This is a genomic window from Pelotalea chapellei (assembly GCF_018531195.1).
Lineage (GTDB): Bacteria > Desulfobacterota > Desulfuromonadia > Geobacterales > Pseudopelobacteraceae > Pelotalea > Pelotalea chapellei.
Genome location: NZ_JAHDYS010000001.1, coordinates 230,140 through 345,482, shown reverse-complemented (window position 1 = coordinate 345,482; position 115,343 = coordinate 230,140). Strand labels below are relative to the sequence as shown.

The window sequence follows — 115,343 nt, the reverse complement described above, 5'->3', positions numbered from 1 at the left end:
AAGCCGACTTTTTCCCCTGACGCTTGTGGCCAGTAAGCAGCTTCAACCGGTTTACGACAAGCCGATGATTTACTATCCGCTGGCAACGTTGATGGCAGCCGGCGTTCAGGATATTCTGCTGGTATCTACACCCCACGACACTCCCCGGTTCCAGTCACTGCTCGGTGATGGTTCGCGCTGGGGTGTTTCCATTTCTTATGCGGTTCAGCCGGAGCCAAAAGGAATTGCACAGGCATTTCTTGTCGGGGAAGAATTTATTGATGGCCAGGCTGTTGCCCTTATTTTGGGAGATAACCTCTTTTACGGCAAAATGAATCTCGATAAAATCTTATCCGAATTCAATGGGGGCGCCCGTATTTTTGGCTATCAGGTTCATGATCCCGAACGCTATGGTGTAGTTGATTTCGACCTTTCCGGAAAGGTGCTGAGCATTGAAGAAAAGCCGCAGCACCCAAAGTCACACTATGCAGTTCCTGGCTTATATCTGTACGACAGCCAGGTGGTGCAGATTGCAAAGAATATGGCCCCCTCCACACGGGGTGAACTTGAAATCACCGACGTCAATCTGGAATACCTTCGTCGGGGTCAATTGACTGTTGAACGTTTGGGGAGAGGAATCGCCTGGCTGGACACCGGTACACACAAAAGCCTCTTGGAAGCCAGTATCTTTATTGAAACCATTGAATCCAGACAAGGTCTTAAAATTGCCTGTCTTGAGGAAATCGCTCTGCGGCGTGGCTTTATAGATTGTGCCAGAATGCAGCAGGTGATTGAAGAAACACCCAAATCATCTTATCGGGATTATCTCACTCGAGTTTTTAACGAGGCTGAACTCTGCGGACGTTCCTAGAACAAGGTTACACGCTGATGTTGCTATTGATGTTTGTACAGTTAATAAAATAAGAGAAAGCAATCAGGCGCCAGATATTTCATGGATTTTTTTAAAAAACATGCACTTGTTGTGCTTACTACTACAGGCATTTTTCTTGCGCTGGTCTTCTACTCGCTCAATATTCCTCACAACCGGGAAGCCAATGCAATCGAAAGGACTGCATTAGCAATCTTTGGTCCGGTGCTTAAACCGGCATCTGTGATCAGCCATTTTTTTGAAAACGTCTGGGATGGGTACATCAATCTTGTTGGCGTTCACAAGGAGAATCAGAAACTGCGCGGGATGATCAAGGAATTGAATACACGGATCATTGCCGATAATGAGGCGTTGCAAGAAAATCAACGCCTGTCGCGTCTGCTTGAAATGAAGGAGTCCGTCAAGGAACCGACTCTCTCTGCCTCGGTAGTCGGTGAAGATTTTTCCTCATGGTTCCGCACTCTGGTTATTAATCGGGGGAGCTCCAGTGGAATTCGAGAAGGTATGGCTGTAATCGGGGCTGATGGCGTTGTCGGACAGATCGTAAAAGTTTCGGTCGACGTATCCCGTGTGCTGCTTCTGACCGATCATGCCAGCGGCATTGCTGCCACAATACAGCGCTCCAGGGCCAGGGGAGTTGTGAAAGGCAAAGGGGAGGGGCTTTGTACTCTTGAATTCACCACTCGTGAGGAGGATGTTAAAATTGGAGATCAGGTCGTTGCCTCTGGTATTGGCGGAGTTTTCCTAAAAGGGACTCCCATCGGTGAAGTGACCATGGTCAAACGAGGGGAATTCGGGATTTTTCAGACGGTGACGATTCGCCCTGCGGTTAATATTTCACATCTTGAAGAGGTGTTTGTCGTACTGCGAGGAGGAGTATGAGCAGGCGGGGAATGCTGCTTCTCGTCGTATCCATTGTTGCAGCCGTTATTCTACAAGCGTCAGTGCTGCCGGTCCATGTGACCACGTTTTTCAAGCCCGATCTTCTTCTGGTTATCATGGTGTTCCTGGCATTGCGCGGATCATATGAAAGTGGCACTCCTCTGGCATGGCTGCTGGGACTGCTCAAAGATGTGTTCAGCGGACTCTATCTCGGCTTGAATGCTTTTACTTTCCTGATCATTTTCCTGTTCATAAAAAGCATTGCTGACAGGCTTTATGCGGAGAGTAGTTTTCTGTTTGTAGTAACTGTCACTGCGGCAACTGTCGGTTGCGTTGCCGGAAATTTCCTGCTGCTGTTCCTTTTTGCCAACGTTCCTGGCATCTTTTTTTCCATGCTCATAGGTTTACTTCCCCATTTATTGGTCAATGCATTTGCCGCCTCGCTGCTCACCCTTCTGCCTAGTTTCAGTCGAGAGGTGGAAGTAGCATGAGGCAGAAGCGTTTCGTTCGCGAGATAGCGGAGATGAAGCAAAGGACAATCCTGCTTTCTTTTGTGGTCGCTGTGATTTTCTTCGTCCTCCTTGTGCGACTCTGGCATCTCCAAATCTTGAGCGCCGAAGATTATCGCAATATGTCTGAAAACAACCGGCTTCGTTTTGTGCCGATTGCCGCTTCACGTGGGGCGATTATGGATCGTAACGGAACGGTTATGGTCAGCAACCAACCTTCGTTCAGTTTGGCTGTTATTCCTCAGGAGGTTAAGGACAAGGATGCATTGCTGGATCAGCTGTCATCGCTGCTTGATCTGGATCGGGCCGAATTGGCCGAGCGCTGGGCCAAATCCATGGGAAGGGCAAAATACTACCCGATTGTGCTGGCCTCTAACATAAGCCGCGATCAGGTGGAGATTATAGAAGAGAATCGCCTTCGGTTGCCCGGTGTGGACATAGAAATGAAGCCGGTTCGGGAATATAAAGGAGGCATAATTGCCTCCCATCTTTTAGGGTATATCAGCGAAGTATCCGAAGATGATCTCAACAGCCAAGGTTTTTCTGATTACAACCCTGGAGATTATGTCGGCAAGAACGGCATTGAACGCAGTTTCGAAAGTGAGCTGCATGGCAGTGACGGTGGCAGACAACTTGAAGTAGATGCCCGTGGTCGCGTTCTGCGTACAATCTCCGAATCCAACCCTGTTGTCGGCAACAGCGTTGTGCTTACCATAGACTCCACTATCCAGAAGAAAGCTGAAAAGGCTTTTGGCGAACAGGCTGGAGCCGCTGTTGCGATGGATGTAAACAGTGGGGAAATTTTGGCCTTTGTCAGTAATCCGGGTTTCGATCCTTCCCTGTTCAGCGGAAAGATGCCGCCGGATATTTGGAAATCATATCTTGAAGATAAACGTCGTCCCCTCGAGAATAAGGCTCTTACCGGACAGTACCCACCGGGATCGACATTCAAAATTATTACTGCGCTGGCAGGCCTGGAAAATCACAAAATAGACGATGATAGGACAACGGTGAACTGCACCGGATCCTACAAAGTGGGAACCTCCACCTTCAAATGCTGGAACAAGAAGGGGCACGGAACTACAAATCTGAAAAAATCCCTGCGGGAATCATGTGATGTCTTTTACTATCAAGTGGGTGGAAATGTCGGAGTGGATCATATCGCGGCAACTGCTAAAAAATTCATGCTTGGTGCTTCATTGGGCATTGGTCTGAAAAACGAAAAATCCGGTCTGATACCCACGACTGAATGGAAACAGAAGCGCTTTGGCAAACGGTGGATCTATGGAGAAACCATGCCGGTTGCCATTGGCCAGGGCTACGTTCTGATGACTCCCATTCAACTAGCTTCGATGATTTCAACGGTCGCTAACGAGGGCACCATCTATCGTCCGATGCTGGTCAAGCGAATTGTGGATGCCGACGGTAAAACCATTAAGGCCTTTACCCCGGAGAAAATGGGGTCAACAGGTATCAGTGCCGATAAGTTCAAATTGATCAAGCAGGGCTTGTATGCTGTTGTTAATGAGCCGGGAGGGACTGGTGGCGCGGCACGTGTCGGAGAGATTAAAATTGCAGGTAAGACCGGCACATCACAGGTTGTGAAATTGCGGGACAGCAAGCAGGGGACTCCTTACCAATACAGGGATCATGCACTGTTTGTGGCTTTTGCACCCTATGATAACCCCCAGATTGCCGTAGCGGTAGTCGTTGAACATGGAGAGCATGGTGGATCGGCGGCCGCACCTATTGCCGGGCGAATTATCCAGGCCTGGCTGGATTCGAAGAAACCTCCTCAGAAAACCCCAATGCCACAATCGGATGATGACGAAGAAGAGGAAGATGGTCAGCAAACCAAGGAAGATGTTACGGTAAAGGGAACTAATGATTGATCGCCGGTTACTGACAAATATCGACTGGATGCTCGCTTGTCTGGTGCTTGCCATCTGTCTGCTTGGCATCCTTAACATTTATAGTGCGACCACATCCTATAAAATAATTGGCTCTCCTTTTTATATCAAACAGATCTATTGGATGACCTTTGGCATAGGGATCGCCCTGGTGCTGTGTACGATTGATTATCACCTGCTTGAAGACTTCTCCTTCTGGATGTATGGATTCATACTGGTTTTACTTGTGGCTGTCCTTATCTTCGGGCGGCGCTCAATGGGTGCCACCCGCTGGCTGAACCTGGGCCTGTTCAACGTCCAGCCTTCAGAGTTGATGAAACTGGTCATCATTATTACCTTTGCGCGTTTCTTTAACAACTACCACTCAGCTGGCGGCATGAGTGTTAAAGATGTATTGCCGCCTTTGGGCATCCTTGCTGTACCGGTGATATTGATCATGAAACAGCCTGATCTCGGCACAGCGACATTGGTGGCGCTTATTGCCATATCCATGATGTTTTATGTCGGCTTGCGGTGGTCAACGGTGGTTTCTTTCGTTCTGGTTACAATTCCCATGTTCTGGGTGGGGTGGACTTATTTTCTGCACCCATACCAGAAGAACAGGGTTCTTGATTTCATAAATCCCGAAAGATCGCGGTTGGGAAGCGGTTATCATATTATTCAGAGTAAAATAGCGGTCGGTTCCGGTGGCCTTGCAGGTAAAGGTTTTATCAAAGGTACTCAAACGCAGCTAAGGTTTCTGCCCGAGCAGCATACCGACTTTGCATTTTCTGTGTTTGCGGAAGAATGGGGATTCGTGGGCTGTCTGGTTTTAATTGTAATATATCTTTCGTTGGTGCTGTGGGGGTTGAACATTGCACGCCGCTGCAATGACCGATTTGGCAGTCTGCTTGCCATGGGTGTGACTGCTATGCTCTTCTGGCATATCGTCATCAATATGGGGATGGTGATCGGGATGTTTCCGGTTGTTGGCGTTCCCATGCCGTTTTTCTCGTATGGTGGTACTTCCATGATTACCTCAATGGTTGGTATCGGCATATTGCAGAATATCAGCATGCGACGCTTCATGTTTTAATGTGCCATTTTAAGCAAAGATATGTATCTAGAGGGTGGCTCTTATCGGGGTCACCCTTTTTTGCGGCTTCCATTCTTGCTGGTGATCGGGTAAAAATGCGTAGCATCAGTAGAAAGAAGGGGAATACCGGATGGGTAACAACCTCCAGATTCTGATCATTGAGGATGAAGAGAGCTTGAGGCATATGTTGTCAGTCATGCTCTCCAGTCAGGGATATCAGACCGATGTCGCAGCGGATGGTGCCGAAGGTCTGCTACGTGCAGGTAGCAAGGTCTATGACTTCGTTCTCTGTGATATCCGCATGCCGGTAATGGATGGCAAAACTTTTCTGGCCAAGGTACTGGAAGCTCGCCCCGCATCTACGATTATCATGATGTCTGCCTATGGCACGGTTGACACAGCCGTAGAGTGCATGAAAATGGGCGCCTACGATTTTATTTCAAAGCCTTTTAAAAAAGATGAAATCGTCATGGTGCTTAAAAAAGCAGAAGAGCGCGAGCGGCTTAAATCTGAAAATCATCAGCTGCGCGAGGTGATAGCAGGGAGAAATGGTTTCTCAGGCATCATCAGTCGCAATCCGCTTATGCAGGATATTTTTTCTCAGATCAAGAAAGTTGCTGATCTTAAGACAAGCATCTTGATCCAAGGCGACTCCGGAACTGGTAAAGAACTGGTTGCGCGAGCCATTCATCAGAACAGTCACCGCTCTGTTCAACCTTTTGTTGCCGTTAATTGTGGCGCTATTCCTGAAACACTGCTGGAAAGCGAATTATTCGGACATAAGCGCGGAGCTTTTACCGATGCTTCCACAGACAAGGTCGGGCTCTTTGAACAGGCTGACGGTGGCACATTGTTTCTCGATGAGATCGGAGAGATGCCACTTTCATTGCAGGTCAAGCTGCTTCGCGTACTACAGGAGGAGGAAATCCGCCCTGTTGGAACAACCCTGTCACGCAAGATAAATGTAAGACTCATCTCTGCAACTTCACGGGATCTTGAAGCAGATGCACATGTTGGGCGCTTTAGAGAAGATCTTTATTTTCGTTTAAACGTTTTTACCATTCAGTTGCCTCCACTCCGTGAGCGGCTCGACGATATCCCTCTGCTTGCCGATCATTTTCTGATGACATGTCAGGCAGGGAAGGGGCGTACCGCGGCCCGGATTGGAGCCGATGCCATGCGCCACCTCCTCTCCTATGCCTGGCCGGGTAACATACGCGAACTTCATAATGTTCTCGAGCGGGCAATGATACTCTGTGATGGAGCTATCACTGCAGAGTGTCTGCCACCTGCAATCAAAGGTGGCACCAGTCGGCGGGTTGCACCGCTATCCGATGACAACCTCTCCATTAAGAAGGCTGAAAGTGCAATCGAACGGGACCTTATTCGCCGTGCCATGGCCAAGACCTCCGGCAATCGCACCCATGCGGCAAAAATCCTGGAAATCAGCCATCGATCACTGCTCTACAAGCTCAAAGAATACGGCATTGAGTAGCCAAGCTCATGAACATTGTGACAGCAATTGCTCGTCTGCTATGAAAAAAATGCAGAGCTGGCTTAAGCCGATATCCCATAATGCAATGATTTCAACCATCTGGCTCTGCGCCATCAGCAGGCACTGATATTGCTTGACCAATAAACCACGTGAAAGGAACTCCCATGCTCAAACTCTCATCGTTGTTGCTTCTTGCTGCCGTTACATTCATGCTCCCCTCTATTTCAGAGGCTAAAGAGGGCTGCAGTGGAGATTGCACCTCCTGCCACAAATTGACGGTGCCGGAGGCATCTGATTTACTGAAGAAGGTAGGTGTTGTTGTTAAATCGGTTAAACCATCACCTGCCAACGGCTTCTTTGAGATCCTGGTTGAAAAGGAAGGGAAACCGGGCCTGCTTTTAATGGATTACTCCAAAAAGCATGTCGTGCAGGGTGTAATGGTGAAACTGCCGGAATTTCAATCAGTAGCTTCCCATCAGCAAGAGCTTGCCGATGCACAGAAACCGCCTAAAGTGGATGTCAGCAAAATTCCAGCTTCAAACGCAGTAGTTATGGGTAATCCCAAAGGAAGCAAGAAACTATTTGTATTCACCGATCCCGATTGCCCCTATTGCCGCCAATTCCACACAGAACTTAAAAAGCTGGAAAAAATTGCGCCGGATGTGGCTATCCACGTAATGCTCTTCCCTCTGCCAATGCATCCGGCAGCCTTTGACAAGGCGCGTGTCGTTGTTGAGAAGAACAGCCTGGAGCTTTTGGACAAGGCATTTGAAGGTAAAGAGTTGCCTAAGCCTGGCAAGGATTCAAGCAAAGATGCGATCAACGAGATCATTAAGTTTGGTAACGCCAATGGGATTAATGGCACCCCAACCCTGGTGCTGCCTGATGGTTCGATCATGGTTGGCGGGCGTGATGCGGAGAGTTTGAAGAAGATGCTGGAAGGTAAGTAGAGCAAAACTGGAATGACGCAGTAAAAAAGGGGAAAATCATGAAATGGATCGCTATGTTGATTTTGACAAGCACTTTGCTGGTGTCCACTGCACAGGCGAGTGATTCACTTTATGATATTTACGGCCAAGTGACTAAAGTTGATGATTGGCCAATTTATCTTGGTGAAAAATTACAAGGTCACATTAAAACTATCACTGTTAACAACCAATCCTTTCCTGTAGTAGCTAAGCCCCAAGTCTTTCGTGCCACCAACTACCCTGCAATGTATCCAAAAGTACCTGCCAGTTTATCGGAAGTTTACCCTGGCAAAAATGTAAATTTGCGCTTGAATGGGCATTCAGTTTTTGAAATCATTTTGACGAGGTGATGACCATGAATAGTTATCAGAAACGATTTATCAAGACTATGCTTGTCATTGCCATGATTACTTCTACCATTTTGACCCTCTCTTCTTTTGCCCAGTCAGCAACTTCAAATGATTACTGTATTCAGCCCCCATTTGTTGCTCAGGTAGTTCCGCCTTTGCTTATGTTCGTTATGGATAAAGAGCATCGATTGTTTACTGAGGCCTACAGCGATTCCTTTGATTTGGATGCCGATGGCAAAATAGAGACAACTTACAAGCACAGCATTGAGTATTACGGATATTTCGACCCGAACAAGTGTTACACCTATTCAACAACTGCAAATGAGTTTAATCCTTCAAATTACTCCACTGCCACCGGCACTGACGCAGCAGGTAAAGCCACCTATGACAGATTTTGCAGTGCAGGTAAGTGGAGCGGTAACGTCCTCAATTGGTTGACCATGTCTCGCATGGATGTTCTCAAGAAAGTTCTCTATGGCGGGCAGCGAGTTAATCCAGATGCTACAAATAAAACCACACTGCAACGCGTTTATATTCCTCAGGATGCCCATAGCTTTGGCAAGGAATTTACCGGCCGACTCTGCAATAACGGTACTACTTATACTAACATGTGCTCTACTTCCAATGATTGTGACAGCACTTATAGTTGCGTTGATAAATCGCAGCAGTTGATAGGCATTGCTGCCCCACCAGCTGCAAATACATGTGCGTACACAGCAACTATTGACTGTTCTCCAGGTAGTACCTGCTCTTCTGCTAATGGTAAAATTCTAGTAGCTACTTACAATCACGCTGCCGGTGCAACTCAAGATGTAGAGATAGGGGCTTCTCATCAAAATATTCTAGATTCGTTTGTACCGGCTAATTTCGTTAAATATTATTATATTAATGACTTTGGTGTTGACGATACTACTGTCGCCAATAACGATCTTATTCCCAGTCAAAATCATGGCTCAAGCAACAGTTTCATCGCTGAGGCTGAATTCAACGTTAAGAAGAAGTCGTCAGGGAACCCCAAATACGATTACACCGGCACCTGGACATTCTTTCTGGACAGCGATGATGGTGCGGAACTTTACATTGATGGTACACCGGTAGCCAGTTACTACAGCGTGGCCGGCACTACAGGTCATTCATCCTGTGCCACTGCACCCACCACAGCATGTGTTGCATCACAGGTAGGCACTATCAACCTGGGCGCATCCGGCTATCATAATCTGATTGTTCGTGTGACGAACTTTGGTGGCAATTCCGGAGCCAAGGTCTGGTATAAGCGCCCGGGAGACGCCACCTGGACTGTTTTTGGTGCCGCACCAGCAGGCCAAAACTCTCTCGAGCTCAGATCTCCCGTGATTCCCGATACCAGTGCCAACTGTACCATGAAGACCAGCGACTTTATCACCACCGGTGTGCCAACTAAGGGTGTATTGCCTGGATTCCACCTGTTCTGTAACAAATCTGTTACTGGCAACAATTCGTACGGTGCACCACTGTTAAGGTTGCTGCCCAACAGAACCGAAAGAATCTGGGACTGGATTTCGCGTGAAGTTGTTCAATGCGGTGATACCTTGGGGACCGGAACAGCGGTCACTCCGACCGACTACAATGTCAATATAGAGGTTTGCAATCCGACCATTGGCCTGGAACCGAACTGCAAGACATATGGCACTGGTAATTCCGCAACTAAAAAACCGATCGGCTTGTTGCAAAAGTATGGTGATTCAGATGGAACCAAGGTCTGTTCAAAAACATTGGCAAAAACATGCAGCAGTGACTCTGACTGCCGAGCTTCCAATAATGGAGGACTCGATCTAGGCATGTGCGTCGATAAGTCTCAGATGTATTTCGGTCTGATCAGCGGCAGCTATGCTCACAACTTGCAGGGGGGCGTGCTGCGGAAAAACATTCTCAGTATTTCGGATGAAGTAGATAGCGCCAATGGTTTCTTTAAAACATCACAGAACATCCCTTCTAATATGCTTGAGACTTTGGATAAATTGCAGATTGTTGGTTATACCGATGCAACTACAAATTACGCTAACTGTGTGGCACAGAATCAATCAATTGTTGATGGTAAATGCAGCGTCTGGGGCAATCCCCTGGCTGAGATGCTTTACGAAACCTTTCGTTATTATGCTGGCAAGGGGACACCAACTACAGCCTTTGATTATCCACAGAACCAAACCGATGGAGGCTTGAACCTGCCTCATCCGTCATACTGGGGATACAAAGATGGCAGCACCGTCTTTAAAGGCCCTTATGATATCTTCCCATCCTGCGCAAAACCTTTCGTCCTCCTACTCAGTGATGTTTTTCCCAGTTTTGATGCCGATCAATTGCCGGGGGTGACCGGTTCTGCTACGACGGAGGATACCTCCGTACACCCGGTACTTGGTCTTGACCAAACAATTGGAGGAAAAAAATACTTAAGTAAACTTCTAGACGATATTGCCGCCACAGAGTCGGTTACAAACAACAACTTTTTTATTGGAGACAATGGAACGACCTACGATTTTGTCTGTACGCCTAAAACAGCATCAGGTATGAGTCTTCTGCGGGGACTTTGCCCGGAAATGCCGACTCGTAAGGGAAGCTTTTATTCGGCCGCACTGGCATACTATGGCCACAGTTTTATGAATGCCGAAATTAAAAAGGATACCACCAGCGGGATTAATACCAACATTCCCAACTCTCAAACTTTTGCAGTCGGTATGGCATCACTGGTTGGCAACTGGACAATTAAGGCTGGTGCAAATACGCTCCGCATTGTCCCTCTGGGTAAATCTGTTAGCGGCGCGGTAAGCATGAAGGCAAGTTGCGCAGATAAGATGAATCTCGCCACGTCCAATTTCTCCGACGGCACTTTTAAAACTTTGACAATGACTCCCAAGGCAGGCGTGACTGATGCATACTGTCCAACAGATGAAATAGTGAAAGTTTTCACCCACTCCATTAAGTACAATTCTTCAGGTGATCCAATTTATTTGAACTTCCGAATTAATTATGCTGATGCGGAGCAGGGGGCTGATTATGACATGGATGCAGTTGGATGGTATGAAGTCTGTACTCAGGCTGCCAAGGATGCCGGGTATGGAACCTGCGGTACCGATATGGATTCTAATCAAGTAGAAATCAAAGTCGTGTCTGACTATGCGGCTGGCGGAATAGACCAGGTGTTGGGTTTCATCGTCTCCGGCACAAGTGAAGATGGCAGCTATCTTGTCGTGCGTGACAAGTCGGTCGTTGCCGGGACAGATACACCAGCAACAGTTTCTAATCTTCCTTTCAACTGGTCTCACACCTTTACAGTAACAGGCGGCAGCTCCGGGACATTGAAGGATCCTCTCTGGTATGCGGCGAAGTGGGGGGGGTTTCAGGACAAAAATGGAAATAATGTTCCAGATTTAAAAGAAGAATGGGCCAAAAACTGTACAGAGTCGGATACCTCAAAATGTAATCCGGATAACTACTATCTGGTTACAAACCCCCTCAGGTTGGAATCTCAGCTGGAGAAGGCCTTCACCGACATCCTTTCTCGGGTTTCTTCAGGTACAGCTGCTTCTATTCTTAATAATAGTGAGGGGAGTGGTGCTAACTTGATACAGGCAGTGTTCTATCCACTCAAACCTTTTGATAGTCAGACTGAAGCCAAATGGATTGGTGAGATTCAAAACCTTTGGTACTACCTGGATCCAGCACTGCAGAAAACCTCCATTCGTGAAGATACAAATCAAAACAACACGCTGAATCTTAAAACTGACATGGTGGCGCAATTCTATTTTGACAGCAACCAGAATAAGACGCAGGTCAAGCGCTTTCTCGACAGCAATGGAGATGGTGCCGCTGATAATCCCGATACCCCTGTGGACACCGTATCTCCGGATGAGGTCAATAGCCTTTGGAAAGCAGGACGTTTGCTCTGGAACAGGAATCTGGCCACTGATCCACGCACTATTTATACAGGATTTCATTCCACTCCCCAAGCCATTCAGAAATTCAGCGTTGCCAATGCGGATGGCTACCTGCCGTCATGGCCCAGCTTCCAGGTGCTGACTCAGACAGGTGATGGTGTGGCCAGCAATGCTACCTTTGAAGCAAAAGCCACTAAATTAATCAATTACATTCACGGCAGTAACCAGGCAGACGATGCTGACGGCACAAAATACCGTGATCGCAAGGTTACTATCCTAGGTTGCGGATTGAACGATGCCCAGGGATGCACGCGTGAGTGGAAGTTGGGAGACATTGTCTCTTCAACGCCTAAATTGGTTTCAAATGTTAAACTTAATGGGTACAGTCTCACTCCTCCCAACGGCTACAACGACACCACTTACAATAGTTTTATCAATACCCCTACCTATAAAAACCGCGGCATGGTGTTTGTCGGGGCAAATGACGGTATGTTGCACGCCTTCAAGCTGGGAACGCTTAAGGAGCTGACCACCAGGTTCGACAAGGCTCAAATCAATAATGAGGCTGGCGTTTTGGCAACTTTACCTGACAAACTCGGCCGTGAAGAGTGGGCCTATATCCCGACTCAGGCTCTCCCGTATCTGAAATATCTTGCAGATCCGGCATATAACCATCTTTATTATATCGACCGAACCTCAACTGTTGTGGATGCCAGTGTGGGCGTGCCCGCAGGCTGTACCAGCGATTATTCTGACTGTACCAAGCAATGTAATGCAAACGATGCTACCCAGCCCTGTACCTGGAAAACAATCCTTATCGGCGGCATGGGTATCGGCGGTGCCGTAAAACCCACTACCGATTCCTGCACGGCACCGGCAAACTGTGTTAAAACCCCTGTTGCAGGTACTGGTTTTTCTTCGTATTTTGCCCTTGATGTGACTGATCCGGTAACACCGAAATTTTTGTGGGAATTCTATGGAAATTCCAATTCCCCCGGCTCATTGGGCTACTCCACAACTGGTCCTGCAATTGTACGGATTACAAAAAAAGATGCTTTAGGAACCCCGAACCATAGCAAAAACGGCAAATGGTTTGCCGTTTTTGGATCAGGACCGACCGGACCGATCGATACGACCCTGCATGAGTTCAAGGGGCAATCGGATCAAACCCTGAAAATTTTTATCGTGGATCTTGCCAGTGGAGCCTTGGTGAGAACCATTGATACCGGTATCGCCAATGCTTTTGCCAGCTCTCTTGCAACCAGCTGGGTCGATACCGACCGCTCCAATGCGGGCTCGACCGGCTACTATGGTGATGACGCTATTTACGTAGGGTATGTTCAAAAAGATACCACGGTGACCCCGAACACATGGTCCAAAGGTGGAGTAATCCGCATCCTTACCCGTGAAAGCGATGATCCGGACAGCGCTGTTGCCACCAAAAAATGGAGCTGGAGCACCGTTATTAACAATATCGGTCCAGTTACTTCATCCGTTACAAAGTTGCAGGATCGCAGAAAGAACACGCTCTGGCTATATTTCGGTACCGGAAGGTTCTTCTTCAAGGGTGATGATTCGGTGAGCACTTCACAACAGAAACTGTACGGCATAAAGGAACCCTGTTACTCGACGTACAACCGTACAATGCAAACACCGGTTGCCGGAGGCACCAGTAACGATATTGATCACAGTTGCTCTGATGCGGCGACCTCAACGGTCACGACTACCTGTACTGGAAGCAGTACAGCCTTGTGCAATCAGTCTGGTGATGCAACGACAGCCCCTGCAGCCAGTCTGCCGGAAACCATGGGGGGCTGGGTGATTAATCTTGACCAGTCAAACAGCAGCAGCCTGGCTGAACGTGTCATTACCGATCCGGTGGCTTCTCCATCCGGAGCTGTATTCTTTACAACATTTAAACCGAGTGCCGATATTTGTAAATTTGGAGGAGATTCTCTGATTTGGGCGGTGAATTATGCTACTGGTGGCCTGCCCCCTGCCAACGCCATGCAGGGCAAAGCGCTGATGCAGGTATCGACTGGCGCCTTTGCCGAGCTTTCACTTGCTACCGCTTTCAGGAATTCTGGCAACCAGCGCCTTGACGGTCGACGTCTCTCTACCCCAATTTCAGGGGTGCCTCCCACTGCCCAGGGCTTGTCATTGATAACCAATCCGCCCCCTGTCAAGAAGGTTCTGCATGTGAGGGAAAAATAGTGACGACGTTGAAGAATGTCATAACCAAGGGTGGTTTTGCTCTGACCGAATTGATAGTAGTGATCGCTATTATCGGAATTCTTTTAGGGATCGTTTCTCTTAATTTTTTTGACTGGCAGCGCAAGACTCAGATTGAAAAGCAGACGCGGGAGTTGTTCACCGACATCAACACGGCACGTACTGAATCGATCTTCAGGAAAACGCGCCATAGGATTACGTTTCAACCTAACAGCTATGTATTCAAGCGCTACAGTTCTGATAATGAGAATTCTGCGGCAGGCACGGTGATCAGCTCTCGTAGTTTTTCGTATCAGCTGTCACGGGGGGCTGGCGGGGATATTTCAGATAACTCCCTCGAGTTTGATGGCCGGGGATTCTTGATCTGGACAAATTCTTCCAGCTCTAACCTCACTCTTCGTGTTAATCCGGTCAGCAGTGGTGCTGCCTTTGATTGCATTGTCATTCATACTGTCAGAACAAATATGGGGAAGATGGAAAATGGATCTTGTAATGCCAAATAGATCAGGCTTCACCCTGATTGAGTTTCTCGTGTCGATTGTCATCCTGATGGTTGGTCTGCTTGGACTACTGCAGGCGGTTAATCTGAGCTATAGCCACAATATGCAGAACCAGATTCGCAACGAAGCTGTTGCTGTGGTGGATGAGGAGATGGCTAAAGAAATTGCCAAAGGTTATGATAACGCATCCACAACTACAAAAGCTTACCCGGTGCGAAGAAATGTGCTGACAGCGTTGAAAAACTATTCCGTGGTGCGCAGCGGTGCGTCCTTGCAAAATTCGAAGCAGATTAACTTCGAGGTTCGCTGGCGCTACAAGGGTGCCGCCTATAATCACGGCGCGTCTACAGTCTTGACTAAAAACAACTGAGTAAGGCATCTCCCCATGAATATTAACCACAAAGGCTTTACGCTGGTAGAATTGCTGATGACAATGACCGTTTTCATCATTGCCATTATCATTGCCGGTAATTCGTTCAATGCCATCTTAAGCCATACATCGAAGCTGTTTCGCAGCGAAGAGAGCAACATCGAAGGAGTAGTCGGTCTGGAGATACTGCGCCACGACCTTCAGCAGGCTGGATACGGCCTTTACACTGAGCCTATGGGGATCGACTACTCGGAAGCTGCAGCTGCCCCTGCCAATGCCTACAATGATGCCGCCACTAACGTTCCACGGCCGCTGGTAGCTGGCAATAATCTGGCTGCGGTTACCGACACTAGTGATACGGGACCATTGTTCGACATATTGCCCTCGACTGATTATCTTGCGATAAAGGCTACAACTGTGGCCAGAAACAGAACCGCTCAGAAATGGACCTATCTCCGCTACACCTCCAATGACGTTTATCCCAACAGGTGGGTTTCCAATGCAGAAAACTTTGCAACTAATGACAAGGTGATGTTGCTGCGCAGACAGATCAGTACCGCAGGCCAAGCGATTAGTGTGGTTCCTGGCACCCTTCCAAATGCTTTCTATTATCCCTTTAGTAATACCGCCTTCAGCCATCTGGTCTCGCTTAGCGCCGATGTCTACACGGTCTATGGCCTTGATGATGGTGCGGGGGCACCCCGCATGCCTTTTAATAGGAGTGACTATTTTGTGGCCAGACCCCAGGACGCGACAACTATTCCAGCTTTCTGTGCGCCTAATACCGGCATTCTTTACAAAACGACAGTTAATCAGTCTGGTGGGAAACTGAACTATGTCCCAATCATGGATTGTGTTGCCGATATGCAGGTGGTGCTCGGATGGGATATGAACGGGGACGGCATGCTCGATACCTATTCCAATGCAGATGGCAGTGCTGTGACCGGGACTGGTTCTTCCACAGATGTACAGACCGCCATGGCAAATGCCGCCAATAACACGTCAACCATCACGCCTAATATCAGGAATAGCTTAAAGATCATCAAGGTCTATATCCTGGCACAGCAGGGACGCCGCGATCCGGGCTACACTAGTCCTTCAACGATTCAAATTGGAGATAATGCCGAGTCCAGTTTAACGCGTCCCGCGACTGCCGGAATGTACGATATTGCAGCGGCAGGATGGCAGAACTACCGATGGAAGGTGTACCGTGTTATTGCCCATCCCAAAAATTTGCCAGCCAATCAGTAACGAGGTGGGTACCATGAAGCTGTTGCGATCTCAAAAAGGAATAGCATTGGTTACATCTTTGATGCTAACGCTAATCTCGTTGACTATGGTAATGGCGCTCCTGTACATGATCACCCAGGGGACACGAGTCTCTGGACAGTTGAAACACTATAAGACCGCCTTGGATGCTTCCTATGGTGGGTCAGAAATCATCTCCAAAGATATTTTTCCCTTCATCATGCGCGGCTATTCCAGCGCCACCTTGATTAACGACGTTACCAGCGGATTTGCTGGAGTTAACTTGCAGATCACAACTACTCAAAATTGTCTTCAAAGCAAACTGACCAAGGCTACCGCTAATTGGCCAAGCGGCTGCGATGCCGGCCCATCTGCCACTAAAAACCCTGACCTCAACCTCACATTGCAAGCAATCAATGGCAACCCATTCAGGGTCTACTCCAAGATCGTTGATACTACCGTGGGTAATTCAGACGTTAGCGGTTTGCAATTAGAAGGTTCTGGGGTGGCAGAAGGGTCGACGGTGCTGACGCCACAGCATTTCCCCTACATTTATCGCGTTGAAGTCCAGGGGGAGCGTCAGAATAACCCCACCGCGCAGGCGAATATTGAAGTTTTATATGCGTATTGATTTAAAAGGACGATTTGCTCATGAAACATGAAGTCAAATATAAAAATAAATTTGTTTATTGATTGTAGATGTAGTATTAATAGCGCAGTCGTTATATGACCGAGTAGATAGAAGCATCTTTATGGAAAAATATTTAAAAACAAAGACTTGGAGTAATTTGATAATTTATTAATACGTTAAAAAACTGATACACGACAATACTAAACCATCCGCGAGGGTGGGACGGAAAGCCCATTGGGTCTCTCTGAGACAGCCGGGTCGCCGAAATATCTGATTATTAGAGATTCTGCGATTCGGCTTTTTTTCGTTCATGGTACTGCTTCTGCTCTCAGGTTAAATTCGGAGACATTTATGCCAATTCTAATGATTGCTTTTCTTCTTTGCTTGTCCTCTGTAACAAGCTGGTGATGGGTTTCCCGATGCCCAGCCAATCAAGAAGGACAAACCTGTGCGTTCAAATGTTATTATGCATAATTATACAAAATTATCTTGACTTAGAACCCACTTGTAGGTAGATGTTGCCAAACATCTAATTAAAATGGGTATATGACTATGAAGAGTCAAAATAAGGTTAAGTCAATCCGCGAATCCCGTTTGATCAGCAAGTCAGAACTTGCTCGTAAATCCGGTGTGTCGCCTCTGACTATCGATCGAATTGAGCGGGGTGAAAAGTGCCGCCTGGAAACAATGCGAAAGATCATACTCGCCTTGGGGTACTCTTTAGATGAAAAGGAAAAAGTTTTTCAAGCCTGAATACATACAGGGAAACTGATATGTTTTTATTGAAAAAGAAAAAAGAAGTTATTGGGATCGATATCGGCTCAAGCTCTGTGAAGTTGGTACAGCTCAAGGAATCCAAAGGTTCCTTTCAACTTCTTAATCTCGGTATAGTTCCTCTCCCTCCCGAAGCGATTGTCGATAATACCATTATGGACAGCGCCTCCATTGTCTCTGCAGTCAAAAATCTCGTGTCAAGCCTTGAAATAAAGGTAAAAGATGCAGCCTGTTCCATCTCGGGCAACTCTGTCATTATTCGTAAAATCACACTTCCAACAATGTCATCCGAGGAGCTTGAAGATCAAATTACCTGGGAAGCAGAACAGTACATTCCATTTGATATAAATGACGTTAACCTCGATTTTCAAATTCTATCTCCAGATAGTCTTGACCCAACAAAGATGAATGTCCTGCTGGTGGCCAGCAAAAAGGACATCATCAACGATTATGTTGCGGTTTTTAACGACGCAGGCTTGTTGCTGTCAGTCGTGGATGTGGACTCTTTTGCTGTTCAAAATGCTTTTGAGATCAACCACGACGCAGGCCCCGATGAAATTGTTGCCTTGGTAAATATTGGCGCCAGTGTGATGAACATAAACGTGGTCAAGGATGGTGTGACACTGTTTACAAGGGATGTGCAGATGGGGGGTAATCTGTACACGGACGAAATTCAGAAACAGCTGGGTATCAGCAGTGTTGAGGCCGAATCCATAAAGTTACTTGTCCAAGAAACTAATAATCATGTCCTTATGGATGTAATTGATAAGGTAAATGAATCAATGACCCAAGAAATCAGGCGGTCCCTTGATTTTTTTAATTCCACCGCCAATGATGATCGGGTGATGAAAATTGTGCTGAGCGGCGGTTGCTCTAAAACATATAACTTCCAGGCTGCAGTCAAAGAAAAGCTGGGATTGTCGGTAGAGGTAAGCAATCCTTTTGCAAAATTAAAATACAGCGAAAAAGATTTCGATCCTGAATACCTTCAGGAGATTGGCCCCCTCATGGCTGTCACAGTCGGGCTTGCCACAAGGAGGGTAGGGGACAAATGATAAAAATTAATCTCTTACCTATTCGTGCAGCCAAAAGAAAAGAAACTGCAGTTCAGCAACTGACGATCTTTGGAATTTCTGTCTTTCTAGTTCTTGCTTTAGTCCTCACAGCTTATTTCATTAATGGAGCACAGATTGCTGCTACCAAAAATGACATTAGTACTGCCAATAATAAAATCAGCGACCTAAAGAAAAAACTAGGTAAGTTGGAAGAGCTGAAAACACTTAAGGAGCAGGTTAAGAAAAAGCTGGATGTACTAACCCAGTTGCGCAAGAACAAATCAGGACCTGCCCACCGTCTCGCCACTCTGAGTGAAATCACACCTGATCAGTTATGGTTGACAGGATACTCAGAAACTGGCGCCGACATAAAGATTTCAGGTTTTGCTTTTACAGAAGATCTGATTGCGGCATTCATGCGCAGTTTGGAAGCATCTTCCGATTATATGAATGTTGAACTTCTGGTTTCTGAGCAAAGTGAATCAGGCGGCAATAAGCTTAAGCGCTTTGATATCAGTTGTAAGCTGGAGACAGCTGCGAGCGCAGCAAAACCTGTAGCGGCTGGTGCCCCGGCACCGGCCGCCGCGAAATAAAAGTTTTCAGGCGGGTAATATGGATCCACAGATAGAGAAAATACTCAAGTTGCCGACCAAACAGAAGATCATTATTCTTCTGTCTGTTGTAATCCTCGAGGCTGCCGGGCTTATCTGGTTTCTTTATGTCCCCAAATATAAGGAACATCAAAACCTAAAAACCGAACTATCAAGACTTCAGAGTGAAATAGATGAAAAAACCAGGTTGGCATCTAATCTTCCACGTTTGCAGAAAGAGTATGATCAGCTAAATGTTGAGTTGCAACAGGCGCTCACGGAACTTCCCAACTCGAAAGAAATACCTTCTTTGCTGACAAGCATCACTTCCCTGGGAAAGAACGCTGGTTTGGACTTTCTTGTTTTCAGACCTAAAGCAGAAAGTGCTAAAGATTTTTACTCTGAAGTTCCTGTTGATATCAGCGTATCTGGTTCGTATTACAGTGTTGCCAACTTTTTCGCCGCCGTATCCAACCTTCCGCGGATTGTTAATATTACCAATGTTGCATTTGCCGATATTAAGAATCTGAATAATAGAACTATGACAAAGGTAAATTGTCTTGCCACCACGTTCCGTTTTCTTGACAAGAAAGAGATAAAGGATGAAAAAAAACCTGCGACTAAATAGGTCTGTTATTGCAACTCTCGTCGGTTTTACTGTGATGCTGCAGTTAATCGCAGGTTGTAAGAAAGCGGAACAGCAGTCTTCACCACCTCCAGTTGCCAAACCCGAAGCAGGGCTTGTCAAGCCGCAAGCCAAGGCGGTGCAGCGTCAAGCAAGTTCTGCCGCCAGTTTGCCAACTCCGACTGCACAGTTTGATTTCAGCACCAAAAAAGATCCCTTCAAACCATACGTTATTGTGAAAGCTCCCACTCTGCCGACAGCGGACAAGACGAAAAAAACATCTGGATTGCCTATTCACAGTTTTGAAGTGAGTCAGTTCAAGCTAATTGGAGTTGTCACTGGAGAAAAGGGGAATCAAGCCATGGTTACTGATCCTGCTGGAAAGGGTTATGTACTGAAGGTGGGCATGACCATGGGGCCGAATAATGGCCGAGTTACAGCGATCACTACCAATGGAGTTGAAGTGCGCGAACAGTTCAAGGATGATAATGGACGGGTGCGCAAGGAAATAATTAAGCTTACCCTTCCCAGGAAATATTAAGGAGTTCCTTATGAAGTTGATCACCAGGCACTCGATTGTATTGACGTTTTCCCTGCTCGTTCTTGTATGCCTGACTGGCGGATTTCCTCAGAGAGCCGATTCTGCACAGGATGCTTCAAAGAAATTGCCCGTTTCAGTTGAAGGCATCTTCTTGAGCGGCAAAAGTAATCAGCCTGAACTAACCGTAAAGTTGTCATCACCGACGACCTACACCAGTTATAAAACCTCAGCTCCGCTTCGGTTAATTGTTGATCTTTCCCAGACCACTCCGGGTGTTATTTCGGCCCCAGTTGTGTTCAACAAAGGCAATTTTAAAAGCGTCACGGCTAATCGATATGATACTGATGCCGGCGTTATGACGCGACTTGACATTGAGTTGTTTAAGGATGGTGATGCGATTCTTTCTGTTTCGCCAGAAAATCCTGGTGAAATAAAAATATCTTTTCCTGCAGTAGTGTCACAATCCGAGACTGGTTCTTCTGTAAGCGCCCCTCTGTCAGTCACCCCGCAAACACAGCCAGCCACAACAACTCCCCAAGGAGAGGGAATCGCTAAACCTGAACCAGTTGTGGACCGAATACTAAAGTCTCTTAAAGTTAAAGATAATTCTATAGTTTTGACCATTGAAAATGGTGCTGGCGAAATTAAAACGATGCGCCTTAACAAGCCTGATAGATTTGTGGTAGACCTTTTTGATGTCAAAAACGGCCTTGCAGAAAAGCTGATCCCGATCAATTCGGCAGGTATCGCTTCAGCTCGCATAGGAATGTATCCGGAAAAATTGCGCATAGTTTTTGACGGTGTAAATGGTGGATTTTTAAATGCTGCTGCTCTGAAATCTGCTGAAGGTGCTGTCGTCACTTTAAACGGAACATCGTCAACGGTAAAAGATGGCAGCCCCCAGAATCCTCCCACTGCGCCAGTAAAAGTAGCTAGTCAACCGTCTGAGCCAACTAAAAGGTCTGTCTCCGAACTTGCTGAACCCGCTGTTCAAGAAAAATCTTCAGACTCGAACCCTGCGAAACAACAGAAAAAGCTTGAAGCTGTATCGGTAAAACAACCCGGTATCCCTTCGGTATCTGCTGGAGTGGAGATGATCGATTTTCAAATTGTCGACGGGATATCACGAGTTTCCGTAAAAATAGTAGGGGATGTTTCCGTTGGCGTTCCTGAGCAGTCCTCTGGTTTTGTCACTCTGCCCATCAAAAATGCAAACCTTCCAAAACCATTGCAGCGCTCTCTTGAAACCAAGGCTTTTAATTCGCCTGTATTGCGTATTACCCCTCTGTTGGTAAAAACGAATAAAGGCCATGACACTAAAATCAGGATCGCTTTGCGTGCAGCAGTCCCTCATAGTTTCCATCGTGAAGGGGACATGCTTTACGTGGACTTTAAAAACCCGGCCACAAATGGAAAAAATTCTCCGGATCTTCGGGAGTTGCAACCTGAAGCTTTATCTAAAAATACAAAAGTTCCCGCCAAACTTGATTCTGATCTTGGCAATGTGCTTGCGGCCGAACCTGTAAAGCTTGTTGAATTGGGCAAGACATATAAAGGACGTAAAGTTTCACTCGAATTCGCAGATGCAGAAGTGCGCAAGATATTTCAATTGCTGTCCGAGGTAAGTAACAAAAACTTTGTGCTGGGAGATGATGTAACTGGCACCATAAGTATCAAACTGGTCAATGTCCCATGGGATCAGGCGCTGGATATTATTCTGGACACAAAAGGATTAGATAAACGAGAAGATGGCAACATCATCATTATAAAAGGGAAAGGCAAATTCAAATCTCAGGCAGAGGAAGAGCAAGAGGTTAAAAAGGCCCTTACCAGATCAATTGAATTGAAAACCGAAACCTTCAGTGTCAATTATGCAGATACTGTCGGTATTGCAGCGCAGTTTGCATCGCTCAAGACAGACCGGGGTACAATCGCCCAGGACGTGCGAACCAACAAGGTAATAGTAAAAGATATTCCACAGGCTCTGGACGACATGCGGAGATTGCTCTCTCAATTGGATGTTCCAGAAAAACAGGTAATGATTGAAGCCCGTATCGTAGAAGCAACATCTACCTTTTCCCGGAACTTGGGGGTCAACTGGGGAGTGCATTTCCGCGATGCAGCAGCATCATTTCTGGGTATAAATTCTTTGGATACCGGCTTTGGTGGTTTGACTTCCGCACCGCCCACCTCTGGTACCGGTACAACTGCCGGAGGGAATATGGGAATTTCCTTTGGTACTCTAGGTAGCAACGTACAGCTGGATATGCGACTGAATGCAGCTGCCAGCGCCGGTCTGATCAAGATTGTGTCTACTCCCAAAGTAGCAACCTTGAACAACAAAACAGCTAAAATCACTCAGGGGCAGCAAATACCTTACACTTCCTCCACTTCAGACAAGGTTGAGACCAAATTTATTGAGGCAGCCCTTTCGCTTGAAGTAACCCCGCATATTAATGCCAACGGCACCATCGGCATGAAAATAGATGCCAAAAATGATTCTCCCGGAGCCGGTGGTAACCCTCCGCCGATCAACAAGAAACAGGCTACTACCGAGATGTTACTTCGCGACGGTGAGACAACAGTTATCGGTGGGATCTATGTAGATAGTGACACTGAAGCAGATGATGGTGTTCCATTTCTCATGGATGTTCCTTTGCTGGGCAAGCTTTTCAAAACCAATAATAAGAGCAAGACTAAAACTGAGCTGTTGATATTCATTACACCACGAATTCTCGGATCGATTTAAATATTCATTGGTCTACCTGTTTCCTTAAAAAATACGAGGCATAGCGATGCCTCGTATTTTTTTATACTGTTAATGATGACAACAGCCTTTACAATCCGCACGTTATTATTTATCCTTCTCTATTCATCTCCCCCAAACAAATAAGGTAATTCATGGATATCAGCAGACTCCGCAATTTCTCTATCATCGCTCACATCGATCACGGCAAATCCACCCTCGCTGACCGATTACTGGAGTACACAGGCACTCTTTCCGACCGGGAAAAGCAGAACCAGTTCCTGGACAAGATGGACCTTGAGCGGGAGCGGGGCATTACCATCAAGGCCCAGACGGTCCGCCTTAAATATCGTGCTGATGACGGCAAAGATTACATTCTTAATCTGATAGACACTCCTGGTCATGTGGACTTTACCTATGAAGTTTCTCGCTCGCTGGCAGCCTGTGAAGGCGGGCTGCTGGTCGTTGATGCTTCCCAAGGGGTTGAGGCCCAGACTTTGGCAAACGTATATCTGGCCCTGGATATCAATCTGGAAGTATTCCCCGTACTGAACAAAATTGATCTACCCGCTGCTGAGCCGGAGCGTGTTATTCAGGAGATCGAAGAAATAATTGGAATTGATGCCCATGATGCTGTCTTGGCCAGTGCAAAAGAAGGGATTGGAACGCACGAGATTCTTGAAGAAATCATTAAGAAGATTCCACCCCCTAAAGGGGATTCGCAGGCACCGCTCAAAGCACTGCTTTTTGATTCATGGTATGACCAGTATCAGGGTGTTATTATTCTTGTTCGTTTGTTTGATGGAATTCTCAAAAAAGGCGACAAGATTCAGCTTATGGCCACCAACAGCTCTTTCGAAGCCCTGAAAGTGGGAGTGTTTGCACCAGTTATGGTTGAAGTGCCACAACTTACCGCAGGCGAGGTAGGCTTTGTCATAGCCGGAATCAAGGATGTCGCCGATGCTAAGGTCGGCGATACGGTGACTCTGCTGCATCGGCAGTGCGAGAAGCCGTTGGAAGGTTTCAAGGAGGTGCAGCCGATGGTGTTCTCAGGCCTGTACCCCATTGATACAGTCCAGTACGAGCAATTGCGTGATGCCCTTGCCAAGCTGAAGCTCAACGATTCATCGTTCTCGTTTGAGCCAGAGACATCGGTTGCCTTGGGATTTGGTTTCCGTTGCGGATTTCTCGGGCTGCTGCATATGGAGATCATCCAGGAGCGTCTTGAACGTGAATTCGGCCTTGACCTGATCACAACCGCACCGACTGTTGTCTACAGGGTGCATCGCGTAACCGGCGAGGTGCTGACTATCGAGAGCGCCAATCAACTGCCAGAACTACACCATGTCGATTACCTTGAAGAGCCTTTCATCCTGGCTCACATACATGTGCCCAATGACTTTGTGGGGGGCGTGCTTTCACTGTGTGAAGACAAGCGCGGCATACAGCGCGAGATTAAATATCTCACCCCCACCCGGGTGATGATTATCTATGAGCTTCCACTCAACGAGATTGTTCTCGATTTTTATGACCGGCTGAAATCCATAACCAAGGGTTACGCTTCTCTTGATTACGAACATCTGGATTATCGCCGTAGCGAACTGGTGCGCATGAATGTCATGATTAATGGCGATATCGTTGATGCGTTGTCGCTGATCATTCATCGCGAGAAAGCCTACTTCAGAGGGCGTGACTTGGTAGCCAAGATGAAAGAGTTGATCCCTCGTCAGATGTTTGAGGTGGCTATTCAAGCTGCCATTGGCAACAAAATTATTGCTCGTGAAACAGTCAAGGCGATGCGAAAGGATGTGCTGGCGAAGTGTTATGGCGGTGATATAACCAGAAAGCGCAAACTACTCGAAAAACAGAAGGAAGGAAAGAAGCGTATGAAAAATGTTGGCAATGTTGAATTGCCGCAGGAAGCGTTTCTTGCGATTCTAAAAGTCGATTAATCGGGTCAAATGTACGTGATGTTGTTAGGTTGTTTGTACGTACACTAATACAATAGAACGTAGAGCCGCACGAAAAGGAGCTACATGCAAGCACAAACTGAATTTCCACATGAAGAAGCACCTCTAAAAAATGAGCCAATTATTAAGAGAAAAAGCATTGTCCGAGAATATGCCGAATCCATCATAATTGCCATTCTGTTGGCGTTAGTTATTCGGACATACCTCGTTCAAGCATTCAAAATTCCCTCTGGCTCTATGGAAGATACCCTAGCCATTGGAGATCACCTGCTGGTGGCAAAGTTTATTTATGGAACCAAAATTCCATTTGTGGATAAAACCATGATCAAGGTTCGTGATCCTCGACGTGCAGATGTAATCGTTTTTGAGTACCCTGAAGATCCCAGCAAGGATTTTATCAAACGGGTGGTTGGTCTACCTGGTGATGTGGTTGAGGGTAAAGATAAAAAAGTTTTTGTCAATGGAAAGCAGTTCGAGAACCCACACGAAATACATAAAGAGAAAGATATCATTCCCAAAGAGATGAACCCCCGTGATACGTTTGGCCCGGTTACAGTACCGCCAAATTCATATTTTGTGATGGGAGATAATCGCGACCGCTCCTATGACAGCCGTTTCTGGGGAGTTGTTACACGCGATAAAATAAAAGGTCTTGCCTTTATAAAGTACTGGTCATGGGATAGGGAAAAATTTCGGCCCCGTCTTGGCAACATTGGTAAATTAATAAACTAATTGTACTTTAATCTTCATTAGCAATAAAAGTTTTGCATTCAATACAGAAATTTATTCTGGAGGTTTATATGGAGATGCTTGGGAGTTGGAAACGCTCACATTATTGTGGGGATCTGACAGCAAAAAATGTCGGTAGTGAGGTTATTTTGATGGGATGGGCACTGCGTCGCAGGGACCATGGTGGTTTGGTTTTTATTGACTTGCGTGATCGCGAGGGGATTGCCCAAATAGTTTTCGACCCAGCACTAAATACAGAAGCTCATGCAGTCGCTGAATCTATCCGCAGTGAATTTGTGTTGGCTGTCAAGGGAACGGTAATTCCTCGCCCTGAAGGTACTGTTAATCCGGGTATGAAAACCGGCGAGGTTGAAATACAGGTTAGCGAATGCAGACTTCTCAATCGTTCTAAACCGCTTCCTTTTATGCTTGATGAGTTCAGCGAAGCCAATGAAAATATTCGGCTCAAGTATCGTTACCTGGATCTTCGTAGGCCTCAACTTCAGCATAACCTCATTCTTCGCTCCAAAGTTTCTCAGCTAACCCGAAGTTATTTATCTGAAAATGGATTTATCGAGCTTGAAACTCCATTTTTAACAAAATCCACACCCGAAGGTGCACGTGATTTTCTAGTTCCTTCGCGCATTAATCAAGGGAGCTTCTATGCTCTTCCCCAGTCGCCACAAATATTTAAACAGATCTTGATGATTTCTGGATTTGATCGCTATTTCCAGGTTGTACGTTGTTTCCGTGACGAAGACCTACGTGCCGATCGCCAACCTGAATTTACTCAAATTGACTGTGAGATGTCTTTCATCGATCGTGAAGATATTATATCTATGATGGAAGGCCTGATTGCCCGCGTATTTAGAGAAACTAAAGGGATTGATGTCCCACTTCCGGTTCAGCGTATCACTTATGCAGAAGCGATCCGCCGTTTCGGAGTGGATAATCCTGATCTCCGATTTGGCATGGAGCTATGTGATCTGACGGATCTTGTAAAAACTTCCGGTTTCAAGGTTTTTGCAGACACTGCTGAAAAGGGCGGTATTATCAAGGGTCTTAATGCGAAAGGGTGTGCACGATTCTCACGTAAAGAGATAGATGATCTAACCGATTTCGTCAAAATTTATGGTGCCAAAGGATTGGCATACGTGAAAATTGAAAACAACCAATGGCATTCTCCCATAGCAAAATTCTTTACCCCTGATGAGATTGCTGCAATGAATACCGCTTTCAATGCTGAAGAGGGAGATTTGCTCTTCTTTGTTGCCGACAAGCCTAAGGTCGTAAATGATTCATTGGGTAAATTACGTAATCATTTGGCAAGTATTCTTAAACTCACCAGCAAGGATGATTACCGCTTCGTATGGGTAACAGACTTTCCGCTCCTGGAATGGGATGAGGAAGAGAAGCGTTGGGCTGCGGTTCATCATCCATTTACCGCCCCAATGGATGAGGATCTCCCTTTTATTGAATCTGATCCGGGCCGCTGCCGTGCCAAGGCGTACGACCTAGTTCTTAATGGTAACGAAATAGGGGGAGGGTCTATCAGGATTCATCAGGAGCAAGTGCAGTCGCTCATGTTTAAACTGCTTGGCCTTTCCGATGAATCAGCTCGTAGTAAATTCGGTTTCTTGCTAGATGCTCTTGAGTTTGGTACACCTCCCCATGGAGGTATTGCTTTTGGAATGGATCGGCTGATCATGCTGTTAACCGGGAGCGACTCCATCCGTGATGTAATTGCCTTTCCAAAAACACAAAAAGGCACCTGTATGATGTCGGAAGCGCCTTCCATGGTAGAAACCAAGCAATTACGTGAATTAGGCATTCGCTTGGTTGAAAAATTGAGCTGATGTAAAAATGTGTAGTTTCATCTGGATAATAGCTGTCAGTTTTTTTTTGACAGCCTGCTCGGCGTCGTCGCCACTCTGGCGTGACTCTGCGGCGATTGCAGTGGAAGAGCTTGGTCGTCAGGAGGCGGCCAAGCTCTTTCCGCAAGAGTACTACAATCTTGTGGAAACCTTTGAACATGGTGAAGCTATGCTGCATGTTTATGATAACTCTCGCGATGCTGATCCATATTATCTGCTGGTTCTCCAAAAAAGTGTAGTCTTGCGGGCGGAGCTGCTAGCCAGCAAGGAGCGCATGGCCGCAGCTGCAGAGGCTGAAAAGGCTGAAAAGGCTGCTCAGATTGCAAAGGATCGTGCTTTACGCGACGCAGCTGAACTGGAAGCACGTCTGGCCGCACAGGAAAGGCTGAACAAAGAGGCGCTGACGCGGGCTGCAATTGCGGCGCGAGCACGTCAGAATTCACAGGAACCAACTTTAATTCTTCCTTCTTTGCATACTGTCCGCCGAGGTGAAACGCTTCCACAGATTGCCGCACGTACAGAGATCTATGACGATGCATCCCTCTGGCCTATCATTTACCGGGCCAACCGTGATCAAATACGTAACCCTCGCCAACTCTGGCCAGGCCAGAAACTCAAAATTCCCCGCAATTTTTCCCGCGACGATATCACTGAAGCAAAACGTTATTCAGGTCGAAAATAATTCCTCCCCAACCTCATAACGTTGTTCATGTTGTTAATGTGAGAAAGTTTTTTTCTTGACACCCTCATGCCCTTTGTATACTGTATACAAAATTTTTCCCCGTATATCTCCGGTGTTGTAAGTTTCTGTAATTGAATGGCATTGCTTTAAATTGCTGTTTTAATAAAGCTCAGGAATGTAGCAGGCAAAATTGCCTCACTTGCGCCATTAGATCTGGGAATCGTATGCTTCGAATCCTGCCAATTGCAGCGGTGTCGGCATTAAAACTAAGGAGGGAACATGTCGGAACAAAAGATTATCTGGTCCAAGATTGATGAGGCACCCGCACTGGCAACTTACTCTTTGCTTCCTATCGTCAATGCTTTCACTAAGGCGGCCGGCGTTGCCGTAGAAACGAGGGATATCTCGGTTGCCGGAAGAATTATTGCAAACTTCTCTGACTATTTGACCCCCGAACAGAGAATGCCGGATTATCTGGCTGAGCTGGGCGACCTTACCCAGAAGCTTGAAGCCAATATCATCAAGCTCCCCAATGTCAGTGCTTCGATTCCCCAGTTGAAGGCCGCCATAAAAGAGCTGCAGGAAAAGGGTTATAAGCTTCCTGATTATCCAGAAGAGCCGAAAACCGATGCTGAAAAAGAGATTCATGCCCGTTATGCAAGATGTCTCGGTAGCGCCGTAAACCCTGTTCTGAGGGAAGGAAACTCCGATAGGAGGTCGGCGAAGGCAGTTAAGGAATATGCAAAGAAACATCCGCACAAGATGGGTGCCTGGGCCTCGGACTCCAAGACTCACGTGTCCTGGATGGAGTCTGGTGATTTCTACGAGAATGAAAAGTCCATTACCATGCCGAAAGCAGGCAACGTAAAGATCGAGTTTGTCGATCAGGCCGGCAAGGTCACTGTTCTGAAAGAGAAGCTCTCGCTGCAGGCCGGCGAAATTTTTGACGGTACGTTCCTGAGCGCCAAAGCCCTGCGCAAATTCATCGAAGAGCAGATCGAGGACGCCAAGGCCAAGGGAATCCTTTTCTCGGTACACCTCAAAGCCACCATGATGAAGATTTCCGACCCCATCATGTTCGGCCATTTCGTCTCCGTTTACTTCAAGGACGTGTTTGAAAAACATGCTGCTACCTTCAAGGAGCTGGGAGTCAATCCGGACCTCGGTCTGGGCGACCTGTACCTGAAACTCCAGAAACTGCCGGAAGCCAAGCGTGCCGAAATCGAAGCGGACATCCAGGAAACCTACAAAAAGCGTCCGCCTCTGGCCATGGTTGATTCCGACAAGGGCATCACCAACCTCCATGCCAGCAACGACATTATCATCGACGCTTCCATGCCGGTCGTAATCCGTGACTCCGGCGGGATGTGGGGCCCTGACGGCAAACTGCAAGATGTGAAGTGCGTCGTCCCCGACAGGTGCTACTCCCGGTGGTATCAGGTCTGTGTTGACTTCTGCAAGAAGAACGGCCAGTTCGATCCCACCACCATGGGTTCAACTGCCAACGTCGGCCTCATGGCTCAGAAAGCGGAAGAGTACGGCTCACACGACAAGACTTTCAAAATGTTTGCAAACGGCACAGTGCGTGTCATTGATGAGTCCGGCGCCGTGCTGATGCAGCACAATGTTGAAGAGGGCGATATCTGGCGCGGCTGCCAGGCTAAAGACCTGCCGATCCAGGACTGGGTTAAGCTGGCGGTAAGAAGAGCCCGGGCTACCGGCGCTCCGGCGATCTTCTGGCTTGACAAGAACAGGGCGCACGATGGCCAGATGATCGAGAAAGTAAACAAGTATCTGAAGGATCATGATACCACTGGTCTTGATATCCGCATCATGGCTCCGGTTGACGCGATGCTGTTCACCTGCGAGCGTGCCAAAGCAGGTCAGGACACGATTACCGTGACCGGTAACGCCCTGAGGGATTACCTGACCGACCTCTTCCCGATCCTTGAGCTCGGCACAAGTGCTAAGATGCTGTCCATAGTACCGCTTTTGGCTGGCGGCGGTCTTTTTGAAACCGGTGCTGGCGGTTCGGCTCCCAAACATGTGCAGCAGTTTGTACAGGAAGGGTACCTGCGTTGGGATTCTCTTGGCGAGTTCCTTGCTCTGGCTGTCTCCCTGGAGCATCTGGCGGCTACCTTCAAGAACGAAAAAGCACAACTCCTGGCAGATACCCTTGATCAGGCCAATACCAAGTTCCTGGATCAGAATAAGAACCCAGCCCGTAAGGTTGGCCAGATCGACAACCGCGGCAGCCATTTCTACCTGGCCATGTACTGGGCAGAGGCTTTGGCAGCACAGACTCAGGACAAGGACCTCGCTGACCGCTTTGCCAAGGTGGTAAAGCAGCTCCAGGAGAATGAAGAAAAGATCAATGCAGAATTGATCGGTGCTCAGGGTAAGCCACAGGATATTGGTGGCTATTTCATGCCGGATCCGGTCCAGACGGAAAAAGCTATGCGCCCAAGTGCTACCTTGAACGCAATCATCAATTCCATTGCATAATACGCAATTCCGCAGGCGGCTGTACTCGTACAGCCGCCTGTACCACTTTTCAGCCCTTAGGAGCTGAATTGATCACATTTCGGCAGGGAACAGGGTTGAAAGGGTGGATCGGTTGGCGCACCGTCATGTGACAGTTTCCGCAGGGGAAAAAATCACTAAGGGAACGGACGGCAAGCTGAACGTGCCGGACAACCCGATCATACCGTACATTGAAGGAGATGGCACCGGCATTGATATCTGGAAAGCCTCGGTGCGTGTCTTCGACGCAGCTGTCGGTAAGGTCTACGGCGGTAAACGTCGAATTAGCTGGATGGAAGTATACGCCGGGGAGAAGGCCTTCGGCATGTTTCGGGACAGTTTAGGAGAGCGGGCATGGCTTCCCAATGAAACCGTCGACGCTTTTCTGGAATACCTAGTCGGTATAAAAGGGCCTTTGACCACACCGGTCAGCGGGCCGATACGCTCTTTGAATGTTGCTCTTCGACAATTGCTCGACCTGTATGTCTGCCTGCGGCCAGTACGCTACTTCCAGGGGGTTCCTTCGCCGGTCAAGAGGCCCGAGGATGTGGATGTTGCAATTTTCCGGGAAAATTGTGAGGACCTCTATGCAGGCATAGAATGGATGACCGGTACCTCTGATTGCGACAGGTTCCGCAGATTTCTGCTGAATGATATGGGCGTTGACAAGGTACGGTTCCCTGAATCATCCTCCTTCGCAGTCAAGCCGATTTCCCGCGAAGGTTCTCAACGGCTGATCAAGGCGGCGATCGAATATGCTCTTAGGAATCGCCGCAAATCAGTGACAATTGTCCATAAAGGCAACATTATGAAATTTACGGATGGGGCCTTTCGCGAATGGGGATACGAGGTTGCAACGTCCCTGTTCCGCCAGCAGGTGGTTACTGAAAGAGAGGCCCTGATCCTCGATAGTCTGGACCGCAAGCCGTCTCTAAGCATTGAAGAGATTGCCCGGTTACTGGAACCGGGATACGATCTTATGTCGCCACGCCAGCAGGAGGCTGCACATAATGAGATTTGCAGCGCTTTATCCCTGCAGGCGACTCACGGTGCCGGGAAATGGAAGAAGTTCCTTGTGGTCAGGGACTCTGTCGCTGATATCACATTCCAGCAGGTGCTCAGCAGGCCCAAGGAATTTGATGTGATTGCCGCTATGAATCTGGAAGGGGATCTACTTTCCGAACTTCTCGCAGCGCAGGTTGGGGGTATTGGCATCGCACCCGGTGCTAATATCAATTACGAGACTGGGCATGCCATATTTGAAGCAACTCACGGAACTGCGCCCAAATATGCCAATCTGAACAAAGTCAATCCCGGATCGGTTATTCTCTCGGGAGTGATGATGCTTGAATATATGGGATGGCAGGAATCGGCGGATCTGATCACCCGAGCGATTGATCGGACTATCGGACAGAAGCTGGTAACATACGATTTTGAGCGCGTGATGCAGGGAGCCACCCTGCTGACCTGCTCCGGTTTTGCGGATGCTCTGATCAACAACATGAATTAATCACTGGATGTATAAACAGGATAACCAGTTGTTTTTGTAACACCAATAAATCAAAAGGAGGAAACAGTATGGCACGTAAGAAAATTTCTCTCATCGGTGGTGGACAAATTGGTGGTGTTCTTGCTCAGCTTTGCGCCCTGCGTGAACTTGGCGACGTTGTTCTGTTTGATATCGTAGAGGGACTGCCCCAGGGTAAAATGCTCGACATCGCCGAAGTCGGTCCTGTCGATCGTTACGATGTATGCCTTAAAGGTACCAACAGCTACGAAGACATCAAAGGTTCTGATATCGTCATCGTAACCGCCGGCCTCCCCCGCAAACCAGGCATGAGCCGTGACGACCTGATTGAGGTCAATTCCAAAATCATGACCAGCGTTGCTGAAGGAATCAAACAGTATGCTCCTGATTCAATCGTCATTGTCATCTCTAATCCCCTTGATGCAATGGTAACTCTTTGCCAGAAAATTACCGGTTTTCCCCACAGTCGCGTTATTGGCCAAGCCGGGGTGCTGGATTCGGCCCGCTTTGCTACCTTCATTGCCTGGGAATTGGGCGTGTCAGTGAAGGATGTTACTGCCATGACTCTTGGTGGTCACGGTGATGATATGGTCCCCTTGGTTCGTTATGCCAGTGTCAATGGCATTCCTGTTATGGAACTGCTGGAACAGAAATATAACGACAAGGCCAAAGCCAAGGAAGTCATGGAAGCCATGGTCAAGCGTACCCGCGGCGCCGGTGGTGAGGTTGTTGCATTGCTCAAAACAGGCTCGGCTTTCTATTCCCCTGCATCTTCAGCCATTGCCATGGCTGAGTCGATTCTCAAGGATCAAAAGCGCGTACTGCCCACCTGCTGTTTCTTGCAGGGTGAGTTTGGCGTCAGTGGCTTCTACGTGGGTGTTCCAGCTGTTCTTGGAGAAAAAGGTGTTGAAAGCATAATTCAGTTCAAGCTTGATGCAGAAGAGCAGGCTATGATGGACAAATCCGTAGCTGCAGTAAAGGAATTGGTAGGAAGTATGAAATAGCATTTAGCTAATTTTATTCACACCGTCGCAAAACGTGAAAGAAGGGCGGATTCATCCGCCCTTCTTTTGCCACATTATGGGGGTGTATTCCACACCTATTAAACGTAATTAAAGGAGTCTTATCAGATGGAGAAAAAACTGCCGAAAATCGAGATTATCGAGAAGTACTGCAAGGGGTGCCACATTTGTGTCGAGTTTTGCCCCACAAAAGTTCTTGAGATGAAGGGATTTTATGCCACGGTCAAGAATCTGGAGGCATGCATCAAGTGTATGCAATGCGAATTAAGGTGTCCTGATTTTGCAATCAAGGTCATTACTGAATAAATCAACGGGAGGAAATGAACAGTGTCAAAAAAAGTAGCGTTTCTTCAGGGTAACGAGGCCGCAGCACACGGTGCACTTTATGCCGGCTGCAACTTTTTCGGCGGCTACCCGATCACCCCTTCAACGGAGGTGGCGGAGGTAATGTCTGTAGAACTTCCTAAGATTGGCGGGAAATTTGTACAGATGGAAGATGAGATAGGTGCCATGGCAGCTATTCTGGGTGCCTCACTGGCCGGTTCCAAAGTCCTTACTTCCACCTCAGGACCGGGACTCTCCCTAAAGCAAGAATTAATCGGCTATGGTTGTATAGCTGAAATTCCATGTGTTGTTTACAATGTAATGCGTGGCGGTCCTTCAACCGGGATGCCGACAGGACCAAGCCAGTCCGACGTGATGGCCGCCAAATGGGGTACCCATGGCGATCATCCCGCCATCTGCTTGGTTCCTGCTTCTGTTCAGGAAACATATGAAGAAGTTATTCGAGCATTCAATCTCTCTGAAAAATACCGTACACCAGTAATGGTTATGCCTGACGAGATCGTTGCTCACATGCGTGAACGCATCGTATTTCCCGAGCAGGGAGAAGTAGAAGTCGTTTCCCGTAAATCACCCTCTGTTTCACCTGAACAGTACAAGCCTTACGACACCTCTTTCGGTGATGTTCCTCCCTTGGCATCCTTCGGCTCCGGTTACAAATTCCATGTTACCGGCCTTAATAAAATGCAGGACGGTTTCCCGACAACAAAAGCGGAAATCGTTCAGGCTGAGGAAGAGCGTCAGGTGCGCAAAGTCGAGGCAAATGCTGATGATATTGTCACCTTTGAAGAGTATCAACTGGATGATGCCGACGTTGTAGTCATTGCGTATGGCTCAACATCACGCTCCGCACGTTATGCAGTCAATGCTGCACGCGAGCAGGGCCTCAAGGCTGGTATGTTCCGCATCAAAACATTCTGGCCATTCCCCGACAAGCAGATCAAGGCTCTTGCCGGCAAAGTAAAAGGCTTTATCGTTCCTGAAATGAATCTTGGCATGTGCGCCAACGAAGTCGAGCGCTGCGCCCAGGGCAAGGCACCGATCCACGGTATCTTCCGTGTAGATGGTGAGCCGATCAATCCCGATCAGATTCTCGACAAGATGAAGGAGGTTAAGTAACCATGGCATTTGATTACGATAAATATATTCGTCCGGGCAAGCTGCCCCATATCTGGTGCCCGGGTTGCGGTCACGGTATTGTTATGAAGGGTTTGATCCGCGCCATGGATACCCTCGGACTCAAGAAGGAAAATACTGCAATTGTTTCCGGAATTGGTTGTGCATCACGTCTGCCGGGCTACATTGACTGCTGCACCCTTCACACCGCCCACGGTCGCGCCGCTGCTTTTGCAACTGGTGTCAAGCTTGCTAAACCTGAGATGAACGTCATTCTGTGCGGTGGCGATGGTGACGGTACTGCTATCGGTGGAAACCACTTCATTCACGCCTGCCGACGCAACATAGATATGACCTATATCATCATGAACAACTATATTTATGGTATGACAGGCGGACAGTTCTCCCCTGCCACCCCTACTGGTCATAAAGCATCCACAACACCTTACGGTAACCCCGATCCCTGTTTCGATATCGCGAAGCTCGCAATCGGAGCTGGTGCTACTTTCGTTGCCCGCGGAACAGCGTTTCATGCCAATCAGATCGATAAGCTGATTGTTGAGGCGATTCAGCATAAAGGGTTTTCAGTGGTTGAAATTCTGGATGACTGCCCTACTACTTATGGACGTCGCAACAAGTACAAATCGGTAATCGAAATGATGAATCGTCTCAAAGAGGTTGCTGTACCTGTCAAAGCTGCTGAAAAAATGACAGCCGAACAACTTCAGGGCAAAATTCTAACTGGTGTTCTTTATAAAGAAGAAAAACCTGAATACACCGCCGAATATGCCAAGGTCATTGAGCGGGCCCAGGCAAAGTAATCACTACAGGAAAAGGAGAGATATAGATGTCAAGATATGAACTCAGGTTTTCCGGTGCTGGCGGGCAGGGTCTTATAACCGCCGGTATCATCATGGCGAAAGCCGCTTCTATTTACGAGGGTAAGCAGGCTGTGCAGTCACAGAGCTACGGTCCAGAGGCTCGTGGTGGAGCTTCCAAGTCGGAAGTTATAATTTCTGATGGTCCCATCGACTATCCCAAAGTTACCCAGTGCGATGCACTGCTGGCTATGACGCAGGAAGCTGCTAATAAGTATTCTCATGATCTTAAAGAGGGTGGGGTACTTCTAATCGATTCAGATCTGGTAGTGAAAATTCCTGAAGGGAACTTCAAGACAGTTTCCTTTCCGATTATCAACACCGCAAAAAATGATGTAGGCCGCGAAATAGTTGCCAATATCGTTGCCCTTGGTGCCATGGTTGCGCTGACTGGTCAGGTGAGCCGTGAAAATGCCGAGAAAGCAGTGCTCTCCAGTGTTCCTGAAGCTTTTCTTGAATTAAATAAAAAAGCTTTTAGCATGGGGTACGAGAAGGCGCTGGCTGCAAGTGCTTAAATCGTTGCGATAAGTGATCTTAAAAAGCCCGGCTCAATGCCGGGCTTTTTTTATACAATGGAAAAATTAGAATGGATAATTTTCTGCAATTCTTCAATTTTCAGAAGAGCATTGTGGATTTTTTCAATTTCTCCGGTGGGGAGTTGGAAAGGATTTAGGTAATAAGAGTCTTTTTGTATACCTTTTAAGACTTTTATTTGCAGAAGAATGCGGTGTTTTGTGAGGATCAGGTAGGCATTATGAAGATCATCTGAAAAACCTGCCGAAAAACTACCCTCTTTTTCCAGCATGCTGATTCTTTCAACAGTGCTTGTAGCAGGAACCCCTTGGTTAATTGCCAAAATACGGATATTCATTACAAGTGGAGCCCAGGCGAGAAGTTTTAAATTGAACTCTCCTTTATGTTCTCCACTGCTTTCAGTCCAGATCCTTTTCAAAAAACCGAGCGCTAACCTCATTTCCGTAGCAGCTTTTGCCATTCCCCAAAGAACTCGAAAATAATCCCGCTCCATATCCCGGATCATTAAAGCCAGTTCTTCAGCTAGATTCTTGTCTCCAGCAACATATCGAGCATCAGATAGAACTATCAGGTCCATCATGTTCTTTGCATAATCCTCAAATTCGTATCGTACAATGGAAAGTAAGCGTTTTCTCCACTGCGAAAATGAACCTCGCCATGTAGGATTGGTAGGCATTATGTCACCAGTACATTTTTTGAATCCGGTTTCCTCCAGGCGATCTACAAGCAATGCTGAAAACTTTTCAAAGTAAAGATCAGCATCCTCACCTCCATTATCACCATACACCAGCAGGTAATCCTGATCAGTAATAAGAGTTTGTTCTTTTCGCCCATCGCTACCCATGCTAAGCAGAGCATAGGGCAGGGAGTGGGGAGGTGACCATCCAGAATCACACATTTCATGAGCAACAAGTTCCATGGTTCGGGTTGCAATTACATCACGATAATGGGTGCAGTTGTGATGCAAGGCAGAAACTGAGTTGGTTAAAAGGAAACGTTCGGATTCAATCTCATTGAGACGCTTGTGAAGCAGGGATAGTTCCTGGAAGTTTGCCAGTGTGACTCGTAGAAGAATGAAATGGCTTTCTTCTGTCCATTCTGTCATTTGCAAGAGATCTTGATTGAGAAACACGCGGATCTTTTCTTGTAAAAGTCCTATCTCTTTCACATCACAGAAACGGGTAATCTGACACAGGTCTGGTAGAAAAGAGGAACCATTATTGTCTATCATCACAGACTTTCCATTTACTGGGTAGTAATGCGCCATAAAAAAAGGGGAAGGCAAAAGCCTTCCCCACTATATCACAATTTAAACATTCATCAGTGATCTATGGCCTTGGCCATGCCGATGCCGGTGTTCTGACGAACATAAATCTCGTCGAACATCTCTTCTGAACGCTTGCTGGGGAACAAAAGTGCACCCAGAATGGCAGCCATGAAACCGAGCGGAATTGAGACAATGCCTGGGTTCTTAAGCGTAAAGAGAGGCTTGTCAAGACCGAGCATGGATTTTCCACCACGGTTCTTGGTCTCTTCTGCCTTTTTGTCGGAGATGGTCTTCATAGTTTTTTCCATTGCTTCGGGCTTTACTTTGCCGTCAGCTACTTCCTTCTCTAACTTTGTGTAAGCTTTTTTAGCGTCATCGGCCACCTTGTTGGGGTAGGTCATGTTTGGAGAAACCATAACCAAACCGATGGAAGCAATGGTACCAACTACCAAACCGGAGATGACGCCAGCGGTATTAAACTTGCGCCAGAACAGTGAGAGCACTACAACCGGCAGGTTGCCGGAGGAAGCAACGGCAAAGGCCAGAGCAACCAGATGGGCAACGTTCTGTTTTTCAGCGGCAATACCGATGACGATACCCATAACACCAACAACCAGCGAGGTTACGCGAGCAGCAAGAACCTGCTCGTGCTGATCAGCGTGACCATCCTTGATGACATTAACATAGATGTCATGTGCGATGGCTGCAGATGCTGCCAGAACCAGACCGGAAACAACAGCCAGAATGGTGGCGAAGGCAACGGCGCAGAGGAAAGCAAGCAACAGGTCACCAACGAACGGAGAGATGTCGCCGCCCATTGTCTTTGCGAGCATCATGGCAGCCATGTTGCCGCCCTTGTCCACTTTCATGATGTTCTGGGGGCTGAGATGAATCGCAGCGCCGAAGCCGAGCAGGGTTGTGAGGATGTAGAAGGAGCCGATGATGAACATGGCTACGATAACAGACTTACGTGCTGCGATAGCGGTAGGAACAGTGAAGAAGCGCATCAGAATGTGCGGCATACCTGCAGTACCGAGGACCAGAGCCATACCGAGGGAAATCTGGTCAAGCGGGTTAGTCAGGAACAGGCCCGGCTCAAGGAAGCGTTGGCCTGGATCGGCAGTTGCTGTACCAGCATCCAGCTCTTTCAGGTAGATTGGCAACAGTTTTACGTGATCAATAATCTTGTCATTGGTGGCAATGTCCGTGAAAAATTGCAGGGGGCTCATGCCGGATTTCAGCATGACCAGCACAGACAGGACACCAGCACCTGTCATGAGCAGACCGGCCTTGATGATCTGTACCCAGGTCGTGGCGGTCATTCCGCCGAAAACAACGTAACCAACCATCAGGATGCCGACGCCGATGATGGCAATCTTGTAGTCAATGCCAAGCAATAGCTGCATCAGTTTGCCTGCACCAACCATTTGAGCGGTCAGATAGAAAGTAGAGACGGAAACGACGGAAATTGCGGCAACAGCACGTACCGGTTTTGGATTGGTGCGGAAGGCGAGGATGTCGCCAAGGGTGTACTTGCCGGCATTGCGGCAGGGCTCGGCAACAATCAGCAGAACGGTGATATAAGCAACCAGCCAGCCTACGGAATACATGAATCCGTCATACCCATAGAGGGAAATCATTCCGGAAATACCCAGGAATGAGGCAGCAGACATGTAGTCGCCAGCAATGGCCCAGCCGTTCTGGGTGCCTGTGATGCCACCGCCGGCAGTGTAGAAGTCGGATGCCGACTTGGTCTGCTTTGCTGACCAGACAACAACGCCCATGGTGGCGCCAACGATAATTAGGAATATCGGTATGGTGACCTTAGGATTAGCTTTGAGCTTTCCCTTGTCGTCTGCAGGCTTGGCTGGTACAGCTGCAGGAGCTGGAACAGCAACGGATGGAGCGGCAACGGCAGGAGTGCCGGTTGTAGCGGGCTGCCCTGCTACGGGAGCGGAAGCAGCAGGAGCTGCACCGGGAGCATCTTTTTTAGGCTCCTCAGCAAAGCACAGAGTGCCCAAGGAGAGCGTAATCAGTAAGGCAACAAAAATATTTTTCATGTCTCAACCTCCTCTCTTTGTCTTATTTGGAAACTTCCTCAACCAGTTCCCTGGTCAGGCGGTCAAAATCCTTATTGGCTACATGGGCATAATACATTGCGATTCCCCAGGATACAAAAAACTGGGAAAGGGCGAAGATGTAACCAAAATTGATGTTGCTGATGATTTTGATTTTGAACAGACCAGGTGCGTATGCTGCCCCAATGGGAAGCAGGAAATAGTACACGCTGGAGAAGATCCACCAACCGAAAAGGAAGGCCGATTTTTTGTGGTGCAGCTCGATGAACTTTGGATTTTTGGCTATTGCAGCCCAATTGTACTGTTTCTCTGCCATGAGAATTTCTCCTTTCTTTGTAACTGGTTAAAATAATGTACAGCTCCTCTGTGCGACTCTCCTTTCGTGTAATGAATTGGTTTTCTTACGCATGAATTTTCGCATACCCGAACTTCATTGAAAGCTCTTCTGCCCCCTCCAGCATGGAGGGAATGATTTCCTGCTCCAATCGTTCCTGTAACATGCGGAACGAAGGGGCCAGCATGGTCAAGGCTCCTACCACTTTGCCTGCATAGTCTTTTATGGCAACCGCAACGGCACAAATTCCCTCTCCCAATCCTCCGTTATCGACGGCCACACCACGCATGCGGATGTCATTCAGCTCAAGCTCTAATTTTTTAATGTCTTCGATACCAGTTTTTGAAGAGCGACGTTTCCCCATTTTCTCGATTACATCAGCGGAGCTCATGGCTTTGATTGCCTTGCCGGCAGCATTAGTAAAAAAAGGAAATCTTTTTCCGACCAGCGCAACAGCCTTGATCTGCTGAAAGGAGTCAACCATGTCCAGAAACAGCACTTCGTCATTATTCAGAACAGTGATGTATATGGCCTCATCATGTTTTCTGGCAAGTTCTTCCATGATTGGATGAGCCAGACGGATAAGACTGGCGCTCTTGAGAATGTGCTGAGACATTTCAAAAGCTCCAAGTCCAAGTCTGTACATGCCCGTGTTCTCGTCCCGTTCTACCAGCCCCTTGTCTTCGAGGGTTGCCAAAAGACGAAAAACTTTGTTCCTGCTGAGTTCAAGCCGGGAAGCTAGGAATGGCACTGTTGGATTGGAGCCATCTGCAGCCAAAAGCTCAAGAAGGTCGAAAGCCTTGACAACTGCCTGTACTGAATATGTGCCTCGCTCTCTATCCATCGTGTGCTCCAAACTTCATTTTACTTATTATGAAACACATTTATAAAATATCGTAAATCTGTATAGTAATTTTGTAGTACGACGTTCTAATTATGTCAATAAAAAAATTAGTATAATATTTATGTACTAAAAAATATAAAAATAGCAAGTGCTTAAATAGATACAGAAGATGAAAAATTAAATTTTGTAATACGTTTTTGGTAGTGAAAAGGGAGTTGATGGTCCCGCAAAACAGGATGACAATTTGTGCATAGGTGCCATCTTTTTGTTGACGTGATGAGTGGAAGGTCGTTTGTAAAAGAATTATTTGAAGGAAAAAACGAGAATATGATCAAATATCAATGCTTTGCTAGGCGATTTTAAATTCTGACTTTGGGTCGTTTAGGAGATGAAAGCTGTTTGATAAAATAAAGCAGGAATTGATTCTTAATAAAAAAGGGAAGATGCCGTCGGCTTCTTCCCTTTAGGAGAGGTAAGGTGGGTAAAATTTATTTAGGCATAGGGCAATACATATTGCCATAGGGGCGTTTGCTGCGGGGCAGCACCTTGACGAAACGTTCATTTAGTATGACTGTTGGATCAAGACCAAAATCTTTACAATATTCAGACATCATTTCGTTGATATTTTTACGGTCTTCATCATCCACTTCAAATACGCCGACTTCTTTTGCCAGCCTGGATTCATCCACACCGCCACGTACGTAAATGACACCGCCATGCATTCCTGTTCCAAACAAAAAGCCATGTTTATCTTTTTCGGGATTGTCGCTGAACATGCCGAGCAGGATTAAAACTCCTCCAGCCATATATTCACCAAAAAAATCACCTGCATTGCCCCCGGCAATCAAAACCGGCTTGTTTTCCTGATATGACTTCATATGGATTCCAACACGGTACCCAACATCCTTGCGTATATGAATTCTGCCACCGCGCATCCCATATCCCAGGACATCGCCGGCATGTCCGTGGACAACTACTTTACCTGCATTCATTGTGTTGCCGATGTTGTCCTGTGCATTTTCAGTAACGATTATTGTCGCTCCATTCATAAAAGCCGCAAGATCATTACCGGGAACGCCGTTAATGGTGATCGTAACCGGTTTATTGAGTCCATCGCCAATAAAATACTGACCGTTGACATTGTCGAGTTCAATAGTATTTGTTCCGCTTTCAACCGCGTTACGGATTCTTTCGTTCAGGTCTCGGTAGTAAAGACCCTGGGCGTTGATTTTCATGCATTGCCTCCGGATACAAGTGCAGGCGACAAAAGGTCACCGGGTGATAATATAGGACTCCTGATGATTTAGGTCGGTCCCGTAGTTTTAGACGTTACCTTCAACCATAGTAATGACCGGCTCTCCACCGCGTGGGGACCATATTCTGGATGGATTCGGACAGATTTCACGTATGGCGGATTCTTCTGATGCCATATAGACGAAATCTTCATATTCCGCGCATACCAGGGGGCGCAGCTTGACCCGGTCATTAAGTCCGATCAGTCCCTGATTGCTCGCAAACAGAATGGCAAAGGGGCCATTCAGCAAGCCGCTGCCATATACCTGGCGTATGGCGGTGAGAAGTTCACGCTCATTGTTCGGCATCTGATCGATTAACTCCCAGAATGGAGGTGCAAGTGCAGTACATGCCAGAGAAGCAGGAAGGCCATGCTTGCGGATCAGAAGGTCAAGCATGTAGGCAACAACCTCGGTGTCGGTCAGCATTGTGCAGAGATATCCATACATTTCAAGATAGCGTTTGTTTATGCCATAGGAGGATATTTCGCCATTGTGAACGATGGACCAATCCAGAAGGGTGAAAGGGTGAGCACCTCCCCACCAACCAGGAGTATTGGTGGGAAAACGATTGTGGGCTGTCCAGATATGGCCGCTATATTCTTCTAGGCGAAAAAAATCAGCTATGTCTTCGGGAAAACCAACCCCTTTAAAAGCTCCCATGTTTTTTCCGGAAGAAACGACAAAAGCTCCCTCTATTTCATGGTTAATCGCCATGACATGACGAACAATCATATCCTCTTCAGTTAGTCCCTGATATTCAATGGCCTCACGAAATTCATCCGTCGCCAGTGGCTTAGCAAAGTAGCGTTTGAATACAGGAGGATTTGCGATTGCTTTTGTGCGACGCGTAGGAATGTCTTCCTGTTGCTCTATATGGAAATTAGATTCCAGATATTCCTCGGTGAGCTGTTGGGCCATGGTGTTTTCATACATCACATGGAAAGCATACAGTTCCTTATATTCCGGATAAATGCCATAGGCGCCAAAGCCGCCCCCCAAGCCGTTTCCACGGTCGTGCATCAGCGCTATTGACTTGATAATGACTTCTCCACCAACGCGTGTGCCTTTTTTAGATATGAAACCGGTGAGGCCGCAGTTGGAGATATCTTTTTGAAAATGATGAGTTGCATGTGGTTTCATTGGTTCTTCCTCGGAGGAGTTCTGTAGGGGATTAATCCCCCGCAACGCCGGTAATAAGGCGACCTGAAGATCGCCCCTGCATCTCTAGTGTCCAGTCGCCATGGCAGGTATGTCTTTGTTCACGCTCTTGCCAAGGGGGGAAAAAAGTGTGTCTCTTATTTCCCGTGAAAGATTGACGAACCCGAAATCAGGAAGCAATAGGCTTTCTTTAAACAATTTCATGTCTATTTTCTCTTTTATCAAACCAGAAAAAATGCCTGCACGATCAACGTTGCCGACGAGAACGGCACCCACCAAAAGATTGTTTTTAAGAACTATTTTTCTGTACTGGTAATTTTGAATATCCTGAAAAGAATGGATTTCAAATTCACTTGGGTCTGCTGGATTGGTGATACCCATTGAGATGGTGGATACTTTGAAGAATTCAATGGAGTTCATGGCAAGACCACCAGCATATGTCTTTGCACCGCCAGCCATGGCGGTGCCGGCGATATCGCCCTGAATATAGGCGTCAGGCCAGATAGGCATCGGATTTTTCTGCTCGCTAAAAAAATCAGCTGCTTCGGCCACATCGCCTGCTGCAAATACATCTTTTGCGGAGGTAGCCATTGTATTGTCAACAACAATGCCACGCTTGATCTCTATATTGCTTTCCTTAAGAAAGCCTGCGGCGGGGCGAACACCAATTGCAACTATGACGGTATCGCAAGGGATGAAATCACCTGACTTAAGGGTAACTCCCGTGATTTCTGTTCCTTCACCTTCAATGCGGACAACAGTATCCTCAGTGATTACATCGATTCCATTTGCCTTCATCTTGCGAGCTACAATCTTGCCGGCCGGACGATCAAAAGCTGATGATAGAACTCTGTCAGCCAATTCAATAACAGTTACACTTTTGTTGAGCAGATTAAGCCCTTCGGCTGCTTTCAGACCGATCAATCCACCACCGATTACCACGGCATGGTTGATGTCTTGAGAAATGACTTTCAGTTTGGCGGCATCGTCCCACGTGGTAAAGGTAAAAATACGATCCTTGTCAGCTATTCCTTCAATAGGAGGTACAAAAGGGTCTCCCCCTGTGGCCAGGAGCAATCTGTCATAAGCAATGGTGTCCCCACCAACCAGTTTTACTTTTCTGGAATCAGTATCTACCCCGATGACTTCAGAATTAAGCAGAAGATTGATGCGGTGCCTGCTGTAAAATTCATCAGGCAGATAAGACATCCGTTTTTCATTGATCAGGCCACCCAGCAGATAGGATATAAGTGGTCTGCCATAGGCATTGTGCTTTTCCCTGGAGATGACTGTAATATTGCCTTGCTGGTCCAGGGCGCGTATGGCTCGAATTGCACCAACCGCTGCAACAGAATTTCCGACGATTACATAATTCATTTCTGGCTTCCCTCCCTGTAAACAAGAGCCCTATTAGGGCATGCATCCACACAGGCTGGTGTTTCACGATCCGGACAGAGGTCACACTTGTTGGCCTTTTTACTGGCTAAATTCCGCTGTATTGCTCCATAGGGGCAGGCCATGACACAGGACCAACAACCAACGCACTGTTCTCTATCAAGACGAACAACACCTTCGGAGTCTTTCTGAATGGCCCCAGAGATACAGGCCTGCAGGCAGTCCGGTTCATCACAGTGCCGGCAGGTTGTTGAGAGGGAGGTAATTCCGCCATTCAATTCTTCAACAGTGCAGCGGGATATTGGGCGTTCTTTCTCATGCATAAACGCCTTGACAGGATCTTTCGATAATGAATGTTCAGTTATGCAGCCGATCTCACATAGGTGACAACCGATACAGGCATCTTCAATGGAATAGATTCGTTTCATGTTGTTACTCTCCGGCGGGCATGACGCCCAGCAAGTACATATCCTTTTCACTCAGACCGACGGCACGCAGCTTGTAACGGTTGCCGCGTAGTGATTCCAGAGCGTTGAGTCCCATGCCTCCTAGGATCTCTTTCATCTCGTGACCCCAAGCATGCACCAGGTTTACCAACTTTTCCGCAGCCAGTTCCGGATTGACCCGTTTGGCCAGATAAGGGTTGTTGGTGGTGATGCCCCAGGGGCACTTGCCGGTATAGCAACGCTGACAGAGCGTGCAGCCCATGGCCAATAGTGTTGATGTACCCATGTTGATGGCATCTGCACCCAAAGCGATAGCCTTGATGGCATCGCCGGAGGATCGTACCCCTCCGCCCACCACGATGGAAACCTGGTTGCGAATTCCTTCATCACGAAGACGTGAATCTACTGCTGCAAGTGCCAGTTCCATGGGAATACCGACATTGTCACGGATAACTTGGGGAGCTGCACCAGTGCCGCCGCGGAAGCCGTCAATGGTAATGATATCGGCTCCGGCCCGGGCAACACCCGATGCGATAGCAGCAATGTGGTGAACAGCCGCTATTTTTACAGAAACCGGTTTAGTATAGTTGGTGGCTTCTTTAAGTGCATAGATCAGCTGACGCAAGTCTTCTATGGAGTAAATATCATGATGCGGCGCGGGTGAAATTGCGTCTGACCCAAAAGGTATCATGCGGGTCTCTGATATTTGGTCATCGACCTTTTCACCTGGAAGGTGTCCACCAATACCCGGTTTTGCGCCCTGGCCAATTTTAATTTCGATACCGACGCCGGCATTAAGATACTGCTCGCTAACGCCAAAGCGGCCCGAGGCTACTTGTACAATGACATTTTTCCCATATCGATAAAGGTCTTTGTGCAGTCCCCCTTCACCTGTATTGTATATGGTGCCCAGTTCTTCTGCTGCAGCTGCCATGGCACGATGACAGTTCAGGTTCAGCGCACCATAGCTCATTGCCGAAAATATAAACGGATATTCCAGCTTAAGCTGGGGAGTCAGTTTGGTTTTCAGGCTGGGTTTGCCGGTCGTCTTGTCATAGACTACTTCGATGTTGTCAGGTTTTTTACCCAAATAGGTGCGTAGTTCCATCGGCTCTCGCAGCGGATCTATAGATGGATTGGTCACCTGTGAGGCATCAAGCAATAGATGGTCCCAATAAATTGGGTACTTGGCTGGATTTCCCATGGCAGCCAGTAAAATACCGCCTGAATCTGCCTGTGCATATACATTACGAATGTGCGCCGTAGACCAGGATTCATTCTTTTTAAAGGCTTCCTGGTTAAGGTGGATGCTGATGGCTCCCGTAGGGCAGAGCGCTGAACAGCGACGGCATCCAATGCAGAGAGTGTGATCTTCGGTAAGGCAATCTTCAGATTCAATGTAGCGATGCACATCGTATGCACATTGGCGGACGCATACTTTGCACCGGATGCATGTTGTATCTTTTCGCTCTACAATGAATTCATTGAAGGATTCGTTCACGGATTTATAAAGCACTCTGAACCTCCTCCGGTGTGTCCGGTTCCTGAAGCTTCTGCCTTATTTGCAGAGCTCGTGATTTCAACTTCCGGTTTTCTTAGCAACCCCCGTGCCGAAATAATTTTTCCTTAAAAAACACTTATACTATCTCTATTTAATCTTTTTTATTCAAGGGGTTACGTGCTTCCTTTCTACTGTATTTCTCGCCTTATACCTTGTTTCAGATTATGTGTGATTAATGATGTATAAATGTGAGTGGTGCGGTTACTCTCTATTTGTGTAAAAGGTTTCTCCTGGTGGAGATGTATGGGGTAGTTACAAATTGGCAGTGTTGTTCGTAGCAAGGTGGTTACTTGGTTTTTGCTGAAGAACCCTTTATATTTCCGTATGATTTTGCCTGCTTTTGCTTGACATCCATAGGTGTCTATGGTAAGTGAACCCACTTTTAAATCAATACTTTAGAGTATTTTACCATTATATATAATGAACAAGGAGCAGCCATGTCCCAGCTAACTTTTACCGTCGGAGGTCTTCTGGACCGGATGGCAGAGCGTTTCCCAGAAACCGAGGCCTTGGTCTACCATGAACGCGGGCTACGCTATACCTATCGGCAATTAAACGATGTCTGCCGCACTGTCGCCAAAGGTCTTTTGGCTATGGGAGTTAAAAAGGGAGATCATTTATCAATCTGGGCATATAACGTTCCAGAATGGGTTGTCCTGCAATTTGCAACTGCCAAAATCGGTGCTGTTCTTGTTACAGTTAACACAAGTTATAAATCTGCAGAGCTTGAGTACATTTTGCAGCAATCAGATTCCACCTCGCTTTTCTTGGTAAGGTCTTTCAAAGATTCTGATTATATAAAGACCCTATGTGACGTCATTCCCGAGCTTCCGAAGAGTGAAGCTGGAAAACTGGACGTGCCGAAATTGCCGTTTCTAAAAAATGTGTTCTTCATAGGGAATGAAACACCGGCAGGCATGTTCAATTTCGATAGAATTCTCGAACGCGGTAAGGATGTATGCGACAATGATCTTGCCTCTGTTGAAGCAACACTTGATTGCCATGATACCATCAATATGCAGTATACTTCTGGGACTACCGGGTTCCCGAAAGGGGTGATGCTCACCCACTACAACTTGATTAATAACGGTTTCTATATCGGTGAATGCATGAAATTTACTGAAAGAGATCGTCTTTGTATACCTGTTCCCTTCTTTCACTGTTTTGGAAGCGTCCTTGGTGTTCTAGCCTGTGTTACACATGCTTCCACGATGGTCCCTCTTGAAATTTTCAATCCCCTCCAGGTACTTCAAACTGTGGAAAAAGAAAAATGTACGGCATTGCATGGTGTCCCAACAATGTTTATTGCTGAGCTTGAACATCCTGAATTCAACAGCTTTGATCTGACCTCTTTACGCACAGGCATTATGGCCGGCTCTGTCTGCCCTATTGAGATTATGAAACGTGTTGTAAAGGATATGCACATAACTGAAATAACCAGCGTGTATGGACAGACGGAATCGTCTCCCGGTATTACGCAAACCCGCACGGAGGATTCTATCGAATTAAGGGTCGCCACTGTTGGTCGTGCTCTCCCAGGGGCTGAGGTAAAAATAATTGATATTGAAAGCGGTGCAGCACTGCCTCCTGGGAAGCAAGGGGAGTTGTGTGCTCGCGGATACATGGTTATGAAGGGTTATTATAAAATGCCTGAAGAAACTGCGAGGGTCATTGATGTTGATGGATGGTTGCATACCGGCGATCTTGCCATAATGGATGAAAACGGTTATTGCAAGATAACAGGCCGCATCAAACAGATGATCATCCGCGGTGGGGAAAATATTTACCCAAAGGAAATAGAAGAGTTTCTTTATACACACCCTAAAATTTCAGATGTCCAGATATACGGTGTTCCAGACCGTAAATTTGGAGAAGAGGTCATGGCAGCCATAATTCTTAAAAAAGATTCTGATATGACAGAAGAAGAAGTCAGAGCCTTCTGCCGAGGTAAAATTGCCAATTATAAGATTCCTCGTTATGTACGTTTTGTTGACTCCTATCCCATGACAGCCAGCGGTAAGATCCAGAAGTTCAAGATGCGGGAAATGGCCATCAAGGAACTGCAACTTGAAGATGATGGCTTTACAGCCTGAGAGTGAGAGATATAAATGATCCTGCAAAAAATTCTTGCCTTCATTTTTCTGCTTTTTGCACTTTGTTTTGTCGCCATTATTATTGAGGAATCTTTCCTGGGAGGACGGCGGCGGCGCAGACTGGAGCTTCAAAGACGACAGAAAGCTGAAGCAGAACAGAAGTAAATACAGGAAGGAATAAGATGCGCCTGACACCAGCCACCGAACTTGAATATCGTTGCAGCACCTTGCAGAAATACATGATAGAGGCCTCTATTGATGCTGTCATCATCATTCAGAATGCTGACCTCTTTTATTTCACAGGTACCATACAAAGCGGCAATCTCTACATACCCGCCCAAGGCCAGCCCCTATACATGGTGCGCAAAGATTGGGGCAGGGCACGGATGGAATCCGGCCTGAGGGACGTTGTACCGTTCAGGTCAATGAAGGACATACCAGGCGTATTGGCCGATCATGGTTATGCAGTGCCGCAGAGGATAGGATTTGAACTGGATGTTTTGCCGGTTAATTTCTTTGATCGTTATAGGCAGGTTTTTTCTGAAGCCGAGTATGTCGATGCAACACCGCTCATCCGAAAGGTCCGGATGATCAAGTCTCACTATGAGATTCACCTTATGCAAGATGCGGCTGATCAGGTCGACAAGGTTTACCGGCGGGTGCATGAAGTGCTTAGAGTCGGTATGACTGATCTGGATTTAGCCGCCGAGCTGGAGTTCATCGCCCGGAAAAACGGGCATCAGGGATTAGTGCGTATGCGAGGATTTAACTCCGAGTTGCTCTTTGGCCATGTTTTCTCCGGTACGGACAGTGCTGTCCCGTCATACTCCGACACACCTTTAGGCGGTTTGGGTTGCACTCCTTCTTTTGGTCAGGGGGCTGGCTTAAAGCGTATTGAGGCAAATGAACCGTTAATTGTTGATTTTGCAGGATGTGTTGATGGCTACCTTGTTGACCAAACCCGGGTTTTTGCAATTGGCGGGCTTTCTGAGCGCCTCTGTAAAGGGTATGATGACATGCTGAAGGTTCAGGAACGCATGAAGGAGCTTGTTCAACCTGGCACACCGTGGGGAGTAGTTTATGATGAGTGTCTGAGTCTTGCAGAGCGAATGGGATATGCTGACGCTTTTATGGGGGGTAGCGGGTCCCAGGTTTCATTTATCGGACATGGATTGGGAATTGAAATTGATGAGTATCCTTTCATAGCTCGAGGTTTTCATTCAATGACACTGGAAGTAGGTATGGCTTTCGCTTTTGAGCCCAAACTGGTTTTTCCCGGTGAAGGTGCCGTAGGGATTGAAAATACCTTTTATATCAGTAATGAAGGATTGAAGCAGTTGACTCATTCAAATGAAAAAATATCAATTCTAATGCCGTAAATCCCTTAAAATTTTTGTTGCATTTTATTGTCGGTGCCGATATAACTACGACAGAAATTGTATACAGTATCCTATAAAATATTTTTTTATTGTGGTAAACTATTGTTCAAATGTGTTTTTAGGAGTCGTTATACTTTTTGTGAACGCGGCGCAAAGAGAGGCGATTCAGGTTTGGAAGCATTGATGAGCAACGGCAGTCAGGAGCGGTATCAGCGTTTATCTCAGTACAACCCCACAACGAAAGGAGAGTACCCAGATGGCATTGAAAGACACACTGAAGCAGAAGATTGAGGCACATCGTCCCCGTACTACCCGTCTGACCAAAGAATTCGGTAAAGTCATCATTGATCAGGTTACAATTGACCAGTGCATTGGTGGCGCTCGCGACATTCGCAGTCTTGTGACCGATATCTCTTATCTTGATCCTCAGGAAGGCATCCGCTTCCGTGGAAAAACAATTCCCGAAACTTTCGAGGCTCTGCCCAAAGCCGCCAATTCAAAATACCCGACAGTCGAATCCTTCTGGTATTTCTTGCTCACCGGCGATGTTCCAACCCAGGAGCAGGTTGATGAAGTTGTTGCCGAGTGGAAAACCCGTCAGCAGGTGCCTCAGTATGTTTTTGACGCCATCCGTGCTCTTCCGCGTGACAGTCACCCGATGGTAATGCTTTCCGTCGGCATTATGGCAATGCAGAAGGACTCAAAGTTTGCCGCTTTTTATAACTCCGGCAAGTTCAACAAGATGGTCGCATGGGAATCCGTCTATGAGGACGCTTCAGACATCGTTGCCAGAATCCCGGTTGTAGCTGCTTTCATTTACAATCTCAAATTCCGTGGCGACAAGCAGATCCCTATCGATCCCAAACTGGACATGGGTGCCAACTTTGCCCAGATGATCGGCCAGTGCGAAGAGTACAAAGATGTTGCCCGCATGTACTTCATTCTTCACTCTGACCATGAGTCTGGTAACGTTTCGGCTCACACAACTCATCTTGTTCACTCGGCTCTTTCCGATCCTTACTATGCATACTCCGCCGGCCTCAACGGTCTGGCCGGTCCGCTGCATGGTCTTGCCAACCAGGAAGTTCTCGACTGGACTATCAAGTTCCAGGAGAAATACTGCAAGGATGTTGAGCCCACTAAAGAACTCATCACCAAGGCTCTCTGGGATACTCTCAATGCCGGCCAGGTAGTACCGGGTTATGGCCACGCTGTTCTTCGCAAAACCGACCCACGTTATATGTCACAGCGTGAGTTCTGCCTCAACACCCCCGGCCTCAAGGATGATCCGCTGTTCAAGCTTGTTGCCATGATTTTTGAAGTTGCTCCGGTCGTTCTGACTGAGCACGGTAAAACCAAAAACCCCTGGCCGAACGTTGATGCGCAGTCCGGCGTTATTCAGTGGTACTATGGTCTCAAAGAGTGGGATTTCTACACTGTTCTTTTTGGAGTAGGTCGCGCCCTCGGTTGTATGGCCAACATCACTTGGGACCGCGGTCTGGGATATGCCATTGAGCGTCCCAAGTCCGTTACAACTGCAATGCTTGAGAAATGGGCTGAAGAAGGTGGCCGCAAGCTCGCTTAAATTCGGTTTTAAGTTTGTTTTATAAAAAATGGGAGTGCATTTTTGCACTCCCATTTTTTTGTGCTTGATAAAAAAAAATGTACCGGCTATAAAAAGACCAGTTTTGTCGTGTTTGTAGTTTCAAACTCAATTGCAAAAGGAGTTGTGTTAAGTGAGTGCATCAATTAAAGGAACCAGAACAGAGCAGAACCTTCTTAAGTCATTTGCCGGAGAGAGCCAGGCACGTAACCGCTACACCTACTTTGCCGCTGCTGCCCGTAAAGAGTGTTATGTACAAATTGCCGATATTTTTGAAGAGACAGCTAATCAAGAAAAAGAACATGCCAAGCGCTTCTTCAAATTTTTAGAGGGTGGGGAGGTGGAGATCACAGCTTGTTTTCCTGCGGGTAAGGTGGGAACTACTGCTGAGAATCTGCTCGCTGCAGCCAATGGTGAATATGAAGAACATTCCAATCTGTATCCTTCTTTTGCCGCTGTAGCCAAGGAGGAAGGCTTTCCAGCCATAGCTGCCGTCTGGACTGCCATTTCTGTTGCCGAGAAACAGCATGAAAAGCGGTACCTGGATTTGTTGTCAAATATTCAGAACAACCGTGTCTTCTCACGAGAAGAAGAGGTTGTTTGGCGCTGCCGAAATTGTGGATATCTTCATGCCGGATCCACTGCTCCAGAGTTGTGCGCTGCCTGTGCACACCCGCAGGCCCATTTTGAGCTTCTGGGAGAAAATTGGTGATTCACTGCCGGTCTGGTGCTAATACCAGATCGCTTATTATTTAAAGGAGGGATGATATGACGAGATTGCTGGAAGTTTACAAATGTAATTTGTGTGGCAACGTTGTTGAGACAATTCATGCAGGTGGAGGAGAATTAGTCTGCTGCGATCAACCTATGGCTTTACTGACAGAAAACACTGTAGATGCAGCTAAAGAAAAACATGTTCCGGTTATAGAGATAGGTAACGGAATCGTAACTGTAACAGTTGGAAGCGTGGCCCATCCTATGGAAGAGAAACATTATATTGAGTGGATTGAACTAGTAGCTGATGGAAAAGCTTATCGTCAATTCCTCAATCCAGGAGACGCTCCAAAAGCTATTTTCAATGTTTCTGGTACTTCCTTTACGGCTCGAGAACTGTGCAACTTACACGGGCAGTGGTCTGCTCAGGCCTAGGTTTTGTGTTTTATCAACAAAAAAGCCCACCGGAGTATCGGCGGGCTTTTTTGTTGGTGCATTGTTTGAAAAGTAATTATCTATAGGTTTCACTGTGATATGGTGCAAAGGAGTTGCCCTGTCTTTACAGTCCTCCGATGCTCATGTATGATCTCCCCCTATGAAACGAATCTTGAACCTTTACATAATCCGCGAAATTTCATCACTCTTTCTGCTCGGTATCACAGTATTCACTCTGATTCTATTGATGGGAAGGCTGATAAAGCTGACTGATCTCGTTATTGCTCGTGGAGTGCCTTTTACTGAGGTGTTCCTTATGATTACCTATCTTATGCCTTCTTTCTTGGTCTTTACCATTCCCATGGCATTTCTGCTGTCCGTGCTACTCGCATTTGGGCGCCTGTCGAGTGATAATGAAATTACAGTCATGAAATCAGGAGGCATAAGCTTAACCCAGCTTTTGCCTCCGGTTATAGTTTCTGGACTTGTAGCCGCCTTGATTTCACTGACTGCCGGAGTTGTCGGTGTCCCTTGGGGGAATACTGCTTTTAAGCGTCTGAGCCTTGAAGTACTGAAACAGAATGTAGCGGTAACAATTCGGGAAAAAATTTTCTGGGATGATATTCCTGGTATTATTCTCTACACAGACCACTATGACGAAGAACACCATACGCTACAAGGGGTAATTATCCATGATGGACGCGATCCTCAGCGTCCTTTGACCATCTTTGCCAAAGAAGGCACGGTAGGAAGCTTTTCTGATCAAAATGGTCTGAATCTTGTGCTTAACCAGGGGAGTATTCATTCATCCGGCAAAAACAACGAATATCGCCTTGTAAATTTTGGAGAATATATAATGACGGTGTTTTCTCCTCACAATAAGGATGATCTCAATTTGAATCAGTTGGACATGAGCGTTTCTCAATTGAAAGAAAATATTAATAACCCTGCTACCCCACCTCAAAAACGTTTTGCTATGGGTGCAGAACTCCACAGTCGTTTTGCCTTGCCGTTCGCTTCAATCGTATTTGCTATACTTGCTGTTCCGCTTGGAATGCAGAATGGCAGAACAGGAAAATCTGCCGGGTTTACCGTCAGTATATCAATACTGCTTGCTTACTATCTGCTGTTGTCACTTATGCGCACTTTTGCAGAACGAGGGATTCTCCCGCCATTGGTGGCTCTCTGGGTTCCAAACCTGATGTTTCTCTCCTTGGGGTGCTATCTATTGAGAATGGCATCAACAGAGAAGAAGATTCCTCTTCCTACTGCAAATATGTTTCTGCGAATCTTCCGCAAACCTTCCTGACATGAATATTCTCAGTAAATATACTGCTTTGGCTTGGGTACGATTACTCGCCATTTGCATGGGAAGCTTCATGTCCATTTATATTGTATTGGACATGATGGAACGAATACCGAGGTTTCTTCGTGCGGGAGGTATGCTCTTTGATATTCTGCGGTACTTTTTCTTTAAATTGCCAGATATGGTTGGGCAGGCGGCTCCGTTTTCCATTCTTATGGCAACGCTTTTGACTCTCGGATTGCTGTCCCGCAACAGCGAGATCATTGCCATGCGCAGCTGCGGGATAAGTCTTCTGCGTATTTCTATGCCGATGTTGTGGCTGGGACTTGTGGCCAGCCTTCTACTTCTGATCAATGCAGAACTGCTTGTCCCATCAAGTTCTGAACGTATGGACAAAATAGAACGAATTGATATTAAGAAACAGGGAGCTAATGCAGTATTCAAGCGAAATAACATCTGGTTCCGATCAGATAATTTAATTCTGCAGTCCCAGCTTTTCGACCCTCAGGAAAGAGTGCTGAAAGGCGTTGTGATCTGGAATCTCGACAGCAATATGAATCCTGTCAGCCGTATCGATGCCGAAGCGGCAGCCTTCCAAAATGATCACTGGATGTTACAAAAACCGGTGATAAAAAAATTCAATACTAGTTTGGGTTTTGATACTAGTTCTATGCCATCAATGGCTATTACGCTTAATCTCAAGATGGATGACTTGCGCCTCATGGATAAGAATGCCGATAACTTCAGTTACCTTAAATTGAAAAGCTATGCTGAGAATCTCGAAAAAAGTGGGTACGAGGCCTATCGATATCGAACCATGATGCATGGTAAATTGTCCGAACCATTTGCAGCTTTTGTCATGGTTTTGCTAGGTATTCCCTTTGCACTGCGCAACAGTCGTTCCGGGGGTATCGCCCTTGGCGTTGGCTCCAGCATTGCTATTGGTTTTATCTATTTCGTTATTAATGCCATTCTTTTGTCCTACGGGCGCAGTGGTGTTCTCTCACCGATTGTTGCTGCCTGGGGAACAAATCTCATTTTTATTCTGGGAGGGGTATGGTTGGCTATGACAATAAAGAATTAGCGTTAGGGAACACAGCAATGACGCATATCAAAATTGATCATGGGAGGTTGCATGCGTTCAAAGGTCACACTGTTTCTATCGGTTTTTTGTCTGGTGATAACAACAACAGTTGCTTTTTCTGCAGAGCGGCCTAAAAGGGTCAAAGCCGAGACACCATCGGTGCCAACTCCTCCTCCAATTAATATCCTCAGCATTATTCCGGCACAAGCTGAACCGGGCGCGCGGGTAATGATGTTTGGTTCAGGGTTTGGAGACAGAATCAGCGCGTTCCTTGGAAGTACTGAGGTTCCAGCCAGAACAGTTGATGGTAAGCAGGCGGAGTTCATAATTCCACAGCAGCTTGAGCCGGGTCTCTATGCGCTTTATCTTCAACGTGCTGATGGTGTTGTCGGTCGTGCCTATAATTTTACGGTTTTGCCTCTGCGGCCCGTGCTCATTTCCTTGACTCCCGAGAAAATAGGTTCCTGTAACCAAGGAAGAGAACGAGAAGTTTCAGCTCAAGGTCGCAACTTCTCTGAGCGCTCACAGCTTTTCTTTGATGGGGCTGTGATTCCAAGCAACCTCGTTTCACCGGAAACTCTTGTTTTCAGCGTGCCGAATGTACCCGGCGGCATTCATCAAGTAATGGTCAAAAATTCACTTGATAATTCATCAGTACCTTTGGCTCTTTCAATTGAGACTAGGCCGGAAATCAATCAGATAGCCGTTGGTAACGAATACGTGAATTATTACGAACTGAACATTACTGGGAAAAACTTCAATCAAAATTCCTCGATTTACGTTGATGGGATGCAGATTGGCGGTCGTGGTGGTCAGGATATTGCTGAGAGGGAGAGGCTGATTTATGTCGACTGCACACGGCTTGTTTACCAACGCCATCCCTATTCACCTGTGAACAAGGATTTTCGAGTTCAAATCGTAAATCAGGGGGGGGAGGGGAGCCAGGTGGTCAATGTAACAGCACCGTAGGTGATATCTTAGATGGTTTTATGGTTGTTTAAAGCAGGGGCACGGCACGTCGTACCCCTGCTTTTACTTTACTTTTTCACGTTATAAAACACTTCATGTCCTTTAAAGAGTGCACAGTTGTCGAGTTCATCCTCAATGCGCAACAGCTGGTTGTATTTTGCAACGCGATCGGTGCGGCAGAGTGAGCCGGTTTTGATCTGCCCTGCATTGACAGCTACAGCTAGGTCAGCCAGAGTGGTGTCTTCGGTTTCTCCTGAACGATGGGAGATAACCGTGGTGTAACCGGCGCGTTTGGCCATTTCTATGGCTTCCAGGGTTTCTGTCAGTGTGCCGATCTGATTGAGCTTGATCAGGATTGAATTGGCGATGCCCTGTTTTATACCTTCCCGGAGGATGGCAGGGTTGGTGACGAACAGGTCGTCTCCCACAATCTGAATGCGTTTGCCCAGACGTTCTGTCAGTTTTTTCCATCCATCCCAGTCGTTTTCAGCCATGCCGTCTTCAATCGAGATGATCGGGTACTTGTTAACCAAATTCTCGTAGAAATCCACCATCTCATCAGCGGTCTTGACCTTCTGTGCCTCGTTCTCCAAAGTATACTTGCCATCCTTGAAGAGTTCCGATGATGCAACGTCCAGTGCCAGCAACACATCTTCACCTGGTCTGTAACCGGCCTTTACAATGGCTTCAACAATCACTTCCAGAGCTTCTTCGTTGGATTTGAGGTCTGGGGCAAAACCACCTTCATCGCCAACGGCTGTATTGTATCCTTTGGACTTGAGAACAGACTTGAGGGCATGGAATATTTCGGCACCCATGCGCAGCGCCTCGGCAAAATTCCTTGCACCGGCCGGCATGATCATGAATTCCTGGATATCTACGTTGTTATCAGCATGGGCGCCGCCATTGATTATGTTCATCATTGGCAGAGGCAACTCACGTGCTCCGGCGCCGCCGATATATTTATAAAGAGGCAATCCGGCTTCATCCGCGGCAGCTTTTGCAATGGCTAGGGATACACCCAGAATGGCGTTTGCCCCAAGCTTGCTTTTGTACTCTGTTCCGTCCATTTCAAGCATTTTCATATCGATGCCGACCTGATCGTCCGCTTCCATACCAATAAGTTCGTCGGCAATGACATCGTTTACATTGTCGACAGCTTTCAAAACGCCTTTGCCAAGGTAGCGTGATTTATCGCCATCACGCAATTCAAGTGCTTCACGCTCGCCAGTGGAAGCACCTGAGGGAACCGCAGCACGTCCAAAGGCACCTGATTCAAGGAATACTTCAACTTCCAGGGTCGGATTGCCGCGTGAATCAAGAATTTCTCTGGCATAAACATCAACAATTTCACTCATTACTGCCCCCTTGCATGGAAAATTTATTATGAAGATAGTGAACATCTCCATGAAGCAAAACTGATTATATATATCATACTAAAAAGCAAAAAAACAGGTGTGACTCAAAAAACTGTTTCAGTTGATCTCATGCTGGATAAGGCTTAGCTCCACAGTACTTCACTTATTTGTGTAATAATGGTATGAAATTTCGAAACTTAATCTCTGGAGTAAAGCATGACACAGGATCCGCTGAGTAAGCTCAGCATAGATAAATCCAGTCAGATGGTCAAAAAAGGTCCCGTCAGAAAGTGGCATCGCATTTCCGTTATTCTCGCTGTCATTCTGGTTCTCGTGCTCGTGGTCGCTTTCTTTAAAGGTAGAAAAGTTGCAATTGAAACTACTTCAGTGGTGCAGGTATACCCTACTCAGTCTTTCACCCTGCTCAATGCCAGTGGATACGTAGTTGCACAGCGCAAGGCTGCTGTCGCTTCCAAACTCACTGGACGGTTGGAGTGGCTGGGAGTCGAGGAAGGGAGCAGGGTTACTGCCGGACAGGTTATCGCTCGCCTTGAAAACAAGGATTTGCAGGCTGCGGTCCGCCAGGGAGAGGCAGCGGTATCCAATGCCAGGGCCGGCCTGGAGCAGGCCAGGGCTGAAGAGGGAGATGCTTCACTTGCCTTCGGGCGTCAGCGTGAACTGCTTCGACAGGGAATCATTGCGAAAGCCGAATTTGATACTGCAGAGGCCCGCTTTAAACGTGCACGGGCTGCCGTTAGCGGTGCAGAAGCCGCGGTGCGTAATTCCAGTGCGGCATTGTCAGGTGCCAGGGTTAACTATGACTATACGCTTATCCGAGCCCCGTTTGATGCGGTGGTCCTGACCAAAAATGCGGATGCCGGGGATATTATCACTCCGCTTGGTGCTGCCGCAAATGCCAAGGCTGCCGTATTTACCATAGCCGACATGGATTCATTGCAGGTGGAGGCGGATGTCTCCGAGGCTAATCTGGGAGTCGTATATAAGGGCCAACCCTGCGAAATTTTGCTCGATGCACTTCCAAAGTCGCGCTTCCGGGGAGAGGTTCATACGGTTGTCCCGACCGCAGACAGAACGAAAGCTTCTGTGATGGTCAAGGTACGCTTTCTTGACAAGGATCCGAAGATCTTACCGGAAATGAGCGCAAAAGTAGCTTTCCTTGAGCGGCCAGCCAGTCCAGAAGAACAGAAACCCAGGATTGCTATTGCTCCGGCCGCAATCGTGCGCGTTGAGGATCGAGAAGGTGTTTTTCGCGTGAACGATGAGATCGTTACCTTTGTGCCGGTTAAACGGGGAGCACGGCTAGGCGAACTGGTGGAAGTAAGTGGCGTTGCTTCGGGAGACAAGGTTGCACTCAGGCCGCTGGAGAAGCTGAAAAATGGTTCCCGCATTTCCTTGCCGGAGAAGAAATAACTTCATGTCTGATCCCACACCACAACCAAGCATCGTTTCCTTACGCAATGTTTCGAAAGTTTACCGCCGGGGGATGCAGTCTCTGGTCGTGCTGGAAAGCATCTCTTTTGATATTGTCAAAGGTGAATTCCTGGCCCTGATGGGACCCTCGGGATCCGGCAAGAGTACTCTTCTCAACCTTATTGCCGGTATTGATACTGTAGACGGTGGTACCATTTCAGTTGATGGCATTGATATAGCCACCCTAAGTGAAAGTGATCTTGCCCGCTGGCGCTCCGCCCATGTCGGTTTCATCTTCCAGTTTTACAACCTGATTCCCGTCCTGACAGCCTTTGAAAACGTCGAGCTGCCCCTGCTGCTGACATCTCTTTCGCGGAAAGAACGAAAGGAACATGTGGAGACGGCACTATTAGTGGTCGGCCTGGCAGACCGTATGGAGCATTACCCCTCGCAGCTTTCGGGGGGGCAACAGCAGCGGGTGGCCATTGCTCGTGCCATTGTCACAGATCCAACCATTATCGTAGCAGACGAACCGACAGGGGACCTTGACCGCGTTTCCGCCCAGGAAATCCTCGATCTGCTTGATCGCCTCAATGCAGACTCGGGCAAAACTATCATCATGGTGACCCATGATCCGCGTGCGGCTGAAAAGGCTCACGTCATCAGACACCTTGACAAGGGCGAACTGCAAGATGTTCATCCTTAAGCTGCTTGTAAAAAATGCTTTGCGGCATCGTCTGCGCACACTTCTTACCATAATGGGCATCACTATCGCCCTGCTTTCATTCGGCCTATTAAGGACAGTGGTTACTGCCTGGTATGCCGGTGTCAATGCCTCGTCCGCTAATCGCCTTGTAACCCGCAACTCCATATCGCTGGTGTTTTCTCTTCCTGTTTCCTATACTGAACGGATAAAAAAAGTGGAAGGGATCAAGGGTATTTCCTATGCCAGCTGGTTTGGTGGGATCTACATCAACGAAAAGAATTTCTTCCCGAATTTCGCGATTGAGCCAAGCAGCTATTTTGATCAGTATCCCGAATTCGTACTGCCTGCTGACCAGAAGAAAGCCTTTATCAATGATCGCAAAGGTTGTGTGGCAGGGCGCAGGCTTGCCGAGCGTTATGGCTGGAAGATCGGGGATAACATTACCCTGAAAGGCACTATCTATCCGGGGAACTGGGAGTTCGTCCTGCGCGGCATCTATGAAGGTGCTGATAAATCCACAGATGAAGGGCAGTTTTTCTTTCACTGGAACTACCTCAATGAAACGTTGAGAAAAACTGTGCCCCGCAGGGCTGATCAGGCAGGGGTATTCATCATCAGCGTGAAAAATCCTCAAGTAGCTGCAGAAACATCCCTGGCAGTTGATGCTCTTTTCAAAAATTCTCTTGCCGAAACGCTTACCGAGACTGAAAAAGCCTTTCAGCTCAGCTTTGTTTCCATGACCGAAGCGATTGTTATAGCCATTCAGATAGTCTCCTTCGTGGTCATTTTTATCATCATGGCAGTGGTAGCCAATACCATGGCCATGACAGCGCGTGAACGCATAGGAGAATATGCCATATTCAAAGCCATGGGCTTCCGTTCCTGGCATATTGCCGGAATTATCTTCGGTGAATCCTTGTGTATCACCATGGCGGGATGCATTCTCGGCAGTGCACTGACCTATCCTGTTGCATGGAAGTTCGGGCAGGTTATGGAAAGATTTTTCCCTATTTTTCACGTTGACAACAACACGCTGCTCCTGGATCTGCTTTTTTCCCTGCTGATTGGAATTGTAGCCGCAGTTTTTCCTGCCTGGCGTGCCATCAACATAAAAATTGCCGACGGATTGCGCCGGATAGGATAGGCATCAAAGCATATGGTGAAGGAGTTCACATGAAAGCAAGAGTTCTGGTGGTTGATGATGAATTGAGTATGCGTGAGTTCCTCACCATCCTGCTGGAAATGGAGGGATATCAGGCATTATCAGCCGCCAATGCCGAACAGGCCTTGAAACTGCTCAGCGATGATCTGTTTGACCTGATAATTTCCGATGTGCAGATGCCGGGACTGAACGGCATTGAGCTGCTGGCTCGTGTCAAGGCCATGTCACCGGATACCGCCGTGCTGATGATGACCGCTTTTTCCGCTGCCGAGCAGGCTGTTGAAGCCATGAAATTGGGAGCATATGACTACATAGCCAAACCCTTTAAGGTTGACGAGATCAAGGTTCTTATTCGCAATGCCCTGGAGAAGACCACCTTGAAGCGGGAAAACACTGTCCTCAAACAGACTGTGCTCCAACGGGATAGCTTCTACGGGATAATCGGCAGCAGCCCCAGAATGAGAGAGATATTTTCTCTAATTCAAAAGGTGGCACCCAGCAGCAGTTCGGTCATGATTCTGGGGGAGAGCGGCACCGGCAAAGAGTTGGTTGCTCGCGCCATTCACAATTGCAGCCCTCGCAGCAAGAAAACATTTGTAGCGGTCAACTGCGGAGCAATTCCCGAATCGCTGATGGAGAGTGAATTGTTCGGCCACAAGAAAGGTGCCTTCACCGGAGCGGTCGGTGACCGGCCCGGGCTCTTCGAACAGGCGGAAGGAGGTACTCTCTTTCTGGACGAGATCGGCGAGTTGCCGCTGCTGATGCAGACAAAGCTGCTGCGCGTACTGCAGGAGCGGGAGTTCCGCAGGGTGGGGGGCACCCAGGTACATAAATGCGATGTGCGCATCCTGACAGCATCCAACCGCGACCTGCAGGGTCAGGTAAAGGAAGGAACCTTTCGCGAAGACCTGTTCTACCGCATCAACGTTGTGCAGATTATGCTGCCCCCTCTGCGGGAGCGGATTGAAGACATTCCCCAGCTTCTGGAAAGCTTCTTCAAGAAATTCACCTCAGCACAGCCAACAGGAGAAATCATCACCCCTACAGCCCTTAAGGCGCTGATGAATCACAGTTTCCCTGGAAATATCAGGGAGCTGGAAAATATAGTGGAACGCAGCCTGATCCTCGATTCAACATGTATTCTGGAGAAAAACTTGCCCGCCAACATTTTCAGTGGCAAGTCATACAGCGCCAGTGGAGGAGTGGAGATACCGGAAGAAGGACTCGCTCTTGAACCGCTGCTTGAGGATCTTGAAAAACAGTACCTGCTGAAGGCACTGGAGCGAACGCATGGGGCAAAGAAGAAGGCTGCAGAACTGCTGGGGATGTCGTTTCGCTCGTTTCGTTATAGGTTGGCAAAGTTTGGGTTGGATAGCGGGGATGAGTAGTGTCGTGTAGTGGAGTGACAAATTTCGTCAGTTATGCGCGACCATTTAGGGCATCATCTTTGGTGTGAATACGAGGATGAAAGGTAAAAAGCTGATTTTTTTATGATTTGGGTTCGTTGAAAAAGTGGCAGAGGAATTGCTCTAACCAATACACACATTCTGAATCTGTCAAGCTCCGCTAGGAGCACAACCAAGGAAAGGAGAAACACATGTTACAGAAAATGAGAAACAGAAAAGGTTTTACCCTGATCGAGCTGCTGATCGTTGTTGCGATCATCGGTATCCTGGCTGCCGTTGCCATCCCGCAGTTTTCATCCTATCGCGTTAAGGCTTACAACAGTGCTGCATCCAGTGATTTGAGGAACTTGAAAACAGGTTTAGAGGCCGCTTTTTCTGATAACCAGTATTATCCACAGCCGGGCGCATAAATAACTTAAGGAGAGGTGAGTCATGAAATATAAAATAATCGTTGTGTTTTCTTTTGTCCTACTTGGAGCAGGAACTGCTTTTGGTGCTGCTGGTAAAGTGCCTACAAAAACTGATGATGGCGGAACCAAGGATTTTACCTTCAAGCCATCCAACAATGTAACGGTTGCTTATTCGGTTGATGCCGGAACTTCTGCACAAAAATATGCTGTAGTAGCCAAGAATAAAGCGGGCAACAGATTTATTGGCTCCGGTAATGACAGTTCAAATCTTTATTTTATAGAATCTGCTGATTATGTCGGTAAGGATGCAACCGATACTGTGGCAACCACTGCCATTGGTACCGCTGGCGTTCTTACTTCCACGGGTTGGACATCACAATAATTTATTTTGTTTTACTTAGTACGGTACTAACTATGAGAGGGTATGTGATAAACATGCCCTCTTGTCGCTTGTACATAAAAATCGCAGTCTCCATTTTATGGACAGTCACCTTGTCGGGGTAATCATCCAGAAATGTCCAACAATAAAATTATTGATATTCTTGATAGTGCTGTGCTCCATAGTGCAATTATTGTCGTGATGGTTGTACTTTCCTACCTGAATACGCTGCATGTTGATTTTATTTCAGTTGACGATGTCAGCATTCTTGATTTTTTACAGACTAACGAAATATCGCTCCACTCACTCTTTTTGGGAGGGGGCGGAGATTATTTCAGACCTATTCCCTTTTTATCCTTTATTCTGGACCTGCAGCTATTTGGTCGTGACCCACTGGCCTTCCATGTAATGAATGCAGGTCTGCACCTCATTAACGCCTTGCTCGTCTATCTGTTTGCATTACAAACATTCAAACTTTCTTCGCTGCGGAAAACTGCTGCTTGTGTCGCTGCTCTGATATTTGCCCTGCATCCGGTGAATAGTGAGGCTGTCTTGTGGATGGCCGGTCGGACTGACCTTCTGTGCTGTACTTTTTTTCTTTTGGCGCTTCTTGTTGGCTTAAATGCCCAGGTTGATACCATCAAGGCAACAAGCGCTTTCTTCATCATGTTTCTCTGCTCACTCCTTTCAAAGGAAGCTTCGATTGCAACTGTGCTGATTTTACCGGTGTATTGCCAGCTTAATCGTTCGATCATATCACCTGAAAGAAGATATTCCCTGTATGGTGCCATGGCACTGGCAGCTGGGTTGTATCTAGCAATGCGCAACGGATTTCACCGGGGAGTGGATAGCGGCATCGGTAGGATTGTGGGGATCAGCGCTGCAAAGCCTTTCTACCATTTTGTGAGCGAGAGCTTTGCCGCGTTTGGTTTTTATATCAAAAAGCTTCTCTTCCCGTTGCCGCTTAATTTTGCGATTGTAACCATCAACACAAACCTCTATGTAGTCATCGGCATAATTGCAAGTATCACTTTGCTCTTTCTCTTTTGGAGAATCGTTTCCCTGCGTCTATCCCTGTTAATTACGGTATTCGGCCTTGCCCCCCCTCTGTTGGCTCTGCACGGAAAACTGCCATGGACACCATTTGCTGAACGCTACCTGTACCTTTCTTCGATAGGCATAGCGCTTGCTGTCGGAATTTGCCTGTCATGCTGTCGATCTGTACGGTTGCGGAGTCTGTTTTTTGCTCTTGTCCTTACATATGCTTGTATAACAATTAGCAGAGTAGTCCTATGGACTGATTCAAAAGCGTTCTGGTACGATATATTACAAAAATCACCTGAATTCCCCCGTAGTTATGTGGGGGTTGCTATCGAGTTGATTAAAGAAGCTAAATATGATGAGGCGCAACGTCTCTTGGAAAAATCCCTGGCAATGGGTTATGATACAGATTTTGTATGGAGTAATATGGCGGTCATTTGTCTGGCAAGGAGAGATTACGCAGGATATGAAACGGCTGCTGTTCGTGCCGCTCAGTTATCCAAGCAGCCAACAGCCAATTACATGGCCTTGGTTTATACTATTACAATGAATGCAGATAAATATGCCGATAAAGTTATACTGTATCGTAGGGTGGCCGGTTACTATTTAAAAGCCTTTGAAAGGGATCCCCACTATATAGATGGGCTGTACAACGCGGCAAAATCCTATTTGTATGTGAACGAAAACGAATTGGCGCAAAAATATTTCATGCAGTTTTTGGCAACTCCTGGGGAAACCATGTATAAACCATTCGCTAAGCGGTTGCTTGATAGTATGTAAACTGTTTCACAAGGTTATTACAAATTGAGGGCCATAAAAATATGAAGACAATCGTCGCTATAACATTGAAAGGCATTTTTCGAGATAAAGTGTTTCAGGGGATTATGGTAACAGCCCTGATGTTTCTGTTTATTCCGATCTTTGCCTCCCTATCCATGCGCCAGGTTACGGAGCTTACCATTACCCTGTCACTTTCCCTGATTTCATTCATTTTACTTTTATTATCGGTTTTTCTCGGTGGAACCTCGCTTTGGAAGGACATTGAACGGCGCTATACTTTTAGTGTTCTCGGTCTGCCGCTTTCTCGACGTAGCTATTTGTTGGGGAGGTTTGGCGGTACGGCCCTGTTTGTGATAATTGCAGCATCTGTGCTGGGGATTGCAGCTTTTTGCGTGGTCGCATATTCCTCCTCAATCTATCCATCCGATCGTCCGATTGTTTGGGGTTCAATGATTCTCTGCATCCTGTTTGATGCTCTGAAATATATCCTGCTGATTGCCTTTGCCTTCCTGTTATCGACTGTCAGTACGTCGTTTTTTTTGCCGGTTTTTGGAACGATTGCAATGTTTGTTACAGGCGGAGTTACACAGCAAGTTTACGAATATATTCATTCACCTGCTTCAAAAACACTTTCTCCATTTTTGAAACAGACCGCTACCGCTCTGTATTACATCATTCCCAACTTTGGAGCCTTTGACCTCAAGCTGTATGCTATTTACGGCCTGCCGTTACCGGCAAACGGCCTGTTAATGACCTCGGCATATTTTGTTGTTTATGTTGGACTATTGCTTTCAGTCTCTTCATCCATCTTTACGCGCCGCGAAATGAGGTAGAAGATGGTTAAAACAGTATTTGCAACACTCGCATGTTTGGTTTTATACGGCATCTTAATTGTGCCATTTACCGAATATCTCCATAACAGACCTTTTGATGAAAAGATGGGCTACATTCCGTCAGTAACGGCGTTGAGGATAGTTGCTGCAGATCACAAAGAGCTGGTTGCGGCATCGCTTGTATCGAAGGTTTTGATGTATTTTGGCGGACTATCAGTAAAGAATGAAAACGATATACTACCGATTCTACCTGATTATAAACGGATGTCTGGGATACTTCATGGCGCAGTTAAGCTAGATCCCTACAATATGGACGCCTACTATTTTGCCCAGAGTTTTCTGACTTGGGATGTAAAACAGTACAAACTGGCCAATGATCTGCTCGATTATGGGATGAAGTATCGTACATGGGACTGGATGCTGCCTTTTTTTGCAGGATTCAATAGCGCCTATTTCATGAAAGACTACCCCAAGGCGGCTGAATATTACAAACGTGCCGGAGAACTGAGCGGTAGTGAGTTGCACTTCAGTCTTGCCGGTCGTTATATGCAAGAATCCGGACAGACAGAACTGGCAATTTCCTATTTATCAGCCATGGAAAAAGGTGAACGTAACCCGGCTGTCAAAAAGAACTATCAGATCCGTTTGAGTGCCTTTAAGGAGGCTCATCGGATTGAGCTTGCCAGGGATAAATATCGGCAGGAGCGGAAGGCAGAACCTGCCACCGTTGAACAGCTGGTTCGGGCTGGCTACTTGACACCGGCACCGGTGGATCCTTATGGAGGCACGTTTTATCTGACGCCGGATGGCAAGGTGGCAACGACCAGCAAGTTTGCGTTTGGCGGAAAAAAAGATAACTCGCAGAACGATGGAGAATCGCATGAACGCAATTGAAACAGTTTCTTTGTCCAAGCAATTCACAGGTAAAAAAAGGGCGCGTGTTGAAGCATTGAAGCAGCTTGATCTGCAGGTTGCGCCGGGAGAGGTGTTTGGCTTCCTTGGTCCCAACGGTGCTGGTAAGAGCACCACTATCAAGCTGATCATGGGGTTGCTCAGGCCAACCAGCGGCAGTGCCAGCATTATGGGCATGGACGTGGCACAGGCAGCATCACGACGGGTGGTCGGCTTTCTCCCCGAAAACCCCGCCTTCTACGATTACCTTAGTGCAGAGGAGTACATCCGCTTCGTCGGTTCCCAATTCAACATGGATGCTTCACTGCTGAATCGTCGCACCGAAGAAGTGCTGAAGCGGCTTGATCTGTGGGAGGCGCGCAAGCGCCAGATGCGCGGATACAGCAAAGGGATGGTGCAGCGGGTGGGGCTGGCCCAGACGCTGGTGCATGACCCGGAAGTGTACATCCTGGATGAGCCCATGAGCGGGCTTGACCCGATCGGCCGGGCTCTGGTCAAGGAAATCATTCTGGATTTGAAGAAGCGCGGCAAATGCGTTTTTTTCAGCACCCATATTACTGATGATGTGGAAAAAGTCTGCGACAGGGTAGGGGTGATCGTACAGGGGCAACTGCGGGCTTTGGACAGTGTAGAGAATATCATGCGCAGCGGCATAGAAGGCTATCTGGTACAGACCAGGCAGCATGTTGGCAATCAGGCCGCGTTGCAGGAATTCAAGGCAATCCGCAGCAACGAGCAGTTCGTCGAGTATCTGGTGCCGGTGGCGCAATTTCAGGAGTTCATGGCACTTGTCGGAGAAAGTTCGGTAGAGATTACATTACTGGAAACAAAGCGGAGAGATCTTGAAGCTTTTTTTCTTGATATTGTTGAAAATGGAAAATCTGCGTAGGCAATGATTCTTTTGCATATACCACTGAACGCGCCTCTGGAGATATTCCGGAGGCTTTTTTATTGACAGGGTTATGCGTATTGTTTATATAAAAAATGCGCATCATGATGCACGGCAATGCGCATATAAAATTAAGATGATGGAGTTTCCATGGAACCTGCTTGCAAGGAAAAAATTAAAAGAAAGCCAACAAACCTAAGCGTCAGAGTCGATTTGCTCGGTATGGCACGTGAAGATAACCTAAATCTTTCCGGTATGTTGGAGAAGTGCCTCGTCGACTATGCAAAAACGAAGCGGGAGAAAGACTGGTTAGGCAGGAATCGAAAAGCCATCAATGATATGAATGCTTTTATAGATGAAATTGGGTTGTTCAGTGACGGGAGGAAGCTTTTCTAATGGCCCAATTCGATGTTTATCGAAATAATGGCAGAGATTCCAAAGCAATTCCCTTTGTAGTCGATATTCAGTACGATATTTTTGCAGATTGTGGTTCTCGAATAGTTATCCCACTCCTGTCTGCCGAAATCGCCAGAGCCAGAAAGATGGATTATATTGAGAAGGCAAACTTGGTATTCATGTTTGGAGATACTGAGCTGATTTTAGCGACTCAACTGCTGGCAGCCATCAGTGTAAAAGAACTTCGCGGAAAAGTGGGTTCAATCGCATTCATGAGGAGTGACATCTTAGCGACAGTTGATGCACTACTTTCAGGATTTTGAGGATAAGGCCATACATTTGCATGGCCAATCATATAAAAAATCAGGAGATTAATGGCTTTTCTCACTGATTCATACTCTTTCATCCTTGAAAGGATATAGCAATGATAACTATGGCTTTGCGTTTAATTCGCGAGGCAACTGGGATTGACAAGCGCAAGCGAACAACTACCCATTATGATCTTGATGGTTTGGCCGGTACTTGGAGTTAGGAAGAGGAAGCTGCATTTACCAGAGCTACACAATCGTTTGAAACCATTAGAAATGTGGAAATAGAGGAGAGATTATATTATTGGAAACAAAGCGGAGAGATTTGGAAGCGTTCTTCCTCGATATAGTAGAAAAGGGAAGACCCGCATAGGTCTTCCCTTTTTAATCCTCCAGTTTCAAATCAAAGATGAAATCAAGGCGGCGAGGAGCGAGGCGACGAAAGCGTACAAGTAGTACGTTGAGGAGCCGAAGACGAGCCAACGAAGATAGCGCTTTGATTTGGAAGTGGATTACCCTTCCATCCTTGGGAATAGCGCTTCTGCTTTGGTAATTGTTGTTCCTGCCTGTAAGCCACCCCACGCAAGATCCTTACCTGAATATTCCTTCTGAAAACCCAGGCTGGCAAGTGCCTTCACTGTTGTGGCCGGCATGAACGCCGACAAAATTATATGTACGATCCGTTGAGATTCCAGCAGGCAGTACATGACCGTTGCAAGGCGCTCTTTTTGTTCAGGATCCTTGGCCAGTGTCCAAGGGGCTGTCTCGTCGATGTATTTGTTGCCGGCAGAAACAACATCCCAAATCGCCTGGAGCGCCTTGCTGAATGCCATTTCATCTATAAATCGGTCTACTGCAGTAACCATCTCCGCGGTTTTTCCGACAAGTGCCTGATCACAATCGGACAGCTTGCCCGGTGCGGGCAGCACTCCATCGAAGTATTTTACTGCCATGGCAGTTGAGCGGCTGAGCAGGTTGCCGAGGTCATTGGCCAGGTCGGAGTTAAGTCGCTGGACAAGCGCTGAGTGTGAGAAATCGCCGTCCAGGCCGAAGGGGACTTCGCGCAGCAGGAAGTACCGGACCACATCGACGCCATACTTGTCGATCAGAAGATTGGGCTCGACAACATTCTGCAGGCTCTTGCTCATCTTCTGCCCTTCCACTGTCCACCAGCCGTGGGCAAAGACCTTCTCCGGCAGGGGAAGTCCGGCGGCCATCAGGAATGTGGGCCAGTAAACGGCATGAAAGCGCAGAATGTCCTTGCCGATCAGGTGTACGTTGACCGGCCAGAAGCGCTGGTAGTCGGCAGTTGCTTCGGGATAGCCCAAGGCGGTGATGTAGTTGGTCAGTGCATCGAACCAAACATAAATAATGTGTTTTTCATTGCCTGGTACCGGAATACCCCAGGTGAAGGTGGTGCGTGACACGGAAAGATCACGCAGCCCTTCTTTTACAAAAGAGATGATCTCGTTGCGCTTGCTCTTGGGCTGGATGAAGTCAGGATTAGCCTCGATGTGGGCAAGCAGCTGCTCCTGATACTTGCTCATGCGGAAGAAGTAGGATTCCTCCTTAAGCTTTTCCACCGGGCGGTTGCAGTCGGGACAACGATCTTCGATGAGTTGGGTTTCAGTCCAGAAGGTTTCGCACGGGGTACAGTACCAGTCCTCATATTCGCCGAGGTAGATGTCACCCTTTTCCATGATGTCTTTGAAAATGTGTGTGACACCTTTTTTGTGACGTTCCTGGGTCGTTCTGATGAAGTCGGTGTTGGAAATACCCAGCCGCTCCCAGAGCGCCTGGAAGCGCTTGACCACACGGTCGGCCAGTTCCAGCGGCGTCTCACCGGCGGTGGTGGCAGCTTTCTCCACTTTCTGACCATGTTCATCACTGCCGGTCAGAAAATAAACGTCATGCCCCATCAATCGCTTGTAACGGGCCAGCACGTCCCCGGCGACAGTGGTGTAGGCGTGGCCGATGTGGGGCACGTCATTGACGTAATATATGGGGGTTGTGACGTAATATGCTGGTTTCATGGCATCTCCTGATGGTGGTATTGGTTGATGAGTTTATGCCTTCGGTGTAGATGAACCACCTTCTGATGTGCCCCCGCCGCCAGGTTTGTGGCCGTGCTTGCGGGAACGATGCTTCTTGCGTCCCTGTTTGGGCTGTCCTTCTGTCGCCTGTTGAGCAGGCGCGGTTGTAGCCGGCGCAGGGGCGGCGGGTGCAGCGGTTTTGGGTACTTCACGCGGTGCAGGAGCAGGACGTTCCGGCCGGCGCTCGCGCCCCTTCTGATGTTTTGCAGCCGGGACAGGGGCTTCGGAACGTGGCTGCTGGATTTCGGCTGGTGCTGCTTCACCGGTGATTTCGACTTTTTTTACAACTACCAGCTTGCCGTCATCAAGCTTGAGCGTAATGTTGCCGGTGAGGATATTCATCTTGTCCACAACTCCGGTGACGGAGTCGGTTCTGACACGCTTCCCGCATTTGGGGAAAGACTTGCGCAGGCAGCAGTAGGTTTCATATTCATAGTCCAGGCAGCAGAGCAGACGACCGCACTGGCCGGAGATCTTGGTCGGATTAAGGGCCAGGTTCTGTTCTTTGGCCATTTTGACTGATACCGGCTGGAATTCGCGCAACCATGAGCAGCAGCAGAGCTCTCTGCCGCAAATGCCGATGCCGCCGGTCATTTTGGATTCGTCGCGCACGCCGATCTGGCGCATTTCAATGCGGGTATGAAAGGTGTGGGCCAGATCCTTGACCAGGTCGCGGAAATCGACTCGTCCGTCAGCGGTAAAGAAAAAGACAGCCTTGCTGCCGTCAAACAGGTACTCGACTCGCACCAGTTTCATCTGCATGTTGCGCTCCATGATGCGCCGGTTGCAGAATTCGTATGCTTCTTTTTCCTTACGGGTGTTGCGTTCAAGGGTGTCGAGATCTTCCTGGTTTGCAATCCTCTTAACGCGGAGCAAGTTGGCAGGTGCTTCGTTTTCGGCCCGTTCAACAGGGCCCACAACCACTGAACCGACGCCTATGCCGCGTTCGGTCTCTACGACAACCTTGTCGCGGGGTGATATATCGAGATCGCCGGCTTCAAAATCGTACAACTTGCCGGCTGAGATAAACTGTATGGTTACAATGCGTGGCAAAGAATTCCTCCTTGATGTCTGTTGCTGGAAACGTGGAGCGGATCAGGCAAGTGTCCCGGCCACTCTTATAAAGAGATGGTCAAGGGCAAGTTTGACATTGGCATTGCGCTGCACCGAGCGGCGCGTCTCCAGAATGTCTTCAGCCAGTTGCAGTGTCCGTTCAAGATTCAACCGGCTGACCAGTCCCTCCAGCGTGGGGCGTATGGTTGTGTTGATAATATCGCTGCATCCGCTTGACAGATGGATCATGTCCCTGGCAAAGGAAAGCAGTATGTCGAGAAGTTCGAGTGTCTCTTCCCGGTTTCCTCCCAGTTCCTCCGAAGCGGTAAAGATGGTTGAAATGCGATCCAGAGAAAGAGTGGCAAGATGTTTGATCAGGACTTCATGGCGCTGGGCAAGCGCTTCACCGTCAAGTTCTGCTGCACGCTGCATGCTGCCGTTAGCCATTTGGGAAAGCAGCGCAGCGGATGCTTCGTCCATGCCGTTTCGTTTCAGCATCAGCATGATGCTCTCCGATGAGAGGGGGGCGAAACGAACAAGCTGACAGCGCGACCGGATCGTCTGCAGCAGCATGTCGGCATTTTCGGTGAGCAGAATGAGAAGTGCGTTGCCTGGAGGCTCCTCCAGGGTTTTAAGAAACGAGTTGGCGGAACTCAGGTTCATTCTGTCTGCAGGCTCCATGATGCAGGCTTTGCGCGGAGCTTCATAGGGACGCAGGGCAAGGTCACGCTGCAAATCCCGCAACTGGGCAATGCTGATATCCCGCTTGTCGGGCAGAGGCTCAAGAAAATGAATGTCACCGTGGTTGTTGCCGGCAACCTTGCGGCAGGAAGGGCACACACCGCATGCATCATCCTCCGCCTGGCGGCAAAACAGAGCCTGAATCAGGGCCATTGCGGTTTTTCTGCGGCCGCAGCCGGCAGGACCCTCAAAAATATAGGCATGGGAGGTCTTTCCGGACTTGATGGACTTCCGGAAAATCTCCACCACACGCTCGTGTCCTATGATGTCAGCAAATGGCATGGCTGTCTGCTAGGCGGGTACATACCTGATTGGTGATAATAGCGGAAACTTCCTCGACACTGCCGCCGGCGCAGATTTTCAGAAATCGGTGCGGCTGCCGGGAGGCGAGATCAAGATAGCTATCCCGTACCCGTTGGTGAAACTCCAGGGATTCAAGTTCGAAGCGCTCTTCGCGAGGGCCGTGTGCAGCCTCGATTCTGGCGCGTGCGCGCCCCAGGCCGGTCTGGACATCACAATCCAGCAGCACCGTAAGCTCTGGTGTAATGGAACTGCATGCGAGGGTATTGAGTGTTTCAATAGTGCTGCGCTCAATGCCGCGCCCGGCACTCTGATACGCGATTGTTGCGTCGGTAAAGCGGTCGCACAGGACAATGCAGCCGGCTTCCAGTGCCGGAAGGATTACTTCGGAGACATGCTGTGCCCGGGCGGCAGAATAGAGCATCAATTCCGCCAGGGGAGACATGGCACTGTTCTCGGCATCCAGCAGAATTGAGCGGATCTTGTCGGCGATAGGGCAGCCCCCCGGTTCACGTGTCGTGACAACACGGTAGCCGCGGGATCTAAGGCACTCGGCGAGGAGCCGTATCTGGGTGGTTTTACCGCACCCCTCAATGCCTTCAAATGTTATGAAATGTCCCACGCCAGTGCCCATCCTTTTCTTAAATGATTGATTATATGCATGTGTGCCCTGGATGGCAACAGATTTCATTGGAACTTACAGAGCGCCGGCATGGGCGGGAAGAGGCCTTTGTACACCGAGCGCGGTTGATTGTGTTGGAGAATCCGATTTATTGCGTTAAAATGCTGGACAGGTTTATTAAGTTTCATGTGAGGGAGTTTTTATGGAGATCAAAGTGCCTGAAGTCGGCGAGTCAGTTCACGAGGCTCTATTGGCGAAGTGGTTCAAAAAGAACGGAGATGTGGTGCAGAAGGATGAACCGGTCTGCGAGCTGGAGACAGACAAAATCACGCTGGATGTTCACGCCGAGGCCAGCGGCACTCTTTCAATTTCTGTCGAAGAAGGGGCCACCATAAAAACAGGTTCAGTAATAGGCCAGATTTCGCCACTGTCTGCCGGTTCCGATACTCCTCCATCGTCTGAGCCGAAGGCAGTCACGCCTCCACAGGAAGAGCAGATCAAGGCAACCGTTTCCTCTCCGGCGGTGCGGCGCGAAATGCGTGAAGGTGGAATCGCGCCTGACTCCATTACCGGCACCGGTAAAGGGGGAAGGATCACCCTGGATGACCTCTTTTCCCGGATCGAAGAACATTCACGGCGCCCGGTCGAGCCGCGAATGGAAGAAGATTCTACTCCTTCTCCATCCGCAGTTTCCGTATCCGCGAAGCCCTCTGCGCCCGAGCTTTCTCCCCCCGCTGTCACCCCGGTACAGGAAGCAGAAAAATCCGCGCCTGCTGCGCCGCCTGCGGCTTCAGTTCCAGTGACACCAGTTCCGCCAGCCCCTTTCCCTCCCCAATCACCGGTAGCCGCTTCGGTGCGCACCGAGGCGCCGCCAGCATATGTTTCCGGGCGCGAAGAGCGGGTAGCAATGTCTCCCATCCGCAGGCGTATCGCCGAGCGTCTTTTGGCCGCACGGCAACAGACAGCCATGCTGACCACCTTCAATGAGGCGGATCTCAGTCATGTTAAAACCTTGCGTGAAAACTTCCGTGAGCATTTCCGTCAGAAGTATGGAACTGCCCTCGGTCTGATGCCTTTTTTTGTCAAAGCCTGCGTCGCGGCACTCAAGGAGTTCCCTGCTGTTAATGCCAGTATCGACGGCACGGACATTGTGTATCACCATTTCTACGATATCGGCATAGCCATCGGCGCTGAGAAAGGATTGGTCGTGCCGGTCCTGCGCAATGCAGATCAGATGAAGATGTACGAAATAGATCAGAAAATCGCTGAGCTGTCCGATAAAATCAAGACTAACCGTCTGGCGATATCCGATCTCGAGGGGGGGACCTTCAGCATCTCCAACGGCGGGGTTTATGGCTCCATGCTCTCCACACCGATTCTCAATCCTCCACAAAGCGCCGTGCTCGGCATGCATGCCATCCAGGACCGGCCAGTGGTTCGTGACGGCCAGATCGTCATTCGCCCGATGATGTACCTGGCGCTTTCCTATGACCACCGCATCATCGATGGCCGCGAAGCGGTTCAATTCCTCAAGAAGGTCCGGGATTACATCGAGGCGCCCGAAGAACTGCTGCTGGAGGGATGAACCGATGTTGAGGTATCTGATAAAACGCCTGCTGATGCTGATCCCGTTGATGGCAGGCATCACGCTGATTACTTTTGCGGTAATTCATCTTGCGCCCGGCGAGCCGGTCGAAATGCAGATGGCCATGAATCCCAAGGTGGGCAAGGAAGCCAGGGAGCGTCTGAAGAAGTTTTACGGGCTTGACCAGCCGCTGCATACCCAGTACTTCACTTGGGTGGGAAAACTGGTCAAGCTTGACCTGGGCAGGTCATTTTCCTCGGATAGCAGGCCGGTGATTGAGAAGATCAAGGAACGACTGCCGGTCACCATCTCTCTGAATATCATCGCACTTCTGCTGGAATTTGGTCTGGCCATACCGATTGGAATCCTGGCTGCCACCCACCGCGACACCTTGCTTGATAAAGGAATCACCATTTTCGTGTTTCTCGGTTTTGCAGTACCCACTTTCTGGCTGGCGCTGCTGCTGATGTACTTTTTCGGGGTCAAGCTCAACTGGCTGCCGATTTCCGGACTGCACACACTGGGGAGCGAAAATTACGGGACACTGCGCTATCTGTGGGACCTGGCCAAGCATCTGATTATGCCGGTCGCGGTCGCTTCTTTCGGCAGTCTGGCTGGACTTTCCCGCTACATGCGCTCATCCATGCTCAATGTCATTGGTCAGGATTATATCACTACAGCCAGAGCCAAGGGACTTTCCGAGCGGGTTGTTATCTACAAACACGCATTGCGCAACGCCTTGTTGCCGTTGATCACCCTGGCAGGCTTTTCCATCCCCGGGCTTATCGGCGGCAGCGTGATCTTTGAAACTATCTTTGCCATCCCTGGCATGGGGCAGCTCTTCTACCAGGGAGTCATGTCCCGCGATTATCCTGTGGTTATGGGCATTCTCGTGATAGGCGCTTTTCTTACCCTGATCGGCAATCTCATTGCGGATGTCAGTTATGCATTGGCTGACCCGCGCATCCGGCAAGGATGAACTCAAGGTTGTTGAAAAACAGCCATTCCTCTTGAATGTAATGGAATCTCATGTCCTTTAAAAACTCTTATTTCTCTTCCATCTTTTGGCCACGCCTCCGGCATAACAAACTTGCCGTAGCTGGAGGAATTGTGGTGCTGCTGTTCCTGACTGCAGCTCTCGCGGCCCCGTTGATCTCACCCTATGAGCCCAATGCCATCAATGCCTGGCAGGTATTGGCACCTCCCTCGTGGCAGCACTGGTTTGGTACCGATGAGCTTGGGCGGGATGTTTTCAGTCGTATTCTGTACGGTTCGCGTATCTCGCTCAAGGTAGGTTTCGTGGCTGTCGGCATAGCTGTGTTTATCGGCACTGTTGTCGGACTCGTCGCCGGGTATTACAGCGGAGTTGTGGATACCATTCTGATGCGCATGGTAGACATCATGCTCTGTTTTCCTGCCTTCTTTCTGATTCTGGCAGTGATTACCTTCCTCGAGCCTTCCATTTGGTACATCATGATGGTCATCGGGCTGACCGGCTGGATGGGAGTCGCCAGGCTGGTAAGGGCAGAGACACTGTCGATTCGCGAAATGGACTATATTCTGGCCGCCCGCAGCATCGGCTGCTCTGATCGCCGTATCATTTTCCGCCATATTCTGCCCAATGCCATGTCTCCGGTGCTGGTTTCCGCCACGCTAGGGGTTGCCGGTGCCATCCTTACCGAGTCAGCTCTTTCATTCCTCGGCATAGGAGTCCAGCCTCCCACCCCCAGTTGGGGCAATATCCTCACTTCCGGTAAGGACTACATCGAATTTGCCTGGTGGCTCTCCCTCTTCCCCGGTCTGGCAATCCTGGTAACGGTGCTGGCCTACAACCTGCTGGGGGAAGGGGTCCGTGATGCCCTTGACCCCCGTGTAAAACGGCAGTGATAGTACATCCGGGCCGCCTTCACCAGCTTAACTCGCTCCCTCTTTCGGATGGCCCGATCATTTACTGGATGAGCCGCGATCAGCGCGTGAATGATAACTGGGCGCTGATCCATGCCCAGCAATTGGCTCTTGAGCACCAGGTACCGCTGGCAGTGGTCTTCATTCTTGCACCTGCCTTTCTGGGGGCAACTCTCCGGCAGTACGGGTTCATGCTCAAAGGATTAGAAGAATGCGCTGCACGACTTGCAGCCCTGGGTATCCCCTTTTACCTACTCCAGGGACATCCTCCCGCTGAAATCATTACGTTTATACAACAACATTCCGTTGGCGGTGTGGTTACCGATTTTGATCCGCTACGCATCAAGCGGGGGTGGCGCGAGGAGGCTGCCGCAGCATCCAGTGTCTCCTTTATCGAAGTTGACGCCCACAACATCGTGCCCTGCCGGGTAGCATCAACCAAACAGGAGTTCGGTGCTTATACCATCAGACCAAAGATTCACCGTCTTTTGTCTGATTTTCTTGAGGATTTTCCTCCGTTACAGTATCACCCGTTTCCCTGGCCATCATCCCAACCTCATTTGAATAAAGCTGACTACGCATCGGTTCTTTCCTCCCTGCAGGTCGATCGCAGTGTGCAGGAGGTGACCACGGTGGAGCCTGGCGGCTCGGCAGCACATCGCCATTTGCGCGATTTCATTCTGTCCGGTCTGGATGGCTATGACCTATTAAGGAACGATCCCAATCTCAGTGGCCAGTCCGGCCTGTCACCTTATCTTCACTTTGGTCAAATCTCTGCACAACGGGTGGCTCTTGAAGCAGGCAGGGCAGCCGGAGGCACTCCTTCGGGAGATGCTTTTCTGGAAGAACTTGTTGTACGGCGGGAGCTTTCAGATAACTTCTGCTGGTACAACATGAACTATGACTGCATTGAAGGTTTTCCTGATTGGGCGCGGCAGACACTAAAAGCCCATCGCCACGATCAGCGTGAATTTCTCTACACCCCTCAACAATTTGAATGCAGCCGGACCCATGATCCACTCTGGAATGCGGCTCAGCGGGAGATGGTGACAACAGGCAGAATGCATGGCTATATGCGTATGTACTGGGCCAAGAAAATTCTGGAGTGGTCGCCGTCTCCGGAAGAGGCGATGCAGGTTGCTATTTACCTCAATGACCGCTACGAACTGGATGGGCGTGATCCCAACGGCTATACCGGCATCGCCTGGAGTATCGGCGGTGTCCACGACCGTGCCTGGGGAGAGCGACCGGTGTTTGGCAAGATCAGGTACATGAATGATAAGGGGTGTCGGCGGAAATTCGATGTGGAAGGATATATCGGCAGATATTCTGAATGAGAAAGGGCGCCGGCAAGGCGCCCTTATCATTTAAGGTAGGGGCGAGGCATGCCTCGCCCTATTTCGTTCCGCAGATCGAAATCAGTGCTTCCATGAGGTTGGTGGTAGTCAAAAGGCCAACCAGTCTGTTGCTGCTGTCCGTGACACACAACCCGTTGAGCTTGTTGTCACGAATGATCTGGGCAGCCTGGTAGAGCGGGGCTTCGGGCGTTATGGTGAAAGGCTGCGGGTTCATGGCGTCTTTAACCGTGGCTTTGGAGAGAATGTAGTGTACCTCCCAGGTATCCAAGGAGCTCGACTGGCCAGGAGTAAAGCTTTTGATCATCAAATCAGTGATAAGGCCGCAGAAGGTACCCTTGCAGGTAACGGGAAGGCGGCGAATGTTTTTTTCCTTCATCAGGTGCATGGCCTCGATAATGGAGGCGTCAGCTTCAATGGTATAGGGATTTTGGGTCATCCATTGATCTACGGTTTGCATAATCTCTGCTCCTTTTATGATTAGTCCGGTTTTTACCCTCAACCTCAGACTTAACCTTAACCTGCCCTATTACATCCCCAAAAATGCCTTCTTGACGTGGTCGTTACTCAACAACTCGCTGCCGGTTCCGGAAAGAACAATCCTTCCTGTTTCGAGTACATAGGCGCGATCCGAGATTTTCAGCGACTGAAAGACATTCTGTTCCACCAGCAGGATGGTGACTCCCTGCTTATTGATCTCCTGGATTATCTCGAAGATGATTTTGACGAACAGGGGTGAAAGCCCAAGTGAGGGCTCATCAAGCAGCAACAGCTTGGGATTGGTCATCAGCCCCCTGGCAATGGCCAGCATCTGCTGCTCACCGCCGGACATGGTGCCGCCAAGCTGCTTCTGGCGTTCCTTGAGACGTGGAAACATGGTGAAGACCCGCTCTACATTGGCCTCACGCGTCGGGCGGGCGCTCTTGATAAAGGAGCCCATGCGAAGGTTTTCAAGCACAGTCATTTCCGGAAAAATCTTGCGCCCTTCAGGAACCTGGACGAGACCGCGCTCAACTACTTGATGTGATTCAAGTGAATTGATGTTTTCGCCCTGGAAATCGATGTTCCCGGACTGGGGGGCAACGAGACGGGAGATGTTCTTGAGGGTCGTGGATTTACCGGAGCCGTTGGCGCCGACTACGGTAACGATCTCACCTTCATGAACCGCCAGATCGATATTCCACAGAACCTGCATGTCTCCGTAGCTGAAGTTGAGTTTGTTGATTGTAAGCATTGGTTTCCTCTGAAGTATCAAGAGCTCAGAAGCTGAAAGGATGATTATCCTTCTACTGAATGCCCTGATAGGTTCGTTAGTTATTCGCTTCCCAGATACGCTGTAATGACTTCAGGATTGCTGACGATATCCTTGGGCTCGCCTTCAGCAAGTTTTTCCCCGGAGTTGAGAACGACAATCCTGTCCGAGATTCTCATGATGGCTTTCATGTCATGTTCAATGACCATCTGGGTTATTTTGCCCTTTTGCTTGATGTCCAGGATCAGCTGAATGATTTCCTCGCTCTCCGCAGGATTGAGGCCACCCATGACCTCATCCAGCAGCAGGAGCTTGGGGTTTGTCGCAAGAACCCTGGCAACTTCCAGCTTTTTACGCTCACCGATGGGCAGACCACCAGCCAGAAAGTTCGCCCTGTGCTCCAGCCGGACAACCCGGATCTGTTCCATGGCCATCTCCCGAGCTACCTTGATGGAATTGGTACGGCACAAAGCTCCGACCATGACATTATCCACCACTGTCATTTTGGCCAGCGGGCGCACCTTCTGCCAGGTTCTGGCCATTCCGAGCTTGCAGACGGCATCGGGCTGCAGGCCGTTCATCTTTCTTCCTTCAAAGATTACTTCACCCTTGGTGGGGGGATAGTAGCCTGTAATGCAGTTGAAAAGAGTGGTCTTACCCGCACCGTTGGGGCCGATCAATCCCATGATCATTCCTTCGGTCATTTCAAATGAAACATCGGAATTGGCGGCCAATCCGCCGAAAAGTTTACTGACATGCTTGATTTCCAGGATGGCCATCAGGCTTCACCCCCTTTTTTCTTTGCGGCAAGTTTTTTTACGTAGCCCATGACACCTTCCGGCATAAAAAGAATAACCACAACCACCAGAATTCCATAGATCAGGACATGGGCGTGAGCAAGATGTTCCTTGAGGAAAACTCCGGTTCCCGATTCAGCATCGACCATTCCTGAATTGATCAGCCATTGGGCAATCACATTGCTGCGCAATGCTTCGGAGAGTGGAACCAGTACCAGAGAACCGACCACTGGCCCCCAAATAGTGCCGATGCCGCCGATGATGCTGATCAACACGATCTGTACCGACAGATCAAGCGGCAAAACGGTTGTGGGGTCGATGAATTTGATGAAGATCGCGTAGAAACTGCCTGCCAGAGAGGTAAACACTGCCGAGATTACCAAAGGGGTGTTCTTCCAGATGGTCAGGTTGATGCCAAGGGAGTGGGCTGCATCCTGATCTTCGCGGATGGCCTGAAAGTAGTAGCCCAGTTTGGAATGCTGCACCAGCCAGGTGACCAGGATAATCGCGAGTGCCAGGACAAGGGCGATGTAGTAATAGGGAACCTTGCTGGCAAAGTCGGTAATCAACAACTCTCCAATTTTAAAAGGAGGGATGTCCGTCACCAGGATGCCTTCAGCTCCTTTGGTCAGATCGGTGAGGTTGAGAGCCGTAATTCTGACTATCTCCGCCACGGCAATGGATGCCAGAACAAAGTAGGGACCACGTAGCCTGAAACAGATGCTGCCGACTATCAGGGCCACGATTACGGCTGCAAACATACCGATCCACATCCCTTGCCAGGGTGGGATCTCCTTGGTGGTGAGCAGAATCATGGTGGTATAGGCGCCGGTCCCGAAATAGGCGGCATGACCAACTGAATATTGCCCTGTATACCCGCCGATAATGTTCCAGCTTGATCCCATCAGTGTGCTGAGGAAGAAGAGGATCATCATGTGGAGGGCATAGGGGCTTTCAACAAACTGTGGAAACGCAAACAGTGCTGCGATTATCACAATGCCGAACATGATCTGGACGGCGCTTGCCCCGCGTATTGAAGTTAAGGGATGTATGGATTTCATTGTTTCGAATTCTCCGCTTACAGGCGTGATTTGCCCATCAGACCCGAGGGTTTGATGAGAAGTACAAGCAGGAATATGGCAAATACGACCACGTCCTTCCATTCGGATGAGATGGTGACAGCTGACACTGATTCAACCAGGCCGATGATGATGCCCCCCAGGGTAGCCCCGATGATGCTGCCCATTCCACCCAGAACGGTGATGACAAAGGCTTTCAGAGTGAAAGCGCTGCCGACTTGAGGAAAGATGTAATAGGTCGGGGCAATCAGGGCTCCGGCGGTTCCGGCCATTGCAGAGCCGATGCCGAAGGAGAGGATTGACATCCATTTGACGTTGATTCCCATCAGTTGGGCAGCTTCCCGGTCCTGGGCCGTGGCGCGAATAGCCTGCCCGGTGTCTGTTCTCATCAGAAACCAGTAAAGACCGACGGTGATGGCGCAGGTGATCAGGAATGAGATCAGCAGCGGTTGGGAAATTGAAATGCCTCCCAGGCTGTAGCTGGATGACGAGTAGCTGGTGGTCAGTATTTTATAGTCGGATGTGAAGGCCAACATGGCACTGTTGCTCATGATCAGGCCCAGGCCGATGGTCAGCAGGATCTGGTTCTGGGGAAGGGCACTGAGGACGCGATTGATGAATACTTTCTGCATCAGTGCGCCGAACAGAAACATGAGCGGCATGGTAATCAGAACCGATACAAACGGATCAATTCCGAGCAGGGTAAAAAGGAAGAAGGTCAGGTACATACCGACCATCATGATATCGCCATGAGCAAAATTGATCACCCGCATGACGCCGAAAATAATGGTCAGGCCGATGCCGATCAGGGCGTAGACGCCACCGACCAGCATACCGCTTATGATGGATTGCAGCAGAACGGAAAAGGTCATGATGAAACTCCGGAGTCGGGAATCAGGGCGGGACAATCAGGTGATTCTTATTCCTGATTGCCCGCACCTGAACCCCTGAATGTTACTTCCACTTAAAAGGATACAAAGCTTTTTTGGTTGCAAATTTGGGGGGGAATACGGTTTCGTATTTGCCGTTTTGGACCTGCTGGACCAGCATCTGGTGGTTGTTCTGATTGGTGAAGCCGGCATAGTCGGCGAACTTGACTTCACCCATGACTCCATTCCAATGTCCCGCTTTGAGTCCGTTACGGGTTTTGTCGCGGTCACCACCATTCTTTGAAGCTGTCTCTGCCATGATAACCATTGCCTCATAGGCACAGGCAGCGTGGTAGGTCGGTTCTTTTTTGAATTTTGCAGTATAGCGTTTGGCGAAATCTGCCGCACCGGGCCAGCTCACATCGTCAGTCCACTGGGTGCTGGACATGACCATGTTGGAAATCTCTTTCTGGGCAAGGAACTGGGCAGTAGTGAAGCCGGCTCCGCCGCCGAGGAAGGCTTTGGGGGACAGGCCGATTTCCTTCGACTGACGCATGAGGGTTATGGCATCAACCACGTAAGAAACCATGAAAACAAGATCGGGGTTTTTTGACTTGATCTTGGTCAGTGTCGAGCGGAAGTCAGGGGCGCCTTTCTGGTATTTTTCGTCCGCTACCTCTTGAATCCCGAGCTTCTTGGCGTATTCCTTGGCAGTTTTGACTGTCGATGTACCGAAGTCAGTACTTTCGTAGATGAAAGCAATCGTTTTTGGCTTGTCGATGGTCTGTACTGCATCCATCAGTACTGAGGAATAGACATCTGCCGGAGCATTGAGGCGGAAAACATATTTGTACCCTTTGCGGGTGATCTCTTCTTTCGCAGCAGCAGGAATCAGCAAGGGTACCTTGTACTTGTCGGCCTGGCTGGCAACAGCACTGGAACAGGCTGAAGTGTAGGGTCCAACAACTCCTGCAACATTGTCGCGGGTGGCCAGCTTTTCAAAGGCAGCCAGGGATTTTTCAGGTTTACCTGTGTCGTCCTCTTTGATCAGGTCAACTTCGATCCCTTTCTTTTTGAGATCCTCCAGTGCCAGGGTGACGCCATTAGTGAGGTTCTCACCAATGGGGGCTTCGGGGCCGGTAATCGAGTTTACAAAACCGATTTTTACTCGGGCCGCCTGGGAGATTCCCGGAAGGGCCAGCGCCATGACGAGCGCTGATGCAGCAATTTTTCTGATCATAACTTACCTCCTTTGTTGTGGTTGTGCTGATGGGTATACGGGAAATACGAGATGGTGTTCTGTTATACTGCAATACAGATGCCACCAGGGGAGGGCAAGGCAAAGGCTTTAATTAAAAGAAGATTGATTGCGTAGGGCAGGGGGGACAGCTGGCGGAAATGACGAAGGTGGCCGAAATCGGCCATCCGGTGTGGCTGAAATCCGCCAGTAAGGCGGATTTTTCAGGTAGGCAGGCAGCCCTTACAGGCTGGTAAAGAAACGCTGGTTCATATCTTCAAGTCCGAGGGTCTGCAGCACTTCTTTAAGCCGGTCTGCAGGACGTCGGCGGGGGAGATCCATATATCTGGCGATGATCAGTTCATTTTTCATTGAATGCTCCCATCCCACCAGTTCGGTGACATTGACCTGGTAGCCATGGGCCTCCAACTGCAGACAACGCAGTACATTTGTCACCATGCTGCCGAATTCACGGGTGTGCAGCGGGTGCCGCCAGATTTCTGTGAAAGCCTGTTTTGCCAGTACTTGGCCTTTGTTCTTTCTGAGGTGGGCTGCCACTTCGGCTTGGCAGCAGGGCACCAGCACTATGAAACGCGCCTTCTTGAGCAGGGCGAACCGGATGGCGTCATCGGTGGCGGTATCGCAGGCATGAAGGGCGGTAACTACATCAACAGTAGCTGGCAGTAAATCAGATTCGATGGAATCGGCCACGGACAGCTTCAGAAACGACATGCCCGGGAATTCCAGTCTCCGGGCCAGATCTTTTGATTTCTCTACGAGCTCGTCCCGCGTCTCGATACCGAAAATGTGCGAGCTGTCATTACTGTTCTTGAAAAAGAGATCGTAAAGGATGAAGCCGAGGTATGACTTGCCGGCGCCATGATCAACCAGCGTGACCCCATGATTCTGTCGCACTTCGTTCAGCAGCGGTTCAATGAACTGGCAGAGGTGATTCACCTGCTTTAGTTTGCGTCTGCTATCCTGGTTCAGCTTGCCGTCGCGGGTGAGTATGTGCAGTTCCTTGAGAAGCTCTATGGATTGATCTGGCTTGATGTCATGTTTTTCGGACATTGTTTTCCTGTTCTGTTGGAGGTCTTGTTGAAATGTGGTGCGCGGAGTCAGTGAGTTTCCGCTATAACAAAACGGGAGGTTGACAGCATTGCCGTATCCTCCCGATCGTTATGTACGATGTAAGGGCGATTCCTAGAGCGCTTGCAGGATCTTGTCAGCCTTGGGAAAAAGTATGTTGTTCTCCAGATGCACATGTTTGTGCAGATCGTCCTCGAATTCATTCAGCTCCAGGTAGGTAACCCTGAAAGTGGGACAGACATCATCAGGTACCTCAAAACTCTTGGCCAGATGACGGATCCTGTGCACGGCTTCGCCTATTTCATCGTGCTCGTGGCCTAGTTGTGAAAGCACTGATCTGACAGTTTCAACATCCTTTGCATCCGGGGTCAGGCTGCTTTTTATGAAGCCATCCAGCCGTTTCAGAGCAGGGAAAAAAACCTCTTCTTCCTCTTTGAGGTGAATAGTCATATCGGCAGCAATTTTCTCGAAAATAGAGGCAATCTCGATTACCTCCGGGTGATGCTTCCCGTGGACCCCTGCAATTTTTCGCGCGTTTGCGGCTATCTTTGCAAGGTTGTCCTTCAAATAGGTGTGGTGAACGTTGATAATATAATCAGTCAGGAAGGGTATTTCCCATGACCCATACTGGCTGCTGCGCTCTGCGGCCTCTTTTTTTATGTTTGCGATTTCATCAAACAGGACAGTCTCGCTGATTCCCTTTTCCCTGCAGGCTGTTGAGATGGTGGTCTTGCCACCACAGCAGAAATCTATGCCATATTTTTCAAATATTCTGGAAGTCCTATAATCGTCGGCTACAATTTCACCGACTGTCATCTCAGCAAATGTTAGTGGCTGCATGGTGGTTTTCATGTGTCCTCCTCCTTTCAGACGTAGAGCCTGATGTCATTTAATTATAACACCTCTTCCCGGAGCAGGAGTCAATGTTTACCTTCCTGCAGCATCTCCCCACAGTTCTTTCAGCTTACGATCACGACCGCAACTTGTCCGGTAGTATTTGTAGCGCAGGGGATTTTTCTTGTAGTAGTGCTGGTGGTACTCCTCTGCGGGATAAAAAACTCCAGCCTGGGCAATTTCTGTCTGTACTGTTCCTTTGAAGCGCTTGTTCTTTTCCAGAGCCGACTTTGATTCCAGGGCTGCCTTACGCTGCTCTTCCCCTTGATAAAAGATGGCCGAGCGGTACTGGTGCCCGGTGTCGCAGAACTGCCTGTCTTTGACTGTGGGATCGATGTTGTGCCAGAAGACTCCGAGCAGGCTTTTATAGCTGATCTTAGACGGGTCATAGGTGATCTGTACCGCCTCTGCATGACCGGTACCGCCGCTGGAGACCTGCTCGTAGGTGGGGTTTTTAACGGTGCCGCCGGTGTAGCCGGATTCAACGGAAATCACGCCGTTCAACTTGTCGAAGGGCGCCTCCATACACCAGAAACAGCCCCCTGCAAAAATGGCTTTCTCCTGCAAGGGCGCTGCTGTTGAGGAGAGGGGCATGACAACAATCATCAAGAGGGTGAGTATCATTTTTACAAGCTGCATGAAGTTCCTCCTATAAACCGTATTTTTCCATTTTGTAACGAAGGGTTCCGCGTGGAATCCTCAGCATGGTTGCCGTTTGCAGGACGTTCCCCTTTGTTTTCTGCAGGGCCTGGCCAATGATCGCTTTTTCAAAGTCCATCACAGCTTCTTCCAGCCCTTTGTCCGCAGGAAGATGCGTGCGGCTGTTTGCATAGGAATTCAGGGGAGCAGTGAGCGGAAAGAACCCCCGCATTTCCTGGGGAAGCTGTTCGGGCAGCAGCTCAGGGCCGTGATTCATGATGCAGATGCGTTCGATGACGTTCCTCAGTTCGCGGATGTTGCCGGGCCAGGCATAGCTGCTCATTAACTCTGAGGCCTCCGGTGAAATCCGGCGAAAATCCCTGCCGAAAGAATTGCTGAAACTGTCCAGGAAATAGGCTGCCAGGTGCGGGATGTCATCGGGCCGTTCACGAAGTGGGGGGATATGAATAGGAAAGACATTCAAGCGATAGAAGAGGTCCTCCCTAAAGCTGGAATTGGCAATTTTGTCCTGCAGGTTTCGGTTTGTGGCCGCGATCACCCGCACGTCGATGACGATGTCCTTGACTCCGCCCACGCGGCGGATGGTTCGTTCCTGCAGAACACGCAGCAGTTTGGCCTGCATGGACATGTCCATCTCGCCTATCTCATCAAGAAATATCGTACCATGATGTGCTTCTTCAAAAAGACCAGGCTTGCGGCTGGTTGCGTTGGTAAACGCCCCTTTTTCGTGGCCGAATAATTCGCTTTCCAGCAGATTGGCAGGCAAGGAAGCGCAGTTGATACCGACAAAAGCGGCATCTCTTCTGTCTGACAGGTCGTGGATGCCGCGGGCAACCAGTTCTTTGCCGGTTCCCGACTCTCCGGTGATCAGAACGGTTGAAGGAATGCGGGCTATCTCGCGAACCTGATTGATCACGGCACCGAATGCCTTGCTGGTTCCGATCATGGGGAAGCGACCCGGCAGAAAGCCATCGGCCCTCTTCAGGTTACGCACCTCCCGTTTGAGAACCTGGGTTTGCAGCGCAAGTTTAACAATCACACGCAATGCATCGGCTTTAAAGGGTTTTTTCATGTAATGGAATGCGCCCAGCTTGAGTGCATCCACTGCACTTTCCACTGAACCATAACCGGTGATGATGATGACCAGCAGATTCGGATCGAGTTCCTTGAGCATCTTGAGTACATCAATACCGTCTTCAGCGCCAAGATTGAGATCAAGCAGGGCCAGATCCACGTCATTGGAAAGCACTGCCTCCCTGGCCTGGCTGCCGGTACTGGCCGAACAGACCTGGTAGCCGTCGTCTCCCAGAATCCGTTCAACATTTTCACAGATGAAGGCTTCATCATCGATAATAAGAATTTTTTCCATGGCTATCCTTTTGGAACAATGGTCATCGGCAGCTCCAGGGTGAAAATTGTTCCTGCTGCAGCGGAACTCTCCACTCGAATCCGACCATTGTGTTCTTCCACTATGCGCTGGGTGATGGAGAGTCCCAGCCCTGTCCCAGCCCCTTTACGAGTGAAAAAAGGTTCGAAAATGAGTGGCAGGTCCTCGTGACTGATCCCGGGCCCGGTATCAGATACGACAAGTGTAACATGTGTGCCTTCCGCGACTGTTCGGATAAGAATTTCTCCCCCGTGCGGCATGGCTTCAAGGGCATTTTTGATGATATTCAGCAGTGCCTGTTTGATCTTTTCAGGATCAAACCAGAAGGATGGAATCTCCCCGGCTTCAAAGCTGATATGAACCTTCTGCCGATTGCACTGCCGCTGTATAAGCAGGACCGTGTCGTTTATGACTCCATTAAGGTCGCTCATCCTGAAGTTTGCACGAACAGGGGAAGAATAATTCAACAGTGCGCTGATCAGGCGCTCAAGGCGTTCTATCTCTGCCAGGGCTTTCTTGATCATATTCTTGTCATCCGCAGCCAGTGTGGCGGTGTCGTGCAGATCATCCAGAAGAAGTGAGATGCCGGTGAGGGGGTTTCGCACCTCGTGCGCGATCCCGGCAGAGAGTTTGCCGAGGGATGCCAGTCTGTCGAGCCGCATCATCTCTTCGCGCAATTTTTCCTTTTCGGTCTCGTTGCGCATGGTTACGGTCAGTCCTTGCGTATCATTCTTTCCGATGGGGAAAAAGCCGATCTCAAAATGTGTCATGCCATTGCCTCTGTCAAGGTGCAGAGGGTGCCGGCCATAGGCTCCTTCCCCGGATAAAATTCTTTCCGTTTGTTCCGTCACACCATTCCAGCCATGGAAAACATCGCGGTAGTGCATGCCGACAGGTATCCCGGTTCCCAGGAATTTTCTGCCGGTCCCATTGATCGAGGTTAGGAGTCCATCCGGGGAGAAGGTGATGATGGCGCTGGAAATACTTTCAAGAATACTCTCCTTGAAGTTTCGTTCGTCCAGGATTTCGAGGCGCGATCGCCGTAGTTCGTCGAGGGTGGAGAGCAGGCTTGTTTTGCGCAACTCAAGTTCATGGGACATGAAGTTGAACGTATTGGCAAGTTCACCCAGCTCATCCCTGGAGGAGACACAGACCCTGCTGCGAGTATCCCCTTCTGCGAGTCGTCGTGCTCCATCGATCAGCTGGTTTAGCGGTCTTGTGATCCCGCTTGAGAGCAGCCAGGCGGAAAACCCGGCCAGCATGGCTGTGGCAAGTATGATAAAAGCGCTCAAGGTACGATGTCCCCGAAGTTCGCGGTTGATCAGGTGGCTTCCTTTGCGTGCCGCATCGTGGAACTGATCGACCTGAAATCCGATCGTTACGCCGCCGAAAATGCCGTGTTTGCCGTAATCGCCGGTGTCGTAGGGGATGGGGGCATAGGACATGATTTTTTTTGCGCCACCCACATTAGTGATGTCCACGTGACCGATCTTGTGGTTCCTGATGTCTGCTGCCACTTTGGGATAGTTGGGGTGAACGAAGCCGGCGTGATCGAGATTGTAAGGTATGCGTCCGCTGTCTATATCAGCCTGACTGGAGCGCGATGTGTAGGGGGGAAGCTGCCTGCCATTACGGTCGAGCCCGCGGATGTCCCAATATTTGGGGTGAGTTATGATCCAGCCTTCATCATCAAACAGAAAGGCGTAATTGCCGCTTTTGTAAGAGGGGAAAACAGTGGAGAAGTTGCGGCCGGGATCGATATGCTGGGAGAGTTCCATCAGATGACGATGATCAAGAGAAATCACCACCATTCCGCTGAAAGCTCCCGCGCTGTCGAATAAAGGGGCGCCAAAACGGATGACACCCTGATAGGCTGCCCCCTGATAGGCTGTTTCCGGCTCGGTTGCTCCGTTGAGCTGTTCCTGTTTCGATACATGGAAGCCGGTCAGGTGTGAAACATAGATAGCACCTGGTTTTAATTGACGTACCTGCTCGAAATAGTTCTCGGTTTTGAATTCCGTTCCGGCTGGTGTTGCTACATTGTTCAACTGGTCAGACGGCAGAAATTTTCCGTCCCTGATCACCACGCGTTCCCTGCCATTCCGATCGATATAGGCAATCGAGCGGTAGAGCGGAATCATCTCCCGGTTTTCACGTGGCATAGATGCGGTGCCGCGTCGTTCCCATACTTCGCTGCGCCTGGTCACATAGAAATTGAGCAGATGCCGGTTGTTGAGAGGAGTTCTGGTAAGGAAAAGCAGATCTGCTTCGCATTTGTGGAGGAAATCGGCGACTGTCTCGGCCACATGCTGTGCACGCATCTGCAGTGATTCTGCGGCCTGGGTGTCTGCTGTCTCGGATATTTCGGCCGCCAGGCGGGTGTTGACCGATTCGAGGTTAGACAAGAGGATAAGCGAGACCGCCAGAAGCGGCAGTAGCGAAAGCAGCAGTGTGACGGCCAGTATTTTTTTGAAAAGCGTTATTCTGGGCATTTATAGTTCGCCGGGCCTGCTGTCATCCGGTGTTCAGAGATCTTGATTGTAGGTGAGTACAATGATAACCTTTGGCGGTCAAGATATCTTTTAAGTGAGGTCAGCATGCATCTGTCTTCAGCCATTATTGCTGGTGCTTTGTTTTTTGTCGTGCCTGTTGCCTGTTGTGCCGGGGTCGATCTCTATGCCGGTATTGTGAATATAACAGCCGTTTCCGGAAAGGCATGCGCCGGTGCTGTCGGTAAACATGAGGTGTCGCTGGTGCTCAGGCATGACAAGGAGCAGACTGTCAGCGGCTACTTTGAAGGGCAGGGAATGACTCTCGGCCACTTCTCCGGCAAGGAAGGGACTCCCCTGGAAGTGCGCTATCCCCTGGATGACGAGTCCAAGGCAGGGGGGCATTCTCTTACGATATCTCCTGTCCCCACCGGTCTGCTGGCTGAATTGAGGGATCGACATCTTGACTCAACGGCTGATGACTGCAATTTTGATCTGGCTGACATGACATTGCGACACGTTGCTGAGGGGGAGGCGGCAGAGACACGATTCAATCAGCTTGACGCCTTGTTTGAGTCCCAGTTGCTCCGTTCCAGGGCATTCAACCTGGCCCGCACAGGAAGCTATGTAGCTGCATTGCCGCTTTATGAAAAGTCACTGACACTGGCTGAACGCTCACTGGGAAAAGATTCCGACCAGCTGCTGCCATACATTACCAGCCTGGCCAATGCCTATGTGAGACAGGGGGAATTCGACAAGTTCGACCAGCTGTATGACCTTCGCTATGCATCAATCAAGGATGAAGGTGTCAAAGCCATCCTCTCGAGTTACCGCATACGCTCGCTGCTGATGTCCGGAAAGACTTCACTGTTGCGGGAGAACCATGGAGCGGCCCTGGAAGATTTCATGAAGGCCTATCGGCTGCAACCCCAGAGCCGTGAGGCCATTGCCTCAGTGATGATGGCACATCTGCGCATGGAGAATTATGATAAGGCCATCGACTTTCTGGAAAGCGTGGGAAAAAGTGCCGACGCCGAGGGAATTCAACAGGATGTCCAAAGTGCCCTGGCACAGGTCTATGCACTTCGTGCACGCAAAAGAGACCGCAGCGGTGAGGCAGTTTTGGCGGAGAGCGACCTGAGACGTTCCGAGGCACTGGAGCCACACGCAGTGCAGTACCTGATAGCCCTGGCACGACTGCGTCACAAAACAGGAAATCTGGCAGAGGCTGAGGATATATTGAAAAAGGGGCTTGAACGTTTCACTCACGAGAGCGACCGTCAGCAGATTTTTACCGCCAGGGACCGCCTGCGGCAGATCGACTCTATACTTGCCAAACTGCGTAGCGTGAGGGGCTGATGGGTTACCGTAATCTTCAGGAGTGTGTTGTTGATCTGGAACAGCGGGGAATGCTGCTGAGAATTGAAGCGCCGCTTGATCCCAGACTTGAGATTGGTGCAGTACAGCGTCGGGTTTATCAGGCTGGGGGGCCGGCGCTTCTCTTCACGAATCCGGTTAATTGCAGGTTCCCGCTGTTGGGAAACCTGTATGGGACCCTTGAACGGACCCGCTTCATCTTTCGGGATACACTGGATGACATCCGTTGCCTGGTGGATCTCAAGATCAACCCTTTCTCGCTTCTGAAGAATCCTCTGGATATTATCAAGGCACCAGCTGCCGCTCTTCACCTGCTGCCGGCAACGACCCGAAATGCTCCGGTGCTTGAATGCCGCACAACTCTTTCCAATTTGCCGCAGATCGTTTCCTGGCCAATGGACGGCGGAGCCTTTATCACATTGCCGCAAGTTTATACCGAGAGTCCTGACCGTCCCGGTTTCGGCAGATCCAATCTCGGCATGTATCGGGTGCAGATTTCGGGCAACAGCTATGAAGCCGACCGTCAGGTAGGCCTGCATTACCAGATCCATCGCGGCATAGGTGGTCATCATGCCGAAGCAATCGCGCGGGGAGATCTGCTGCGGGTTAATGTATTTGTCGGTGGTCCTCCCTCCATGGCTGTTGCGGCAGTTATGCCGCTTCCCGAGGGGATGCCGGAACTCTCTTTTGCAGGCCTGCTCGCAGGACAGCGCATCCCCATGGTTCGTCAGCCGGGACAACTACCCATCTCCGCCCAGGCCGATTTTTGCATCTGCGGGGTGGTTGATCCGCACAAGACGATGCCGGAAGGCCCGTTTGGCGATCACCTCGGCTATTACAGTCTAACCCATGAATTTCCCGCTATTCAGGTGGAAGCTGTCTACCATCGCCGGGATGCCATCTGGCCCTTCACCACGGTTGGCCGTCCTCCCCAGGAGGATACCAGCTTTGGAGCCTTCATTCACGAGCTGACCGGTCCGTTGATCCCCACCGTGGTGCAGGGGGTAAAAGAGGTGCACGCTGTCGATGCGGCCGGCGTTCACCCGCTGTTGCTTGCCATTGCCACTGAGCGCTACGTCCCCTATGCTGCGGAGCGTCAGCCCCAGGAGCTGCTGACCATTGCCAATGCAATTCTTGGCCAGGGACAGCTTTCCCTGGCTAAATATCTTTTCATTGCCGCTCATGAAGATGCTCCCGTTCTGCATACCCATGATTGCGCCGCATTCTTCAAACATATGCTTGAGCGAGTCGACTGGAGCAGGAACCTTCACTTCCAGACAACCACGACCATTGATACTCTTGACTATAGCGGTTCCGGTTTGAACGAAGGCTCCAAGGTAGTCATTGCCGCAGCGGGACCGGTGCGTCGGAAACTGTCTGCCGAGGTGCCAGCTGGCCTTGAATTCCCGCCGGAATTCGGTGGGGCTGATGTCTGCCTGCCGGGTGTGCTTGCCGTGACCGGGCCGGTATCCCGTCAGGCGCGGGGAGAGTGCGACGATGTGATCGAGCAGTTCTGTGCCTATTACGCAGAGCGTGACTGTTTCGAAGGTTTTCCGCTAATCGTGATCTGCGATGATGCCCGCTTTGCAGCAGCTGCCTTGAATAATTTTCTATGGGTGACCTTTACCCGTTCCAATCCGGCAACAGATATCTACGGCATCAGGGCCGAAAATCGCGGGCGTCATTGGGGCTGCAAAGGTGCTCTGGTGATTGATGCCCGCAGTAAACCCTTCCATGCCCCACCTCTTGTGGATGATCCTGCTGTGGAGCGCAAGGTTGATGAGTTGGGAGCACCGGGCGGGCCGCTGCATGGCATTATCTGACAGGCGGGAAGAAGGTGCTGCTGATTGGATCACCTGGAAGGTTCGTGAACAGGTAAGAAAAATGGCCAGCCGTTATTAAACCGGCTGGCCATTTGTTTTTTTACGCTTTACAAAAGTCGGTTCAGAAAACCTCTGATCCGCTCATTATCCTGGCTTTTACAGAAAAATTCCTGCGGTGTCCCCTCAGCCAGAAACCGGCCTGATTCCATGAAAATAACCCGGTCTGCGAGTTCGCGGGCAAAACCCATGTGATGAGTGACGATGAGCATGGTCATGCCTTCGTCGGCCAGGCTGTGAATGGTGTCGAATACTTCACCCACAAGCTCCGGGTCCAGCGCTGATGTCGGTTCATCGAACAGCATCAGCTTGGGGCGCATGGCCAGGGCCCGTGCGATGGCGACGCGCTGTTTCTGGCCGCCGGAGAGCGTCGCGGGGAAGACATCGCGCTTATCCGACAGGCCCACCTTGGCCAGCATGTCCACGGCAGTCTGCCGGGCCTCCTCGCGAGTTTTCTTCTGTACTGTGAGCGGCCCTTCCATAACGTTGCCCAGGACAGTCATGTGCGGAAACAGGTGGAAGTGCTGAAAGACCATGCCGATTTCGGCCCGCAGGGCGCAGATCTGATGGGGCTTGTCCAGATGGCGCTTTCCAAGGCGGGTGACGTAGCCGACCTGATGTCCCTCGAAGGTGATGGTTCCATCGTCGATCTCTTCCAGCAGGTTTATCGAGCGGAGCAGGGTTGATTTTCCCGAGCCCGAGGGACCGATGATGACCAGTTTTTCACCCGGTTGCACTTCCAGATTTATTCCATTAACCGCAGTCAGGTTTTTGAAATGCTTGGTAATGCCTGTCAGTTTCAGAAGCGGTTCTTTAGCGCTGCTCATAAATCCCTGCCCTGTATTCTATTTTTTCAAAAATGAAAGTGAAGATCGTGGTTAATACCAGGTAGATCAGGGCTGCCAGCACAAGAGCCGTAATGTTGAAGTAGGTGTTGAACAGCTGATCGGCCGAGCGCATCAGTTCGACCATGGCGATGGTTGAAACCAGTGCTGTATCCTTGATCAGAGCGATAAATTCATTGCCTATGGGAGGCATAAGGCGCTTGTAGGTCTGTGGGATGATGACGCGGCGCATTGCCTGGCCGTAGGTCATGCCGATGGCCTTGGCAGCTTCCATCTGGCCATGATCAATGCTCTGAATGGCTCCGCGGATGATCTCGCCGAGGTAGGCTGAGTAGTTCAGGCCAAGCCCGATTACGGCGGCGGTGAGCGGTGCCAGGGTTATTCCCAGTGCGGGGAGTCCATAGTAGATGAAGAACAGCTGCAGCAGCAGCGGTGTTCCGCGGAAAAACCAGATGATGAACCAGCAAAGTGCTGAAACCGGCCGAAACGTACTGATGCGTCCCAGAGCGATCAGCAGTCCGCCCAGTGGCGATATCAGCATCGTGCAGAATACCAGCAGCAGGGTCATTGTTGCGCCCTTGGCCAGTGCCGGCAGAAATCGCAGACAGTCGGCCAGAATCGTATGCCAGCGCGGTTTTTGCTGTTTTTCGAGAGCAGTGAGGAGGTTGCGGGCTTCGCTGTTGTCCGGGAACAGTTTGAGAACTTCCCTGCAGGCCTCCATCGCAGCTTCAGGAGTGCCCTGGGATGAATAAATCCTGGCTGCCTGCATACGACTGGAGACAAAGGCGCTGCCATCATCACCGGGTGCAGGTGCAGGCACCTGTTTGAGCAGTTTCAGACTGCCTTCCAGGTCGCCCTGGACCATTAGGTCACTGGACTGGCGGAAAAGTTGATCGTAATCAGTTGCAGCCAGGCTGGTGCCGGCAAAGATGCACAAAAAAAGCAGGGCCGCAGCGGCCCTGCTGATCAGATATCTCATGTTACCTTCTATTAGGAGCCTGTGGAGATCCTAGAACTTCTTGGGATTGGTGATGTCTTCGGCAAACCATTTGCGTGAGATCTTTGTCATCGTGCCGTCTTTGACCATTTTGTCCAGTGTCTGCTGTACTTTTTCACGCAGGTCCTTATCATTCTTGCGGAATGCCACGCCAAAGGGTTCCTTGCTGATCATGCCCGGCAGAATCCTGAATTTGCCGGGGCGCTTGGCGATCATGTCGCGGCCGGTAACATTGTCAACTACAACCACCTCGATACGTCCGGCTTCCAGATCAAGCAGAGCCTTGGGATAATCTTCATATTCTTTCAGTTCTGTCGGCGCGCTGCCAAGTTTTTTGACTGCCTCCAGACCGGAAGATCCTTTCTGGGTGCCTGCCTTGTAATTTTTAAGATCTTTGAGTCCTTTGAATCGCTTGTCCTTGAAGTTGACGATGGCGATCTGTCCATCCATGATGTAGGGCTTGGTGAAAGCGACTTCTTTGGCTCGCTCCTCGGTAATGGTCATCCCGTTCCAGATGCAATCAAACTTTCCGGCGTTGAGGGAATGTATGACGCCAGCCCAAGCGGTTGGCTGCCACTCGATCTTTATGCCCAGACGTTTGCCAACTTCTTCGGCAGCATCGATGTCGAATCCGACAAGTTTCCCATCAGCCTGACGGTAACCCATCGGCGGGAAGGAATCGTCAAGCCCGATGCCAAGCTTGCCCTCTTTCTTGACACGGTCCCATGAACCGTCGCCGGCAAAGGCGGTTACAGCAGCAGAAACGGAGAGCAGGATGCAGGCACACAGTAGCAGGAATTTCCTCATATTTGATCTCCTCAACAAAAAATTAAAAACCACGGGATTATTCCAGAATCTCATTTGAGCGTCAAGCACGATGATTGTTCTAGGTCCTGCGCGTCCGGTAACCGATCGCAAAACGCTCCCCCTTTGCTGGTTGTCTTTACAAGCACCCTGCAGAGGGTGTTGAGATCGGTAGCAGAGCCTGCAAATTCGGCCTGGATATAGTTGTTGGAAATTCCTTTTACTGTTCCAGTGGTTTCATCATGTTTTTGAACCAGAACAGTAAGTTCTGTGGCAATGGATTTTTCAAGAAAATCTGTTTTCTTTTTCTCTGCGATAGCCCTGAGTCGGGCGGCACGATAGCTGATCACCGCAGGCGGAACATGATTAGGCATCTCGGCGGCACGGGTTTTAGGACGCTTGGAGTAAGGGAAGACATGCAGGTCCGCGAAAGGAAGCGACTCGATAAAGCGGCAGGTAGTCTCGAACTCTTCTTCTGTTTCTCCAGGAAAACCGGCGATTACATCAGTGCCGATAAAAGCATGAGGCATGCTGACGGTGATTTTTTCAATCAGGTCCCGAAAAAAGGCAGTGCTGTAGGGGCGCCCCATTCTTTTCAGGATGCTGTCATTGCCGCTTTGAAGCGGTATGTGAAAGTGGTCGCAGACTTGGGGTGATGATTGGTATAGGCTGAGCAGCTCGGCGCTGAATTCATTGGGATCAACTGAACCTATGCGAAGGCGCAGAATATCCGTCTCGGAAACAATTCGTCGGATCAGACTTTCCAGTGAAGGGCGACGTTCCAGATCCAGCCCATAGGCTCCTAAATGGATGCCGGTTAATACCACTTCTTTGAAACCGGCTGCGGTGAGACGTCTGATTCCTTCAAGTACCTCATCTTCCGCCACGCTGCGGCTTCTTCCCCGGGCAAAGGGGACGATGCAGTAGGCACAGAAGGTGTTGCAGCCGTTCTGGACCTGCAGAAACGCACGGGTGTGCTCGGCAAAGCTGGTCAGCTTCAGTGGGCTGAATGTTTCTTCGGCCGCACTATCTGCCACCTGATTGGTATCTGCTCCGGAGAGCAGGGTTGCATCCAGCTTTTCGCTATTGCCCAGCACCACATCCACCTCGGGCATGTTGGAAAGTTCATCCGGCGATACCTGGGCATAGCAGCCGGTGGCAACGATACGGGCCTCGGGGTTAAGTCGCCGGGCGCGTCGGATAAGTCTGCGGGTTTCGCTATCCGTACGTGCTGTTACCGTACAGGAGTTGACGACGTAAATATCGGCTGATTCGGTGAAGGGGACAATGCAGTAGCCTGCGGTTGTGAACTGCTCTGAAATGGCGGCTGATTCGAACTGGTTGGTTTTGCACCCCAGAGTGGCAATGGCAACTTTTTTCATACTACAAAAATATCCTTTTCGAGCTTGTTGAGGATGATGGTTACATACAGGACTACAATCAGGGCAGCGGACCATGTCACAGCGAAGATACCCCACCAGACGCCGATAATGCCCCAATTGAAGACGCTTGTCAGCAGGTAGAAAACAGCCGCGGGCGCAAGAATCTGGCGGTACAGCCCGATCCAGAGAGCAAAGACAGGGCGCTGGATTCCCTGCATGGCAGAAACACAGATGTACAGTAGTACATAGGCGGGTAAAACGAAAGCTTCGATCTTCAGGAACCGAACGCCGGCAGATATAACCGCCGGGTCGCTGGAGAAGAAGGACATCAACTGGGGAGTAAAGAGCAGTGCGATGCAGGTGCCAAATGAGGCGAGTGTAAAGCCGTAACGCAGGGAGATGCCTAGTGTCTCCCGGATGCGCCGCATGTGCCCTGCTCCGAAATTTTGCGCCGTGAGTGCCAGCGTAGAGACATTCAGCCCCATGACCGGCAGCAGGGCAACCTGTTCTATTCGTGTGCCGATGCCGTATGCGGCAACAGCGTCTTTGCCATACCTGCCGACAAACCAGGTGATGATGAAGATGCCCAGGCTGACGGTCATCATGTTCAGGGCTGAGGGAAATCCCTGCCTTCCAAGTTCCAGGTAATGATGACGACGCGGCAGCAGCTCATGGAGCCGGAAAGAACCGATGATTCCGGAGTTTGCAAGGTACCTGAAAAGGTAAAAGTTGCCCAGGCACTGAATGACAACAGTTGCCAGAGCCACACCCGGCAGGCCGAGGGGGGGCAGTCCCAGTCCCCCGTACATGAACCAGGGATCAAGTGCCATGTTCAGAAAGAAACCGGTGATGAGAAAGTTGCGATAGGTAGCGGTGTTGCCATGGGAATTGAGAATGGCGCTCATCACGAAATTGAACATGAAAAAAGGAGCGCCGCTAAAGATGACACCCATGTAGCTTACGGCCAAAGCCAGGTATTCTCCCTCGGCACCCATGAACTGGAAGATGTGCGGCCCGGCCGCATGACCGGCAATAACCAGAAGAATGGCATTAACCAGCGCGAAGGAGAGGGCTTGCAGGATGTACTGGCGAGCTTCTTCATGGTCTCCGCGACCTAGCGCATTGCCGATCAGGGCGGTGGCGCCAGTCGAGACGCCGGCGCCTATTGATAAAACGATGAAAAACACGGGAAAACAGAGAGACATGGCCGCAAGGGCAGTGGTGGAAAGTTTTGCCCCATACCAGGTGTCCACCACGTTGAACATGGTGTTGAAAAAAAAGCCGGTGCCTGCCGGTATGGCTAGTCGCCGGATGAGTACCGGTATGGGTGCGGTGGTAAGATCAAAAGTCATTTAAAAGGTGTCTTTTAGGCAATGATGTTCAATTCAACGCGACTTCGGTTTTCACCACCTTTTTCCGGAGCCTTGTATATATCAGTTTTTTTAAGAAAAATGCGTGCAGCAGCTACATTTCCTTTTTTAACCAGATAATCCATGACTGCCATGGCACGTTCACTGGCTAGCGCCTGAAGCTCGGTTTCGCCGACGTGGGTATTGGCGATTATCAGCTTTCGCATTTCATCATCGGGCAGACTCTTGACCAATCCCAGGACGTTACGTGGTTTTGCAAAGTTTTCCTTTTTGTAGACCGCCTTCAGGTAGGTGGAGGCCTCTTCAGGGCTCACTTTGGTGTTTTCCGCAGTTTCTCCCTCAGCAAGTTTCTGATCTTTGGCCTTGGCCAGAAATTTTTCATTTCTTATTTTGCGGTTAAGCAGTTCAACTCGATATCCTTCAGCATCCTTTTCCCGCTCTACAAATCCTTTTAGTTCTATCTTGAGCGCGGGTCGGTCGGAAAGCGCTTTTGCGAGAGCAACAAGTTTTGTCTCTTCCTGTGGCGGCAGAACACTTGAACCGGGTTGGAACTGAACTGTACTCAAGTCAGTTCCTCCACCGAACATGGATGACAGCAAAGAAAAAGGAGAGGTTGCCGCCTTGATTATCAGATTTTTGAAAACCTGGAACACAAGGCGCCAGATACTGAATGTGGGGTCATCGGTACGCCCGGTAACAGGTACGTCAAGATGAATTTCACCCTTGCGGTCCTTGAGCAGCGCCAGGGCCAGTCGTACAGGCAGACTGGTGGCCTTTTTACTTTCCACCTTGTTGCCGAACGTGAACTGGTCGATGAAGATCCTGTTCGTCGAGTTAAGCACTTTTTTCTCGATGTGGTATTTCAAATCAAGAAAGAGTTTCCCTTTTTCAACAGCATATCCGAGGTAGGTGCCTGAATAGGGAGTTATCGGAGAAAGCTCTATGTCACGGAAAGCGATCTTCAAATCCACAAAAAGATCATCTCGCAACGGGTTGATTGAGCCGGTAATCTGAAGGGGCGAGTGGTTTTCCAGGTTGCCTCGCAGGTCCACGTCGGCAAGCTTGGTCTCCTCCGAAGAAAGTCCACTGATCCTGCCCCCAAGATTGAAAAAAGTCGTGGCAAACTGCTGGCTCAGGTGGTCGTCTGTAAAAGCCACTGTACCGTCCTGAATAGTAACGGCGTCGATGGTGACCTGTCTCTTTACTGCGGCAGGGGGGGGCGGAACGGTTGAAGGCGCTTTCCCTGTTTCGGAAACTGCTGCTGCCGAAACCTTTGGTCCGGTACTCGCCTCGGTCTCTGTCTCAGGTTTCTCAACCAGGTTCTGCAGGTTGAGGGTTCCATCCTTGCGGATGATGATGCGTGAATAAACGCCGTTCAGGGCGATTTGGTGAATCGCCAGGTTAAACGGCTCCAGATTTCCTTTGAAGGAATCCAGCTGCAGGCTTTCCCACTTGAGAAGGTCTTCCTCTGCAATGGTATCAATGCTATGGAAGGCACGCACCCCTGAATGCCCCTCGAATGAACCGACCGGTTTGCCATCTCGTAGAGCAACGTCCAGTTTGAGTGAAGTGTCGAGAAACCCGCCGATAACAAAGACTTTGAGATTAGCCGGATAATAATCCTCGAAGTCGCGGATTGGCAGCTGACTTACGCTGAAATCCCCTTTGTAACGGAAAGGAAGGGGTGTGAGTTGGCCGGCAGCCTTGATCGGGCTCTTTTTTCCGAAGATAGAGGAAAAGCGCAGCTGTGCCGGAGTGAATCGTGGGCCGTTCAGATTCGAAAGGGTGAGGTTTGTGTTACGTAAATTGAACTTGGGCGAGCCTGATCGGCTTTTGTCCGTAAAAGTCAGATTGAGCTTATCCACCTGGACATGCTTCAGCTGATAGGAGAAAGCTGATGTGCCCTGATTTCCTTTACCGGCTACAGAAGCTTTTGCCGGAGCGGATGGTGCCGTTTTTATGCTCGGTACCGTGCCCGTTGCGGTGGATTTGCCCTGGTGCAGAAGTGAGAGAGGTGACAATGATCCGTCATTCTCACGTGATAATGAAATATCACCTTTGGAAATCCTGATTTCATCAACCATCAGATTGTTCTTCTTCTGATCAAAGGCCGTTCCATCTATGGAAAGCAAAGCCAGGTCCAGTCCTTCCTTCTGGCCGTAACGCGTTGAGAGGTTCTTTACTTTAACGCTGCCGTTGTGGACTTTAAGTCCATTCTTTTGGTCATACTCCATGTCACCTGAGAGATCCAACCCACCTTTGACAGGTGCAGTTAGCAAGTTTGCCAGATACGGCCAGCCTTTTTTTAGTTCGAATCCTATCAGCTCGGATGAGCTTTTAACGGCTAGCGGAGAAGAGGTAAAGCTGCCGTCAGAATAGAAGGTAGCTTCATCATCGATCATCAACGAGAGATCGTACTTAGCTGGAGAACCCGCGGCTGTGGTGAAGTCGTTTAAGGAAAGATCAATTTCGGAAAGAGAAGTTTTGAAGCCGCCTTTGGGGACTGCATCGTTAAAATGAATCTGACCATTTCTGAAATCCAGGGAGTTTACGGTAACAAGCGGGTTTACGTCTTTTCCAGTACTCTTTTTGACATCAGCAGACTTTGCAGTGGAAGTGCCCGGTTTTTTGGGTATAAGTGATTCATACATCCACTTGCCTTGTCTACTCCTGCTGGCAAAAAGTTCGAAGCCATCGAGTGCTATTTTTTCTATTTCAAACTTCCTGGCAAATACTTCCAATGTGGATGCTTTGATGTAAAACATCGGTAGTTTTAAAAGAGGCGCACCGTCACGAAGATCGACAGCAAGATTTTCCGACTTAACCTGGCCCTTGAGGACAAGTTCAGGCTTTTTGTCGGTAGAGATGCGATAGCTGATATCAGTAGTAACCGACAGAGTACCCGAGGCCAGATCTGCAGGAGGTTTCTGGGGTAGATAGGCCGCAAGTTGAGGAAGATTGAGGTCTTTGAGGTTGACAGTGACCGCTGTCTCCATGGTTTTTGAAAGAGGCTTAAGCTTTCCCGCAAAGGAGAAGGGTGCACCATTGATTACGGCGGAAAGTTTAGGGTCAATGTATTTATCCACGAGGTACGGAATGTTGCTGATAAAGGGAACAGACAGATCAAACTGGCGAACCGTGTGTTTGGGTTTCCCTGCAACTGCCTGATCATCGAAATCAAGCGCTCCATTTCTGATGGTTATATTGTTAATTGAAAACTGTGATTGGGTCTCTTTAGCCGGTTTCGGTTTTTTTGCGGCGTTTACCCGCTCAATGATATCGGTGAAGTTGTACAGGTTAGGTGCGTTTCTGACTATTTTCAGGGAGGGTGCATCGATGGTCACTTCAGATAGAATCAAGGCTCTACGGTAGAGCGATGCCAGACTAAGCGAAGCGCGCAGAGACCCGATTGAAACAAAGGGTCCACCCTCCTTGGCCTCAATTTCAAGACCTCGGATAGTAACTCCCAGTGTAAAAGGATTTATGGACACAGCTTCGATGCGGCTCGTTCGTCCTGTTGTCTGCTGGATGGTCGAGACGGTCTTGTTTCTGACGAGAACGGGTAAAATGGCAACCATGAAAAAGAGCAGACATAGAGTAATCCCTGCTGCAGCAACGGCAAATTTCTTTCTTCTGGACATGGCTGTCTCGTTTCAGTAAGTAGTTTTTTCGGGCGATTCTACTACATACTGTCTGGTGCGTGTATGATTTTTTACTCCGTTCCTGCCTGGGTGAAATCTGTACTTTTTGTTGAAAATTAGCCCCAAAACATATACAAATGGAAATCTTTAATATTAAGCAGAACTGTACTGGGAGGTAGGGATGAGCCTTGTAAAATTGTATGATACCACATTACGCGACGGTACCCAGGCAGAGGACGTTTCATTTCTGCTCGAGGATAAGATAAGAATCGCCCACCGTTTGGATGAACTGGGAATCCACTATATCGAAGGAGGCTGGCCAGGGAGTAATCCAAAAGATGTCGCCTTCTTCAAGGATATCAAAAAAGAGAAGCTATCTCAGGCCAAGATTGCAGCTTTTGGTTCAACCCGGCGGGCCAAGGTCACCCCTGACAAGGATAACAATATTAAAACTCTGGTCGCTGCCGAACCGGATGCGATAACAATTTTCGGTAAGACCTGGGATTTCCATGTGCATGAGGCACTGCGTATTTCTCTAGAAGAAAACCTGGAGCTGATATTCGACTCGCTGGAATATTTGAAGAAGAATGCTCCCGAAGTTTTCTACGATGCTGAACATTTCTTCGATGGTTACAAGGCCAACCCCGAGTATGCGCTTAAGACCCTCAAGGCAGCTGAACAGGCACAGGCTGATTGCATCATTCTCTGTGACACCAACGGCGGCACTATGCCGTTTGAGGTGGCTGAAATCATTAAAACTGTCAAAAAGCATATCAAGACCCCTCTTGGAATCCACACACATAATGATGGAGATTGTGCGGTAGCCAACTCCCTGATCGCTGTCGAGCAGGGAATTGTTCAGGTGCAGGGCACCATTAACGGTTTTGGTGAACGTTGCGGCAATGCCAATCTTTGCTCGATTGTTCCTGCCTTGAAGGCCAAGATGAAGCGGGATTGCATTTCTGATGAGCAGATGCGGCATTTGCGTGATGTATCCCGTTTTGTCTACGAGTTGGCAAATATCTCACCCAACAAGCACCAGGCTTATGTTGGAAACTCCGCCTTTGCCCACAAAGGTGGTGTCCATGTCAGCGCTATTCAGCGTCACCCGGAAACCTACGAGCACATGAGGCCAGAACTGGTCGGTAACTGTACCAGAGTGCTGATTTCCGACCTGTCGGGTCGTTCCAACATCCTTGCCAAGGCCGAGGAATTCAACATCAACCTTGATAGTAAAGATCCCGTAACACTAGAAATTCTTGATAACATTAAAGAGATGGAAAATAGGGGTTATCAATTCGAAGGTGCTGAGGCTTCCTTTGAGCTGCTGATGAAAAAGGCCCTTGGCAGCCATCGCAAACACTTCCAGGTGCTCGGTTTCCGAGTGATTGATGAAAAGCGTGGCGAAGACAAAAGGCCTTCGGCCGAGGCAACAATCATGGTCAAAGTCGGGGGTAAAGTTGAGCATACTGCCGCAGAGGGTTCCGGGCCTGTTAATGCGCTTGATAATGCAATCCGCAAGGCACTGGAAAAATTCTACCCCAAGCTCAAAGAGGTCAAGTTGCTGGACTACAAGGTCCGTGTGCTACCTGCCGGGCAGGGGACTGCTTCCTCCATACGGGTGCTTATCGAATCCGGAGACAAGCATAACCGCTGGGGCACCGTCGGAGTCTCCGACAATATTATCGATGCTTCTTATCAGGCGCTGATTGACAGCATTGATTACAAGCTTCACAAATCTGAAGAATAGCCGATCAACTCCACAATGAGGGGCACGAATCATGAGCTACCCGGTATCGCTCAGGTCTAAGCTCTTTAGGCGTCTGCCTCTTGTGTTGATCGCTCTTCTGTATGTTGTTTCTGTACAAACCAAAAGCCGTCCGAACAGATCCATATCTGTAACGACGGCTTTTCCAGTAATCTCTGCTTCTCATAAAATAATCAGCATACGTGGTGATGTACTTCGTCCTGGCATCTATAATATTTCCGACAAATTATTGACGATAGACGCCATTCAAATGGCGCTTCCTGTTGCCACTATAACATCATGGTCCCCCAAGGGCATTGAAACGACCAAACCCACTGCAGGACATGAATTCTTTGTTTCGATCAACTCCAGTAAAGAAGCAGTTTTGCAGGTCAAGTCCCTTCCAGTTTCACAGAGGATCCTACTTGGGATTCAGCTGGACATAAACACGCTGAAATTTGAAGATTTTGTTAGTTTGCCCGGAATAGGACCTGCTCTGGCTGAAGAAATTATTACATTTCGTCAACAGAATGGCGGTTTTATGAAGGTACATGATCTATTATCGGTAGATGGAATAGGTGAGAAAAGATATCAGCAATTAAAAAAATACTTTTAAGCTCTTGATTTAGTGAAAATAATTATTTTGGTGGTATACTTCACCAGGTTCGTAGAGTTGTCTTGGCACGGTTGCTGATATATCCCCTTTACTAGTAGACAACGAGTACATTAAAGGGGAGGGTAGTTATGCAATGTCCACGCTGCAGGGGTCGTATGTTCGCCGAGAAGTTCTATGATTTCGTTCGCTCTTTTGACGCTTGGAAATGCACCTGTTGTGGAGAACTGCTCGATTCCACCATACTTGTAAACAGGGCGCTCAGTAACAACACACATTTGGGCTAAAGAGCCCCATACATATTGTGAAAAAAAAGGGAAACCCGTTTTGGGTTTCCCTTTTTGTTTGACAGTAATTTATTGAAAGGATATTGAACACATTCTTTAAAATCAAAGAATGACATAGCCTGGAGCCATAAATGGTACGAAATGATGGAAGAAATGCGCGGTCGCTGCGTCCGGTAAAAATTACGCGGAATTTTACAAAGCATGCAGAGGGTTCGGTGCTGGTTGAATTTGGCGGCACTCGAGTGATCTGTACGGCTTCAATTGAAGAATCAGTACCTCCTTTCCTGAGGGGTAGAGGTACCGGTTGGGTGACAGCTGAATACTCAATGTTGCCGCGGGCCACCCACACCCGTTCCTCGCGGGAAGCTGCCAAAGGAAAACAGAGCGGCCGCACTTTGGAGATTCAGCGCCTGATTGGCCGATCTTTGCGTGCTGTTACTGATATGGCCGCTTTGGGCGAACGTAGTGTTTATATAGATTGTGACGTTATACAGGCAGATGGTGGTACCAGGACAGCATCGATCACTGGTGCGTATGTTGCGCTGGTTGATGCTTTGACTTCCCTGGTAACCCGTGGTCTTCTGGCAGCTGTTCCCCTCAAAGAGGCGGTTGCGGCGGTCAGTGTTGGTATTGTTAGCGGATCTGCACTTCTGGATCTGGATTATAGTGAAGACTCTGATGCTGAAGTGGACATGAACTTTGTCATGACCTCCAGCAACAGATTTGTCGAGGTTCAGGGAACGGCTGAAGCGGAACCTTTTTCATCCGAAGAAATGGATGCTATGCGCGCTTTGGCTATGGATGGCATTAATCAATTATTTGTTGTCCAAGAAGAGGCACTCAAGCAATGTTGAAGCTTGTTGTTGCTACCCGCAATCGAGGAAAAATTAAAGAAATTCAGTCATTTTTGGCCGGCACTGTTGATAAAATCTTTTGTGCTGCCGATTTCGAAAATTTTCCTGAAACAATTGAGGATGGTGAGACTTTCGATCATAATTCTCTTAAAAAAGCACGTGAAGCCATGGAATATACAGGTTTTTCTGCTCTTGCTGACGATTCAGGTCTTGTTGTTGGTGCGCTTGGGGGGCGTCCGGGTGTATATTCGGCTCGTTTCGCAGGTGACGGAGCAGATGATGAAGCAAATAACCGCAGGTTGCTAAAAGAATTGGAAGGTGTTCCACAGGAGCAGCGTAAAGCCGCCTTTGTCTGCTCTCTTGCGTATGTTGCGGCTGACGGCACCGAGCGCTTATTTACTGGCCGAATAGATGGGCGTATTCTTGAAGCAGCACAGGGTAGCGGTGGTTTTGGATATGATCCGTTTTTCCTGGTGGAAGGTATCGGGCAAACCATGGCAGAACTTGCCGTGACAGAGAAGAACCGTATTAGCCATCGAGGACAGGCTTTGAGGCAGTTTCGTGAATACCTGGAGTCACAACATCAATTGTCGGCGTCACTAAAAATACAATCGGATATAAGATGAAGAAAAAAGATTCCCGTCGCAAACAATCTGCACCAACATCGCGTGAAGAGGGTCCCACGTTGGCGCGTAAGTCCATCCTTGATGTGGAAATATCCGGTCTTGACGAAGAGGGATATGGCATATCGTGCAGTGAAACACATGCCTTGCGTATAGCCGGGGGGATGCCTGGAGACAAGGTCAGAGTTGGCATTGATCATGTTGCTCAGCGGATTGCTTTTGGTCACATCAAAAAAATCCTCGAAGTTTCTCCGGTGCGGAGCAAGCGTCCGCCATGTACAAAGAATGCCCTTTGTTTAGGATGTCCGTTGATTTCCATGAAGTACCGTTTCCAGACGGAATGGAAACAGAATCATATAGCTCTTCAGCTTCGTCAGTACAGAGAACTGGAAGGAATCACTCTTCACCCGCTGCTTTCACCGCTGCGCCTGATTCACTATCGTACGACAGCCCGGCTTGTCATAGCTGGAAAACATTCCGAGCCTTACATCGGTATTTTCCGCCGTTCGTCCCATGATGTCTTTGACCTGACTGATTGTCCAATCCACCATCCCTTGGTGAACCGTGTTGTCGAAGTGGTGCGTAAAGGTATCACAAAGCTGAAGGTTCCCGTTTACAACCCAAGGAGCAAGATGGGGCTGCTGCGGTATCTGGTCGTTAGGGTTTCGGAGCACGAGAACAAGGCAATGGTGGTCTTTGTGACCGCTGAACGCTCCTTTAATGAGATTCATCATTTGGGTAAATTTGTACGAGCGGAGTTGCCGGAAGTCGAGGTTGTCGCCCAGAATGTCAATAGTTCCGAAGGGAACGTAATTATGGGGCCTACAGATCATTTTCTTACACCTAAACATCACCTGACAGAGCGGATTGGCAATGTGGCGCTGATGATATCCCCCCGTTCCTTTTTTCAGGTAAATAGGGATGGTGCCAGGTTGATATATGATAAAGTCCGCGAGTGGTCATGTCTGACAGGTCGGGAGACAGTGCTTGATCTGTACTGTGGGATCGGTGGAATAGCTCTTTCTTTAGCCTCAGATGCTGCAAAGGTAATCGGCATCGAGGTGGTTGATGCTGCGGTGGCTGATGCTCAAAAAAATGCACGGCTAAATGGTATCTCAAATTGTACATTTGAGGCTGGCGATGCAGGTGATTTGCTCGAAGATATCGCTTCTGACGGTGAAGATGTGGATGTCGTGGTTTTGAATCCTCCACGCAAAGGTTGTGATGAACTCGTTTTGCGTCGAGTGACTGCTCTTAAGCCGGGAATTTTAATTTATGTGTCCTGCTCACCTCAAACGTTGGCACGTGACATCAGTTTGCTTAAAATATTGGGATATACCTGTAAAGAGCTGCAACCGGTAGATATGTTCCCTCAGACAATGCATGTGGAAACTGTAGCCAGATTCGAGCAAACTGATAAAACCACTTGACAACACTTAATGCTGCTGATATTACTCTTTTGCTTTAATGCAGGCGCGTAGCTCAGGGGGAGAGCGCTACCTTGACACGGTAGAAGTCGGCGGTTCGAGACCGCCCGCGCCTACCATTAAAGAAAAGTGGTGTCAGGGCATCGAAAGCTTCGATGCCTTTTCTGTTTCGGCAGCTTGGGTAGCAGGTAGCTAGTTGGTGAATTAAGTGTTGATGAATCAGGGGCTCCCAATGTCAAATATCAAAATTACTCTTCCAGACGGTTCAGTGCGTGAAATGGCTTTCGGAGCCACGATTGCAGATCTTGCCGCCTCCATTGGTGCCGGTCTAGCCAAGGCAGCAATTGCTGGCAGGGTCAATGGAACATTGGTTGATGTTTCAACTCCGCTTAGTGATGGCGCGCAGGTTGAGATTGTCACTGATAAGAATTCTGAAGCACTTGAGATAATCCGTCACTCCGCCTCCCATCTCATGGCCCAAGCTGTTAAAGACCTGTTTCCGGCAGCCAAGGTGACTATCGGGCCTGCCATTGAGAATGGCTTCTATTATGACTTTGACATGGATACACCCTTTACTCCTGAAGATCTTGAGCGCATTGAAACAAGAATGGCAGAGTTGGCCAAGGCGGATCTCAAAATCAAACGGCAGGTGTTGTCCAGTGCTGATGCTGTGGCAATGTTTTCCGGCATGGGTGAGTCATACAAGGTTGAATTGATAAATGATTTGGGCGTAGAAAGCGTATCGGTTTATAGTCAAGGTGATTTTGCCGACCTTTGCCGCGGCCCCCACCTTCCATCCACGTCCCGTATAAAAGCTTTTAAGCTTCTATCCATTGCAGGTGCCTACTGGCGTGGTAATGAAAACAACAAAATGCTGCAACGTATATACGGTACAGCATTTGCGGACAAAAAAGAGTTGGAAGCTTACCTGCATCGTATGGAAGAAGCCAAAAGGCGGGATCACCGCAAAATTGGTAGGGAACTTGATTTGTTTTCGTTCTCTGACGAAGTAGGTGCTGGGTTTGCAATATGGCATCCCAAAGGTGCCATGCTGCGTACCATTCTGGAGGATTTCGAGCGTCGCGAGCACTTGAAACGTGGTTACGACATTGTGCTGGGGCCACAAATCCTCAAGACAGAACTCTGGCAGCGCTCAGGTCATTACGAAAATTATCGTGAGAACATGTATTTCACAGAAGTGGATGAGCAGGGATTCGGGATAAAACCGATGAACTGTCTTTCCCATATGATGATTTACAAATCACATCTGCGCAGCTATCGCGATCTTCCTCTCCGGTTTTTCGAGCTAGGTACCGTTCATCGTCATGAACGTGCCGGTGTGTTGCATGGACTATTGAGGGTGCGTTGCTTTACACAGGATGATGCTCATATCCTTTGCACCCCCGAACAACTTGATGCAGAGATAAAGGGTGTTCTTTCCTTTGTCAATGATGTGATGGGTAAATTCGGATTTGAATATGAAATGGAGCTTTCGACTCGTCCGGAGAAATCAATAGGTTCTGACCAGGATTGGGAGAGTGCAACCAATGCCTTATTGTCTGCTCTGAAGGATTCAGGACGTCCCTTTGAAGTTAATGAAGGTGATGGTGCATTCTATGGTCCCAAGATTGACATCAAACTGCGTGATTGTCTTGACAGAAAGTGGCAGTGTGCTACTATTCAGTGCGATTTTACCTTGCCTGAACGTTTTGATTTGACTTACATCGGTAGCGATGGTGAAAAAAAACGACCGGTAATGGTACATCGTGTAATTCTTGGTTCCATTGAACGTTTTATTGGTGTTCTTATTGAACATTTTGCCGGAAGTTTTCCTCTTTGGCTCTCACCTGTGCAGGCTGTTGTACTTACTGTTACTGATAATCAGATTCCTTACGCTCAAGATGTTCTTTCACAGTTAAGGGAATCCGGTGTCAGAGTTCAGGGCGATTTCCGTAATGAAAAACTAAGTTTCAAAATTCGTGAGGCTCAACTCCAGAAAGTCCCTTACATGCTAGTGATCGGGGACAAGGAGATGGAGTTGGGAATGGTGACCCCCAGATTCCGGGACGGTAATAATTTACATGCCATGAAGCCGTCTGAATTTGTCACTTTTGTTGGGCACGAAACTAAAAATTATAAATAGATGCTTTTAAACGACTTTAAATCGTTCATCCAGGAGGTGTAGTCATAGCAAAACCGACCGTTAACATTAATAATGCTATCCGTGCAATGGAAGTCCGAGTAATCGGAGCAGATAGCGAACAACTCGGTGTAATTCCGACATCAAAAGCGCTTGAACTGGCTGCCCAACAGGAACTCGATCTTGTCGAGGTTTCCCCTACTGCTGTACCTCCTGTCTGCAGAATTATGGACTATGGTAAGTTCAAATATCAACAGAGCAAAAAGCAGCAAGAAGCCAAAAAAAAGCAGATTCATGTCGAGGTCAAGGAAATCAAGCTCAGACCTAAAACTGATGATCATGACCTGATGTTTAAAGTCAAACACGTCAGACGGTTCCTTGAAGAAGGTAACAAGGCCAAGGTGACTTTGGTGTTCCGTGGGCGTGAGATTACTCACATGGATATAGGTAGGGCTGTTATTCAGCGTTTTGCAGCTGAACTTGAAGACATCGCAGTGATTGAATCACAGCCACGAGTTGATGGTCGCAATATGTTTATGATTGTTGCTCCTAAAGTAAAAAAATAATACCACTTTATGTAGTCAATACAGAAGGAGAGGAATATGCCGAAAATTAAGACCAACCGTGGTGCTGCCAAACGGTTCAAAAAATCTGCTTCAGGACGCATCAAGCGTGGAAGTGCTTTTACCAGTCACATCTTGACGCCAAAGACCACCAAACGTAAGCGCAATCTCCGTGGTGGGGCTATGGTCTCTGATGTCGATCAGAAAAATATTTCACGTCTAATCCCGTACAAGTAACGGGACCACGCCAAGAACCACGAGGATAGTCTCCCCTTGCGGATCGGGCATATTACAAAGATGAAGGAGTAAACGATGGCACGTGTAAAAAGAGGATTCAAAGCGAGACGCAGGCGTAATAAAGTATTGAAGCTTGCAAAGGGTTATCGTGGCGCACGGAGTAAACTTTTCCGTAGTGCGACTGAAGCAGTTGACCGTGCACTTAATTATGCTTTTCGGGACCGCAGGGTAAAGAAACGTGATTTTCGGAGTTTATGGATTACGCGTATTAATGCTGCTTCACGTCTAAATGGATTGTCCTACAGTAAATTCATTTTTGGACTCAAAAAAGCCAGTGTTGAAATCGACCGTAAGGTTCTGGCTGAAATTGCTGTTTCCGATCCAAAAGGGTTTGCAGAGATTGCAGGTGTAGCCAAGGCCGGATTCTAATTTCGGGACGCTATATTATTACAACAGAAGGAATGGGAGAAATTACTTCCATTCCTTTTTTTTAAGGGAAAAGTACCATGCGGGAACAGCTTGAACAATTACGGCATGAAGCCCTGAAGACAGTAAGTGATGCCTCTTCCGAGGAAACGCTTCAGGAAGCAAGGATTCGATTCTTGGGCCGCAAAGGTGAGTTGACGGCTCTAATGAAAGGGTTGGGCGGGTTGTCTGCAGACGAGCGCCCTGTTGTGGGGCAACTTGTCAACAGCATTCGGGATGAGATAGAAAATTTATTTGAGACTGCCTTATCCGCTGAACGCGAGCGAGCCACTGTCTCTCGTCTTCAATCCGAACGTATAGACATCACTCTGCCTGGCAGGCGAGCATTACGAGGTTCAAAGCACCCAATAACTCAGGTTATTGCTGAAGTCAGCGAGATTTTCGCAGGATTTGGATTTTCAGTTGCTGAAGGGCCTGAAATCGAGCATGACTGGTACAATTTTGAAGCACTCAACTTTCCTCCCGAGCATCCGGCGCGTGACATGCAAGATACTTTCTTTACCGAGAACAGTCTTCTTCTTCGCACCCATACATCCCCGGTTCAAATCCGCACAATGTTAAAGACAAAGCCACCATTGCGTATTATTGCACCTGGCACAGTTTATCGTTGTGATTCTGACGCCACACATTCGCCTATGTTTCATCAAATTGAAGGGCTGATGATAGACAAAGATGTTTCTTTTGCGGATCTCAAGGGAATTCTTACTATTTTTACCAATCAACTCTTCGGTCAGAAAACTGGCGTCCGATTGCGTCCCAGTTTTTTCCCATTTACCGAGCCCTCTGCTGAAGTTGATATTGCGTGCGTCATCTGCGGTGGAAAGGGATGCCGCGTATGCAAACAAACTGGCTGGCTAGAAATCCTCGGTGCCGGAATGGTTGACCCTGAAGTCTACCATCATGTCAATTATGATGCGGAGGACATATCAGGATTTGCTTTTGGTATGGGCATAGAGCGCATTGCCATGCTGAAATACGGCATAAGGGACATGAGGTTGCTTTTTGAAAATGATGTTCGCTTTCTCCGTCAGTTCTAGCCGAAGAGATTGATCTCACAGGAATATCGGTTGTATATTTTATCTCTTGTAAATGGTGTCAGATAATGAAAGTAACTTATAATTGGCTTAAGGAATTTGTTGATTTCGATCAATCTCCTGAGCAGTTGGCTGATTTGCTGACTATGCTCGGTCTTGAAGTTGAAGGCATGGAAAATTACGGTGCTGGAATGGACCAAGTTGTTGTCGCCGTTGTTGAAGAAAAGCGTCAGCACCCAAATGCTGACAAGCTGTCAGTGTGTCGTGTCAATAACGGACGAGAAATAGTTGATGTTGTCTGCGGCGCTCAGAATTTCAAAGCAGGAGATATTGTGGCGCTCGCTCAAATTGGTGCCGTATTGCCCGGTGACTTCAAGATCAAGCGGTCCAAAATTCGCGGTGAGGAGTCATGCGGCATGCTCTGCTCTGAAAAAGAGTTAGGTCTTGCTGAAGAAAGTGCCGGCATCATGATTCTTCCTCCAACCCTTGTCCCCGGTACGCCGGTATTTGAGTCACTCGGGTTAAAGGACACCTTTTTTGAAATAGGCCTGACACCCAATCGTGCAGATTGTCTGAGTGTAATCGGTGTTGCCCGTGAGATTGCTGCCAAGATCGGTACTTCAGTAAAATGCAATCGCATCGCCGTACCAGAACATGGACCGAGCATCAACAGTTCAATTACAGTTAGTGTTGAGGATTCTGAACTGTGTCCCCGTTATGCTGCTCGCGCAGTACATGGTTGTCGGATCGCTCCATCTCCCGAATGGCTTGTAAATCGATTGGCTGCAGTCGGTGTGCGTTCCATTAACAACGTGGTTGATGTCACCAATCTGGTCATGATGGAACTTGGACAGCCGCTGCACGCTTTTGATTGTGACCAGTTAGTCGACAGTCGCATTGTTGTCCGTCGAGCGTTGGAAGGAGAAATTTTTACTACTCTCGACAGTCAACAGCGAGTGCTTGTAGCGAGTGACCTTGTTATCTGCGATGCAGGAGGACCGGTTGCCCTGGCTGGAATCATGGGTGGTGAAAATTCCGAAATAAATGACTCAACTACTTCCATCCTGCTTGAAAGTGCGTGGTTCAAGCCCGCTGCTATCAGAACTACCAGCAAGCGTCTCGGTTTGCATACCGAATCTTCGCATCGTTTTGAGCGTGGAACCGATATTGATGGTGTTATTCGTGCTCTTGACCGTGCTGCCGCTCTTGTTGCTGAACTGGCAGGTGGGACAGTGGCACAAGGTTTTATTGATGTATATCCTGTAAAATCAGTGCCACCTGCAATTTCTTTTCGGCCTGAGCGTGCGAATGCTCTTCTTGGTATAAAACTTTCAAGCAAGGTGATGATTGATATACTCCGTGGTTTGGAATGTTCCGTGACTGAAATGACCGACGGTATTCTGATGGTCACACCTCCTTCTTATCGCATTGATATCGAGCGTGAAATCGACCTTGTTGAAGAAATTGCTAGATTGAACGGTTATGACAACATCCCTGCTTCCATGCCGATCGCGCGTGTAATATCAGATCGTCCCTCATTACATCAGCGACTCGAATCAATGCTCCGCAATATTCTTGTAGCTCATGGTATGAACGAGATCATCAATTTTAGTTTTACCACTCCTGATGCTGCTGATAAGTTGTTGATGTCCGATGTCGATCCTCGAAGGTCGGTTATCAAACTGGCAAATCCACTTGTCGAAGAACAGTCTGTAATGCGAACAAGTCTTATCCCGGGACTACTCGAGGCTGTGGCTAAAAATATAAGTCATCGATCCCTTGATTTGCGCTTGTTTGAAATGCGACGGGTGTACATTAACAGGCAGAATGAAGAAATGCCCCATGAGCCAATTTATTTGGTTGGTGCTTTTACCGGTGCACGTGAAAGAGAAGGATGGGGGAACAGTCGGGATTCTATTGATTTCTACGATGCAAAAGGTGTGGTTGAGAACCTGCTGGAAGAACTCCATATATCCAATGTAAAGTGGGTTGTTGATACGCCGGAAACATTTTATCATCCAGGAAAATCATGCAGTATTATGGTCGGCAAGGAACGCTTGGGCACAATTGGTGAAATTCATCCGACCGTTCAGAAGAATTTTGGGCTTGAAAAGCCGGTATTTTGCTTTGAACTTTATTTTGAAAAGCTAGTAGTACTACATAGGCTCAAAGCAGCCATAGTAGTACCTTCACGTTTCCCGGATAGTACCAGGGATCTAGCAATGCTAGCTTCGGATTGTCTTTCAGCTGAGAAGATTCTTGAAACAGTAAAAGGCATAAAAGCTCAGGAAATTGAGCATGCAGAGATTTTCGATGTCTATAAAGGTGCCGGAATACCAACAGGTTTCAAAAGCATTGCTATCCGAATCCGTTATAGGTCTTATGATCGAACTTTAACCGATGACGAAATCAATATTATCCATTCCAGAATAACAGAAAATCTTGTGAGTAAATTGAAGGTTTCGATTAGATAAAAACCTATTGCGAAACCTATTTCCCTATGCTATAAAGACTTTCCTTTGCATCCTGCCACAAAAAAAGCTGTAAAATGAGGTTGTTATGACCAAAGCGGACATAGTAGAAAGAATTCATCAGAAGATCGGTTTCTCTAAAAAAGAATCTGCCGAGATGGTAGAAACAGTTTTCAGTATTATCAAAAATACTTTGGAAACTGGGGAAAAGATAAAGATTGCCGGCTTTGGTAATTTTGTCGTTAAGCAAAAGGCTGACCGTAGGGGACGTAATCCACAAACAGGTGAAACTATCACTATTGGTGCTCGTCGAATATTAACTTTCAAGCCAAGCCAGGTTCTTAAAAACGCCATCAATGATGAGGCAGAAGAAGCAGCCTAGTTGCCAATATGGATCTTGAATTCCCTGACAAGCTTTATTACAAAATTGGTGAAGTGGCACAGCTTGCCAATGTAAGAACTTCGGTACTTCGTTTTTGGGAGTCTGAATTCTCCTTTCTAAAGCCTGAAAAAAGTAGTACTGGTCAACGTTTGTACAGTAAAAAAGAAGTGAAACTTATTCTTGAGATAAAGAACTTGTTGTACATAGATAAGTTTACACTTGAAGGCGTTAAGAAACGCATTTCCTCACGTGGCAAAATATCCTCTCCAGAAGAAACCCCACCGACTATCAGTTCAATTCACCTCGATCTGCTAAAGGAAATAAAA

Annotated in this window: 100 protein-coding genes, 1 tRNA gene, 1 pseudogene and 1 riboswitch (2 of these 103 only partly in view); of the genes and pseudogenes, 71 read left to right on the top strand and 31 right to left on the bottom strand. The window is 48.6% G+C overall.

Annotation, left to right across the window (positions count from 1 at the left end; all coding sequences use genetic code 11):
- The 30 genes from rfbA to KJB30_RS01430 all read left to right on the top strand — a co-directional run.
- Positions 1–850, top strand: the 3' portion of a protein-coding gene (rfbA, locus tag KJB30_RS01575; RefSeq protein WP_214296165.1) for a glucose-1-phosphate thymidylyltransferase RfbA. It extends 47 nt beyond the left edge of the window; the window shows 850 of its 897 coding nt (coding positions 48–897); the start codon falls outside the window, past its left edge; it ends in the stop codon at positions 848–850.
- 81 nt (positions 851–931) lie between these two features.
- Positions 932–1,750 (top strand): rod shape-determining protein MreC, encoded by an 819-nt coding sequence (gene mreC / locus KJB30_RS01570; RefSeq protein WP_214296164.1) that lies wholly within the window; start codon positions 932–934, stop codon positions 1,748–1,750.
- Complete coding sequence (gene mreD, locus KJB30_RS01565) at positions 1,747–2,241, top strand: rod shape-determining protein MreD (RefSeq protein WP_214296163.1); 495 nt, start codon at positions 1,747–1,749, stop codon at positions 2,239–2,241. The genes mreC and mreD overlap by 4 nt, the downstream gene beginning before the upstream one ends.
- Entirely contained in the window at positions 2,238–4,151 is a 1,914-nt protein-coding gene (gene mrdA, locus KJB30_RS01560) for a penicillin-binding protein 2 (RefSeq protein ID WP_214296162.1), read from the top strand. Before mreD ends, mrdA begins: the two co-directional genes overlap by 4 nt.
- The gene (gene rodA / locus KJB30_RS01555) at positions 4,144–5,244 is read left to right on the top strand and encodes a rod shape-determining protein RodA (protein WP_214296161.1); all 1,101 of its coding nucleotides are present in this window, start codon (positions 4,144–4,146) and stop codon (positions 5,242–5,244) included. Before mrdA ends, rodA begins: the two co-directional genes overlap by 8 nt.
- A gap of 130 nt (positions 5,245–5,374) precedes the next feature.
- On the top strand, positions 5,375–6,739 hold the full coding sequence (locus KJB30_RS01550) for a sigma-54-dependent transcriptional regulator (RefSeq protein WP_214296160.1): 1,365 nt from the start codon (positions 5,375–5,377) through the stop codon (positions 6,737–6,739).
- 164 nt (positions 6,740–6,903) lie between these two features.
- Positions 6,904–7,689, top strand: coding sequence for a DsbC family protein (locus KJB30_RS01545; protein WP_214296159.1), 786 nt, complete (start codon positions 6,904–6,906; stop codon positions 7,687–7,689).
- A gap of 38 nt (positions 7,690–7,727) precedes the next feature.
- Positions 7,728–8,057 carry a hypothetical protein gene (locus tag KJB30_RS01540; RefSeq protein WP_214296158.1) on the top strand — a complete coding sequence of 110 codons (330 nt, stop codon included), beginning with the start codon at positions 7,728–7,730 and terminating at the stop codon, positions 8,055–8,057.
- 5 nt (positions 8,058–8,062) lie between these two features.
- Positions 8,063–14,182 (top strand): PilC/PilY family type IV pilus protein, encoded by a 6,120-nt coding sequence (locus tag KJB30_RS01535; RefSeq protein WP_214296157.1) that lies wholly within the window; start codon positions 8,063–8,065, stop codon positions 14,180–14,182.
- Positions 14,182–14,703: a GspH/FimT family pseudopilin gene (locus KJB30_RS01530; RefSeq protein WP_214296156.1), complete on the top strand. Its 522-nt coding sequence runs from the start codon at positions 14,182–14,184 to the stop codon at positions 14,701–14,703. The genes KJB30_RS01535 and KJB30_RS01530 overlap by 1 nt, the downstream gene beginning before the upstream one ends.
- On the top strand, positions 14,693–15,070 hold the full coding sequence (locus KJB30_RS01525) for a prepilin-type N-terminal cleavage/methylation domain-containing protein (RefSeq protein ID WP_246545410.1): 378 nt from the start codon (positions 14,693–14,695) through the stop codon (positions 15,068–15,070). Before KJB30_RS01530 ends, KJB30_RS01525 begins: the two co-directional genes overlap by 11 nt.
- Before the next feature lie 15 nt (positions 15,071–15,085).
- Positions 15,086–16,321: a PilW family protein gene (locus KJB30_RS01520; RefSeq protein WP_214296244.1), complete on the top strand. Its 1,236-nt coding sequence runs from the start codon at positions 15,086–15,088 to the stop codon at positions 16,319–16,321.
- A 13-nt stretch (positions 16,322–16,334) separates the two neighbouring features.
- Positions 16,335–16,949, top strand: a complete 615-nt coding sequence (locus tag KJB30_RS01515; RefSeq protein ID WP_214296154.1) for a hypothetical protein — start codon at positions 16,335–16,337, stop codon at positions 16,947–16,949.
- Positions 16,950–17,138: 189 nt separating this feature from the next.
- A riboswitch (cyclic di-GMP riboswitch) is annotated at positions 17,139–17,215 on the top strand.
- Between the two features lie 286 nt (positions 17,216–17,501).
- On the top strand, positions 17,502–17,702 hold the full coding sequence (locus tag KJB30_RS01510) for a helix-turn-helix transcriptional regulator (RefSeq protein WP_214296153.1): 201 nt from the start codon (positions 17,502–17,504) through the stop codon (positions 17,700–17,702).
- Between the two features lie 20 nt (positions 17,703–17,722).
- The gene (gene pilM / locus KJB30_RS01505) at positions 17,723–18,778 is read left to right on the top strand and encodes a type IV pilus biogenesis protein PilM (RefSeq protein WP_214296152.1); all 1,056 of its coding nucleotides are present in this window, start codon (positions 17,723–17,725) and stop codon (positions 18,776–18,778) included.
- Entirely contained in the window at positions 18,775–19,371 is a 597-nt protein-coding gene (locus KJB30_RS01500; protein ID WP_214296151.1) for a PilN domain-containing protein, read from the top strand. Before pilM ends, KJB30_RS01500 begins: the two co-directional genes overlap by 4 nt.
- Positions 19,372–19,390: 19 nt before the next feature.
- Positions 19,391–19,996 carry a type IV pilus inner membrane component PilO gene (locus KJB30_RS01495; protein ID WP_214296150.1) on the top strand — a complete coding sequence of 202 codons (606 nt, stop codon included), beginning with the start codon at positions 19,391–19,393 and terminating at the stop codon, positions 19,994–19,996.
- Complete coding sequence (locus KJB30_RS01490; protein ID WP_214296149.1) at positions 19,971–20,534, top strand: pilus assembly protein PilP; 564 nt, start codon at positions 19,971–19,973, stop codon at positions 20,532–20,534. Before KJB30_RS01495 ends, KJB30_RS01490 begins: the two co-directional genes overlap by 26 nt.
- 10 nt (positions 20,535–20,544) lie before the next feature.
- Positions 20,545–23,283, top strand: a complete 2,739-nt coding sequence (locus KJB30_RS01485) for a type IV pilus secretin PilQ (RefSeq protein WP_214296148.1) — start codon at positions 20,545–20,547, stop codon at positions 23,281–23,283.
- Between the two features lie 152 nt (positions 23,284–23,435).
- On the top strand, positions 23,436–25,232 hold the full coding sequence (gene lepA, locus KJB30_RS01480) for a translation elongation factor 4 (RefSeq protein ID WP_214296147.1): 1,797 nt from the start codon (positions 23,436–23,438) through the stop codon (positions 25,230–25,232).
- An 84-nt stretch (positions 25,233–25,316) separates the two neighbouring features.
- Entirely contained in the window at positions 25,317–25,982 is a 666-nt protein-coding gene (gene lepB, locus KJB30_RS01475; protein ID WP_214296146.1) for a signal peptidase I, read from the top strand.
- A 68-nt stretch (positions 25,983–26,050) separates the two neighbouring features.
- Positions 26,051–27,835 (top strand): aspartate--tRNA ligase, encoded by a 1,785-nt coding sequence (aspS, locus tag KJB30_RS01470; protein ID WP_214296145.1) that lies wholly within the window; start codon positions 26,051–26,053, stop codon positions 27,833–27,835.
- A gap of 7 nt (positions 27,836–27,842) precedes the next feature.
- Complete coding sequence (locus KJB30_RS01465; RefSeq protein ID WP_214296144.1) at positions 27,843–28,535, top strand: LysM peptidoglycan-binding domain-containing protein; 693 nt, start codon at positions 27,843–27,845, stop codon at positions 28,533–28,535.
- A gap of 279 nt (positions 28,536–28,814) precedes the next feature.
- The gene (locus KJB30_RS01460) at positions 28,815–31,040 is read left to right on the top strand and encodes an NADP-dependent isocitrate dehydrogenase (RefSeq protein ID WP_214296143.1); all 2,226 of its coding nucleotides are present in this window, start codon (positions 28,815–28,817) and stop codon (positions 31,038–31,040) included.
- Positions 31,041–31,167: 127 nt separating this feature from the next.
- Positions 31,168–32,568 carry an NADP-dependent isocitrate dehydrogenase gene (gene icd / locus KJB30_RS01455; RefSeq protein ID WP_367618903.1) on the top strand — a complete coding sequence of 467 codons (1,401 nt, stop codon included), beginning with the start codon at positions 31,168–31,170 and terminating at the stop codon, positions 32,566–32,568.
- A gap of 68 nt (positions 32,569–32,636) precedes the next feature.
- A complete protein-coding gene (mdh, locus tag KJB30_RS01450; protein ID WP_214296141.1) occupies positions 32,637–33,590 on the top strand; it encodes a malate dehydrogenase in 954 nt (317 codons plus the stop codon).
- Between the two features lie 126 nt (positions 33,591–33,716).
- Positions 33,717–33,914, top strand: a complete 198-nt coding sequence (locus KJB30_RS01445; protein ID WP_214296140.1) for a 4Fe-4S binding protein — start codon at positions 33,717–33,719, stop codon at positions 33,912–33,914.
- A 21-nt stretch (positions 33,915–33,935) separates the two neighbouring features.
- The gene (locus tag KJB30_RS01440; RefSeq protein WP_214296139.1) at positions 33,936–35,069 is read left to right on the top strand and encodes a 2-oxoacid:acceptor oxidoreductase subunit alpha; all 1,134 of its coding nucleotides are present in this window, start codon (positions 33,936–33,938) and stop codon (positions 35,067–35,069) included.
- A gap of 2 nt (positions 35,070–35,071) precedes the next feature.
- A complete protein-coding gene (locus KJB30_RS01435; RefSeq protein ID WP_214296138.1) occupies positions 35,072–35,887 on the top strand; it encodes a 2-oxoacid:ferredoxin oxidoreductase subunit beta in 816 nt (271 codons plus the stop codon).
- A 26-nt stretch (positions 35,888–35,913) separates the two neighbouring features.
- Entirely contained in the window at positions 35,914–36,459 is a 546-nt protein-coding gene (locus KJB30_RS01430; RefSeq protein ID WP_214296137.1) for a 2-oxoacid:acceptor oxidoreductase family protein, read from the top strand.
- Positions 36,460–36,509: 50 nt separating this feature from the next.
- On the opposite strand, the gene KJB30_RS01425 is transcribed toward KJB30_RS01430, so the two are convergent.
- The 9 genes from KJB30_RS01425 to KJB30_RS01385 form a co-directional block, all read right to left on the bottom strand.
- Positions 36,510–37,709 carry a putative nucleotidyltransferase substrate binding domain-containing protein gene (locus KJB30_RS01425; RefSeq protein WP_214296136.1) on the bottom strand — a complete coding sequence of 400 codons (1,200 nt, stop codon included), beginning with the start codon at positions 37,707–37,709 and terminating at the stop codon, positions 36,510–36,512.
- Positions 37,710–37,798: 89 nt separating this feature from the next.
- Positions 37,799–39,805 (bottom strand): solute symporter family protein, encoded by a 2,007-nt coding sequence (locus KJB30_RS01420; protein WP_214296135.1) that lies wholly within the window; start codon positions 39,803–39,805, stop codon positions 37,799–37,801.
- Positions 39,806–39,827: 22 nt separating this feature from the next.
- Positions 39,828–40,139 carry a DUF485 domain-containing protein gene (locus tag KJB30_RS01415; protein WP_214296134.1) on the bottom strand — a complete coding sequence of 104 codons (312 nt, stop codon included), beginning with the start codon at positions 40,137–40,139 and terminating at the stop codon, positions 39,828–39,830.
- A gap of 85 nt (positions 40,140–40,224) precedes the next feature.
- On the bottom strand, positions 40,225–41,001 hold the full coding sequence (locus tag KJB30_RS01410; protein ID WP_214296133.1) for an IclR family transcriptional regulator: 777 nt from the start codon (positions 40,999–41,001) through the stop codon (positions 40,225–40,227).
- Positions 41,002–41,489: 488 nt separating this feature from the next.
- Positions 41,490–42,236, bottom strand: coding sequence for a GltB/FmdC/FwdC-like GXGXG domain-containing protein (locus KJB30_RS01405; RefSeq protein WP_214296132.1), 747 nt, complete (start codon positions 42,234–42,236; stop codon positions 41,490–41,492).
- An 87-nt stretch (positions 42,237–42,323) separates the two neighbouring features.
- Positions 42,324–43,436, bottom strand: coding sequence for a class II glutamine amidotransferase (locus tag KJB30_RS01400; protein WP_214296131.1), 1,113 nt, complete (start codon positions 43,434–43,436; stop codon positions 42,324–42,326).
- Positions 43,437–43,520: 84 nt separating this feature from the next.
- Positions 43,521–44,831 carry an NAD(P)/FAD-dependent oxidoreductase gene (locus KJB30_RS01395; RefSeq protein ID WP_214296130.1) on the bottom strand — a complete coding sequence of 437 codons (1,311 nt, stop codon included), beginning with the start codon at positions 44,829–44,831 and terminating at the stop codon, positions 43,521–43,523.
- On the bottom strand, positions 44,828–45,277 hold the full coding sequence (locus KJB30_RS01390) for a 4Fe-4S dicluster domain-containing protein (protein WP_214296129.1): 450 nt from the start codon (positions 45,275–45,277) through the stop codon (positions 44,828–44,830). The genes KJB30_RS01395 and KJB30_RS01390 overlap by 4 nt, the downstream gene beginning before the upstream one ends.
- Positions 45,278–45,281: 4 nt before the next feature.
- Positions 45,282–46,811 (bottom strand): glutamate synthase-related protein, encoded by a 1,530-nt coding sequence (locus tag KJB30_RS01385; protein ID WP_214296128.1) that lies wholly within the window; start codon positions 46,809–46,811, stop codon positions 45,282–45,284.
- Between the two features lie 482 nt (positions 46,812–47,293).
- Between KJB30_RS01385 and KJB30_RS01380 the strand changes: the two genes are divergently transcribed.
- The 9 genes from KJB30_RS01380 to KJB30_RS01340 all read left to right on the top strand — a co-directional run bounded on the left by KJB30_RS01380 (position 47,294) and on the right by KJB30_RS01340 (position 56,439).
- Positions 47,294–48,949 (top strand): AMP-binding protein, encoded by a 1,656-nt coding sequence (locus tag KJB30_RS01380; protein ID WP_214296127.1) that lies wholly within the window; start codon positions 47,294–47,296, stop codon positions 48,947–48,949.
- 15 nt (positions 48,950–48,964) lie between these two features.
- Entirely contained in the window at positions 48,965–49,114 is a 150-nt protein-coding gene (locus KJB30_RS01375; protein WP_214296126.1) for a hypothetical protein, read from the top strand.
- A 17-nt stretch (positions 49,115–49,131) separates the two neighbouring features.
- Positions 49,132–50,328 (top strand): M24 family metallopeptidase, encoded by a 1,197-nt coding sequence (locus KJB30_RS01370; protein WP_214296125.1) that lies wholly within the window; start codon positions 49,132–49,134, stop codon positions 50,326–50,328.
- A 256-nt stretch (positions 50,329–50,584) separates the two neighbouring features.
- On the top strand, positions 50,585–51,913 hold the full coding sequence (locus KJB30_RS01365; RefSeq protein ID WP_214296124.1) for a citrate (Si)-synthase: 1,329 nt from the start codon (positions 50,585–50,587) through the stop codon (positions 51,911–51,913).
- A 151-nt stretch (positions 51,914–52,064) separates the two neighbouring features.
- Complete coding sequence (gene rbr / locus KJB30_RS01360) at positions 52,065–52,643, top strand: rubrerythrin (RefSeq protein ID WP_214296123.1); 579 nt, start codon at positions 52,065–52,067, stop codon at positions 52,641–52,643.
- A gap of 56 nt (positions 52,644–52,699) precedes the next feature.
- Entirely contained in the window at positions 52,700–53,080 is a 381-nt protein-coding gene (locus tag KJB30_RS01355; RefSeq protein ID WP_214296122.1) for a desulfoferrodoxin, read from the top strand.
- A gap of 160 nt (positions 53,081–53,240) precedes the next feature.
- Complete coding sequence (gene lptF, locus KJB30_RS01350) at positions 53,241–54,389, top strand: LPS export ABC transporter permease LptF (RefSeq protein WP_214296121.1); 1,149 nt, start codon at positions 53,241–53,243, stop codon at positions 54,387–54,389.
- A 1-nt stretch (position 54,390) separates the two neighbouring features.
- Positions 54,391–55,470, top strand: a complete 1,080-nt coding sequence (gene lptG / locus KJB30_RS01345; protein ID WP_214296120.1) for an LPS export ABC transporter permease LptG — start codon at positions 54,391–54,393, stop codon at positions 55,468–55,470.
- Positions 55,471–55,563: 93 nt separating this feature from the next.
- Positions 55,564–56,439 carry an IPT/TIG domain-containing protein gene (locus KJB30_RS01340; protein ID WP_214296119.1) on the top strand — a complete coding sequence of 292 codons (876 nt, stop codon included), beginning with the start codon at positions 55,564–55,566 and terminating at the stop codon, positions 56,437–56,439.
- 68 nt (positions 56,440–56,507) lie between these two features.
- Here the strand turns inward: KJB30_RS01340 and eno are convergent, their stop codons facing one another.
- Positions 56,508–57,797, bottom strand: a complete 1,290-nt coding sequence (eno, locus tag KJB30_RS01335; RefSeq protein WP_214296118.1) for a phosphopyruvate hydratase — start codon at positions 57,795–57,797, stop codon at positions 56,508–56,510.
- A gap of 216 nt (positions 57,798–58,013) precedes the next feature.
- Between eno and KJB30_RS01330 the strand changes: the two genes are divergently transcribed.
- From KJB30_RS01330 to KJB30_RS01275, 12 genes and pseudogenes are all read left to right on the top strand, one after another.
- Positions 58,014–59,228 (top strand): efflux RND transporter periplasmic adaptor subunit, encoded by a 1,215-nt coding sequence (locus KJB30_RS01330; RefSeq protein WP_214296117.1) that lies wholly within the window; start codon positions 58,014–58,016, stop codon positions 59,226–59,228.
- A 4-nt stretch (positions 59,229–59,232) separates the two neighbouring features.
- The gene (locus KJB30_RS01325) at positions 59,233–59,934 is read left to right on the top strand and encodes an ABC transporter ATP-binding protein (protein ID WP_214296116.1); all 702 of its coding nucleotides are present in this window, start codon (positions 59,233–59,235) and stop codon (positions 59,932–59,934) included.
- A complete protein-coding gene (locus KJB30_RS01320) occupies positions 59,921–61,078 on the top strand; it encodes an ABC transporter permease (RefSeq protein ID WP_214296115.1) in 1,158 nt (385 codons plus the stop codon). Before KJB30_RS01325 ends, KJB30_RS01320 begins: the two co-directional genes overlap by 14 nt.
- 29 nt (positions 61,079–61,107) lie before the next feature.
- Complete coding sequence (locus KJB30_RS01315) at positions 61,108–62,484, top strand: sigma-54-dependent transcriptional regulator (RefSeq protein ID WP_214296114.1); 1,377 nt, start codon at positions 61,108–61,110, stop codon at positions 62,482–62,484.
- Between the two features lie 221 nt (positions 62,485–62,705).
- Positions 62,706–62,790: pseudogene (locus tag KJB30_RS18610) on the top strand (type IV pilin protein); the annotation flags it as partial.
- 144 nt (positions 62,791–62,934) lie between these two features.
- Positions 62,935–63,294: a hypothetical protein gene (locus KJB30_RS01305; protein ID WP_214296112.1), complete on the top strand. Its 360-nt coding sequence runs from the start codon at positions 62,935–62,937 to the stop codon at positions 63,292–63,294.
- A gap of 132 nt (positions 63,295–63,426) precedes the next feature.
- A complete protein-coding gene (locus KJB30_RS01300) occupies positions 63,427–65,112 on the top strand; it encodes a tetratricopeptide repeat protein (RefSeq protein ID WP_214296111.1) in 1,686 nt (561 codons plus the stop codon).
- Positions 65,113–65,153: 41 nt separating this feature from the next.
- Complete coding sequence (locus KJB30_RS01295; protein ID WP_214296110.1) at positions 65,154–65,945, top strand: ABC transporter permease; 792 nt, start codon at positions 65,154–65,156, stop codon at positions 65,943–65,945.
- Positions 65,946–65,948: 3 nt separating this feature from the next.
- Entirely contained in the window at positions 65,949–66,839 is an 891-nt protein-coding gene (locus tag KJB30_RS01290) for a tetratricopeptide repeat protein (protein ID WP_214296109.1), read from the top strand.
- On the top strand, positions 66,826–67,746 hold the full coding sequence (locus tag KJB30_RS01285; protein WP_214296108.1) for an ABC transporter ATP-binding protein: 921 nt from the start codon (positions 66,826–66,828) through the stop codon (positions 67,744–67,746). The genes KJB30_RS01290 and KJB30_RS01285 overlap by 14 nt, the downstream gene beginning before the upstream one ends.
- Positions 67,747–67,896: 150 nt before the next feature.
- Positions 67,897–68,142, top strand: coding sequence for a type II toxin-antitoxin system CcdA family antitoxin (locus tag KJB30_RS01280; protein ID WP_214296107.1), 246 nt, complete (start codon positions 67,897–67,899; stop codon positions 68,140–68,142).
- On the top strand, positions 68,142–68,465 hold the full coding sequence (locus KJB30_RS01275; protein WP_214296106.1) for a CcdB family protein: 324 nt from the start codon (positions 68,142–68,144) through the stop codon (positions 68,463–68,465). Before KJB30_RS01280 ends, KJB30_RS01275 begins: the two co-directional genes overlap by 1 nt.
- A 497-nt stretch (positions 68,466–68,962) precedes the next feature.
- Here KJB30_RS01275 and metG read toward each other — a convergent pair whose 3' ends face one another.
- From metG to tmk, 4 genes are read right to left on the bottom strand one after another with little or no spacing between them, the layout of a single operon-like run.
- Positions 68,963–70,483 carry a methionine--tRNA ligase gene (metG, locus tag KJB30_RS01270; RefSeq protein ID WP_214296105.1) on the bottom strand — a complete coding sequence of 507 codons (1,521 nt, stop codon included), beginning with the start codon at positions 70,481–70,483 and terminating at the stop codon, positions 68,963–68,965.
- A 33-nt stretch (positions 70,484–70,516) separates the two neighbouring features.
- Positions 70,517–71,596, bottom strand: coding sequence for a PSP1 domain-containing protein (locus tag KJB30_RS01265; RefSeq protein ID WP_214296104.1), 1,080 nt, complete (start codon positions 71,594–71,596; stop codon positions 70,517–70,519).
- Positions 71,597–71,638: 42 nt separating this feature from the next.
- Positions 71,639–72,619, bottom strand: coding sequence for a DNA polymerase III subunit delta' (gene holB, locus KJB30_RS01260; RefSeq protein ID WP_214296103.1), 981 nt, complete (start codon positions 72,617–72,619; stop codon positions 71,639–71,641).
- Positions 72,606–73,259: a dTMP kinase gene (gene tmk, locus KJB30_RS01255; protein ID WP_214296102.1), complete on the bottom strand. Its 654-nt coding sequence runs from the start codon at positions 73,257–73,259 to the stop codon at positions 72,606–72,608. Before tmk ends, holB begins: the two co-directional genes overlap by 14 nt.
- 202 nt (positions 73,260–73,461) lie before the next feature.
- On the opposite strand from tmk, the gene sucB reads away from it, so the two are divergent.
- From sucB to KJB30_RS01235, 4 genes are read left to right on the top strand one after another with little or no spacing between them, the layout of a single operon-like run.
- Positions 73,462–74,844, top strand: a complete 1,383-nt coding sequence (gene sucB, locus KJB30_RS01250) for a dihydrolipoyllysine-residue succinyltransferase (RefSeq protein ID WP_214296101.1) — start codon at positions 73,462–73,464, stop codon at positions 74,842–74,844.
- Positions 74,845–74,848: 4 nt separating this feature from the next.
- Complete coding sequence (locus KJB30_RS01245) at positions 74,849–75,823, top strand: ABC transporter permease (protein ID WP_214296100.1); 975 nt, start codon at positions 74,849–74,851, stop codon at positions 75,821–75,823.
- Between the two features lie 50 nt (positions 75,824–75,873).
- Positions 75,874–76,731, top strand: a complete 858-nt coding sequence (opp4C, locus tag KJB30_RS01240; protein WP_214296099.1) for an oligopeptide ABC transporter permease — start codon at positions 75,874–75,876, stop codon at positions 76,729–76,731.
- A complete protein-coding gene (locus KJB30_RS01235; protein ID WP_496198518.1) occupies positions 76,728–78,086 on the top strand; it encodes a deoxyribodipyrimidine photo-lyase in 1,359 nt (452 codons plus the stop codon). Before opp4C ends, KJB30_RS01235 begins: the two co-directional genes overlap by 4 nt.
- A 58-nt stretch (positions 78,087–78,144) precedes the next feature.
- On the opposite strand, the gene KJB30_RS01230 is transcribed toward KJB30_RS01235, so the two are convergent.
- The 11 genes from KJB30_RS01230 to KJB30_RS01180 form a co-directional block, all read right to left on the bottom strand.
- Positions 78,145–78,564 (bottom strand): CBS domain-containing protein, encoded by a 420-nt coding sequence (locus tag KJB30_RS01230; protein WP_214296098.1) that lies wholly within the window; start codon positions 78,562–78,564, stop codon positions 78,145–78,147.
- Between the two features lie 69 nt (positions 78,565–78,633).
- Positions 78,634–79,338: an ABC transporter ATP-binding protein gene (locus tag KJB30_RS01225; RefSeq protein WP_214296097.1), complete on the bottom strand. Its 705-nt coding sequence runs from the start codon at positions 79,336–79,338 to the stop codon at positions 78,634–78,636.
- Between the two features lie 80 nt (positions 79,339–79,418).
- Positions 79,419–80,135, bottom strand: coding sequence for an ABC transporter ATP-binding protein (locus tag KJB30_RS01220; protein ID WP_214296096.1), 717 nt, complete (start codon positions 80,133–80,135; stop codon positions 79,419–79,421).
- Positions 80,135–81,214, bottom strand: coding sequence for a branched-chain amino acid ABC transporter permease (locus tag KJB30_RS01215; protein ID WP_214296095.1), 1,080 nt, complete (start codon positions 81,212–81,214; stop codon positions 80,135–80,137). The genes KJB30_RS01220 and KJB30_RS01215 overlap by 1 nt, the downstream gene beginning before the upstream one ends.
- A gap of 17 nt (positions 81,215–81,231) precedes the next feature.
- Positions 81,232–82,104, bottom strand: a complete 873-nt coding sequence (locus tag KJB30_RS01210; protein WP_214296094.1) for a branched-chain amino acid ABC transporter permease — start codon at positions 82,102–82,104, stop codon at positions 81,232–81,234.
- Between the two features lie 82 nt (positions 82,105–82,186).
- Positions 82,187–83,341, bottom strand: coding sequence for an ABC transporter substrate-binding protein (locus KJB30_RS01205; protein ID WP_214296093.1), 1,155 nt, complete (start codon positions 83,339–83,341; stop codon positions 82,187–82,189).
- A 240-nt stretch (positions 83,342–83,581) separates the two neighbouring features.
- Positions 83,582–84,409, bottom strand: a complete 828-nt coding sequence (locus tag KJB30_RS01200) for a class I SAM-dependent methyltransferase (RefSeq protein ID WP_214296092.1) — start codon at positions 84,407–84,409, stop codon at positions 83,582–83,584.
- A gap of 132 nt (positions 84,410–84,541) precedes the next feature.
- On the bottom strand, positions 84,542–85,279 hold the full coding sequence (gene ric, locus KJB30_RS01195) for an iron-sulfur cluster repair di-iron protein (protein ID WP_214296091.1): 738 nt from the start codon (positions 85,277–85,279) through the stop codon (positions 84,542–84,544).
- 75 nt (positions 85,280–85,354) lie between these two features.
- A complete protein-coding gene (gene msrA / locus KJB30_RS01190; protein WP_214296090.1) occupies positions 85,355–85,960 on the bottom strand; it encodes a peptide-methionine (S)-S-oxide reductase MsrA in 606 nt (201 codons plus the stop codon).
- Between the two features lie 10 nt (positions 85,961–85,970).
- Positions 85,971–87,350 carry a sigma-54-dependent transcriptional regulator gene (locus KJB30_RS01185; protein ID WP_214296089.1) on the bottom strand — a complete coding sequence of 460 codons (1,380 nt, stop codon included), beginning with the start codon at positions 87,348–87,350 and terminating at the stop codon, positions 85,971–85,973.
- A 2-nt stretch (positions 87,351–87,352) separates the two neighbouring features.
- Positions 87,353–89,860: a PAS domain-containing sensor histidine kinase gene (locus KJB30_RS01180; RefSeq protein ID WP_214296088.1), complete on the bottom strand. Its 2,508-nt coding sequence runs from the start codon at positions 89,858–89,860 to the stop codon at positions 87,353–87,355.
- Between the two features lie 105 nt (positions 89,861–89,965).
- On the opposite strand from KJB30_RS01180, the gene KJB30_RS01175 reads away from it, so the two are divergent.
- Together KJB30_RS01175 and KJB30_RS01170 are read left to right on the top strand one after the other, a co-directional pair.
- Complete coding sequence (locus KJB30_RS01175; protein ID WP_214296087.1) at positions 89,966–91,216, top strand: tetratricopeptide repeat protein; 1,251 nt, start codon at positions 89,966–89,968, stop codon at positions 91,214–91,216.
- Positions 91,216–93,057: a UbiD family decarboxylase gene (locus KJB30_RS01170; protein ID WP_214296086.1), complete on the top strand. Its 1,842-nt coding sequence runs from the start codon at positions 91,216–91,218 to the stop codon at positions 93,055–93,057. The genes KJB30_RS01175 and KJB30_RS01170 overlap by 1 nt, the downstream gene beginning before the upstream one ends.
- 107 nt (positions 93,058–93,164) lie before the next feature.
- Here KJB30_RS01170 and KJB30_RS01165 read toward each other — a convergent pair whose 3' ends face one another.
- Genes KJB30_RS01165 through KJB30_RS01140 form a run of 6 tightly spaced genes read right to left on the bottom strand, consistent with a single transcriptional unit; the run spans position 93,165 to position 102,153 of the window.
- Positions 93,165–93,941 carry an amino acid ABC transporter ATP-binding protein gene (locus tag KJB30_RS01165; protein WP_214296085.1) on the bottom strand — a complete coding sequence of 259 codons (777 nt, stop codon included), beginning with the start codon at positions 93,939–93,941 and terminating at the stop codon, positions 93,165–93,167.
- Positions 93,928–94,938, bottom strand: a complete 1,011-nt coding sequence (locus KJB30_RS01160) for an ABC transporter permease subunit (protein ID WP_214296084.1) — start codon at positions 94,936–94,938, stop codon at positions 93,928–93,930. The genes KJB30_RS01165 and KJB30_RS01160 overlap by 14 nt, the downstream gene beginning before the upstream one ends.
- 30 nt (positions 94,939–94,968) lie before the next feature.
- Complete coding sequence (locus tag KJB30_RS01155; RefSeq protein WP_214296083.1) at positions 94,969–95,763, bottom strand: amino acid ABC transporter substrate-binding protein; 795 nt, start codon at positions 95,761–95,763, stop codon at positions 94,969–94,971.
- A gap of 50 nt (positions 95,764–95,813) precedes the next feature.
- Entirely contained in the window at positions 95,814–97,142 is a 1,329-nt protein-coding gene (gene mtaB / locus KJB30_RS01150; RefSeq protein WP_214296082.1) for a tRNA (N(6)-L-threonylcarbamoyladenosine(37)-C(2))-methylthiotransferase MtaB, read from the bottom strand.
- Positions 97,139–98,494 (bottom strand): MATE family efflux transporter, encoded by a 1,356-nt coding sequence (locus KJB30_RS01145; RefSeq protein WP_214296081.1) that lies wholly within the window; start codon positions 98,492–98,494, stop codon positions 97,139–97,141. The genes mtaB and KJB30_RS01145 overlap by 4 nt, the downstream gene beginning before the upstream one ends.
- 14 nt (positions 98,495–98,508) lie before the next feature.
- Complete coding sequence (locus tag KJB30_RS01140; protein WP_214296080.1) at positions 98,509–102,153, bottom strand: DUF748 domain-containing protein; 3,645 nt, start codon at positions 102,151–102,153, stop codon at positions 98,509–98,511.
- 181 nt (positions 102,154–102,334) lie between these two features.
- On the opposite strand from KJB30_RS01140, the gene cimA reads away from it, so the two are divergent.
- From cimA to KJB30_RS01070, 14 genes are all read left to right on the top strand, one after another.
- Positions 102,335–103,903 (top strand): citramalate synthase, encoded by a 1,569-nt coding sequence (cimA, locus tag KJB30_RS01135; RefSeq protein WP_214296079.1) that lies wholly within the window; start codon positions 102,335–102,337, stop codon positions 103,901–103,903.
- Between the two features lie 31 nt (positions 103,904–103,934).
- Positions 103,935–104,516: a ComEA family DNA-binding protein gene (locus tag KJB30_RS01130; protein WP_214296078.1), complete on the top strand. Its 582-nt coding sequence runs from the start codon at positions 103,935–103,937 to the stop codon at positions 104,514–104,516.
- A gap of 415 nt (positions 104,517–104,931) precedes the next feature.
- Positions 104,932–105,654 (top strand): ribonuclease PH, encoded by a 723-nt coding sequence (rph, locus tag KJB30_RS01125; protein ID WP_214296077.1) that lies wholly within the window; start codon positions 104,932–104,934, stop codon positions 105,652–105,654.
- The gene (locus tag KJB30_RS01120; protein ID WP_214296076.1) at positions 105,648–106,280 is read left to right on the top strand and encodes an XTP/dITP diphosphatase; all 633 of its coding nucleotides are present in this window, start codon (positions 105,648–105,650) and stop codon (positions 106,278–106,280) included. Before rph ends, KJB30_RS01120 begins: the two co-directional genes overlap by 7 nt.
- Positions 106,277–107,707 (top strand): 23S rRNA (uracil(1939)-C(5))-methyltransferase RlmD, encoded by a 1,431-nt coding sequence (gene rlmD, locus KJB30_RS01115; protein WP_214296075.1) that lies wholly within the window; start codon positions 106,277–106,279, stop codon positions 107,705–107,707. Before KJB30_RS01120 ends, rlmD begins: the two co-directional genes overlap by 4 nt.
- 41 nt (positions 107,708–107,748) lie before the next feature.
- Positions 107,749–107,823: transfer RNA gene (locus tag KJB30_RS01110), tRNA-Val, on the top strand.
- Between the two features lie 113 nt (positions 107,824–107,936).
- The gene (gene thrS / locus KJB30_RS01105; RefSeq protein WP_214296074.1) at positions 107,937–109,847 is read left to right on the top strand and encodes a threonine--tRNA ligase; all 1,911 of its coding nucleotides are present in this window, start codon (positions 107,937–107,939) and stop codon (positions 109,845–109,847) included.
- Between the two features lie 44 nt (positions 109,848–109,891).
- Complete coding sequence (gene infC, locus KJB30_RS01100) at positions 109,892–110,410, top strand: translation initiation factor IF-3 (protein WP_214296242.1); 519 nt, start codon at positions 109,892–109,894, stop codon at positions 110,408–110,410.
- 36 nt (positions 110,411–110,446) lie between these two features.
- Positions 110,447–110,644, top strand: coding sequence for a 50S ribosomal protein L35 (rpmI, locus tag KJB30_RS01095; RefSeq protein WP_214296073.1), 198 nt, complete (start codon positions 110,447–110,449; stop codon positions 110,642–110,644).
- 75 nt (positions 110,645–110,719) lie between these two features.
- Positions 110,720–111,073, top strand: a complete 354-nt coding sequence (rplT, locus tag KJB30_RS01090; RefSeq protein WP_214296072.1) for a 50S ribosomal protein L20 — start codon at positions 110,720–110,722, stop codon at positions 111,071–111,073.
- Between the two features lie 77 nt (positions 111,074–111,150).
- A complete protein-coding gene (gene pheS, locus KJB30_RS01085; protein WP_214296071.1) occupies positions 111,151–112,167 on the top strand; it encodes a phenylalanine--tRNA ligase subunit alpha in 1,017 nt (338 codons plus the stop codon).
- A 65-nt stretch (positions 112,168–112,232) separates the two neighbouring features.
- On the top strand, positions 112,233–114,638 hold the full coding sequence (gene pheT, locus KJB30_RS01080; RefSeq protein WP_214296070.1) for a phenylalanine--tRNA ligase subunit beta: 2,406 nt from the start codon (positions 112,233–112,235) through the stop codon (positions 114,636–114,638).
- Between the two features lie 85 nt (positions 114,639–114,723).
- The gene (locus KJB30_RS01075; RefSeq protein ID WP_214296069.1) at positions 114,724–115,017 is read left to right on the top strand and encodes an integration host factor subunit alpha; all 294 of its coding nucleotides are present in this window, start codon (positions 114,724–114,726) and stop codon (positions 115,015–115,017) included.
- Between the two features lie 8 nt (positions 115,018–115,025).
- A protein-coding gene (locus KJB30_RS01070; RefSeq protein WP_214296068.1) for a MerR family transcriptional regulator crosses the window boundary here: on the top strand, positions 115,026–115,343 show its 5' portion. Its footprint extends 33 nt past the window's final position; only the first 318 of its 351 coding nucleotides appear in the window; its start codon is at positions 115,026–115,028; its stop codon lies beyond the right edge, outside the window.

What these genes read in the sequence shown, in the direction of transcription:
- mreC (WP_214296164.1), top strand. Translation starts at nt 932, where the DNA reads ATGGATTTTTTTAAAAAACATGCACTTGTTGTGCTTACTACTACAGGC.
- mreD (WP_214296163.1), top strand. Translation starts at nt 1,747, where the DNA reads ATGAGCAGGCGGGGAATGCTGCTTCTCGTCGTATCCATTGTTGCAGCC.
- mrdA (WP_214296162.1), top strand. Translation starts at nt 2,238, where the DNA reads ATGAGGCAGAAGCGTTTCGTTCGCGAGATAGCGGAGATGAAGCAAAGG.
- rodA (WP_214296161.1), top strand. Translation starts at nt 4,144, where the DNA reads ATGATTGATCGCCGGTTACTGACAAATATCGACTGGATGCTCGCTTGT.
- KJB30_RS01550 (WP_214296160.1), top strand. Translation starts at nt 5,375, where the DNA reads ATGGGTAACAACCTCCAGATTCTGATCATTGAGGATGAAGAGAGCTTG.
- KJB30_RS01545 (WP_214296159.1), top strand. Translation starts at nt 6,904, where the DNA reads ATGCTCAAACTCTCATCGTTGTTGCTTCTTGCTGCCGTTACATTCATG.
- KJB30_RS01540 (WP_214296158.1), top strand. Translation starts at nt 7,728, where the DNA reads ATGAAATGGATCGCTATGTTGATTTTGACAAGCACTTTGCTGGTGTCC.
- KJB30_RS01535 (WP_214296157.1), top strand. Translation starts at nt 8,063, where the DNA reads ATGAATAGTTATCAGAAACGATTTATCAAGACTATGCTTGTCATTGCC.
- KJB30_RS01525 (WP_246545410.1), top strand. Translation starts at nt 14,693, where the DNA reads ATGCCAAATAGATCAGGCTTCACCCTGATTGAGTTTCTCGTGTCGATT.
- KJB30_RS01520 (WP_214296244.1), top strand. Translation starts at nt 15,086, where the DNA reads ATGAATATTAACCACAAAGGCTTTACGCTGGTAGAATTGCTGATGACA.
- KJB30_RS01515 (WP_214296154.1), top strand. Translation starts at nt 16,335, where the DNA reads ATGAAGCTGTTGCGATCTCAAAAAGGAATAGCATTGGTTACATCTTTG.
- KJB30_RS01510 (WP_214296153.1), top strand. Translation starts at nt 17,502, where the DNA reads ATGAAGAGTCAAAATAAGGTTAAGTCAATCCGCGAATCCCGTTTGATC.
- pilM (WP_214296152.1), top strand. Translation starts at nt 17,723, where the DNA reads ATGTTTTTATTGAAAAAGAAAAAAGAAGTTATTGGGATCGATATCGGC.
- KJB30_RS01500 (WP_214296151.1), top strand. Translation starts at nt 18,775, where the DNA reads ATGATAAAAATTAATCTCTTACCTATTCGTGCAGCCAAAAGAAAAGAA.
- KJB30_RS01495 (WP_214296150.1), top strand. Translation starts at nt 19,391, where the DNA reads ATGGATCCACAGATAGAGAAAATACTCAAGTTGCCGACCAAACAGAAG.
- KJB30_RS01490 (WP_214296149.1), top strand. Translation starts at nt 19,971, where the DNA reads ATGAAAAAAAACCTGCGACTAAATAGGTCTGTTATTGCAACTCTCGTC.
- KJB30_RS01485 (WP_214296148.1), top strand. Translation starts at nt 20,545, where the DNA reads ATGAAGTTGATCACCAGGCACTCGATTGTATTGACGTTTTCCCTGCTC.
- lepA (WP_214296147.1), top strand. Translation starts at nt 23,436, where the DNA reads ATGGATATCAGCAGACTCCGCAATTTCTCTATCATCGCTCACATCGAT.
- lepB (WP_214296146.1), top strand. Translation starts at nt 25,317, where the DNA reads ATGCAAGCACAAACTGAATTTCCACATGAAGAAGCACCTCTAAAAAAT.
- aspS (WP_214296145.1), top strand. Translation starts at nt 26,051, where the DNA reads ATGGAGATGCTTGGGAGTTGGAAACGCTCACATTATTGTGGGGATCTG.
- KJB30_RS01465 (WP_214296144.1), top strand. Translation starts at nt 27,843, where the DNA reads ATGTGTAGTTTCATCTGGATAATAGCTGTCAGTTTTTTTTTGACAGCC.
- KJB30_RS01460 (WP_214296143.1), top strand. Translation starts at nt 28,815, where the DNA reads ATGTCGGAACAAAAGATTATCTGGTCCAAGATTGATGAGGCACCCGCA.
- mdh (WP_214296141.1), top strand. Translation starts at nt 32,637, where the DNA reads ATGGCACGTAAGAAAATTTCTCTCATCGGTGGTGGACAAATTGGTGGT.
- KJB30_RS01445 (WP_214296140.1), top strand. Translation starts at nt 33,717, where the DNA reads ATGGAGAAAAAACTGCCGAAAATCGAGATTATCGAGAAGTACTGCAAG.
- KJB30_RS01435 (WP_214296138.1), top strand. Translation starts at nt 35,072, where the DNA reads ATGGCATTTGATTACGATAAATATATTCGTCCGGGCAAGCTGCCCCAT.
- KJB30_RS01430 (WP_214296137.1), top strand. Translation starts at nt 35,914, where the DNA reads ATGTCAAGATATGAACTCAGGTTTTCCGGTGCTGGCGGGCAGGGTCTT.
- KJB30_RS01425 (WP_214296136.1), bottom strand. Translation starts at nt 37,709, where the DNA reads ATGATAGACAATAATGGTTCCTCTTTTCTACCAGACCTGTGTCAGATT.
- KJB30_RS01420 (WP_214296135.1), bottom strand. Translation starts at nt 39,805, where the DNA reads ATGAAAAATATTTTTGTTGCCTTACTGATTACGCTCTCCTTGGGCACT.
- KJB30_RS01415 (WP_214296134.1), bottom strand. Translation starts at nt 40,139, where the DNA reads ATGGCAGAGAAACAGTACAATTGGGCTGCAATAGCCAAAAATCCAAAG.
- KJB30_RS01410 (WP_214296133.1), bottom strand. Translation starts at nt 41,001, where the DNA reads ATGGATAGAGAGCGAGGCACATATTCAGTACAGGCAGTTGTCAAGGCT.
- KJB30_RS01405 (WP_214296132.1), bottom strand. Translation starts at nt 42,236, where the DNA reads ATGAAAATCAACGCCCAGGGTCTTTACTACCGAGACCTGAACGAAAGA.
- KJB30_RS01400 (WP_214296131.1), bottom strand. Translation starts at nt 43,436, where the DNA reads ATGAAACCACATGCAACTCATCATTTTCAAAAAGATATCTCCAACTGC.
- KJB30_RS01395 (WP_214296130.1), bottom strand. Translation starts at nt 44,831, where the DNA reads ATGAATTATGTAATCGTCGGAAATTCTGTTGCAGCGGTTGGTGCAATT.
- KJB30_RS01390 (WP_214296129.1), bottom strand. Translation starts at nt 45,277, where the DNA reads ATGAAACGAATCTATTCCATTGAAGATGCCTGTATCGGTTGTCACCTA.
- KJB30_RS01380 (WP_214296127.1), top strand. Translation starts at nt 47,294, where the DNA reads ATGTCCCAGCTAACTTTTACCGTCGGAGGTCTTCTGGACCGGATGGCA.
- KJB30_RS01375 (WP_214296126.1), top strand. Translation starts at nt 48,965, where the DNA reads ATGATCCTGCAAAAAATTCTTGCCTTCATTTTTCTGCTTTTTGCACTT.
- KJB30_RS01370 (WP_214296125.1), top strand. Translation starts at nt 49,132, where the DNA reads ATGCGCCTGACACCAGCCACCGAACTTGAATATCGTTGCAGCACCTTG.
- KJB30_RS01365 (WP_214296124.1), top strand. Translation starts at nt 50,585, where the DNA reads ATGGCATTGAAAGACACACTGAAGCAGAAGATTGAGGCACATCGTCCC.
- KJB30_RS01355 (WP_214296122.1), top strand. Translation starts at nt 52,700, where the DNA reads ATGACGAGATTGCTGGAAGTTTACAAATGTAATTTGTGTGGCAACGTT.
- lptF (WP_214296121.1), top strand. Translation starts at nt 53,241, where the DNA reads ATGAAACGAATCTTGAACCTTTACATAATCCGCGAAATTTCATCACTC.
- lptG (WP_214296120.1), top strand. Translation starts at nt 54,391, where the DNA reads ATGAATATTCTCAGTAAATATACTGCTTTGGCTTGGGTACGATTACTC.
- eno (WP_214296118.1), bottom strand. Translation starts at nt 57,797, where the DNA reads ATGAGTGAAATTGTTGATGTTTATGCCAGAGAAATTCTTGATTCACGC.
- KJB30_RS01330 (WP_214296117.1), top strand. Translation starts at nt 58,014, where the DNA reads ATGACACAGGATCCGCTGAGTAAGCTCAGCATAGATAAATCCAGTCAG.
- KJB30_RS01325 (WP_214296116.1), top strand. Translation starts at nt 59,233, where the DNA reads ATGTCTGATCCCACACCACAACCAAGCATCGTTTCCTTACGCAATGTT.
- KJB30_RS01320 (WP_214296115.1), top strand. Translation starts at nt 59,921, where the DNA reads ATGTTCATCCTTAAGCTGCTTGTAAAAAATGCTTTGCGGCATCGTCTG.
- KJB30_RS01315 (WP_214296114.1), top strand. Translation starts at nt 61,108, where the DNA reads ATGAAAGCAAGAGTTCTGGTGGTTGATGATGAATTGAGTATGCGTGAG.
- KJB30_RS01305 (WP_214296112.1), top strand. Translation starts at nt 62,935, where the DNA reads ATGAAATATAAAATAATCGTTGTGTTTTCTTTTGTCCTACTTGGAGCA.
- KJB30_RS01300 (WP_214296111.1), top strand. Translation starts at nt 63,427, where the DNA reads ATGTCCAACAATAAAATTATTGATATTCTTGATAGTGCTGTGCTCCAT.
- KJB30_RS01295 (WP_214296110.1), top strand. Translation starts at nt 65,154, where the DNA reads ATGAAGACAATCGTCGCTATAACATTGAAAGGCATTTTTCGAGATAAA.
- KJB30_RS01290 (WP_214296109.1), top strand. Translation starts at nt 65,949, where the DNA reads ATGGTTAAAACAGTATTTGCAACACTCGCATGTTTGGTTTTATACGGC.
- KJB30_RS01285 (WP_214296108.1), top strand. Translation starts at nt 66,826, where the DNA reads ATGAACGCAATTGAAACAGTTTCTTTGTCCAAGCAATTCACAGGTAAA.
- KJB30_RS01280 (WP_214296107.1), top strand. Translation starts at nt 67,897, where the DNA reads ATGGAACCTGCTTGCAAGGAAAAAATTAAAAGAAAGCCAACAAACCTA.
- KJB30_RS01275 (WP_214296106.1), top strand. Translation starts at nt 68,142, where the DNA reads ATGGCCCAATTCGATGTTTATCGAAATAATGGCAGAGATTCCAAAGCA.
- metG (WP_214296105.1), bottom strand. Translation starts at nt 70,483, where the DNA reads ATGAAACCAGCATATTACGTCACAACCCCCATATATTACGTCAATGAC.
- holB (WP_214296103.1), bottom strand. Translation starts at nt 72,619, where the DNA reads ATGCCATTTGCTGACATCATAGGACACGAGCGTGTGGTGGAGATTTTC.
- sucB (WP_214296101.1), top strand. Translation starts at nt 73,462, where the DNA reads ATGGAGATCAAAGTGCCTGAAGTCGGCGAGTCAGTTCACGAGGCTCTA.
- KJB30_RS01245 (WP_214296100.1), top strand. Translation starts at nt 74,849, where the DNA reads ATGTTGAGGTATCTGATAAAACGCCTGCTGATGCTGATCCCGTTGATG.
- opp4C (WP_214296099.1), top strand. Translation starts at nt 75,874, where the DNA reads ATGTCCTTTAAAAACTCTTATTTCTCTTCCATCTTTTGGCCACGCCTC.
- KJB30_RS01230 (WP_214296098.1), bottom strand. Translation starts at nt 78,564, where the DNA reads ATGCAAACCGTAGATCAATGGATGACCCAAAATCCCTATACCATTGAA.
- KJB30_RS01225 (WP_214296097.1), bottom strand. Translation starts at nt 79,338, where the DNA reads ATGCTTACAATCAACAAACTCAACTTCAGCTACGGAGACATGCAGGTT.
- KJB30_RS01220 (WP_214296096.1), bottom strand. Translation starts at nt 80,135, where the DNA reads ATGGCCATCCTGGAAATCAAGCATGTCAGTAAACTTTTCGGCGGATTG.
- KJB30_RS01215 (WP_214296095.1), bottom strand. Translation starts at nt 81,214, where the DNA reads ATGAAATCCATACATCCCTTAACTTCAATACGCGGGGCAAGCGCCGTC.
- KJB30_RS01210 (WP_214296094.1), bottom strand. Translation starts at nt 82,104, where the DNA reads ATGACCTTTTCCGTTCTGCTGCAATCCATCATAAGCGGTATGCTGGTC.
- KJB30_RS01205 (WP_214296093.1), bottom strand. Translation starts at nt 83,341, where the DNA reads ATGATCAGAAAAATTGCTGCATCAGCGCTCGTCATGGCGCTGGCCCTT.
- KJB30_RS01200 (WP_214296092.1), bottom strand. Translation starts at nt 84,409, where the DNA reads ATGTCCGAAAAACATGACATCAAGCCAGATCAATCCATAGAGCTTCTC.
- ric (WP_214296091.1), bottom strand. Translation starts at nt 85,279, where the DNA reads ATGAAAACCACCATGCAGCCACTAACATTTGCTGAGATGACAGTCGGT.
- msrA (WP_214296090.1), bottom strand. Translation starts at nt 85,960, where the DNA reads ATGCAGCTTGTAAAAATGATACTCACCCTCTTGATGATTGTTGTCATG.
- KJB30_RS01185 (WP_214296089.1), bottom strand. Translation starts at nt 87,350, where the DNA reads ATGGAAAAAATTCTTATTATCGATGATGAAGCCTTCATCTGTGAAAAT.
- KJB30_RS01180 (WP_214296088.1), bottom strand. Translation starts at nt 89,860, where the DNA reads ATGCCCAGAATAACGCTTTTCAAAAAAATACTGGCCGTCACACTGCTG.
- KJB30_RS01175 (WP_214296087.1), top strand. Translation starts at nt 89,966, where the DNA reads ATGCATCTGTCTTCAGCCATTATTGCTGGTGCTTTGTTTTTTGTCGTG.
- KJB30_RS01170 (WP_214296086.1), top strand. Translation starts at nt 91,216, where the DNA reads ATGGGTTACCGTAATCTTCAGGAGTGTGTTGTTGATCTGGAACAGCGG.
- KJB30_RS01165 (WP_214296085.1), bottom strand. Translation starts at nt 93,941, where the DNA reads ATGAGCAGCGCTAAAGAACCGCTTCTGAAACTGACAGGCATTACCAAG.
- KJB30_RS01160 (WP_214296084.1), bottom strand. Translation starts at nt 94,938, where the DNA reads ATGAGATATCTGATCAGCAGGGCCGCTGCGGCCCTGCTTTTTTTGTGC.
- KJB30_RS01155 (WP_214296083.1), bottom strand. Translation starts at nt 95,763, where the DNA reads ATGAGGAAATTCCTGCTACTGTGTGCCTGCATCCTGCTCTCCGTTTCT.
- mtaB (WP_214296082.1), bottom strand. Translation starts at nt 97,142, where the DNA reads ATGAAAAAAGTTGCCATTGCCACTCTGGGGTGCAAAACCAACCAGTTC.
- KJB30_RS01145 (WP_214296081.1), bottom strand. Translation starts at nt 98,494, where the DNA reads ATGACTTTTGATCTTACCACCGCACCCATACCGGTACTCATCCGGCGA.
- KJB30_RS01140 (WP_214296080.1), bottom strand. Translation starts at nt 102,153, where the DNA reads ATGTCCAGAAGAAAGAAATTTGCCGTTGCTGCAGCAGGGATTACTCTA.
- cimA (WP_214296079.1), top strand. Translation starts at nt 102,335, where the DNA reads ATGAGCCTTGTAAAATTGTATGATACCACATTACGCGACGGTACCCAG.
- KJB30_RS01130 (WP_214296078.1), top strand. Translation starts at nt 103,935, where the DNA reads ATGAGCTACCCGGTATCGCTCAGGTCTAAGCTCTTTAGGCGTCTGCCT.
- rph (WP_214296077.1), top strand. Translation starts at nt 104,932, where the DNA reads ATGGTACGAAATGATGGAAGAAATGCGCGGTCGCTGCGTCCGGTAAAA.
- KJB30_RS01120 (WP_214296076.1), top strand. Translation starts at nt 105,648, where the DNA reads ATGTTGAAGCTTGTTGTTGCTACCCGCAATCGAGGAAAAATTAAAGAA.
- rlmD (WP_214296075.1), top strand. Translation starts at nt 106,277, where the DNA reads ATGAAGAAAAAAGATTCCCGTCGCAAACAATCTGCACCAACATCGCGT.
- thrS (WP_214296074.1), top strand. Translation starts at nt 107,937, where the DNA reads ATGTCAAATATCAAAATTACTCTTCCAGACGGTTCAGTGCGTGAAATG.
- rpmI (WP_214296073.1), top strand. Translation starts at nt 110,447, where the DNA reads ATGCCGAAAATTAAGACCAACCGTGGTGCTGCCAAACGGTTCAAAAAA.
- rplT (WP_214296072.1), top strand. Translation starts at nt 110,720, where the DNA reads ATGGCACGTGTAAAAAGAGGATTCAAAGCGAGACGCAGGCGTAATAAA.
- pheS (WP_214296071.1), top strand. Translation starts at nt 111,151, where the DNA reads ATGCGGGAACAGCTTGAACAATTACGGCATGAAGCCCTGAAGACAGTA.
- pheT (WP_214296070.1), top strand. Translation starts at nt 112,233, where the DNA reads ATGAAAGTAACTTATAATTGGCTTAAGGAATTTGTTGATTTCGATCAA.
- KJB30_RS01075 (WP_214296069.1), top strand. Translation starts at nt 114,724, where the DNA reads ATGACCAAAGCGGACATAGTAGAAAGAATTCATCAGAAGATCGGTTTC.